Below are 105,331 nucleotides of genomic sequence, written 5' to 3'. Positions count from 1 at the left end.
TAGTTTTGAGAGCACCAGTTCTCAATAGTGTGGTGGCGATAGCCTGAAGGATACACCTGTTCCCATGCCGAACACAGCAGTTAAGCTTCAGCACGCCAAGAGTAGTTGGGGGATCGCCCCCTGCGAGGGTAGGACGTTGCCACGCGATATATCCGGCAAACTTTGTTGTTGGGATAACTCTTGAATTATAAGTTTGTCCTCGACGAGTTTGTCGGGGATTAATTGGAGAGTTGTCCGAGTTGGCCGAAGGAGCACCACTGGAAATGGTGTAAACGAGTAAAAGCTTGTTTCGAGGGTTCGAATCCCTCACTCTCCGTTCAACAACTTTTTGTATGACCCGTTGGTCAAGTGGTTAAGACACCGCCCTTTCACGGCGGTAACATGGGTTCGAATCCCGTACGGGTCATTAATCAAGGTATTGATTATTAATAATAATTACAACATCGTCTTGGAGGATTAGCTCAGTTGGGAGAGCGTCTGCCTTACAAGCAGAGGGTCACAGGTTCGAGCCCTGTATCCTCCATAAAAGATGGTCCGTTGGTCTAGCTGGTTAGGACGCCTGCCTGTCACGCAGGAGATCACGAGTTCGAGTCTCGTACGGACCGTTGTTAATTTTCATTAACATATAATAGACATTACATGGCTCGGTAGCTCAGTTGGTAGAGCAACGGATTGAAGCTCCGTGTGTCGGCGGTTCGATTCCGTCCCGCGCCATATATGGATGGGTAGCGAAGTCTGGCTAAACGCGGCGGACTGTAAATCCGCTCCTTCGGGTTCGGTGGTTCGAATCCACTCCCATCCACCATAGGGATATAGTATAACGGTAGTACATCGGTCTCCAAAACCGCTAGTGCGGGTTCGATTCCTGCTATCCCTGTTTTGGTATAATGGCGGTATTGGTGAAGTTTGGTTAACACACCGGATTGTGGTTCCGGCACGCGTGGGTTCGAGTCCCACATACCGCCCTTGATGATTGGGTTATAGCCAAGTGGTAAGGCAACGGACTTTGACTTCGTCATGCGCTGGTTCGAATCCAGCTAACCCAGTTTGGGGAGCCCATTGCATCATGATTATGGCGGTATAGCCAAGTGGTAAGGCAAAGGTCTGCAAAACCTCTATCGTCGGTTCGAATCCGATTACCGCCTTTCCCCAAATGGGATTGGCTATTTAATTTAACATCATCAGATAATATGCCGGAGTGGCGGAACTGGCAGACGCGCTGGACTCAAAATCCAGTGTCCGTTGAGGACGTGTGGGTTCGAACCCCACCTCCGGTATCACAAAAGAACCAAGCAAATCTTGCTTGGTTCTTTTTTTAGATCTTTTTAATTGTCTATACCAATATTTCATGTTATACTCTGCGTACAATCAAATTGTGTATAAGATAAAAGAACGGTTGGACAATATTAGGAGGTTAACCACGATGCTCTTCGGTGAAACAACGCTGAAACAACTGATTAACTCATATTTGGGTTTATTACAAAATAGTCGGCAATTTCTTAAATCAAGCTGTCAGATCGATATTATACTGCATTTAAGTGATGAAACGCATAAGCATCAAATCGATGTTCGTAATGACCAGCTTAAACAGGCGGAAGAGCTACTAATTAGTGACGGTCTGGCTGCAATTGAAGTGATCTATCGAGGAACACAATTGAAGGCGTACCATGCTTTTGACATTTCGAATCGGCGCTATCGGCCTAAGTATTTTGTGGGCTGGATGGGTAATCAAAAAGTTGATCGGGATTACTTTATTAGTCATCTCGAACCAGAACTGCGACACATGGCTAAACCATACGCAAATAGTGTTATTTTTCCCGGGTTATTTGTTTAAACGAAAAAGGTTAGGTGCAAAACGGACATGTTTTGACCTAACCTTTTATGATTGCTGTTTAAAATCAACTTTTAGCCATTCCAATACGGAACGACAGATGGAACTGGGATTGCCATGTAAAAAGTTTTGATGTTTTATCGGCAAATAGTTCACTTTGCTTAAGGAACTTTCAGGATACGCAGCAACGATATTGGAATCAATTAAATACAGCGTATCATCCTTAACGGCTTTGGATAAACTGAATTCGTGTTCAATTTTTACCGAAAGTTTGATATTTTGTTGTGCAAGCCAAGCTGCTAATTTGACGCAAAACTGCGTGAGCAAACCCGTATCTACGATTCGATTACCTGTCAGCGCGGGTTGGTATTTTCCGGTCCAAATATCCCCGACAATTTTAATTTGAGTCACTAAAAAGCCTCCAAGCATAATGGTTATTGCACTATCATCATATGACAAATTACGGATAATCATAAAAAATGAGGGGAAGCTTTAGAAAGTTTTAATTATCGGCTGCAGACAAAAATAACAGCTTGTAAGACGGCTGCAATCAGTAACCCACGAGATGGGGAAGGGCGCCACATGGTCTGGACGAGAAACCAACCCAAGAAAACGACCAACGACAGCAGAATAACGATTAAGTTCAAATGTAAAAAGAGTAACCAGCCAAGTGTTAGAACGGCTAAACCAGCTGGAAGCAAGATGAAGTTAAACGCTCTTTGCGACAGAAAAAAATAGTTATACAGCAGTAATGGCAGGATAATCGTCGTGAGATAGCTGGTTGATAAATAATCATGAGTCAATAAAAAGTTACCCGCAGCTAAACTTGCAAGCATCAATGCCAACAAAACGATTCCCAGTTCATTGTCAAACCATTTCGGTAGATAACGTATGAGCAGCAGAACCGTGATTACCAAGCCATTAATGACGTTAACCAACGTTGGCAGCTTGGGGGCACTGAAAAGCATGAACGCAATCGTCAGCACTAAAACGATGGGAGCCGTTTTACTCCGTTCCGTGGTGGTTCGAATGACGTACAGGCAAGTGAAAGTTAACACCATTGTGACCGCCAGCAGTGATAGCGGCAATTGCTGCGGCTTGGTATAGGATTGAAATGAGTTGGCATTTGCATAAAGCAGTAAACCGCTCATTTCGATGGCGCCAAAAAATAATCCTTGCAGTAATCGGCGATGATGAACGATAAATGCTTCAATATTTTCTAACATATTCAATAGTTCCTTTTATGTGATATAGAATAGCTTACCATTTTCACAACTTTGGTCAACAGGCAAGAATTTTCAGAGGGTTACAAGTTCACTTTCTAAGCATAAAAAATTGTGTTAAAATGTTAGAGTTATGAGTCTTCATTCCCGATAGGATTCACTAGCTTGACTTAGTGAAGATGCCTTGTAACCGAAAAATAATATTGGGGGAATTTTTACAATGCAAGAAAGACATTTATTTACTTCAGAATCTGTATCTGAAGGACATCCTGATAAAATTGCTGATCAAATTAGTGATGCAATCTTGGATGCAATGCTAGCACAAGATCCAGACGCACGTGTGGCTTGTGAGACGTCAGTGACTACTGGTCTGGTACTGGTATTTGGCGAGATCTCTACTAGCGCATACGTTGACATCCAGCACATCGTTCGTGAAACCATCAAAGGTATCGGTTATACCGATGGCAAGTATGGTTTTGACGGCGATAATTGCGCGGTTTTGGTTGCAATTGATGAACAATCACCAGATATTGCCCAAGGTGTTGATGACGCTCTGGAAAAGAAGGAGGGCGACACTGACCCCCTTGATCAGATCGGTGCTGGTGACCAAGGCTTGATGTTTGGTTACGCGATTGACGAAACACCTGAGCTGATGCCGTTAGCAATTTCGTTGGCCCATCACTTGATGCAGCGGATTGCTAAAGTACGTAAGGAAAACATCTTGGACTACCTTGGTCCAGATGCAAAGTCTGAAGTAACCGTTGAATACGACGATGAGGGCAAGCCTTTCCGGGTTGATACCGTTGTTTTGAGTACTCAGCATGCTGCATCAGCAACGCTTGATCAGATTCGTAAAGACGTGATTGAGAAAGTGATCAAGCCGGTCATCCCTGCAGAACTGCTGGATGAGAACACGCGCTATCTGATCAACCCAACTGGCCGATTCGTGATTGGTGGTCCCCAAGGAGACGCCGGTTTAACGGGCCGGAAAGTAATCGTTGATACGTATGGCGGTTACGCCCATCATGGTGGGGGTGCCTTTTCTGGAAAAGACGCAACTAAGGTTGACCGTTCAGCTAGCTATGCTGCTCGCTATATCGCAAAGAATATTGTAGCAGCTGGCTTAGCCCACCAAGTAGAAGTTCAATTAGCTTATGCAATTGGTGTGGCACAACCCGTTTCAGTTTCTGTTAACACCTTTGGTACCGGCAAAGTTTCTGAACTTGAATTGACCAAGGCAATTCGTCAGATTTTTGATTTACGACCAGCCGGTATTATTCAAATGCTTGATTTGAAGCGGCCTATTTACAAGCAGACCGCTGCTTATGGCCACTTTGGTCGAACCGATATTGACTTACCTTGGGAACATACTGATAAAGTCGATGAATTGAAAAACGTGCTTAAGCAGAATCAATCAGCAAGCAAATAAATTCAATTGAATTTAACCAATAACGACTAACTTTCGGGCTGGTCGTTATTTTTGTGGCGGGGGTTTTAGACTCTCAGACTGCGTTGGGGGTGCGGGCCAGCGCTAAGCGAGGAATAATTATGAGTTCAAGCAAAACCAATGTCCCGTTAGTGACGGGCGCCATCTTTATCGCGACGTTTATGAGTGCGATTGAGGGGACCATTGTCTCCACTGCCATGCCAACCATCGTTGGTGACCTTAGCGGGGTGGCATTGATGAACTGGGTCTTCTCCATCTTTTTACTGACCAACGCCATGGCAACACCAATTTATGGCAAACTCTCCGATATGTTCGGCCGTAAACGGTTATTTTTGTTTGGCCTAGCGATTTTTATTATCGGCTCAACGTTATCTGGGATGTCAAACAGTATGACGGAACTGATTATTTGGCGAGCGGTCCAAGGCATCGGTGCCGGGTCGATCATGCCGATTTCATTTACGATCATTGCTGACATCTACCCCTTTGAAAAACGGGCTAAAGTGATGGGGTTCAACGGGTCAGCCTGGGGGATCGCATCAATCGTTGCACCGCTGTTGGGTGGGTTCATCGTTGACCAAATGTCTTGGCACTGGATCTTCTTTATTAATATTCCGGTTGGGCTGCTAGCCATGGCCGGAATTTGGATCTTTCTAAAGGAAACGCCCCGAAAGAGTACGCAAACCCTTGATGTATTAGGTAGCATTTGGCTTTCCGTAGCCCTATTAGCCCTGATGTTTGGGTTTCAAGTACTGGGTGACGCCAAAATTAACTGGCTGAGTTTGAGTATGAGTCTGCTGATTTCAGTCGTTAGTTTTAGTGGTTTTATTCGTCAAGAAGGACGCGTAGAAAATCCCATCATTCCGCTGCAGCTCTTTAAGATCCGGACGTTTGTTACCCAAAACTTAGTGGCAGCTCTGATTAGCGGCTTTTTGATGGGGTTTGAAGTTTATTTGCCAACTTGGACACAGGGGCTGTTAGGGTTGCCAGCTTCATTGGCGGGGTTCGCGATTACACCCAGTTCGCTGATGTGGATCGTGGGGTCGTTTATTGCTGGCAAACTGCTATTGAACCGTTCGCCCAAACAAATTATCAATTTTAGTTTGACCTTTATTTTGATTGGCGGTCTTGCAATGGCGCTGGCACCTCAAGCAACACCTTTCTGGTGCTTCTTCGTGATTGCTGCCATCTGCGGGACCGGTTTTGGGATTACCATTACCACCACGACAGTTACGGTTCAAAATCAGGTGCCGAAGGAAGATGTGGGGGTGGCGACGTCCTTAAACACCTTGGCCAGAACTTTGGGACAGACATTAATGATCTCCGTTTTCGGAATTATCATGAACGTTAACATGGCTAGCGGCGTTGCTGCTCGTAAGGGGACTAACCTTGGCATGATGAACCGGCTAATTAATCCGCAAACAGCGAAAACGTTAGGCGGTCACCTACTAAAACCACTTCGGCAGATTCTTTATAGTGGTTTACATTGGATCTTTATAGTGGCACTTGGACTGGTGATTTTGAGCTATTTGATTAACCAGTTGGACCGCCGCAACAAGCCTGAAACCTGATATTTTCAGGCAAATGAAGTATACTTGATAGCAGATATAAACAGAAAGTGAGACGATCTACGTGTTCGAAAATAATCGTCCGAGATACGCTAGCTTTGGAATCGTTAATTCCTTACCTGGCGAAATTATTGATCAAGTTTGGTACATTATTGATAATAATTTACAAGGCATGTTCCAACTGGGGCAGATCATCAGTTTTAATTTGATCAATCACAATAATCATTTGACTTTTGATTTCTTACAGCAGGAGGATGTGGTGGCTAGTTTTGATACGCCGTTTCCATATGCTGATAGTTTTCCTGATTCACTGTGGGTTTACGATGATGGCACTAGCCAAATCGTCATGTTACCTAAAGAAGAAATGTAAACAAAAGGGACTTCATCGTGAAGTCCCTTTTGTTTATTATCGCTTTTGAATTGCCAGCAGAAAGGGCGGCTCATGAATTTGGTTGATAAAGCCATACTGCAAGACTTGATAAGTGTGCTGATCTAGGCTTTTAACGGCCTCTAAAACGGCTTCTTTTTCCTGTTCACCACCCGGATGGCCGTAGTAAACAACTAGGGCAACGATTCCGCCGCGGCGTAGGTGAGTCAAACAAGCAGTTAATGCTTTAAGGGTGGTTTCACTGTGAGTAATGACGGTTTTATCGCTGCCAGGCAAGTAACCTAAATTAAAGATCGCAGCGGTAATTTCCTGTTGGGAATCTAGGTACTGCTCAAGGTGTTCATGACCATCATGAATCAGTTGAACCCGATGCGTCATGCCCGTTAATGTTAGCTGAGTGGCCGTTTGATTTAAAGCTTGCTGCTGGACGTCAAAACCCAGTACGTGGCCGCTAGCACCTACTAGACTGGCTAAAAAGATGGTATCGTTGCCGTTACCAACGGTAGCATCGACTACGGTATCACCCTTACCAATAATGGGCTTTAAAAGGGTATGACTATACTTAACGGCTGGTTCAAGATTCATTTCTAACGGTCCTTTCCAAAGTTTATGCTGCTATTATTATACTCGTTTAATCTAGGGGATTCATTAGTCCGGAACGGTTAACTACCCGCCAGAAGGCACTTGCTTATGCACCTTAAATTTGGTACTATGAAATCACTGAACAAAAATTAAAGACTGATGAGGACTAGTAGGTGTGTTGCACCGTTCAGAAAGCGGATGGTTGTTGCGAATCCGTCGGCTGCATACCGAACTCGTCTCTGAGTTTTTCAACTGAACTGAAGTAAGTTGAGACGTGATTTTCGCGTTACGAAATAATGAGTGCCCGTTTAAACGGGAATGTTAGGTGGTACCGCGGAAATTCCGTCCTACAAGAAAGGTTGTTTTCTTGTAGGCTTTTTTAGTATTCAGCTGGTACATATGAGAAAGGGAGCGTATTTGTTTGGCTTACAATCACACGATTATCGAACGAAAATGGCAGCATTATTGGAAAGAACATAAAACTTTTAAAACTTATGATGATGAATCAAAGCCGAAGTTTTATGCGTTGGATATGTTTCCGTATCCATCTGGTCAGGGGCTTCACGTGGGGCATCCTGAAGGCTATACAGCTACTGATATTGTTTCCCGTATGAAACGGATGCAGGGTTACAATGTTTTGCATCCAATGGGCTGGGATGCCTTTGGGTTACCTGCAGAGCAATACGCGCTAAAGACGGGGCATAATCCTAAGGACTTTACGGCGCAGAACATTAAGACCTTCAAGCGTCAAATCAAGTCATTGGGCTTTTCATATGACTGGGACCGCGAAGTGAACACCACTGATCCAGCTTTTTACAAGTGGACGCAGTGGATCTTTGAACAGTTATACAAAAAGGGTCTTGCATACGAAGACAAGATCATGGTCAACTGGGCCCCTGATTTCATGGGCGGTACCGTGGTTGCCAACGAAGAAGTTGTTGATGGTAAGACTGAACGTGGCGGGTACCCTGTATACCGGGTACCGATGACGCAATGGGTATTGCGGATCACTAAGTACGCTGACCGTCTGCTCAAGGATCTGGACGACCTTGACTGGCCTGAAAGTATTAAAGAGCAGCAACGTAACTGGATCGGCCGATCTGAGGGGGCCAGCGTCTTCTTTAAAGTTGCTGGTGATGAAGATAAGCAGATCGAAGTCTACACGACTCGTCCGGACACGCTGTTTGGTGCTTCATACATGGTCTTGGCACCAGAACACGAACTGGTTGATCAAATTACGACGCCAGAACACGCTGATGAAGTGGCTGCTTATAAGGAAGAAATCGAAAGCCGTTCTGATTTGGAACGGACTGATTTAAACAAGAACAAGACCGGTGTGTTCACCGGTGCATACGGCATCAATCCAATCAACGGCGAAAAGCTGCCGATCTGGATCGGTGACTACGTCTTGGCCTCATACGGAACTGGTGCAATCATGGCCGTTCCTGCTCATGATGACCGTGACTATGAATTTGCCCACAAATTTAACTTGCCGATTAAGCCAGTTATTGAAGGCGGCAACATCGAAGAGGCCGCTTATACAGGCGATGGTCAGCATATCAACTCCGGCTTCTTAAACGGTATGGATAAGAAGACGGCCATCAAAGCTGCTACTGACTGGCTGGAAGAGCACAATGCCGGTAAGAAGAAGGTCAATTACCGTTTGCGTGACTGGATCTTCTCTCGCCAACGTTACTGGGGCGAACCAATTCCAGTAATTCACTGGGAAGATGGCGAAACCACACTAGTTCCTGAAGATGAATTGCCATTGCGTCTGCCAGCTACCAAGCAACTGGAACCCTCTGGTACCGGTGAAAGTCCACTGGCTAACGTAGACGATTGGGTCAACGTTGTGGATAAGAATGGCCGTAAGGGGAAGCGTGAGACAAACACTATGCCGCAATGGGCTGGTAGCTCATGGTACTTCCTGCGCTACATCGATCCAAAGAACGATAAGATGGTTGCTGATCCCGAAAAGCTGAAGTACTGGCTGCCCGTTGACCTGTACATCGGTGGTGCGGAACATGCCGTGCTGCATTTGCTGTACGCCCGGTTCTGGCACAAGTTCCTGTACGATCTTGGCGTTGTTCCAACTAAGGAACCGTTCCAGAAACTGGTTAACCAAGGGATGATTCTTGGGATGAATCACGAAAAGATGTCCAAGTCTAAGGGGAACGTTGTTAACCCAGATGACATCGTCAAGAAGTACGGTGCAGATACGCTGCGGGTCTACGAAATGTTCATGGGTCCTCTGGAAGGCTCAAAGCCCTGGAGTACCGAAGGAATCGCCGGTGCTTACCGCTGGCTTGACCGTGTATGGCGGCTGATCATTGATGACAATAACCATTTGCGTGACCGGGTAACGACCATTAATGATGGTAAGCTGGATCTGATTTACAACCAGACCGTTAAAACAGTTACGGAAGACATGAAGGAACTGCGGTTTAACGTGGCGATTTCTCAAATGATGGTCTTTGTAAATGAAGCTTATAAAGCTGACAGTCTGCCATTAGTTTACATGGAAGGCTTAGTGAAGATGCTAGCACCGATCGCACCTCACATTACCGAAGAACTCTGGTCAATCATGGGCCATGATAAGACAATTGCCTACGCCAAGTGGCCAACCTATGACGAATCTAAACTGGTCGTAGATGAACTCGAATTAGCCGTTCAAGTGAATGGTAAAGTTCGTGGTCACATCAAGGTTGCAACCGATGCCGATAATGAAACTGTCCAAAAAGCTGCTTTAGCTGATGATTCAGTGAAAGCCTTCACGGATGGTCACGACATTAAAAAAGTGATCGTTGTGCCAAAAAAGATTGTTAACATCGTTGTTGGAAAATAAATCATTAAATTAAAGGTTCTGGTAACAGTCAAAACTTGACGACTGTTACCAGAACCTTTTTTTGATAGCTTCGGTTTTTACCAGGTATAAAGTTAAAACGGAAGACATAAAACGGTTTAAAAACGAATATTAAATATACAAGTAATGATATAGTTCGATTTTTCGGTTGACAGTTATGACTTCTGTTGTTACTCTATGGGTATAAAAGGCAAAGGAGATTTTGATGATGCAAGTTGCACTTGTAATGGGATCTATTTCCGATTGGCCACAAGTTAAGGCCACGGCCGATCTGCTCAGTGAATTACACATTAGTTATGATAGCCACGTGATATCCGCTCACCGAATGCCACGGGAGCTGCAACACTTTGGAGAAACAGCAAAAGACGAACGTTACCAGGTAATTATTGCTGCAGCTGGTGGAGCGGCTCATTTGCCGGGAATGTTGGCAGCCAATACCACTTTGCCAGTGATTGGCATTCCCATTCAGTCTAAAGCGCTGAACGGAATGGATTCGTTGCTTTCGATTGTACAGATGCCCTCTGGCGTGCCGGTTGCTACCGTAGCTATCGGCAGTGCCGGTGCAAAAAACGCGGCGCTTCTTGCTGCCGAGATTATTGCGTTGCAAGATAGCGATGTAGACGCGCAATTGCAGGCGTTCCGTACTCGCCAGACTAAGGAGGCTACTGAAAGTAATGAACAATTACAGTAGTCCGGTGTTACCGCCAGCCACCATTGGCATTATTGGCGGTGGGCAGCTCGGTCAGATGATGGCTCTGTCAGCTAAAGCTATGGGGTATAAGGTTGGCGTTTTGGACCCCACTGATAAAGCGCCAGCAGGACAAGTTGCCGACTTTCAGATTGTCGCCGCCTATGATGATTTGAAAGCGTTGAAGCAGCTTGCGGAGCAGAGTGACGTCTTAACCTATGAATTTGAAAACGTTGACCAAGACGCGTTGAAGCAAGTTAAAAATCTAACCAGAATTCCTCAGGGAATCGACCTATTAACGATTACCAGTCATCGCTTAAGAGAAAAGACCTTTTGCCGGCAGCATGGCCTGCCAGTTACGCCCTTTGCTTCAGTGAGATCCATGGCTGATTTGGAAGCGGCGATTAAAAAAATCGGTCAGCCGGGAATCCTCAAAACAGTAGAGGGTGGCTATGACGGACACGGGCAATTCGATATTAACGACCAGACGGATTGGCATCTGATTGAAAGTGAAATCGAGCAAACTGAATGGATTTACGAATTGAAACAGAACTTTGTCCGTGAATTGTCAGTAATGGTAACGCGCGATGGTAAGGATCAAGTGATTACTTTTCCGGTGAGTGAGAATCGCCACCAGCACCACATCTTGCACACCAGTATTATTCCCGCGCAAACCAGCGAGAAAGTGAAAGCTAAAGCACAGCAAATTGCCATCGATACCGCTGAAGCACTGCACCTGCGAGGGGTATTAGGCATTGAATTATTCGAATTGCCCTCTGGCGAATTAATGATCAACGAATTAGCACCGCGGCCGCATAATTCCGGTCACTATTCCATTGAAGCCTGCAACGTTTCCCAGTTTGATGCGCATATTAGGAGCATTTGCGGGTTAGCAATTCCACCGATTCGGCAGTTTGAACCAGCCGTCATGGTGAATTTACTGGGCGAAAATCTGCTGACTGCTCGTGCTGATTGGCCAGCTCATCCAGAATGGCATCTCCACGATTACGGTAAAGCAGAAGTTCGAGATCGTCGCAAGATGGGCCATATTACAGTGACTGGACCATCCATAGAAGCATTGTTAGCGTCTGTTAGTCAGTTTAGATAATCAGAAAGGATCTGAAGAGATTGGCAACATTAATTAATGAAGGTAAAGCAAAGCAGTTATTTACGACGGATGATCCAAACGTGATTCAAGTGCACTATATGAATCAGGCGACAGCTCTAAATGGTAAGCGAAAAGAACACATTGATGATAAGGGCGAAGTCAACAACCAAATCGACAGTCTAATTTTTGAATATCTGAACCACCTTGGCATTGCAACCCACTTTATTAAACAGTTGTCAGACAGTGATCAACTGGTTAAAAAGATGAAAATGGTGCCGCTGGAAGTGGTTGTCAGGAACTACGCCTCTGGTAGTTTCCAACGAAAATTCGATACTGAATACCTGCTGAAATTTGAGGAGCCGGTTCAAGAGTTTTACTACAAGAGCGACCGTTTAGATGATCCTTTCATCAACGACTCTCAGATTCACGCTTTAAAGATTGCCACTCCAGAACAGTTAAGCACCATGCGTGAGCAGGTCTTTAAGATCAACCAGGCCCTGATTAAACTATTTGCGGCTTCAGGGATTACATTAGTCGATTTCAAAGTTGAGTTTGGTTTTGATGCGGATGGTAATTTGATTTTAGGCGATGAAATTTCACCAGATTCATGCCGCTTAGTCGATGCTCAAACTCATGAATCACTGGATAAAGACGTCTTTAGAAAACATACCGGTAACGTCATGGATGGTTACCGTACCGTTCTTTCACGCCTGGAAGCAACAGCCAAATAGGAGGACTCATACATGTACTTAGCCCAAGTTCACGTGACCTATAAACCGTCAATTTTGGATCCCCAAGCAGTTGCCATTAAGAACGCCATGCACCGGCTGAATTTCGACCAAGTGACAGCAGTTCGGCAGGGAAAGTATTTTGAAATTACGCTGGATGTACCAACGACCGACGTTGCCGAAGCCCAAATTGAAGCCATCTGTGATCAGCTGCTGGCCAATCCGAATATGGAAACCTATCGATACGAAGTAAAGGAGCTGGCTAATCAATGATGAAATTTGCCGTGGTTAGTTTCCCTGGTTCTAACTGTGATGAAGACCTGTATTACGCAATTACGGATGATTTGCATGAGGCAGCTGAAATCGTGCCGCATACCGCAACTGATTTATCAGACTTTGACGTTGTTTTGATTCCTGGCGGGTTCTCCTACGGCGACTACTTACGCGGTGGGGCGATTGCCAAGTTTGCACCGGTGATGCCTGCAGTTAAAGCCTTTGCACAAACGGGAAAACCAGTACTAGGCATCTGCAATGGCTTTCAGATTCTTACCGAAGCGGGGTTATTACCCGGTACTTTGCAGCACAATCGTCAAATGCAGTTTATCTGTGAACCCGAACCATTAAGGGTTGAAAATAATCAAACGCTGTTTACTTCAGCTTTTCAAGATCAGCAGCAGATTACTTTACCGATTGCCCATGGCGAAGGCAACTATTACTGTGATGACGCAACGCTGGCTCAACTGCGAAAGAACCATCAAATTGTATTTACGTATCAAAATAATCCCAACGGCAGCGTATCAGATATTGCTGGTATTACTAACGAAGCAGGCAACGTTTTGGGCATGATGCCCCACCCGGAAAGAGCCGTTGAGGAGATTCAGGGCGGAACGGATGGTCTCTTAGTATTTAAATCGCTGTTACAAGCTCATTTAAGGACGGTGTAAAGGCATGCAGGAAGTGAAAACTGAACTAACACCAGAAGAAATTCGTGATCAAAAGCCGTATGAAGCCTGGGGACTGTCAGAAAAGGAATACGATTATATTTCCCAAAAGCTGATTGGCCGTTTACCTAATTACACTGAAACCGGTCTGTTTGCCGTGATGTGGAGTGAGCATTGTTCATACAAGGACTCCAAGCCGATTTTACGTAAGTTCTGGAACGATGGTTCTCGTGTAATCCAGGGCCCTGGTGAAGGCGCGGGTGTTTTGGATATCGGTGATGGTCAAGCAGTTGTTTTCAAAGCTGAAAGTCATAATCATCCCAGCTTTGTGGAACCCTTTGAAGGGGCAGCTACCGGTGTCGGTGGAATTATTCGGGACATCTTTTCCATGGGTGCCAAACCCATCGCTTCGCTGGATAGTCTGCGTTTTGGTGAACTTGATAGTCAAAAGAACCGCTATTTGCTGACTGAAATCGTGGCTGGGATTGCAGCTTACGGTAACTGTATTGGAATCCCAACGGTTGGCGGTGAGATTGGTTTTGACGCCGTTTACGACGGTAATCCGTTGGTTAACGTGATGTGTGTTGGTTTAATGGATCAGGCGGATTTGAAGCGTGGCCGGGCAACCGGAACTGGGAACAGCATTATCTACGTTGGCGCTAAGACTGGGCGTGACGGGATCCACGGTGCTACCTTTGCTTCTAACGAATTTAGCGAAGAAAAGGAAGCTGACCGTTCCGCTGTTCAAGTCGGCGATCCGTTTATGGAAAAACTGCTGACGGATGCCTGTCTGGAAATCATTCACGACCACGCTGAAATCCTTATGGGGATTCAGGACATGGGTGCTGCTGGACTGGTTTCATCATCAGCCGAAATGGCTTCAAAAGCCAAAAGTGGCGTCACTATGAACCTTGATTTGGTGCCGCAACGGGAACCCAATATGAGCGCTTACGAAATCATGCTGTCAGAATCTCAGGAACGGATGCTGCTGTGTGTGAAGAAGGGTGAAGAACAAACCGTTTTGGATATTTTCGCCCGTTATGACCTGGATGCAGTGGTGGTTGGCCACGTGACGGATGACCGTCAATACCGGCTCTATCAGCACGGTAAGGTCGTTACTGATGTGCCGGTAACGAGTTTGGTTGATGACGTGGTGGAACGCGAACAGCCTAGTGCTAAACCAGCTCGACTGGAAGATGTTGCGCCTGCTCAAGTGCCAGAAGTTCAAAATCCTGCTGACACGCTGAATAAACTGCTTGCACAGCCGACGATCGCGTCGAAGAAGGCCGTTTTCAAACAGTATGATTCGCAGGTCCAAGCTAATACTGCGGTAACTCCCGGCAGTGACGCCGCAGTCGTGCGGGTCCGGCACACCAAGAAAGCTTTGGCAATGACCACTGACTGTAACGCCCGATATATCTATCTTGATCCGTACGTTGGCGGTCAAATTGCCGTTAGCGAAGCTGCCCGTAACATCGTTGCCAGCGGCGGTGTTCCAATCGGTATTACTGACTGTTTGAACTTTGGTAGTCCCAATGACCCGGAAAGTTATTGGGAATTGGATCAATCCGTTCAAGGAATCGCTTTAGCCTGCGAGCAGTTTGATACGCCTGTCATTTCCGGTAACGTGTCAATGTATAACGAAACCGATGGTCATTCAATTTACCCAACGCCAATGATTGGGATGGTGGGTCTCATTGAGGACACTGACTACATTACGACTCAATCATTTAAAGGCGCCGGTGACGCAGTTTATCTCATTGGTGAAACCGGTGATGACTTTGCCGGCTCAGAAATTCAAAAATTACGGGGGCAGATAACGCCAACTGGTCAATTGAACTTTGATTTAGATGCCGAGGCGGCTAATCAGCAGTTAGTTCAACAAGCAATCCGGCAAAATTTACTTCAGAGTGCTCACGACTTAAGTGAGGGTGGTCTAGGCGTTGCACTTGCCGAGGCTTTGTTCGAGTATGGTTTAGGTTTTGAAGGAAAAACGACCCTAACTAACAGTCAATTGTTTAGTGAAACCCAGTCACGTTTTATTGTCAGCGTTGCCCCCGCTAACCAGACCAAGTTTGAATCGTTAGCAGGCAATCGAGCTGTCTTACTAGGTAAAACTACGGCTCAAGATCAGTTAAGCCTTACCACGACTGATGGTGAGTTGAAAGCGAAGTGCTCGGAATTAGAAGCCACTTTCGGAGGTGCACTGGGATGCCTAATGAAATAAAAGGACTTAATGAGGAATGCGGCCTCTTTGGCATCTGGGGGGCAGATGATGCTGCCCAACTGACGTATGATGGTCTGCACAGCCTTCAGCACCGTGGTCAAGAAGGCGCCGGAATCGTGAGTAATGAAGATGGCCAGTTTCACCGGCAGCGCGGCTTGGGGCTGTTAGCTGAAGTATTTGCGGATCCCCAGAAGATGGTCTCCTTACCTGGGACCGGTGCAATCGGGCACGTCAGGTACGCAACGGCTGGTAATCACGGCATTCAAAACATTCAGCCCATGTATTTTGATGAAGCAAAAGCAGATCAATTTGCGCTGGCACATAATGGTAATTTAACCAATGCCAACCACTTACGGCACGAGTTAAAACAGAAGGGTGTCTCATTTCAAGCGACTTCTGATAGTGAGTTACTAGGCGAACTGATTCAAACCAGCTCAGAAACTGGCTTTATTGATCGGCTGAAGGCGTCGTTAAATCAGTTACGCGGCGGTTTTGCCTACCTGCTGATGACTTCCGATATGATGGTGGCAGCTTTAGATCCCAATGGTTTCCGACCATTGGTGATCGGTAAAATGGCTAACGGTGCCATTATCATTTGCAGCGAAACCTGTGCCTTAGATCAGGTTGGGGCGACTTTCGTTCGTGATGTTGAACCTGGTGAAGTGATCATCGTTACTGATGAAGGGATGACTGTCGATCACTTTACGACGGATACTCATTTATCGATTTGTTCCATGGAATACGTTTACTTCGCACGTCCAGATTCCGTGATTCGCGGTATCAGTGTTCACGAAGCCCGCAAACGGATGGGGGCGGCCATTGCCAAGGAAGCTCCGGTTAAAGCGGACGTGGTCATTGGCGTGCCCAACTCATCGTTATCAGCAGCAATCGGATACGCGCAGGCCAGCGGCATTCATTACGACATGGGCATGATTAAAAATCAGTACGTTGCCCGAACGTTTATTGAACCGACCCAGGCGAAACGGGTCCGCGGCGTCAGTCTCAAGTTATCGGTAGTCAAATCAGTGGTGGCAGGTAAAGACATTGTCCTCGTGGATGATTCCATCGTTCGCGGAACAACTAGCGGCTACATTGTTGGTTTACTTAAACGTGCCGGTGCTAAGTCCGTCCACGTTCGGATTGCTTCACCCGTGCTTAAGTTTCCGTGCTATTATGGTATCGATATTCAGACCACTAAGGAACTGATTGGCGCTAATCATTCAGTACCAGAGATCTGCCAGATGATCGGTGCGGATTCATTGGCTTACCTGAGTGTTGATGGATTAGTTAAATCAATTGGTGCGCTGAATGACCAGCCTAATCATGGGTTATGTACCGCGTATTTTGATGGGAAATACCCAACCCCGCTTTATGATTACCAGGCCGGCTTTGATGCTGAAGTTGCCCGCCTAGGCTTATACGAAGGAGCGAATTAAGTTGACCAGTCAATACGAACAAGCAGGCGTGAACATTCATGCTGGTGAAGAAGCCGTTTCTGAGATTAAGCAAGTCGTTAGTCAGACGCACGATAGTAACGTATTGAGCGGTTTAGGCGGTTTTGGTGCTGAGTATGAGTTGACATCGGAACTCGGCCACCTCAATCAGCCGGTACTGATTTCGGGAACGGATGGTGTTGGTACCAAGTTATTACTTGCCATTGAAGCCGACAATCACGCCACTATTGGTATCGATCTCGTAGCCATGTGTGCCAATGATGTGTTGGCGCAGGGGGCCAAGCCATTATTCTTTCTCGACTATATCGGTTTAGGTGAACTAGAACCTGATAAGGTCATGACGATCGTTAAGGGGATTGCCGCAGGCTGTCGCCAAGCGGGACTATCCTTGATTGGCGGTGAAATGGCCGAAATGCCGGGAATTTATCGTTCCAAGGATTATGATCTAAGCGGTTTTGCTGTGGGAATTGCCGATAAGGCGCAGCTGCTTGGTTCGATGAAGGTACAGGAAGGCGACGTGTTGCTGGGCTTAGCTTCCAGCGGAGTCCATTCCAACGGCTATTCGCTGGTGCGTAAAATCATTGCTGATGCCAAACTTGACCTGAAGAAAGTTTATCCGGGGCTGAGCCAGCCATTGATTGATGAACTTTTAACGCCTACCACCCTGTATTACCAGTCGGTGTATCCACTGGTTCAGGCTAATGATCTGCACGCCATGGCACACATTACTGGCGGTGGCTTAGCGGATAATCTTGGTCGAATGATTCCGGCTGGACTAACGGCGTTGGTTAACCCCAACAGCTGGGAAGTGCCAGCAATTTTCAACCTGTTGCAGGATGCCGGCGACGTTTCGCTGACAGAAATGCGCCAGGTCTTCAACATGGGAATCGGAATGGTCTTGGTAGTTTCCCAGCAAAACGTTGATAAGGTTAGGAGTACCCTGAATCAGCAGAAAATGGCAACCCAAACAATCGGTAAGGTGGTGAAGCGGCGTGAGCAGCCAGTCCAATATGAAGAATGAATCGCGGCTTGCCGTTTTTGCTTCCGGTAATGGCACTAATTTTGAAGCGCTGGTCAATGCGGATTTACCCGCTAAAATTTGCGTTTTAGTTTGTGACCAGGCTGATGTGCCGGTGATTGAGCGTGCTAAGCGGCACCGAATCCCAGTCATTATGTCAGTGCCAAAAAAGGGTGTGCGCAAAGCAGAGCGGGAAAGGGTTTTGCTTCAAGATTTAGCACCTTATCACGTTACCGGCCTCATTCTTGCAGGTTACATGCGGATTGTTGGTTCAACGTTACTCAAAGCTTTTCCACGGCGAATCATCAACATTCACCCAGCGTTATTACCGTCATTTCCGGGACGCCAGGGGATTGAAGACGCTTATAACGCCGGCGTTAAGGTTACCGGCGTCACGATTCACTACGTTGACGGCGGTGTGGATACCGGTGAAATCATTGCTCAGGAGGCGGTATATCGGAGTGACGAAGACACTTTAGCAAGTTTAGAGGCAAAGATTCATCAGGTTGAACATCTGTTATACCCGAAAACAGTACGTCAATTAATTGAAAAAGGAGTGCTTTAATTTGGCTAAATTAGCATTATTGAGTGTGTCTGATAAAACTGGCATTGTGGCATTTGGATCAGAATTGACGAAACGCGGTTTTGAAATCATCTCCACAGGCGGAACCCTAAAAACGTTGGTTGACGGTGGTGTTAAAGCAACCGCCGTTGAGGACGTGACAGGCTTTCCAGAAATGCTGGATGGACGGGTAAAAACTTTGCATCCCCGAATTCACGCGGGTATTTTAGCAAAGCGGGACAACCCTCAGCATATGGCTAAATTAAAGGAAAACGGAATCGAACCAATTGATCTCATTTGTGTCAATTTGTACCCCTTCAAAGAAACGATTCAAAAAGACGGCGTAACGGATGCGGAGGCCATCGAGCAGATTGATATTGGCGGGCCGTCCATGCTCCGGGCAGCCGCCAAGAACTTCCAAGACGTTACGGTGATCACTGATCAAGCTGACTATTCGGAATTTCTAAAACGGTTTGATGATGACCAGGTTGATAATGCCTATCGACGTCATTTAGCTGCTAAGGTCTTTCGCCAAACGGCTGCTTACGATGCGCTAATTGCTAAATACATGACTACTGAACCATTCCCAGATAAACTGACAGTTACTTACGAAAAAGTCGAAGATATGCGGTACGGCGAAAACAGTCATCAAGCTGCTGCCTACTATAAGGAACCCATTCCGGCTGCATACTCTTTAGCCAATGCTACCCAGCTTCACGGCAAAGCGCTGTCGTATAACAATTTACGGGATGCTGATGCCGCTCTGCGAATCATTGCTGACTTTGACAAACCAGCCGTTGTTGCTTTAAAGCACATGAACCCGTGTGGAATCGGTGTTAGTGATGACCTGCTTACTTCTTGGAACTTAGCTTATGAGTCCGACCCAATTTCCATTTTTGGCGGGATCATTGCGTTGAACCGGAAAGTGGACTTGGCAACAGCCGAAAAAATGCACGCCTTGTTCTTGGAAATTATCATTGCCCCAGCATTTGATGACGATGCCTACGCAGTTTTGGCAAAGAAGAAGAATCTGCGCATCATGACCCTGGACTTCGGTAAGATGAATCCTAATCAAAAGGATATGGTCACGGTGCTTGGTGGGGCACTTTACCAAGATGCTGATACCGTTCACGAAACGGTCAGTGACTTTAAAGTGGTTTCTAAAGCTCAGCCAACGGAAGCACAATTAAAGGCGCTGGAATTTGGTCAAACCGTGGTTAAACACGTGAAGAGCAACGCCATCGTTGTGACAACGGCCAACCAAACGCTTGGTGTAGGTGCCGGTCAAATGAACCGAATCGATTCTTTGAAAATTGCGGTGGACAAAGCGGAAGAAAAGACGGGCTACGATGAAGCAATCGTTGCTTCCGATGCTTTCTTCCCAATGGACGACTGCGTGGAGTACGCAGCTAAACACGGTATTAAGGCAATTGTTGAACCAGGTGGCAGTATCAAGGATCAAGCTTCCATTGATAAAGCGGATGAGTACGGTATTGCCTTAGTCTTTACCGGCGTACGTCACTTCAAACACTAATTTCAGATGGGGAGGCAGAAAGATGGAAAACTGGTTAGTGGTCGGCAGCGGCGGTCGTGAATATGCCTTGGCTCAGACGCTGGCAAAAGTGCCCAATCGACAAGTGTACGTGGCACCCGGCAACGTGAAGATGAATCAACTGCCACGGGTTGAAACGGTTGCCATAGAAGAAATGGCCTTTCCTGAGCTGGCGGAATTCGCTAGCCAGCATGATGTGCAGTGCACCGTAGTTGGTCCCGAACAGCCGTTGTCTGCCGGAATCGTGGATTATTTTGAAAAGAAGAATTTACCGATTTTCGGTCCAAATAAACAGGCGGCTCAGTTGGAATCTTCCAAAACTTTTGCTAAGCAAATGATGCAAAAAAGCGGCGTACCAACGGCCAGTTACCGGGAGTTTACTGATTTGACCGTGGCGCTGTCCTACGTTCATTGTCAAGAACCGCCGTTGGTAATCAAGGCGGATGGTCTGGCTGCCGGGAAGGGTGTCATCATTGCTAATTCCTCACAGGAAGCCATGGCAGCGGTTGAAAAATTAACGTCAACGGGTTCGAAAAAATTGCTCGTAGAAGATTATTTGCAGGGTGAAGAATTTTCACTCTTTGCGATGGTCAATGGCACCACGTTTGTGACCATGCCGATTGCGCAGGATCATAAGCGATTAGCCGATGGCGACATGGGACCAAATACTGGTGGTATGGGAGCGTACAGTCCAGTTCCGCATATTGATGATCGCTTGAAACAGGAGGCGGTTGATCAAATTATCAAACCAATTTTGCAAGGTATGGCTGATGCTGACATGCCATTTAACGGTTTTCTGTACGCTGGTCTGATTAATACTGCCAGTGGCATCAAAGTCATCGAATTCAACGTTCGGATGGGAGACCCCGAAACCCAAGTCGTCTTGCCGCAGCTTAAAAGTGATTTAGGCGAGCTGATTCTTCAGTTGAAACAGGGAAAGCAGCCAGAAGCTGAGTGGCAAAAGGGTGAGTTCTACCTTGGCACGGTGGTGGCGTCACGGGATTATCCCCGTTCGGTCATGAACGGCCGGTCGTTACCAGTAATCACTGACCCTGACGTTGAGATCAGTTATGCCGGTGTTGAGCAGCAGGGTGATCAAATTGTCAGCCATGGCGGTCGGGTTCTAATGGTTACCGCAAAAGCAGCGACTTTAAAGGCGGCTTGAACTAAGGTGAATGCTGTTTTGGACGCGGCAGTGGATCAAAGCGCCTATACGTTCAGACATGACATCGGTTTTCATGCAATTGGCAAGTGAGTGGCTTAATGCGGCGGTTAATTTGAGAGTATGAAGAAGAAAAACACTATGATTTTCGTCAGTATTGGCCGAAAATCATAGTGTTTTTGTTTAAATTATTAAAGATGTTTAAAAATATACGTAATGGCGCATAAAACTGTTATTATTAAAGCTTATGGTAAAGTAGTTAAAAGACTTCTACATAAAGCATTGCTCAATGCTCTAAAAAATATTAAAATAATGTGTATTTGCAAAAAATGGACGAATGAAAGCAGGTTTTTTTAAATGACTGAGACGTCAAATCACAATGAAGGCGGCAATATGGTGCCGGATTCAAAAGACCAGATGGTGACCGGGTCTGCCTGGATGACAGCGGGCAGTATTCTTTCACGGATACTTGGTGCCCTCTACATTATTCCTTGGGGTATCTGGTTTGGCAGCTACTTCTTCCAGGGGAATGCCCTTTACGGAAAGGGTTATAACATCTACAGCTTCTTCTTGATTGCGGCCATTGCGGGGATTCCATCAGCAATTGCTAAACAAGTCGCACACTATAACGCCATGAACGAATATGGCGTGGGTTTCCGGCTTTATAAACACGGCTTTATTCTGGCCGCTTTAACCGGACTGATCTGCGCAGCGTTACTCTTCTTTGGGGCGCCGTTATTTGATGGCGGCGATCCGCGAGTAGTTCCCGTTTTGCATTCATTAGCGTGGGCGGTGCTGATCATTCCCGTAATGAGTCTTTCTCGAGGCTTCTTCCAAGGTTATCAGCAAATGGCACCTTCAGCTATTTCGCAATTCGTGGAGCAGCTTGCTAGGGTGGCTTACATGCTGGGATCGGCATTCGTTATTATGCGAGTGCTGCATGGTAGCTGGATCACAGCCGTTTCGCAGTCGACGTTTGCCGCTTGCGTGGGCGCCGTTGCCGGAACATTGACGTTAGCTTGGTACTATTTAAAAAATCGCTCGTCTTTTAATTCGCTTGTACTCAATAGCAATAATGAGATTGTGGTTCCGGCCAAACAGCTTTACCAGGAAATTTTGCAGCAAGCCCTGCCATTTATTGTGCTGGGTGCTGGTATTACCATTTTTCAGTTGATCGATCAGTATACCTTCTTTAATTTCATGCGAAGTACTGGCATCACATCAACGGTTATGCTGAACAATTTATTTGCGATGTTCAGTGTTAACGCCAACAAGTTGATCATGATCATCGTTTCGCTGTCTTCAGCATTAGCCATTACGGTGGTGCCGTTGCTGTCTGAAGCCTATACCCGAAATGATCGCGAAGATATCAGTCATCAGCTTACTAACGCCATGTTACTATTTGCTTTTGTGATGATTCCTAGTGCCCTAGGGATGGCAGCCATTGCGCACCCGTTAAACATTATCTTTTACGGTACGTCGCACAAAGATTTGGCAACTGCGGTACTAGCCTTTTCTGCGTTTGAATCGATCATGTTGGGCCTGTTCAGTGTGACTTCTGCTATCATGCAAGGGGTCTCCCAGAATAAACGGGCGGTTCGTTACTTCGCGGTGGGGACAATTGTGAAGCTGGCACTCCAGTGGCCATGCATTCATTACATGGGGGTTTTCGGCCCGCTAGTGGCGACTACCGTTGGCTTCTTGGTAGCTAACATGTTGATTATCCGCTGGCTGAATCAAGCCTTTGGCGTTGATTTTCCGGGCATTGCCAAGAAGGTGAACGGGGTACTGGCATTTTCGCTTCTAATGTGCGGGATTGCGTACTTGCTTGTGAGGGGTGCTAGTCGTGTTGTTGGCAGCTTTATGGTGGTTGATTCGCGGATCGGCAGTTTGATTGTTGTAATCGTTGCCGTGGGGATCGCCGGTTATCTTTACGTTTACCTCGTTCTGCGGACCCGACTGGCCGACACTGTTTTGGGTGATCGGATGCGACGGCTGAGAGCTATGCTGCGTATTAAATAAAAATAAAAAACTTCGCTATTTCCGGTGTTTGGGAGATAGCGAAGTTTTTTGTCTTACTTTTGATGTTCATGCATGTAGCGGGGAATTTCATGAATGATTTGCGTTGGCAGAACCACGTACTGGTTTTGTGCGAGTTCATCTGCAATGGCACTATGAGCATATACCGCCGCGAGCACAGCGTTAGTCTGATCAGCAAATTGGGCAGTAAAGCCGGCAATCATGCCAGCCAGCGTGTCGCCCATACCGCCGGTTGCTTGGGCAGGAGTACCAGCGGTGTTTAAAAAGCTCCCAGTTGGGGTGTAAATTTTAGTTTGGTGTGATTTAACTACGACGATACCGCCTAACTGTTGCCGGGCAGCCTCATTGGCTTCGTCGGTTTGATCGGCAATCTTGATGCCGGACAACCGCTGCCATTCCATTTGATGTGGTGTAAACACGAGCTTGGCCTGCGGCAGCTTAAGATGATGTTTAGCCACCAGCGTAATTGCTGAGCCGTCAATAATCAGTGTTTGGCTGGTAGCCACCGTATCGAAAACAGAACGCAATACGTTCAGACTCAACGCTGTGGTTCCCAGCCCAGGGCCAACGACCACGGTATTAGCAGCTGAAACTAAGTCGGTTAATTCATCACGATTGGAAAAATCAGCGACCATTGCTTCGGGCAGCCGTGAATGTAAGCTGACAAAGTTACTGGGATCCGTCAGCGTGGTATTCAGCCCCGCGCCGCTGTAAACACTGGCTTCAGTTGCCATAAGGATGGCGCCACCAAAGTGGTCATTACCCCCAACTAGGCAAACCCGGCCGTAAGTTCCCTTATGACTTTCCTTGGGCCGGACCCGAATTGTTTTAGTCAGGATGTTGTCAGTTAATTTTTCCACAATTATCGCCTTCCTATAATTAAAGCCTTAACTTGAGTATAGCATTATGATTTAAATCTGTGGCTGATTTTAGTCAGCATTTCAGCTTAATAGGAACCTTAATTCCGCAAAATTATTTTACCGGTAAGCCCAGCAGTCTGCTCCCCTCTAAGTCAGTTGTATGCTAGAATGGTACTTGAGAAACCACTATTGGGAGGAACTTAAATGTCAATTGATTGGAAAGCAGCTGCTCAGAAACATCAAACAGCTTATGTAGATGATTTAACGAAACTGATCGCCATCGAAAGTGTCCGTGACGATTCTAAAAAAACGGCTGATATGCCACTGGGACCTGGCCCCGCACAAGCCCTGCAAGCCTTTTTGAAAATGGCTGAGCGAGACGGCTTCAAGACGACTAACCTGGATAACCTTGCGGGTTACGTGGAATACGGCGAAGGTGATGAAACCATTGCTATTTTGGCCCACGTGGACGTTATGCCAGCAGGTGAAGGCTGGTCAACTGAGCCATTTACTTTAACGGAAAAAGACGGCAATCTGTATGGCCGTGGTACCTCTGATGATAAGGGACCGGCACTGGCTTGCTACTACGGTTTGAAGATTCTGAAGGAACAGGGTATCAAACTTAACAAGAAGGTGCGCTTCATCTTGGGCACCGATGAAGAAAGCGGCTGGACGGGTATGAAGCACTACTTTGAGACTCAGCCAGAACCAACTATGGGCTTTTCACCCGACGCAGAATTCCCATTGATCAACGGTGAAAAAGGGAACGCTACGTTTACGTTGACCACTCAGGGTTCAAATGGCGGTCAGTATAAATTGAACCAGTTCAGCGCTGGTTTACGTGAAAACATGGTGCCACGAGATGCTCACGCGGTGGTTGAAACTGACGATAACGAAACGCTGGTCAGTGACTTCACTGCATTTCTTGACGAAGCGCCCGTTACCGGTGACGTTCATATTGACACTGATGGTGTTCACTTCCACGTGATTGGTAAAGCTGCTCACGGAATGGAGCCTAAAAACGGTATCAACGCCGGTACTTATCTGGCTTCATTCTTGAAAGCCTTAGACTTTGGCGGTGATGCGCGAGCATTTCTAGAGCTGGTCGGCGGCGATCTCCACGATGATTCCCGGGTTCACAAGCTTGGTTTAGCCTTTACTGACGATATCATGGGTGATTTGACCATGAATATCGGTGTAATGGACTTTGCCGCTGGTAAAACTGGCAAGATCGTGCTGAACTTCCGTTATCCAAAGGGGATGACAGCCGAGGATATTCAAACGAAGCTCACCCAAGTGGCCGATCAAAATCACTTTGAATTAAGCAAGGGCCGTGAAATGGTACCGCACTACGTTGACCCTAAGGACCCAATCGTCACCACATTAATGGGCGCTTATCGTGAAATGACGGGCAACGAAACTGCTAAGCCGGAAGTTGTCGGTGGCGGTACTTATGGCCGGCTGATGAAGCGGGGTGTGGCCTTTGGTGCGTTATTTATGGATCACACACCAGATACCATGCACCAAGTTGACGAGTTCCAGCCAATTTCTGATTTGATGATGGCAATGGCCATTTACGGCCGTTCGATTGAAGCACTGGCAAACGAATTACCAGAATAGGGAGTGATGGCATTGGCACAGCTCAGTAATTATCAAAACGTAATGGTCGGTGTAGATGGTTCCAAGCAAGCTAAGCGGGCGGTTCAAAAAGCAATCGCAGTTGCTAAGCGTAACCACTCGAAACTCTTTATTGTTTCCGTACTGAATGTCAGCACACTGACCAATATTGGCAAGTCCAAGTTTGGTTTTGGTGCAGTTGATCCGGACGTTTTGGATGAGTTCAAGTCTAAAATGGACCGGCTGGTTGCTGGTTATCGTGATCAGGCAATCAAAGCGGGTGTTCAACAAGTCGAGATTCACGTAACCTTTGGCAACTCAAAAATCGAGCTGGCGAAGAATCTGCCGCAATTACTGGCTATCGATTTAATCGTCATGGGTGCCACTGGTGCCAACGTGGTTGAACGGATGATGATGGGTTCCAATGCCGTTTATGTTGTGGCCAATGCCCAAGTAGATGTGTTAATCGTACGAACTGATCTGGATAATCAACAGCTTAAGGATTTATAGAGATAAGAAAACGGGTTGTGCTATAAGTTTATGTTGGTAAGTATTTCAATCAACTTATTAGCTAAATTTTGTTATGATCGTAGTTTAGTTCAACACTTTAATGTAGCCTAATCATGTGTCAAAACTCAGATTCCGGGCATTTAACGCAAAAAAATACCTATTCCGACAAAGTTCGCCGGAGTAGGTATTTTTTACGTTAAATTCTGGAATCTACCGAGTTTTGTCACACACTCGTTCCTAATTTTACATTGCGTTTGGAATTGAATCCGTGTTTCTGATCTTGCTTAATGCGTCATCAACCTGAGCTAGAACGGTTTGCACGTTCTTAGGATCTTCAAGGTTATAGTGTTGTAAATCAACCTTGATCTTAGGACTGACGTCAAAGTCATCGAACCATTTTTGGTAAGCTGACCACATCTTGTAGTAGTAAGATTCCAATTCGGGGTGGCTATCAATTTGTTCGTAATCACGGCCGCGTTTCTTGATGCGGTAGAGGATCGTATCGAAATCGCTGCTGGCGTATACTAGCAAATCTGGTGCCTTCTTTGGCAACGTGTTCAGTTCGTTCATCATGTTATCCAACAGTTTGAGGTAAACTGACAGTTCGGTATCACTAATGTTACCTTCAGCGTTATTTTCCTTAGTAAACAGGGCATCTTCGTAGATGGAACGGTCCAAGATGTTGTTATCATCTGCGAGGGCTTGTTTGATCATGGAGAAGCGTTTATTTAAGAAGTAGATCTGCAATAAGAACCCGTATTGCTTTGGATCTGAGTAGTATAAAGGTAGTACTGGGTTCTCGCCCACTGGTTCAAAGAATGCCTTGGTTCCTAAGTGTTCCGCAAGCATTCCAGTTAAAGTTGTTTTTCCAACACCAATCATTCCGGCTGTAATAATCACCATAATAGCCCCTCTTTTAATAAAATATGCAAGATATAGTGTACCATAGTTTTGAGAGATACTACATCTTCTTTTTAACTTTTTGAATGTTAAGCGTTTTATTCGCGGATTCATCAGCGTTCCTGAAGATTGATAGTGGCTAAGGCGTTAACGGCCGTGGTCAAAATAACTAGTAGTATAATTGAATTAAAGGGATAAAGGAGCGTGTGTGTGAAATGTATGATGCAATCGTATTTTTTGATTTAGACGGGACTTTATTTGATGATGACAAAAACGTTTTGCCAAGCAGTATTAAAGCCATTAAAGAGATGTCACAGAATAATATTCTTTCCGTGATTTCAACTGGCCGTAACATTTTTGAAGTCCAGTACGTGTTAGATGAAACCGGCTTAGACACTATTGTTAGTGCTAACGGCAGTTACGTTCAGTATCAGGGCAAGAAACTCCACCAAGAAGTGATTCCAGAAGATGTGATCAACGACTTTACCGACTATGCCAAGCAGCAGGGCGATCCGGTGGCTTACTTTAACAACCGCGGTTTTCGCTTGAACCAGGAAAATGACGCCACCAAGGAAAACTTTAAGCTGCTGCGGCTGGATGCCAAAGTGGATCCTGATTTTTATCATCATGAAACCATCAACTTTATGAACGTCTTTAATGAAGATAAGGAAAAACAGTATCAAGAACATTTTAAGGGTGTGCTGTCATTAGTACGAAACAATCCTCGGGCACTTGATACCATGAAAGCTGGTGTTTCCAAGAAGACCGGGATCCAGATTTTACTTGAGGCAGCACATCTGGAGAACATTCACACGTATGCATTCGGTGATCAGTTAAACGATCTGCAGATGTTTGATATGGTCGATACCCCAATTGCCATGGCCAATGGTCACAAGCTGGCTAAGGAGAAAGCGGATTACGTGACAACCTCTAATATGGATGATGGTATCGTGAACGGTTTGAGACATTATGATTTAATTAAGTGAAGTAATGCGGTAATCCAAAAATGGCTTGAAAGACTCTGAGTAAGAGGCTTTTGAGCCATTTTTGTGTAGGAATAATATTCCGATAATATTCTGCGTAAAAATTCCGACGGATTTACCTATAAAGTTAATAATTCCATATGCTATTGAAACCGGTACCATTTATCGGTTACTCTAAGTGAGTAGTCACTTTACTTTTTTTAGGTAAGGCGTGTCAATCGGTAGATAATCAAGCGAATGGGCTGCAGTCGTCGCATTCGTTTATCAGATAAGCAGAGGTGAGAGAAATGACAAAGACAAATTATTTTGGCGGTATCGACGTTGGCTCAACAACGGTCAAACTCGTGGTCATGGATCAAAACAACCAAACCGTCTTCGCGCGGTATGAACGCCATTATTCAGATGTAAAAGCAGCCAGTGAAAAAATTTTGCGAGAAGCAATCACTGAACTTGGTGCCGATGTTCAAATTGCCTGTACCATTACAGGTTCCGGCGGGATTGGCCTAGCCAACCTGCTGCAGCTGAAATTTATTCAGGAAGTGATTGCTTGCACGAAAACCGTTGAAACACTGATTCCACAAACGGACGTGGCCATTGAACTGGGCGGTGAAGACGCCAAAATTACCTTCTTCGGTGATTCACTGGAACAGCGGATGAACGGTAGCTGTGCCGGTGGTACCGGGGCCTTCATCGACCAAATGGCAACCCTGCTTAAAACGGATGCCAACGGATTAAACGTGATGGCTAAGGATGCTGAAACGATTTATCCCATTGCCAGCCGCTGCGGGGTATTCGCTAAGACCGACGTTCAGCCATTGATCAATGATGGCGCTAAAAAGGCGGATATCGCGGCTTCCATTTTCCAAGCCGTGGTCAATCAAACAATTTCTGGCTTAGCTGCCGGCCACAAGATTCGTGGCAACGTGGCTTTCTTGGGCGGTCCGCTATACTTCATGGATCAATTACGTTACCGGTTCATTGAAACGTTAAAATTGACGCCAGAACAAGTCGTCTTCCCAGAAGATCCGCAACTGTTCGTGGCCAAGGGGGCCGCACTGTACGCCTATGACCAGCCGACAACCACTTTGGATAAGCTGTTGAATCAATTGCTTAACGGTGATGATTCTGGGATGCACCCGAGTCATTCCTTGGAACCGCTGTTCAAAGACGACAATGAGTTACAGGAATTTCGTAAACGGCACGCCATGGCAAAGGTTGAAACCCGTGATCTTGCCAGCTATCAAGGTGTGGCCTATCTCGGTATTGACGCCGGTTCTACCACTACTAAAGTCGCTTTAATGAGTGATGACAATAAGATTTTATACACTTATTACGACAATAATGATGGTGATCCGCTGGAGAAAACTAAAACGATCCTGCGGGATATGTACAGTAAGATTCCAGCTGGTGTCACCATTGGGAAAGCTGCCGTTACCGGCTACGGTGAACATTTGATCAAAAACGCGCTGATGGTTGATATTGGCGAAGTGGAAACCGTTGCCCACTATAAAGCAGCACACTACTTTGATCCCGAAGTTGATTTTATTTTGGATATCGGTGGTCAAGACATGAAAGCCATGACCATTAAAAATGACGCGCTGTCCACAATCAAATTAAACGAAGCTTGTTCCTCTGGTTGCGGTTCGTTCCTAGAAACCTTTGCAACTTCATTAAACTATAAAATTGAGGACTTTGCGCAGGCAGCATTGCTGGCAAAGCACCCTTCAGATTTAGGATCACGTTGTACCGTCTTCATGAACTCGAAAGTGAAACAAGTTCAAAAAGAGGGGGCCACGATTGGCGACATCGCTGCTGGCCTATCCGTTTCAATCATTAAAAACGCGCTGTTTAAAGTAATCAAGATGCGTCAGGTAGAAGATATGGGTCACCACATCGTCTGCCAGGGTGGAACCTTCTACAACGAAGCCGTTCTGCGGGCGTTTGAAAAGATTGCCGGTACCCAAGTTGTTCGACCAAATATTGCCGGACTGATGGGCGCTTACGGTGCTGCATTGATTGCTAAAGAGGGCTACCAGGCTGGTGACGAAACCACTTTGCTGTCCCTTGATCAGATGGATAACCTGAGTTTCAATAAAGAATACATGCACTGCGGCGCCTGTGAAAATAACTGTGCGTTGACCATCACTGTTTTCAATGATGGCCGTCGGTTCGTGACTGGTAACCGCTGCGAACGTGGGGAAGCTCGCGGAATGAAGCAGCGGGTACCAAAGGATAACGGTAAGATCAATCTGGTTGCCGAAAAGTACAAGTTGCTCTTCAGCTACCGGCCACTGCGCAAAAAGCTGGCCTACCGCGGTACCATTGGGATTCCTCGGGTACTGAATATGTATGAAAACTACCCGTTGTGGCAGACGTTCTTCCGTCACTTGGGCATTCGGGCGCAGTTGTCACCAAAGGGAAACGCGCAACAGTACGAAAAGGGCATGGAAACCATTCCGTCAGATACGGTGTGCTACCCAGCTAAGCAAGTTCACGGTCACATTCAAGCCCTCATTGATCGGGGTTATAAGACGGTCTTCTACCCAGCTGTGGTGTACGAAGTTGCTGAAAATAAGAACGCTGATAACCACTTTAACTGTCCAATCGTGCAGTCGTATCCTAACGTGATCCGCAACAACGTAGATGAAATCACTTCCGGAAAGGTGGATTTGATTTCACCATACCTGAACTTAGCGGATAAAAAGGGAACGGCTAACAACCTTTACGATGCTTTGAGTGAATTCGACATCAGCCGTTCAGAAATTAAAACGGCTTTGGAAGCCGGTTATAAAGCACTGGAAGACTTCAAGCAGCAGATCCGCAATCGCGGTGAAGATACCATGCGGATGCTGATGACCACCGGCGAACACGGCATCGTGCTTGCTGGCCGGCCATATCACTTGGATCCGCAGGTCAATCACGGCATTTCGCAAATTATGACTGCTGAAGGGTTCCACGTGCTCACTGAAGATTCCATTGCCCATTTAGGCGATGTTAAGGGCTTACGGGTCGTCAACCAGTGGGTTTACCACTCACGGTTGTACGCTGCTGCTAGGGTTGCTGCTAAGACACCGCAACTGGAATTTGTGCAACTGAACTCCTTTGGCTGCGGGATCGATGCTATTGATACTGACCAGGTTGAAGAAATCATGAGCCAGTACAACCGGCTATATACTTCCTTGAAGATTGATGAAGGGACTAACATGGGTGCCGTTCGAATTCGGTTACGGTCACTGAAGGCGGCTGTGAAGGAACGCCAGAACCGCAAGATCATGCCAATGAAGCTCCACGATGATCCCACACCAGTTGACTTTACCCCTGATATGCACAAGAAGGGCTACACCTTATTGCTGCCGATGATGTCACCAATTCACCAGCACGGGCTGGTTGACGTGGCGTTACGTGCTTCGGGCTATAACGTGGTTAATTTACCAATGAACGACCGGAAGTCGGTGGATGTGGGTCAGAAGTTCGTCAATAACGATGCTTGCTATCCGGCCATCATTTCCATCGGTCAAATGGTAGAAGCCTTCCAGAGCGGTAAGTATGATGTGGATCATACCGCTGTCATGATGACTCAAACCGGTGGCGGCTGTCGGGCAACGAACTACATTCCGTTGATCCGCAAGGCGTTGAAAGATGCCGGTTTTGGTCAAGTACCAGTGGTCTCATTGTCACTAGGCAATCAAGGAGTGGAAGAAACTCCTGGCTTCAAGATGAGCTTACCGCTGTTACGGCGAGTTGCCATTGCCTTCCTGTACGGTGATTTATTTGAAACGGTGGTTTACCGTACCCGGCCGTACGAAACACAGCCTGGTCAAATCGATAAAATGCACGAAGACTGGCTGAAACTGGTTCGGCCTTCCATTGAAAAGGGCAGCTTTAAAGAATTCAAACGCAACGTCAACGAAATCGTTCAGGACTTTGATACTGTCAAACTGAACGAAGTCCGTAAGCCGAAAGTTGGTTTAGTGGGTGAAATTCTGGTGAAGTACTCACCAATCGCCAACAACGACATCGTGCACCTGCTGGAAAAAGAGGGTGCCGAAGCCGTTGTCCCAGATATCGTTGGCTTCATGAACTACTCATTGTATAATCAGATTTACAAGTACCAGCATTTAGGTGCTTCCGCCAAGGCTAAGTGGTTTGCTGAATTCGCCATGCAAGTTATTAAATGGTGTGAACAGCCAATGCAAAAAGCGCTTAGTGCCTCGAACCGGTTTGAACCAAGTGAAGCGATTAAAGAAGTGGCTGACGATGCCAGCAAGATCCTGTCACTGGGGAATCAAACTGGTGAAGGCTGGTTCTTGACTGGTGAAATGATCGAACTGCTCAAGAGCGGCGTGCCAAACATCATTTGCATGCAACCATTCGGCTGCCTGCCTAATCACATCGTGGGTAAGGGTATGATCAAAGAACTGCGGCGTCAGTTTAAGTGCGCAAACATTGCCCCAATTGATTATGATCCGGGTACTTCAGTGGTTAATCAATTAAACCGGATTCGACTAATGCTAGCCACGGCTAATAAAAACTTAGCAGCGGAAAAGCCGCAGGTCACTTCGGAACAGCCAGCTGTTCAGCCTCAATCGGCCAAGCTCAGCAGTCCGGTCAGTGGTCGGTAGTCATCAGTCGGTAAGTCATGGGACAGTTTAAAGTGGGGAAATGATATGAAACATACTGACGTTGAAACGTTATTCGCAAATAATATTCAAACAGCCAATTTATCAGAGAAGCAGCGAAGCGTTTTGAAGGCAAGTCTGACGCTGTTTGCGCAGAAGGGTTATGAAAATACCAGTACGCTGGATATTGCGCGCTTAGCTGGGGTTTCTGAAGGGACAGTTTTTAAGCATTTTAAAACTAAGGACGGGTTACGCCAGGCAATCTTGAACCCGTTCATTCATGATATTTTTCCGCAAGTCGCGGGGGAATTTCTGTTGACCCTGCACCAAAATCCGTTTGAAAACTTTGAGGCGTTTTTACGGTACGCCGTGCACGACCGGATCGTATACGCCATGGATAATCGCCAGGAAATGAAGATCTTCATTCAAGAAATGGTCAAGAATCCATCAATCATGACCAAACTGACGCAGCGGTTAAGCAAGCTGCTTGAGGGCGGCGTTGATACCCTGTTCCACGAGTATAAGGAAAAAGGCGAACTGGTGGATTGGGATTCTATGCGAATCGTTCGTATGGCTAGTGGCGTGATCGTTGGGTATCTGATACCCAACATTATCATGAGTGATGCGCCGCTGGATATTGATAAAACGACGGATGAAGTTTGTGAATTCTTATTGGATGGTTTGAAGCCTAGAAATTAAAAAGTAGCTTCAATTAGTTTTCTAACTAATTGAAGCTACTTTTGGTTATTCGAGATTAACAGTTAAGCCATTGCTTTTTCGATGTTTGCTAAAGTCATCTGCGAGGTATCGTCAAAGCGAACGTCAGCAGCTGAAAGGGTCTTAGCATCACCAATACCAACTGAAGTTTCGTTGGCAGCATTGATGGCTTGAATTCCGGCTGCAGCATCTTCGACACCGATGCATTCTTCTGGCGCTAGGTCCAGAAGTTCAGCACCCTTAACGTAAATTTCAGGATCTGGCTTACCCTTCGACAGGCTTGCGGGATCGACTACTTTCGGGAAGTAATCCGTTAGTTCCAGCTGCTTCAAAACGGTAGGGCCGTTTTTAGAAGCAGAGGCTAACGAAATGAGATATCCCTTATCCTGTAAGTCATCTAAGAAATCTTTGATACCGGGTAAGATATTAGCTGGTGTCATTTTCTTAATTTCGTTGACGTAGTTGGTGTTCTTTTCGGTGGCTAAAGCAACTTTTTCATCGTGTGAATAGTCGTTTTCCTTGCCGCCAGACTTTAAAATCAGCTCCAGGGAGTCCATCCGGGAAATTCCCTTCAGACCTTCCTCCAGGTCTTTGGTCCATGTGACGCCCAGCTTTTCGGCTAATTGCCGCCATGCTTTGGTGTGGTAGAGTGACGTGTCTGTAATGACACCGTCTAGATCGAAAACGAAACCTTTAATTTGTTTGAAAGTTGCCATGAGAAACACTCCTTAAGTTAAATTAATAATCAATAACCTTTTCTTGGTTAGCTTTCAATTCAATTGACTTGCCCTTGAATTGAACGGTAGAATCCGCGTCAGCAGTGACGTGAATCTGAGACTGAGTAATCATAAAGTTGTACCAGTGACCGCGAATAAATTGTTTGAACGAAATTGAGTTCCACTTAGCGGGCAGGTTAGGATGCAGGTTGATTTCCCGGCCTAAACTGTCAACACCGCCGTAGTTCCGGGTTTCAATCATTAAGGTTGCACCCATGACACCCAGGTGAATCCCTTCGGCAGTGGTGCCGCCTTGAATGTCGTAGTAGTCAGAGAACAGTGCTTGGCTGAACAGTGACCACGACTGATCCATGTTGTCGTCCATTTCGGTAAGAACTGAGTAGACAATCCGTGAAAGGGTTGATCCGTGGGTGGTCCGGTTCAGGTAGTACTGAATGTTCTTGGTCAGATACTCCTTTGGCATGTGGTAACCCAACTGATTGAGGATCTTATCAACTTCGTCAATGTTTAGGATGTAGTAAGCCATCAAGGTATCAGCTTGCTTAGCCACTTGGTAAGCATCCGGTGTCTTGTCTTCCGCCTTCAGGATCCGGTCCATCCGGGAAATGTCACCATACTTACGACGGTAAGCGTCGAAATCAAGGGTTGGCAGGTCAAAGTAACCTTCAAACTGCGCCATGATCCCGTTCTTATTAATATCAAGCTTGAGCTTGTGGGAAATATCCGTCATCTTGTCGAAGAGGGAGTCGTCAAAGGCGCTCTTCTTCTGAACGTTCTTAAAAGTTCCCTTCGGTACTTGCGGTTTCAGTTCAACCAGGTAGTTAAACAGCCATGCCACCATGATGTTGGTGTAGGTGTTGTTGGTTAAACCGGGTTCGTCAGCATTAGGATAATTTTCGTGGAATTCGTCGGGACCCATAACGTGGGCGATGCTGTAGCGCTTTTCTTTCTCGTCATAGGTTGTGGCGCTGATCCAAAACTTAGCGATGGATAGCAGCATTTCCAGTCCGTACTTATCCATGAATTCATGGTCGCCGGAAACTTGCGTGTAGTTGATCACGTTGTAGGCAATGGCCAAGGAAACGTGCCGTTGCAAGCGGCTGTTATCGGGATCCCACTGGTGGGTGATCGGATTCAAGTGCAGGAATTGTGATTGCTCATCACCAGTTTCCCCGGATTGCCATGGGTACATCGCACCATCGTAATCTTCTTGTTTAGCATAGGCCCGCGCAGCGTCCAAACGCCGGTAACGGTACATCAATAATTGCTTGGTTAACTCTGGGTAGTGCAGCGTGTAAAATGGCAGCACGAACATTTCGTCCCAGAAAACGTGGCCACGATAAGCCTCGCCGTGAAGACCACGGGCGCCCACTGAAGCGTCCAGTTTGCCTGAACCAACAGCGGCGGCTGAAACCATGGTGTGGAATAGATTAACCCGCGTCAGCTTTTGGCTAGTGATATCCGTATCAATTTTAATGTCAAAGTTGTTCCAAGCCTGCTTCCAGTAATCTTCACTTTGCTTAGCAGTGTTTTCGTAAGAAGCCTTTGAAATATCCTGATTAGCTGCCTCAAGCAGTGAATCAGCAGCGGTTTCCCGATCAGTGTAAATGGTGACGTTTTTCTCGAACTGGTAGGTTTTACCAACGCTGACGTCGGTTGAAAGCACCTGCTGCAACCGGTTGTTCTCATTCTTGACTGCAATTTGCGGCTGCGTCTTTTGACCCCTGACACTCAAATTACTCCCAACAATGAATTGAATGTGGGAGGTTTTGGTTTCACCGGTCATGTACATCTCGTTGTCGCGGGAGCTCATGCCAGTGATCTGTAGGTGCTGCTGGTCAAAATCTTGGTAGCGGTCAACGTTGCCGTTAGTAACGGTGCCGTCAATTTCTGAATAGATCTGCAGGGTCCCACTGAAGTTTAGTGGGGTGATCGCGTAGCTGATGGCGTAGTCGTGCCAGTTCTTCATGTTGGCGACCTTTGTAGTAACGATCGACAAATCATGTCCGGTAGTTAGCTGGACGTGCATGGCGGTCCGTAGAACCCCGTGCTTCAGGTCCAAACTACGATAAATATCTTGAATATCTTTCTTGTTGATGGTAAATGGCGGCTGGCCGTCCACGCCAAAGGTCATGAACTGGGCGTTTGGCATGTTGACCAGGTCTTCGTTGGTTACATCACGGTCGCCGATTTTAGTCGTCAGCTGATTATAGACGCCAGCAACGTAAGTCCCCGGATAGTTGTCTTCGTCCGCGTGTGCTTCTACGTAAGCACCGCGCAAGCCAAAGAAACCATTACCAACAGTGAGCATGGCCTCTTGACCATAGTTGCGTTTCTTTTCGTACTCACCGAAGTAGTCCAGGTGCCACTCGTTATATCGTTCCTTGCGTTTAACTGCCTTAGCTAGACCGTTTTTTTCGACGTCGCTTTGAGCAACGACCGGAATGTTCAGCATGTTGGTTAATGCTAAACCGATATCGATGCGATTGTGATTAATGCCGATAATCGTGTCAGAAAAATCGTACTCTAGGGAGTTCAAAAGGATGGCTGCGTCAATTTTTAAACCAGCAAGCACAACCTTGATCTTCTCCAGATTATCGCCAATTGTCTGTTCAGGATTATAGGTGATAATGAAGCTCCTGAAAGGTTCTTGATTATCCTTTTTGGAATATAAAAGCTCCATTGAGTCCTGTTTGACCCGTAGTGCAATTGTTCTCATAATCAGTCCTCTTTTCTATGAGTAATTCTTAATGCCTCATAACTCAATGATAAAGTTTTGTTACAAATATCGCAAACAACAAGGCTCGACGAAATCGTAAACACCTTATTTTTAAAGGTTTTGTAACCATTTCGATTACCATTAGCCAATGGTAAATTAATGTAAAGGGGACTGAAAACTGATGTGCACCGGCAGTGACGGGTATCAGCCTATTTTATAAATTCCTTCACAAGATGATTTTTCGTTAATGTAAAGGGTTTATGTTTCAAGTAAAACTGCAGCGAATCACCGGATAATAGTTTTACCATGATCTCCGTTTGGGTAATCGTCATTTCGATTTGCCGGCCGTGAAACCAAATGCGAAAACGTAAACGGCTCCATGCCTCTGGCAGTTCTGGTGATAAGTTGAAACTTCGATTTTCCATTCCTAAGCCAGCAAATCCGTAAATTAAACCTAACCAAGTGCTCCCCATATTAGCGGCGTGAACGCCATCCGCAGTGTTGCCTTGAGAGTTGGTCAGATCCATCATGACCGTCTGTCTGAAATAACGGTAAGCTTCGTCTGCGTTATGCAGTCGGTGAGCTAGAATGCCAAAAATGGAACGTGAGAGTGATGAATCGTGCACGGTGATTGCTTCGTAGTAATCAAAGTCGCGTTTTAACTGATCTAAATCCTGATTCTTAGGGAATAAAATATCAGTCATAACGGTATCGGCCTGTTTATTAACTTGATAGTGGTAAATTGTCATCGGGTGAAAATGTAAGAGTAGTGGAAATTGGTTTCGCGGTGTTTCCTTGATCGGCCAAACCGGCTTGGTAGTGGAAACGTCATCTTGTTTTTTGATTTTCAAGTCATCGTCATAAGGTAAATACATGCCTTCATCGGCAAGCTTAAACTCATCAATTTCTTTGTCGGTGACGTCCAGTTCAGCCAATTTGTCAGCGTGATTGTGCTTGAGCCGCTTTGAATACTTGACGGCAATGTGTAAATTATTTTGTGCCATTCGGTTAGTAAAATAGTTGTTGCTAACCATTGCGGTATACTCATCAGGCCCCGTCACGTCATCAATTACAAATTTGCCTTTATGCGCCTTATCAGTTGCCCAGTGCCCGTAGGCTAACCAAAAGCGAGCAGTTTTGACAATGATTTCATAACCATAATTGAACAGAAAATCATCGTCGTCAGTGACCCGAAGGTAAGTGTCCACCGCGTAAGCAATGTCGGCATTGATGTGTACTTGGGCGGTGCCGGCGGGATAGTAACTGCTGGATTCTTCACCGTTAATGGTCCGCCATGGGAACATGACACCGCTGTTGACACCCATTTCACGTGCTCGATGCTGAGCTTGGGGTAATGTGTGATAACGATAGAGGAGCAGCTGTCTTGCAATGGCTGGTTCGGTATACGTAAAGAAGGGCAGCATGAACATTTCAGCGTCCCAGAAGTAGTGGCCTTCATATCCAGGACCAGTTAACCCTTTTGCGGGAATGCTAGTTAAGCCATTTCTGCCGGCTGCTTGGTATAAGTGGAATAGATTAAAGCGGATGCCTTTAGCCATGGTGTCATCGCCCTCGAGTTCCACATCGCTGTTTGCCCAAAACTGGTCGATCTTGGCTGCTGATTCATCTAATAACTGTTTAAATGATTTATCGGCTAATCGTTTTTGTACCGAAGCGGCAAAAGCAGATTGCGACAGGGTCGTTTTTAACAGCGGATGAGGCGAGCTGATAGCGTAAGCAAAACTGAAACTTTGCGCCATTCCCTGGGTTAAATCGAAGGTTTTGCTGTAGCTTGGCAGGTCATCTAGGATGCTAACTTGCATTGGATTATCGTTTAATGCCTGTTGAGCGATAATTAATGCCAGCTGGCTTTTACGGGTGCTGATCATCATGATCGGTAATTTACTTTTAAGATAGGTTCGATCTAAAACAGTTTGTCGCTGTGCAGCACGCATGTCCTCACTATGAGTTTGAATTTGCTGATTGATGTAAGGATGCTGTTTGATGATGGTCAAGGCACCGTTAAAGTTGAGTGCCGAAACGCTGTAATTAATTACAAACAGGTGGCTATTATCGTGAGATGCAAAGGATTGCAGAGTTAACCGAAACTGCTTGTTGGTGGGACTTTCGATGTCAAAGATTTCCATCAAAACACCTGTACGCATATCCAGATTCTTATCTACCATCTTGACGTTATAGGGTGTTTCATCAGAGCGGATACCGTCTACCTCAAAGATAATGAACCTTGGATCCGGCAGCTGACAGATTGTTTGCGAGTTCTGGGCATAGCCCGAATAATTCTCACCGTAGGAAAGCTCCGTTAAATCATAAAAGCCATTCACAAACATCCCCGGCTGGCCGTTAAAATGGCTGTTGTTGCCTTGCAGCGGGTTAGATGCCCGAATACCAAAGTGGCCGTTCCCCAGTGTATAAATCGTCTCAAAGGTTTTTTCGTCCTGCGGCGGTAATTTTTGCAAGTGAATCTGAAAAGCATCGTTTGCGTCCATATGATTCGTCCCCCATTTAATTGATAATTTACGCCCATTATAAGGCAAAACTATCTGGTGTTAACCCTTAATCGGAAATTGTTATTTGAGCGGTACATTAGGGATTAAAAGCACTAAAAAAAGCTTAAATTCAGTATGAATTCAAGCTGTGAAAATTATTTTTGCTGCTGTTCAAGCAAGTCGCGGATCTCTTTTAAATAAGCTTCGGAAGCGGAGGGGGCCGCCGGTTTCTTTTCGGTACTATGCATCAGTTTATTGATCATTTTGACCAGTAAGAATACTACAAAGGCGATAATCAAAAAGTTAATGATTGAATCAATGAACTGGCCGTAACGGAAATGGGCGTCGCCAACACTGAATACTAAGCCGGAAAGGTCGATTTTACCGATAAACAGACCAATCAGTGGGTTGATCAGGTTTTTGGTCAGTGAAGTGACGATGGACGTGAACGCAGCCCCAATAATGACACCGACAGCCAGGTCCACCACGTTTCCCCGGGCGATAAACGTCCTGAAATCTTTTAACATAGACTCACCTCATATTGTTTAATTAATTTAATCATATCGAATTCGCCGCCAATTTCGCAATAAAAATGCAGTTTAGCAACAATATGCTTGAACTATTGTTTTAAACTTGCTACCTTTAAATCACAGAATAAATTGAAAACTGATGAATGCGGACCCAATCGATGTTTTACATGGAGGACCAGATATGGAAACAATTCGAGAACAGTTGTCAGCTGCCCAGAAGAAGGGCCGATTGGTGGAGATTTACCGTTATGGCGATGACCGTCATTTTTTAGCGGGAAACGTGGTTGCGGTAGACGATAAGTTTCTGTTGCTGAAGCGGGTGAATCAAAACGGCGCTACGGATGGCGCCATCGTGATCCGAATCAATACGATTTCAAAGGTGGCTGCCTCGTCCGATTATTTAACCTCGTTAGTGGCCATTATCGCACTGGCACGTGAAAATCATTACGGTGATATTTGGCACGTGGAAAAACTCCTCAGCAAGCTGGATTTCAGTCAGCGGTCAATCTTAAAAGCCATGCTGAAGTGGGCCTTTAAGGCCGATCAAGTGGTGAGTTTGGGTATCCATCCAGGCCGCACTGAAAAGACGTTTACCGGTTTCATCGCGTCCTTGAAACATGAAAAGCTGCGTTTAAACGACGTTGACCCCACGGATTTAAAGGCTCGCTGGCAAGTTAAGTTAGCGTACGCCGATTTGAATTACGTTGAAGTGGGCAGTTTTAAAACCTACAGCGTAACGGCTGTTTTGGAACGGTACATGCCCAAGGACTATCATTAATAGAGAAAAAGAGGTTATCGTTTGAGGGGCTTAGCTTATTTTTTAATCGTTTTGTTTCCTTCGCTGATCATCGGGATGACGGTGTATCTGACGCGTGATTGGCCAGCAACTGGTTTATTGACCATTATCACGTGGACCGTGGCGTGGCTCGTTTCCATGATTTTAGTAACGGTACTGTATTTGTTACTGATTCACAAACCCAACGTCTCACGGAAAAATGAATCCAAAGACGTTGAACAAACTAACAAGGAAGGGCAGCAGCATTAGTTTTGCTGACTTGCCTGATATCATAATAGGGGTGGCTATATGCAACAACTTAAACTTCCAACTGATCCGGTAAAGCCATCGGTTTTCACTCGGCTGTTACTGTTTGCAACGTATTTTGTTGCCATTGAAGCAGTTCCGGTGGTACTGCTTTGGATTCGGAATGCAGCTTCGAATCAAATCTTACTGCGCAGTGCGCTGGCAGTTCTTTATATTGGCGGTTTTCTGGCCATTATTTTCGCCTTAATTCACAGTCTGAAACACGTGACTGATCAGTCCTACTGGCATTGGCCGACGATCAAGGAAGTTCAGCTGATTTTGATGACGTTTGTGGCAGCGATTGCCGTTGAGATGGTGTTTAATCTGATCAATCGCAGTGTGTTTCATCAGTCACAGACCGCTAATAATGAAGCTATCAAAGTGTTGCTTTCCAGTGACCACTGGATCTTTTACCTGCTGATGTTTTCGGGGGTTTTCCTCTCACCCGTTGCTGAAGAGCTGCTGTTCCGCGGATATCTGATGAACGCTTTTTTTAAACCGGATCGTTTCTGGCTGCCGATTATTGTCAGTGCCATTTTCTTCTCACTGGCGCATGCCAGCACGACCATCGCTAGTTATTTGATCTACATGACGTTAGGCTTTTTCTTGGCGTATACGTACCGACGTACCAAGAATCTAGGAGCGTCGATTGGGCTACACATGCTTAACAACTTGATTGCGATGATCGGTATGGCTGCTATGATTCATTAGGTAAAATAAAAAAACTTTGACCTGAATTCTTTCGGGTCAAAGTTTTTTTAGTTGTTCGCTGTTATGCTTCGTGAATGAGATCTTTATTGCTGATGTTATCCAGTTTCGTCATCACTTGGTGAACCTGATCTAATAACTGATTGTAATCAACGTCGTCAAATCCCATCAAATCAATACAGTCGTTGACCCGGGCGTAAACTTCATCACGTTTTTCTAACGCGTAATCGGTTAAATCGACATTGACCTGCCGTTCATCTTGATCACTGCGTTTACGGGAGATCCAGCCCTGCTTTTCCAGTCGTTTCAAAAGCGGTGTCAAGGTCCCGCTATCCAGGTTCAAATGGCTGCCTAGTTCCCGCACCGTCATCGGTGACGTTTCCCAAAGTGCAAGCAGGGTGATGTATTGCGGGTAAGTTAAATGAAATGGTTTCAGTGCATCCTGATAAAAATGATTGAATTTCTTGCTGGCGCTATAGAAGGCGAAACAAAGCTGTTCGTCTAGTAAGCGTGGCGTTGTATTTGACATATAAGAACCTTCTTTCCAATTGTTGCACAGGTTAATCGTGTGCAACTAAATTGTTCTGTTGTTGTCATTTTATCGTGTTGTTCCTAATTTGTCTATAAAGTTGAAGTAATTATTATCATATTTATGCCTTTAATTGGTTCCGCTTCCTAAAGGTAAGGAAACGCGCTGCTGAATCAGCTGAACGATGGCTACCACCATGATGAGTTTAATGAACCCAGGAATCAGAAACGGCAGGAAACCAACTAAAAAGGCATTCGTCAAGCTTAGCTGATTACTGACAATAAGCCAAAGACTACCCATGATTAATTGCAAAATAGAACCGAATAAATTAGCGGTGAGCAGTGCTGCAATAGTCTTTTTACGTTTTTCTAACCACCAGGCGGTGAGGGTGACGTAAACGAAGAATCCCCATAGATAACCAGCGGTGGGGCCGAAAAGGGCAGCTAAACTGGTTGAACTGCCAGCAAAGACGGGCAGCCAAATCAGGCCAAGCAATAAATATAGGAAAATCGCTTTTTGTCCCGTTCGAACGGTCAGCAGTGAGGCGATGATACCCACTGCTAGGGTTTGACCGGTTAACGGAATCGGGCCAAGCGGAACGGTTATCTTAGAGCAAACCACTAGAATAGCTGCAAATTGACTGGCAAGGATCCAACTGAGCAAGGATTTATTTGAATTCATGATATACCTCCAACTAGGTTATGTTAGAAATTATACCATGAACTGGATATAGTCAAGTATTTAATCTGGAATTACATAAAATAATGCGCGACCTAATCGTATTCGGTATAATTGACGTCTGAGGGGGCGTTAGAATGTTTATGTCAACTGGCAGTTTTAATCAGACCCATATCATTAAAGGTGTGATTGCAGTCACAGTTTCAACCATGCTCAGTTCGGAAAAGCCGGATGAGTTTTCAAAGTTTGATGGGCTTTTTGATCAGGCCAAGCAAAAAATGTTCGAACAGGCGAAGAAAAAGCAGGGCGATGGAATCGTTGACGTTTCGTTCAACACTGAAGTTGTGCGGATGAGCGTTGCACCGAAGTTTTTGGTGGTACACGGGTATGGAACGGTGATTTCATTGCCGAAGAATCAGGGTGAGAAGAACACGGATGGGGAATAGTCTGATGCGGATATTTAGAAGGTACTAGTTAGTATTTTTTTAAAAAGCGACTCAGCGAATTTTACTATGTATAAGAGACTGTGCCATAAGTCTATAATGATAAGTATTTCAATCAATCCTTAATCCGAATTAGTTGTGACTGTACTTCGGTTTTATCCGGTTATATAGTCTAAGTGCGTTCCAAAACTCAGATTCCGGCCATTTAACGCAAATAATGCCCATTCCGTAAAAACCGCGGAATAGGCATTATTCACGTTAAATTCTGGAATCTACCGAGTTTTGTCACAGCTTGGTATAAATATGATTGCTATAACTTATTTTAGCGATGTAGTCATGATCAGAATGAACCGCCGACAACCATGTGCTCTTGCCACCCTAGTTTAAAATCAGAGCTTTACTGCGCCTAATTATTGATTATCGTTCGAGAAGTTTTTATCGTTGAATGATTGTTCGTTAGAGTCGAAATTCGTAGCTGAACTGCCTGATGCAGTTTGGGTTGAGTCAGCAGTTCCGCGACGAATAGCTCGGCGACTTAATATTTCTTTTGCGGCGGCTTCCTCAACGTTATCTTGATCTGCCCGTAGCCAGCCACCAATTAAAAATAGGTCAACGATGTTCCAGATACCAGTGATGATAACGCCGAATCCTAAAGTAAGGACGGTGATTAACGTCATTGCTACGGCTGAACCGATTTTCTTCATGTAATAGCGATGACCGCCGACCGTACCGAAGAATATGCATAGTAGATAAGCTACAGCGGCAGACTTCTTTCGCTTTTCAACTTCGGAATTGACCAACATTAATTCTTCGTTTGTTAGTTGATCACGGTAATACTGATTGTTCATATTGAACGCTCCTAGAGAATTTCAGCTTTTTAAGTCATCAGGATTTGGACTGAATATTCTGACTTTAATCTACCACTAATCAGGTACTTAAGGTTACTCAAATCGGTAGATGAGGGGAATTTATTCGCTATCATGTTTTGTGAGTGAACCACTAATATTTAGCTACGAGTGAAATACCGGCATAGATCGCCCAATAAACAAAAATAGGAACATCGCCAAACGTGAATTTGACAATGTTCCCATACTTTTGTGAATCGTATTCTTTATTATGCCCCGAGCAGGATTCGAACCTGTACTTGGTTACCCAAACAGCGACCTGAACGCTGCGCGTCTGCCAGTTCCGCCACCGGGGCATCACAACAGGAATAATCATACACTATTATGAGTGGTTTTGTAAAGCAATTTTATGCGACCTTTTTACATTTTCTTGCAAAATGATTTTAATCAATACTTGGTAAATTACGAGAGGAAGAAGAATCGTTCTTGGAAGTCGAGTAAGTTTTGTTCTTCAACTGCTGATCAACGAAACTGAAGGTGTAAGTTTTCCGGTTATCCTGATCTAAATAAATCAGAATCTGAGAACTGTAGGGACCCTTACTGCCCATGACCATTTCCTCGGTAGGCATTCCCAGCTGCTTTCTAACGCTAGCGAGCTGACTGCCTTTCTTGATCCGCTGATAGTCATCGGACCGCACTTTATTGGAGGAGCCGATATGGAAGACGTTTTTGGAAACGGCTTTACCCTTGACGATATCGATGCTGATCGCAGTATAAGTATGCTTGCTGTTGTGGTGTGAGAACGTCCAAGTATAAACGTTAGAGCCCCTTGCTGTTCCCCGTTCAGTGGCTTTAGATTCCCTATCGGGCTGCCCCATGACGGCGAAGACCTGCGCTTTTGAGCTGCCACCGTTACCTGTGGTGATATCACCAGTTTTGACTTGGGTAAATTTGGTCAGCATCTTTTGATCAATCGACGACTGGTTTCTAACCCGTTTAGTTTTCTTCACGGGTTGAGCTGACGGATTGACCTTGGCAGCTGAAGTGGATGATTTAGTTGATCGGTTGCCGCATCCTGCTAAAGACACCGTAGCAAGTAGGGCTATCACAGCGGTTAAAAGCTTTTTCATGATAATTACTCCTTCTACACTACATCTTCCCATACTCAAACTAGGCGTGCAAGCTGAGGCCGTTAACTTTCCAATCACTTATTGGAATTCAAATCAGCAAACACGTCAGAAAACAGCTGGCAAAGCAGAATATTCGTTAAGTTAAGCAATTCTTAACCTCTTAAATTTGATTAAATGATGGCGGTTACATGACTGCTATTGCCAACTTATGCCAGCTGTGTTACCAACTATCGTCAGGATACAAGTCTTGACGGGGTTGTATTGCGTAAGTACAATGTGAAAGTTGTTGTCTGAACTGACATATTTGGGACATATTAGATAGTTATGACTAAGCAATCAAACAACTTGCCAGTTATCGGCGAGAAAATCGTCAAGGGAGCTTTTAGATGAATATACTTAGTGGATTTGTGGTTTTGTACCCGATGATCGTTTCACTGGTGTGGATCATGGGTGCAATCTTTTTTCGTATTCAGCAGCGTCAAATTCCTTTAAAAAAGCCTGGTAAAGGGGAACCAGAGCAGCTGGTATCAGTGTTGATCCCAGCTCATAACGAGGAAGCAACGCTACACGAAGTTGTTGAATCAGTTGCGAATTTAGATTATCAAAAAATTGAATTAGTTTTAATCGACGACGGCAGTGCGGATAATACGTTAGCCGTCATGTACGATTTACAGAAACAGTATCAGGGCCAGTTTCCAATTAAAATCGTGCCCATCGTTAAGAATGGCGGGAAAGCTCACGCCTTAAACGTTGGGCTGGATAGCGCTACTGGCGAATACCTGCTTTGTTTGGATTCTGATTCTTACATTGATCAGGATGCGTTAAAACCAATGATGCTGGAATTTTATAACGATGCCAACGTTGGCGCTGTTGCCGGTCGGCCGGTGGTTCGTAATCGGACCACGTTGCTGGGCCGTCTGCAGCTGTTGGAATACATTGGGATCATCGACATTATTAAACGGGGACAAGCCTTTATTACCGGGCACATCACAACGGTTTCTGGTGTGATCGTGGTCTACCGGAAAAAAGCAGTTAAAGAAGTTAACCGCTGGACGGTTGAAGCATTGACGGAAGATATTGATATGACCTGGAAACTTTATTCACATCATTGGCGCGTGGCCTATTGCCCGCAGGCGGTTTCTTGGATCCTGGTTCCGGAACACATGAAAGCACTTATTCGTCAGCGCCGCCGTTGGGCCCGTGGCGGGTTGGAAGTGCTGATTCGTAACCGTAAGCTGATCTTTACCGGTAAGTTAGCTGAACAGTGGCTGCTGATCGATATGGTGGTCAGTAATTTATGGGCGTTAAGCTGCTTTTTCATGATCGTTTTATACGTACTGACCATGCTCTTTGCGCACGCGTTGATTTTGGACGGCGGAGTGCTGTTTGTTTTAACACTGATCAGTATTATTCAGTTTGTGATCGGCTTTACCAGTTCGCAGCGGCAGGGTTACATTGACTGGCAGGATCTATTGCTGTTGCCAATGTACTTTGTGTTCTACTGGGTGGTTAACCTGATCAGCTGTATCACGGCGCTGGGTTCCTTCTTCCTTGATCCGAAGCGGAAGGGAACCTGGTCAAGTCCAGATCGGGGGGTCTAAAAATGGATAAAGATAAATTAGTTATTCGTAAAAAGACCTCGCTTTGGTCACGGTTGCGACGGATGATCCTGCTGATTATTCTTTGGGCAGTGGCAATCTACGTTCTCGCCATCAACCTGTGCTTTATTTTTGGGGTGTACTCCGACGGCTTAGTCGTGAACTATTCACTGTTCAACCTGTCGTTTCACCTGTATAAATTATTAGGTTATTTGATCATTACCATTGGTGGAATCGTTGCGGTGTACGGGGTGATCCATATTCGCAATCTCAAACGAAAGGCGGCGGCTCATGACAAAGACAATGCGTAAATGGGTGTTAAGCATCATTATCGTGGTGTTCGTTGGTTTGATCGCCGTTAACGTTCGCAAGAGTGTTAAGTTCGAAGTGGGTACCCGGGAAAACTATGCGCTAGCAAGCAATGACGCCAAAACCAAGAACGGTATCATGGTGCTTTGCTACCACCGGATTTTAAACGACGATGATAAGATGGTTAAAACCGTTGAAGCACTAACGCCCAACAATCAGCTGCACGTCTACAATGTGAACGTTTCTGCATTTAGAAAACAGATGCGCTTCTTGCATCAGCATCATATTAGGGTGATTTCAACGGCGCAAATGGTAAACATGTTGAAAAATAACCAACCGATTCATGGTAAATACGTGGTGTTAACGTTTGACGACATTGACCGGACGATGGTTGAAAATGCCGCTCCCGTCATGAAACAGTATGACTACCCATTTACAGCCTCCATTATCACTGGTTCTACCGGCCAATACATCGGTGGTGAGCAGCTGGCCACTTGGCCTCAGATCATGAAACTGTACCACTCAGAGAATGGTAAAATGGAACTTGGTGTTCACACCAATTACATGCACTACTTGGTTAAGGGCACGCCCGCTTTTAATTTGAAACGGAACTACCCGAAATTCACTCGGGACTACGCTACCAGTCAAAGAGTGATGAAAGAAAAGACCGGGCACACAACGCCAATCTTTACTTATCCTTACGGTAGCGGTACGCCGCTGGTCCAGAACTTTCTGGTTCACCAGTTCCGACTGCGGGTGATTTACACGTTGAATAACGGTATTGTCACCAGTGAGAACAGTTTGCGACTGGCACCACGGATGATTGTGACTACGGATAGCTGGCCAAGTATCGCGCGTTGGCTGGAAAAGTAGGAGTTAGACTTACAGCACGATTTCTTTTTGAGTTATTTTGGACGGATACTTGCATTAATCAACTAATTGTGACATGATGAGCATACAAGCTGGGGGTGCTTTTTGAGCTGAGATGGCCATTGCCAGACCCTTTGAACCTGAGAGTTAGTACTTATGTAGGGAAGCTGATTGAATGTGTGCACAACAGAGCCCTCGAAGCCTAGCTTTGAGAGCTTTTTTCTTACCCAGGTTTATGGCTGAGTTCACTAAGAAGGGACATGAAATCGTTAGCGGATATATGATAGCAAATAAAGCAAGTAAGCGATGATTAGCAGTTGGAATGGCAGGTGAACAGGGAGGTGGCTGCTTTACAATTTGGTCTGAATTCATGTTGACGTGGTGTTCATAGTCTAAATCATGAAAGGATTCTAACAATGAAAAAGCATTTTCATATTCAAGACATTATTTTAATTACGATTATTGCGTTAATCTTTGGTGCTATTTTTGTGGGAACTGATTACTTGTACAACGTGCTATCATTAGCAGTTGGACCGTTTGCTAACGAAATTTTATACGGTATTTGGATCATGGCTGGTCCGTTAGCAATTTATTTAACTCGGATTCCGGGGGCTGCAATTGTTGGTGAAGTGCTAGGTGCAATTGCGGAAGTGCTATTCGGCGGAACCTTTGGTATTTCGATACTGTTTTCAGGAATTATTCAGGGTGCTGGGACTGAACTTGGTTTTGCTGCTTGGCGCTATAAAAACTGGGGCTGGAGCAGTTTGCTAGCCTCAGCCGTAACGACGACAATTGTTGCTTTTGCATACGATCTCTTTAGATTAGGTTATGCACGCTACTCGATTGGGATGCTTGCCGCACTCTTTTCTGTTCGGTTGATTTCCATCATTTTCTTCGGGGCAATTCTGGTTCACAGTATCTTTGCACTATTGAACCGTGCTCATGCTTTACGTCATCTGGGACCAGAAAAATAAGCGTTAAGGAGCCGTCTATTGAGACGGTTTCTTTTTGAGCATTTTGGCGTAAATACTTGCATTAATCAACCAATTATGACATGATAAGTACACAAGCTAGGGGTGCTCTTATTGAGCTGAGATGGCAATTGCCAGACCCTTTGAACCTGAGAGTTAGGACTCACGTAGGAAAGCTGATTGAACGTGTGCACAATAAAACTCTCGAAGTCTAGCTTCGAGAGTCTTTTTTATTTCCCCAGGTTCATGGCTGAGTTAACCATGAAGGGATATGAAGCAATGACGGATATACGGCAGCGATTGCAACGGGCAATCGATGAGCAGAAGTCGAGTCTGCTGGCAATTTTGCAGCAGCTGGTGGCGTTTCAGACGGTTTCACCGCCGGCTAGGAACACGGCTGACATTCAGGCGTATGTGAAACAGCAGATGGAACAGGCGGGGTTTGCAGCTAAGCAGCAACCATTTTATGAGCAGGATGCGCTGGTTTCTGGAAAATTAACTGGCGCGGACGCCATTAATCATCGTAGTTTGTTGTTAAACGGCCACGTAGACGTGGCGGCGCTGACTGATTTGGATAAATGGGCAACGGACCCGTTTCAATTAGTTCAGCAAGATGATCAGCTATATGGTCGTGGCGTCAGCGACATGAAGGGGGCAGTTGCGTGTTTTCTGTACCTCTTTCAGTTATTAAAACAGTTAGATATTCATTTGCCGGGGGACTTATTGTTTCAGTCGGTAGTCGGTGAAGAAGCCGGTGAAGCTGGCACCAAAACTTTATTGGCACAGGGCGAGACAGCCGATTTCGCGGTGGTTGGCGATACCAGTAACCTGGCGTTTCAAGGCCAAGGCGGCGTAGTGACCGGCTGGATCACACTGAAAAGCCCCCACACGTATCACGACGGCAACCGCGTGAATATGATGCGGGCTGGCGGCGGTTTGAAGGCGGCCAGTATGGTTGAAAAAATGCCCGTGGTGATTGAAGCTTTGCAAAAGCTGGAGCATTATTGGGCGGTTACCAAGCAGTACCCGGGCTTTCCAGCAGGGACGAATACCATCAATCCAGCATATATTGAAGGCGGGATTCACCCGGCGTTCGTGGCCAACGAGTGCCGATTGTGGATCACGGTTCATTTTTACCCGGACGAAACCATCGATGGCGTGACGCATGAGATTGAGGCAGCCGTCACAGCAGCGGCCAAGGCGGACCCCTGGTTAAAGGATATGTTGCCGACCTTTAGCTGGGGCGGTGATTCCATGCTGGTAGATAAGGGAGAAATTTTTCCGCCACTGGCTATCGATAAGACATTACCGGCAGTGCTGCTGCTGAAACAGAGCCATCAACGCCAGCTGGGAGTACAGCCCGCCATCAATATGTCCACATCCGTATCGGACGGTGGCTGGTTTGATTTTTACCACATTCCAGCAGTAACGTACGGCCCCGGCGAAATGGAACAGGCGCATAGCGACAACGAAATGGTCCGGATGTCTCAGTTGCTGGACTACACTAAAATCATCGCTGATTTCGTACTGAACTGGTGCGCTCAGCCTAAATAATGAAAGGATCTTTTCCAATGAAAAAACAATTTCATCTCCAGGATATTATTTTAATAACTATGATTGCACTGATCTTTGGTGCTATTTTTGTGGGCACTGATTACTTGTACAACGTGCTGTCAGTGGCTGTTGGCCCGTTTGCTAACGAAATTTTATTCGGTCTTTGGATTATGGCTGGCCCATTAGCAATTTACTTAACCCGGATTCCGGGAGCCGCAATCGTTGGTGAAGTATTAGGTGCAGCTGCCGAGGTGGTGTTTGGCGGGACCTTCGGGATTGCCGCGCTGCTTTCCGGTATCGTGCAGGGAGTCGGCAGTGAACTTGGCTTCGCTGTTTGGCGTTACAAGAACTGGGGCTGGGTAAGCCTCCTGACTTCAGCACTAACGACCACCATTGTGGCATTCACCTATGAAGTCTTTAAGCTGGGGTACACCCACTACACCATCTGGATGATCATCGCGTTATTCGCAGTCCGGCTGCTTTCCGTTATCTTTTTTGGTGCGGTGTTAGTTCACAGTATTTTTAAACTGTTGGATCGCGCTCACGCTTTACGTCATCTGGGACCGGAAAAATAGTAAGTGCAGTTAGTTGCTTCTGTCCGCCAAATTGAGTATTTTTTAGGCGTTGTTAAACCAATGCCACATTCTTTGGAGGAGTGAACATGTTAAAAATCGACGATTCAATTGCACGGTTAGCTTGGAATACGGAACATCATTTTTTGCATATTCAAGCTCAGCACGCCTTTATACGTGCCTGGGCGATTCAGTTCGAATTAGGGTACACGGATCTGCGGATGATTCAGTTTGCGCTGCAACTGGCTGATCCAGCACAACTGGAATTACTAGCTGAGCTGACGGCTGCCTATCAGAAAGTTTATCAGTACGAATATGCCTTTGTTGCCGGCGGCCTGGATGGGTTCAACCAGCAGTTTGGTGATCAAATTGATGACTATGAGCAGGCAGAAAAACAGTTGTTAAGTGTGTTAGATCAGATCAAGGCACTTTCAGCGTAAACGTTATTATTGAGGCTCGTTTAAGCGGCAAACTTAAACGGGTCTTTTATCGTTCGAATTGGAAGCTAATGATTCATTCCTTCTCAATCATGTGGTAACATGATTAAAGCGGTATTTTAGCGGGATAATTCGCCCGTCAGGAGTACGAGTAATTTTAAGCAGGGGAGTGGCAACACATGGTTCACAAGCTTTGGCGTCAATTTCCACAAGTTGAGACGGAATTAAAAGCGCTTCAGCCGTACATCGTGGAAGCAGTCAAATTGCCAAATCAACCCATTCACGATCAAATATTAGCGTTGCTGCAGTCGGGTGGTAAACTATTGCGGCCTGGCTTCTTCTACCTGTTCAGTGAATTCGGCGATCAGCATGATGATGACGTGCTGCGGGCAGGAGCAGCCGCTTTGGAGTTACTGCACGTTGCAACGCTGATTCATGATGACGTTATTGACCAGTCACCGCTGCGCCGCGGTGTGACGACCATCCATACGCTTTACGGTTCCCGTAACGCCATCTACGCGGGTGATTACCTCTTCACCATTTACTTCAAAGAAGTCCTGAAAACCACTCATGACATGGCTGAACTGCAGTTAAACATCCAAAGCATGCGTGAAATTTTGGTGGGTGAACTGGAACAAATGAAACTGAACTATAAGCGCAACGTTACTGAGGACGATTATTTCCGGGAAATCAGTGGCAAAACCGCCGAACTGTTTTGGCTCAGCTGCCGGCAGGGGGCAGTTCTTAGTCACAGTGACGATCAGGTTATAGCGTTAGCGGGGCAAATCGGGATGACCATTGGAAAGGCCTATCAAATTCTAGATGACATTCTTGATTACAATGGTCAGTCGCAAAAGACCCAGAAGCCGGTACTAGAAGATCTCAAATCCGGCGTGTATTCTTTACCGTTGATTTTGGCGATGAAGGATGCCAGAAGCGCGTTTAAGCCGTACCTTAATAAGAAAGCACAGATGACCGCTGCTGATCTGCAGACAGTTCAGCAGCTGGTAGCGCGGTATCAAGGAGTCGCAAAGGCCCAGTTGGAGGCCAGCAAGCTGACCCAGGAAGCATTGGACTTGATTGATCGATTGCCTGAACAGCCAGTCAAAGCCGATTTAAGAACTTTGACTGCCATGCTGTTAAAACGAGACGAATAGTGTTAACAAACGACCAGCCAGGTTGCGGTTTACTTTGACCGTAAATCTGGCTGGTCGACTATTTCCAGGCTGTTTTAGGACTACGGGATATCACTAATTTTCACTCAGAACCCTCATTATTTTGTCGTAATTATGGTATGATTTAAGTCAGAAGAATGATTGATTGACACGCCTGCAGTAATCGCTATCACTGGCAGAGCAAGCCCGTTCTACGATCATGAGGAGGTATTGCATATGTCTGAAGAAGCTGAAAAGGAATTTTCACCACTTGAAAACAAAGTCATGGCAGCACTGGAAGATGTAATCGACCCAGAATTAGGCATCGATATGGTCAATCTCGGTTTGATCTATGATATCAAGGTTGATGAGAAGGGCCACTGTGTGATCACCATGACCTTAACCACCATGGGCTGTCCACTGGGCAATCTACTGAACGATTCAATTACCGAAGCGGTTACCTCAGTTGACGGTGTGGAAAGCTGTGATATTAATCTGGTTTGGGAGCCGGCATGGAGCATTGACCGGATGAGCCGGTTTGCGAAGGTCGCATTAGGCATTCACGGTTAAACAATAAGAATAGGGTTGATTTCAATGGATATCGCAAAATTTGTTGAGCGACGTAAATCGCTGCATATTTCGCAAGTCAGAATGTGTGAGGGCATCTGCACCCAATCAACGCTGAGTAAATTTGAAAGTGGCGGTCACGTGCCATCGCTGAAGATTCTATCAAAGCTCTGCGCGCGGATCGGACTCACCATTGATGACTTGAACGAATCGAATAAAGTCAGTGCCAACCAGCTCAAGGTGGATTTGGATTCACTTGAGCGGGAACTTATTATGGAAAATTATCAACGGGTTTTGAAGGGCCTCTCTGCTATCGATGAGCAGCAGTTGGATTCGATTCTGTTAAAGATGCAGTTCTACTACCTGCGGGGTTTCATGGGGGCACTGATCAATCAGCCGCCGGAAGAGGTTTTGTACGACTTTTCGCAAATCTTAAATGATTTAGACGAGTCCCACGAAACCATCTTCACCCAGTTGGTCTACGTTGGCTCCGGTGTGATGTATAACCGGCTGCAGCAGACGGACCGTGCTAACTTTTACTTCAAAAAAGTTCATTCGTTTATCCGCAACGTGCTGAAGGACGAACAACTGTACTTTAACCGAGTGGGTGACAACTATTTGCGGTTGCTGACCATGATTTTCTTCACGGCTAGTTACTATAATTCGGTTGGCCAGCTAAAAGCTAGTGAAAAACTGGTGGCTAAAGGTGTGGACATGTGTGCGGAACACCACGTGACCTACTTCTTGCCACGGCTGAAGTTTCTGGCTGCGAAAAACGCCATTGAAGAAAAACAGGATAAAGAAGTCGTTGACCGTTTGATCAACGAGGTGCTGGCTTTTGCCCGCATCAACGATAATCAAGTGATTGAAGTTAAGGCAGCCGCTTTGAATACCCGTTACGAAAAGGGCGAATCTTTGGCTGATTTAACGCCGTAATAAAACGCATGTTGCAGTAAAATTGCTGCAACATGCGTTTTGTGTGTAAATGCTTGCGAAACACCCGGAACAAGACTATTCTCGGTTTAAAATTAATTGGAGGAATCTATCATGGAATTAACGGATACAGATTATAATATTTTAGATGCAATCGCTTCGGGTAAGGTGGAGCCTGGAACCAGTCCACGGCACTTTGTGGACTACTGTGACAACGTGATTGGCGGTGATCCGCAGCCCCTGATCGATGCTGGTTATATTGACGCTGAGCCGTACATTAACGGGCTCACGGAAAAGGGAAAGCAAGCTCTTGCCAACCGAAAAAAGTAAGGTTGATTTCAGTGATTACCAAAGCGCCAAGCAGGCAATTTTGATTCAGCTGCAGCAATGGCACTGGCAGATCACTTACGTGGAAGAAGCGGTGCGCAAGCAGAGCGACTTTGAAGCCGTCATTCAGGAAAATCGCCGGTTGCGGCTGGCAATTCGGGACAGTTATCAGGCAAATCAGAAGCTGTCCAGGCGTGAACCAATGGCGTCTCAGCGGCTGCACCGGCGTTATTTGCAGGTGTTGCTGAATTTATCAAGCCAGATTGTCTCCATCCCGTCGAAGTCCATGGCGTATTACGATTTGATAGGGTTTAAAGATCATCTATTAGAAGCAATTGACTACATTGAAGATAAGTCACCAGAAAAGGGGATTGAATAACATGCAATTGCTCATCGGCGACGTTGCAGAATTGCACTTACGGCAACGAAAAGCAGAGATTAAACTGTTCTTCGATAGCATTGGGTATCAGCTGTCCGCTAGCGGCGAAGAGCTCGTTTCACTGACCAGTGAGTACGCTCAGCTCAGCGTTCAGCCACCCGTTACTTTCGTGCGGCATGATCAGGATCATTTTCTGGATATTCAGTCAAACGGGAAGAGCATGACACTGCCTTATGCGAAGCAGCCTGGTGGTACTAGGAAATAGGCTTAAAGGTGAGTAGGATGCAACCACTGCTGAACTAAGTTTCGGTTCAAATACAGGACTGGGATCAGCAGCAATATTGCCAAAATGCCGCAAGATGGAAAGCCCCATGCACCAGAAAAGACGTCCATCATACTGCCTACGTAAAGGCTGCCAATGGGGGTAGTACCCTGGTTGAGCAGCACATAGATGCTCATTACCCGGCCACGAAGACCGTTGGGAATTGAAAATTGGAACGAGGCATTTGATTGATTCAGAAAAATCATGTTGCAAAAACCGATGGCAACCATCATGGCGATGGCTAGGGGATAGCTGTGAATAAAGATCATTAAGGTTTGCAGTGTAGCCGTTCCCAGGCCAACTGCCAGGTAGATGTTTCGCTGCAGGCCGAAGCGGGAGAGGTAACTCATCAAGAAAGCCGCAATCAGGGAGCCGATTCCAGTGGCGGACAGTAGGTTAGCATAGGTTTGGGCACCTGAATTAAGGACGGTTTTCGCGAAAATAGGAATAATGACATTATTGTTATAGTTCAACGTGCAGACAATGATCATGAGTTCAGCGCTCATGCGCACGGCATCGTGGTGCCAGACGTAGAGCAAACCTTCCTTGACGTCTTTCCAAACGTGGCGCCCTTTGGTATTGACAATCAGTGCTGGCGTTTGGCGAATCAGAAATAGTCCCAGCAAAACCGCCAGATAACTAATGGAGTTGATCAGAAAGCAGAAGCCAATGCTGAATTTGACCATTAAAATACCGGCTAGGGATGGACCGGCAATTTTGGCTAGGTTAAACAGGGTGGAGTTCAGTGAAATACCGTTCATCAAGTCTTTTTGACCCACTAATTCCACCACGTAGGATTGCCGGGTTGGCGTGTCGAAGCTTTGCAGACAGCCGTAGATGATGGCAATTAACAAGATCTCCCAGTACTGGACAATTTTAGCGTAGACCAAGATGGTCATGGCGACACCCAGAATCAAGAACCCAGTTTGGGTGGTGAGGAGAATTAACTTTTTGGGATGGCGGTCAATGACGGTACCGGCGATGAGCGTCAGCAACAAAATGGGAATGAATTGGCAGGCGGTCAAAAGGCCAACTAGAAAAGCTGAGTTGGTCATTTGGTATACCAGCCAAGTTTGGGCGGTCCGCTGAACCCAGGTGCCCATCACTGAGATGATTTGACCGAACCAGAAATAACGAAAGTTACGATTTCGAAGTGAAGAACAAGTGCTGCGTAGAATGTTCAAGTTGACCATTCGCTTTCAGAATTAGTAATTTGGAATGAAGGCAATAAATTTTAATGTGTTTAAAAATGTTGCTTCAGTTATATCACAGAAGTGGTATCCGGCTCCAGCAGGCAGAGAGCTGCATGCAAGCGAAAAACAGCAAAACCCCAAGTGCGGGGGTTCTGCTGCTTTTCACTTACATTTCGCTCTCTAAGCGCCTGCTTCCGCACTTATATCGGGCTTCAGTGAGCAAAGAGCTGCATGTAACCATAAAGCGACAGAATCCCCAAAAATCAGGGGCTTCCGCCGCTTCATGATTACATTTCGCTCTTTAAGCGCTCACTTACGCACCTAGAATTTTTTTGACACCTTATACGGTTTTGAATTGCCCAGCTCGTTGTCATGAGTAATTTCATTATCTGATAGGAAAATATCAAATTGTTTTTGACTTTCCATACCCTTAACAACCAGGACGTGACCATCTTGAACGTGATTCTGGCGGTAGATTTGGGCACTCCTTACTGCTTCGTCGTAGTCGTGAAAATTGGCAATTGAATCACCGGGGTTGAAAAATATAAGATTGTCCATTAAAATCACTCCATTCATGGTTCAATTACATTATACCGCAAACGCTTACACGAGGCGAGTTTAAAGAAAACGTTATAAGGCACGATGTTTCCTAGTATTACAGCGATTTTTTTGATAAAATGTACAGTGTTTTGAATTACGTCTTGTAACATCTTTCACTGATCGTTCGAGTCGTGAGATTGGCGCACAGATTGCGCCGCGTGAAACGGTAAATAAATGTTAAAAAGGGGATTACAACATGTGTGGATTTGTTGGTTATGTCAACCAGACAGATGTGCCTAGCGATACGATCGTGAAGATGGCCAACCGTATTCGTCATCGTGGACCTGATGATGAAGCTTACTTTAATGATGACAAGGTCTCAATGGGCTTTCGTCGTTTATCAATCATTGACCTTGCGCATGGTAAGCAACCCATGTATAACCAGGATCAAACTAAAGTTTTAACTTTTAACGGTGAAATTTATAACTATAAAGATATTCGTAAAGACCTGCAGGATTTAGGCTACGAATTCCGGACGGACGTTGACTCAGAAGTCCTGATTCACGGTTACGATGCCTGGGGTCCAGATCTGCTCCAGCATTTACGGGGCATGTTTGCCTTTGCTATTTACGATTCTAAAACCGGTGACGTCTTTGGTGCCCGTGACCACTTCGGTATCAAGCCACTGTATTACTATGATGATGGCAAGACATTCCTTTGGGCTTCCGAAATTAAGGCTTTCTTGGAGCACCCTAACTTTAAAAAGGAATTTAATGAAGACTTATTGGCCATTCACTTAAGCTTCGAATTTATTCCTTCAAAGGATACGATGTTCAAGAATGTCTTCAAGCTGATGCCTGGTCACTACTTTATTCATAAGGCGGACGGTCACACTGAAACCCATGAATATTACAAGTTTAGTTATGACAATATCGATGAGAACCAAACTATCGAAGGCGACGCTAAGAAGATTCGTAAGATTGTCGACGATTCCGTTGATGCGCATATGATCGCCGATGTTGAAGTCGGCAGTTTCTTATCAAGCGGGATCGATTCCAGTTACGTATTGAACGAAGCCGCAAAGCTGAAGCCAATCAAGTCATTCTCATTAGGGTTCCATAACTCTAAGTACAGTGAACTGAGCTGGTCAACCGAATTTGCTAAGGAAATTCATCAGGAAAACACACCGTTGACCATGACGGGTGATGACTACTTCGACATTTTGCCAACTATCATGTACTACATGGATGAACCGTTATCTAACCCTTCAGCGATGCAGCTTTACTACCTGTCAAAGGGTACCCGTAAGCAGGTGAAGGTTGCGCTTTCTGGTGAAGGTGCCGATGAGTTCTTCGGCGGCTACAACACTTATTTGGAAGCTAAGCCATTCGAACGTTACCAGAAATACGTGCCAGGATTTGTCCGTAAGGGCCTGGCTAAAGCCGTGGTTAACTTACCAAGATTCCACGGCCGTCGGTTCTTAGTTCGTGGTGCAGAGCCACTGAGCGAACGTTACTACCGGGTAAACTACGTCTTTGATTACCATGATCGCGAGAAGATCTTGAAGAACCCTGATTTGAACCGTGATGCTGGTGAATACACGAAGCATATCTTTGACGATGTTAAAGGCAAAGATGAAATGACTCAAATGCAGTATTTTGACATTAACACGTGGCTGCCGTACGACATCCTGCACAAGGCTGATCGGATGAGTATGTGTAACTCCCTTGAAGTCCGGACACCGCTGGTTGATAAAGAAGTGGCTAAGTTTGCTGCTACCATGCCAATTAAGACGCGGATTCGCGGTACCGAAACCAAGGTTTCTCTGCGGACTGCTGCTTTGGCTGAACTGCCAGAACGGGTTGCTAAGAAGGAAAAGATGGGCTTCCCATCCCCAATTGCTAGCTGGATCAAGGAAGATAAGTACCGTAAGCGGATCGAAGAGGCATTTACCTCTGACGTTGCTAAGAAGTTCTTTAACACGGATGCCTTAATGGAGATTTTAAAAGAACACATCAATGGTAAGTCATCGATGCAAAAGATCTTCACTATCTACACCTTTATTCTTTGGTACGAAGTTTACTTCCCAGAGGATACGTCTGCAGATACGATCAGCAAAGTTCGTCGTACAGATATCGACAAGATTCCAGTTGCTAACTAAACTGCAATTTTCCATATGAAACCGGCTGAAATGTCGGTTTCTTTTTGGATAAAATGGTGAAATAATAGATTTTAAGCCTCAATTAATTGGAGATGAAAGATTGTGTCACTTGATATCACCCAAGTGGTGACTTTATTAGATGAACATGATTTATTAAAAACGGTCACAGTAGCTGATTCCAAGCAAACATTTCAGCATGTGAACTACAATTCGCAAACGGTTAAACCCGATACCTTATTCTTCTGTAAGGGGAACTTCAAACCAGCTTATTTACTCGGCGCTAAAAAAGCAGGAGCCACAGCATACGTGTCTGAGACCCGCTACGAAGAAGGCCAGGGACTAACCAGCATTATCGTGACTAATATTCAAAAAGCCATGTCATTGTTAGGCGCTGCTTTTTACGGGTATCCTCAAAATGACCTCTTTATTATTGCCTTCACGGGGACTAAGGGAAAAACGACATCAGCGTACTTCACTTATGGTATCGAACAAGCTCATACCCACGACCGGGTAGCGCTATTTTCAACCATTGACCGGATCGTGGGGAATGCCCCTGAGGACCGATTTAAGTCGGACTTAACCACCCCTGAATCGCTGGATCTCTTTCATGATATGCGCCACGCTGTGGATAACGGGATGACCCACTTGGTTATGGAAGTGTCTTCGCAAGCTTATAAGAAAAACCGGGTTTACGGCCTGAAGTATAACGTTGGTATTTTCCTCAATATTTCACCGGATCACATTGGTGAAAATGAGCACCCAACTTTCGCGGACTATTTGCACTGCAAGGAACAGTTGCTGGTGAACGCCGAAACCTGCATCATTAACGCCGAAACGGATCATTTAGCGGACGTGTATTACGCAGCTAAAACCACGACTCAGCCGGAAAATATTTACCTTTACGCTCGAGAAGGTGCCAAGCTGCAGATGCCGTTAGACCTTGATGTGACCTTTAAAAACACCAACGAAACGCTGCATCAGTCCGATTTCCAAGTCACGGCGGTATCCGAAAAGGCCAAGCAGTTAGCCATTGATGGCAGCTACGAACTGCACGTTCCTGGCGACTTTAACGAAAGCAACGCCGCTAGTGCTATCATTGCCAGCGCGCTGTCCGGAGCCAGTTATGACGACGCTAAAACGGCATTGACGGATGTTCACGTTCCTGGCCGGATGGAAATGGTGACCAGCAAGGATCACGGGACGATTTACATCGACTACGCTCATAACTATGGCAGCTTGAAGGCTTTACTGAGCTTCTTGCGGGTTCAAACGGGTGCTGGTCGAGTGATCGTGGTCATTGGCAGTACTGGCAACAAAGGCGTTTCCCGGCGCAAAGGCTTTGGTAAAGCGCTTAGCGAGGAAGCTGACGTGGCCATTTTAACCACGGATGATCCCGCTTATGAAGATCCCAAGAAGATTGCCGAAGAAATTGACGCGCACATTGATCATTCCTGCGTCAAAGTGCAATACGTCATGGATCGTAAAACCGCTATTGAAACGGCGATCAAGATGAGCACGAAAGACGACATCGTCGTGCTTGCTGGTAAGGGTGAAGATGCTTTCCAGAAGGTCAATGGTGTCAACACGCCATACCCAACCGATGTTACGATTGCAAAAAACGCTGTGGAGGAATTGTAGAATGCAAGAAACACCAAAATTTACCCCAATTTTATTGGGAAGCGACTTTAACGTATACGGGATGGCGCGTTCGCTGTATGAGCTGTACCACCAGCCCGTAAAGGCTTTTGCTTCAATTCAATTAGCACCGACTCGTTTCACTAAAATTGTTGATTTGGAACTGATTCCCGGTTTCTCTGAGGATCCCGTTTGGATCGACTCAATGCGGAAAATCAAGGAACGTTATCGCGACCATAAAGAACCAGTGATCCTGATTGGCTGCGGTGACGGCTATGCTGAACTGATTGCTAAGCATAAGGATGAGTTATCAGACGTATTCATTTGCCCATACATCGACTATGATTTACTGAAAACGTTGAACAACAAGGAACGCTTCTATAAGGTTTGTGACAAATACGGTTTGCCATACCCGAAGACCCGGACAATTTCAAAGGCAGAACATGACAGCCAGACGGTTGTGGAACAGCCTTTCGACTACCCAGTTGCCCTGAAACCAACCAACAGTGTGGAATGGCTGGACGTGCATTTTGAAGGCCGGAAGAAAGCTTTCCGGATTCAGTCCCGCGAAGAGTTTGATAAGGTCTTGGACGCGGCTTATGCTAACGGTTATAAGTCCGATTTTATTCTGCAAGACTTCATTCCCGGCGACGACAGCAACATGCGGGTACTGAACGCCTACGTTGATCAGCATCATCACGTTAAGATGATGTGTCTCGGCCACCCGTTGCTGGAAGACCCAGCACCGTCCGCAATCGGAAACTACGTGGCAATTTTACCAGAGTACAACGAAGCTATTTACAAGCAGATCAAGGACTTCTTGGAAAAAATTGAATTTACCGGTTACGCCAACTTTGATATGAAGTATGATGTACGTGACGATACATTCAAATTATTTGAAATCAATCTTCGACAGGGACGCAGCAGCTTCTTCGTGACGCTCAACGGTTATAATTTAGCCGATTGGGTAGTTAAAGATTACGTCAAGCAGGATCTGGTTGACCAGCCAACTGTTTATGGAAATCAAGACGAAAGCAAGCACGCGCTTTGGTTAGGAGTTCCAGCCAGAGTCTTCAAGAAATACGCCCGTGAAAACGCCGATAAGGACCGAGCATTGGAATTAATCAGAGCCGGCCGTTATGGAACCACGTATCAGTATTCGCACGATATGAACTTGAAGCGCTGGGCACTGATTAAGTGGATGAATCATAATTACTCGAAGAATTTTGATCGTTATTTTGCTGAAAACAAAGGGTGATTTTTATGGAACACTTCTTTACAATAATTGGCGGTATGGGTACTGAAGCCACGGAAACTTATATTCATCAGTTAAACGAACGGACACCGGCCAGTAAGGATCAGGATTATTTAAACTATATCCTGGTCAATCATGCTACCGTGCCTGACCGTACGAGCTATATTAAGGACCATAGCCAGCCGAATCCGCTGACACCTCTAGTACATGATATTAAGGTTCAGAGTCAGTTAAAGCCCGATTTTTTTGCCTTACCGTGCAATACAGCACACTATTTCTATGATCAGATGCAGGCGGCCACTGATATTCCAATCCTCCACATGCCACGTGAGGCAGTGAAGGAGATTGGGAAGAAGTATCCGGATGCACACCGAATTGGGTTGATTGCCACTGAAGGGACGATTTACGACCATATTTATGATCATGAAATCATGGCTGCTGGATACGAATTCCTGGCACCGAGTCAATCCGTTCAGGAGCAAACCAACCGTTTGATCTACGACTGCATCAAGGATAATAACGTCGTTGACCGCAAGTTATTCCATGGTCTAGTTCAGCAGATGTTTGATGAAACTAACTGTGACGCGTTAGTTCTCGGCTGTACCGAGTTATCATTAGCGCAGGATCGTGAACCAGTGACGGATAAGCCAATTATTGACAGTCAGTCTATTTTGGTTGATCGGTCGTTGGAATTAGCGTTGAAGGCTCAAAAGGGATAGTTAAAATAAAAGATTAGCCAGAATTCCGAGTGGGAAGACTGGCTAATCTTTTTTGCTTAAAAAGGGTATATAAAAAGCGGACCCTCTCAGGTCAGCTCTGCACCGCGTTGTTCTCTTAAGCGGGTAACGGGAATCGGACCCGCGACTCAAGCTTGGGAAGCTTGAATTTTACCACTAAACTATACCCGCATAACAGTAACTATATTATCATATTCAGCTTATTCTGTCAGCATGAAATTGCATAAAAATAAGCTTTTTTGAAATAGTTAACCATTATTTTCAGTACTATGCTTTAGCTTTCGCCAGCTCGGCGTCTTCTTTACGCACGATGGCGCGGTTGTTAAGTTCACCAACCAAAATTCGATCTTCGTCATTATAACTTAAAATGTGAATTAATACCGAGTTTTCATAAATCTTCTCGATTTCCCCTTCAAAGTCATGTTCAAAAGAGCCAAACTTTTTGCCCTTTACATAGTCGCCAACTTTATGTTCTGCCATTGGGTTGTCTCCTCCACTTCGCATGATGAGAAAGATAATAACAAATTTTGTCTGGGAATACAAGCCTCACTTTCACAATTGACCAACTTTTCGGAAACTTAATGTTGAATTAAGAATTTAAATTGAAAATGAGTTTCATGAGTCGACCGTGGTAAACTTAAGATAACAGTAAATTTCGGGAACAACTAGCAATATGCAACATATTTTAATTGAGGATGTGACCTGAATGTGGTTAACCATTTACTTCGTTAGTTTGATTTTACTTATTCCTGTCACCATTATTGGCTTGAACCGAACTTCTGAAAAAAAGATTTCCCAATGGTTAATTATTGACCGTTTTGTTTACTTGCTAATGGCATGTGCAACCGTTGTCTTGATGATCAGGACGTTTAGCCACTCACCCCTGTTGGTTTCTTGCAAGGGATTATTGACAGTCAGTGTCATCGTATTGATCGAAGTTGCCTTTGGTCGCAAACAGGAGCACAATCTTTCCATTGCTTGGACGATTGTTATCAGTCTTGCAATTTTGATAACGGCTGTAGTTGGGATTATTACGACGTTGCATTCCATTTAAGGAAAATTGTAAAGAAAAGGATAGTTAGTGTATTACTTGTATGTGTATCGAATATGTAAGGTGTTTTAGTAAGATGTTGTAATTCAATTCTTATTAAATTATAGGTATTAGCTAAAAAGCTTCGAGAAATTTTAAATTAATTTCTCGAAGTTTTTTGGTTATGCCTTTAGACCCAGTTCCAAGCCTAGTGGTTTTCTAGGCTTGGAACAAAAAGCCACCTGCTTTGCGGGTGGATGACAATTAGTTATACTAAGAAACCTCCTAGTATCATAGAATAATGGTGTCGAAGCCAGAGTCTATGATGTTAGGAGGAATACAAATGGCACATCAGTTAAATAGTTTAGCCCACACCAAGTGGTTGTGTAAGTACCATGTTGTCTTTACGTCCAAGTATAAAAGAAAAATAATCTACAATCAATATAGACAGGATCTACAAGAAATTATCAAACTACTTTGTCGCTATAAAGGAGTTCAGATAATTGAAGGGCATATGATGCCAGATCATGTTCACTTACTTTTGAGCATTCCACCAAAATTAAGTGTTTCAAGCTTTATGGGCTACTTAAAAGGGAAAAGTGCCTTAATGATGTTTGATAAGCACGCCAATTTAAAGTATAAATTTAGCAATCGTCATTTCTGGGCTGAAGGATATTATGTTAGCACTGTCAGTCAGAACGAAGCAACAATTAGAAAGTACATTCAAACTCAGGAGAAACATGATTTCGCAGTTGATCAATTAAGCGTCAAAGAATATGAAGACCCTTTTAAGGGTAGCAAGTAATACCAACACTCCTGGAAAGAGGTCGTGAAGTAATCATGGTACTCTGGCTTTGGTATACATAAAAGCCAGCGCCTTGAAACGCTGGTCGGTAGCAGGGGCTTATAGCCCCAGAGAAAACTACCCGTTCGACGGATGGTTTACTCTAGTTAGTTACCAAAATAGTGTGACGTCCAAGTTTTAGTAGCAGTTTGATAGTACCAGTAAAGTGTGTTATCTGTACCTGATTCACTTTTAGTATATTGTTTCCAAATAGCGCCATCAGCAAGTGGATGGATAAATTTTACTTCTGTTGGTGCCACATTTCCAAAGCCTGCGTTATTAGGATTTGAACCTAGTGCAACAAATCTTTCATTTACAGGAATCTTAAACACATCACTTGAACCTACATAACCCTTTTGACCATTCACTTCTACCGGAAGTAATCCAGCGGAATATCCCCAGTACTCATCATCCTCATCTGAATTAGGTTTCGCATAAACCTGGATAGTTTTTAAAGAAGTATTATTTTCTGCGCCATGACCACTTATTATTGTTGGATATTGTTTACCTTTACTGTCGGGGTACATATAAACACTGCTGTAACTTTCTATATAATATTCCGTAGGTATTCCGTTAAATGCATCATCAGTGCTTACGACTTTATCAATGTTATCCGTATCAGCGTGATCTGCGTTAGGTGTTATATCGTCATTGGATTTACCTGTATTAGTTGACTGTGAAGTGTTCTCAGAATTCTTAAGCAGGTTTATTTGGTTTTGCAAACTAGCAATTTTAGCAGAATCATCGGTTGAATTTGTAGTTTTTGCTGAGTTTTCCGAGCTAGACTTTTGATTCTTTAAATCACTTATTTGCTGTTGCAGACTAGCAATTTGTTGCTGAAGAACCATATTCAAATTTTCGGCAGGCTTTCTAACGGATACTTTAATCAGATAACCGTGCCAGAGCCAGCCCGATACCTTGCTACTCTTAGCATAGTAATACACTGCCTTCTTGCCATTAGATTTTCTGACAACCGCCTCTTTTGATACAGAAAACTTCACCTTTGAATACTTTTTGATGCTGTTCACTTTAGTCTTTAAGGTTGCTTGCTTATACAAATAACCTTTAGAACTCTTGGTAACAGTATATTGAGCTTTCTTGACACTTTTGTACTGCATAACCTTTGTTGTTGAAACTGAATGTATCCTTTTTGCACTTGCTTCACTAGGTTTAACAGCGATTGCGGTTGCACCAATTGCAAGAGTAAGTCCTAAAATTGCAGCTTGCTTTTTCATTGAATGTAATCTCCTAAAATTAGTTTAAGTTACAAGTATGCCTGAACGCCGGCAGGTATGCAATCAAATTCTAATTTAAATGGCGTTTTTCTACTATCTAGGTAGCTTGGCTGATTTGTTATTGTAGTGGCAACCTAATTCGTAGTGATATCAGTACCATCACAGTACATTATCCACGAATAAACAATAGCATTGTCACTAACCCCAATAATAGAAGAATGGAGCTTTTAAAATGACAAACAATTTTCACGACTACGCAGACACTAAATGGCAAGAAGACGACAAGATTATCAAGTATCTAATGGATCATCACTATGACTACGAGAACCTGACCATACGCGAGCTAAGACAGATGGGTGCACAGCCTGGGGGTCAAGTAATCGTAGAGGATGTGCTGTATGGCTTACTTGAGACAGCTGAAGAACTAGAACGAATCCAACCGGCTAATCCCCTCGACTATGGCGCAATATACCCCTGGATAGCGTCTAACAGCGCTCCACTCATGGATAATGGGCAAAGAATGCTGCTGCCCGCTAACGATAGTAAGCTATCCTTTATTCAAATGATGGACCATATGCGTGAGCGGCGAGCCTCCTCATGGAATGGCACATTTGAAGATGGTGATCCGGTCATGTATCTGTACCACAACAACGCTGATCCAAGTAATTCAGCCGCCTACTTTGAAATTAAAATGTATCCCGATCACCTGGAATACCAGGTGCCCCATCACCCAGGCTACGAGGGCATTGAAAAATGGCTGAAAGCATTCGATAAGCTACTTATGCAACGCCACGATTAGCGTTATAATATTAAGACGCTCAAGAGAGTTATACGTAAATTCATCTGAAAACACTTCAGAATACGTTTCATGGAAGGGGTAAGCATGGAAAAGTTTAGCGAAGACGCTGAAAGCTGTGCCGGCTGTTTGAGCGGTTGTATTACTAATCTTGTGATGATTATAATTGGGATTGTAGTAATTTTCTTCTGCATTGCGATTTTTGTCGGACAGTTTTAGAGGAGTAAATCATGAAAAGTATATACATGTTACCGGTGCACGGATCCGAACTGGACAGGACATTTAGCCTAACCGTGGACGGAATTATTCAAACTTTCTACGTGCCACAAAACACGCTATCCAAGCTGCCGTTAAAGTTAAATTTAACAGACGTTGATAACAATGACATCCAGTATGGCACAGCTTACAGCTTCACTTGAAGATCCCTGAGATTTACAGCTGGCGATGGTGAGATTGTTAAATCAGAATTATCGCATGGAACACACAATCAGAGGGCAAGCAGGCGTCTGTCCGCTATATAAAGCATACTAAACCAAAACAGGGCTACCTGTTGAAGTACTGAAATAGTACTTCGGCAAGGTAGCCCTATTTTGTCTAACAATTATAAGCCACTTCAGTTCATGTGAATTATCATTCTTTCGCAAATTTCAGCCCCCGCAAAAGTGACACAGTATTGATGACAACAAAGATTATCATGATAAAAAAGACGTGCTGTGCACCGATTGCAGTCGAGCTAGCGTAATTTGATTTATTCTGAGCGACCGACATGACTAGAGAAGCAATTGACGTTCCGAAAGCACCGGCAAACTGCTGCAAGGTGTTAAAAATGGCGTTACCGTCAGCATTTTCGTTCTGGGGGATTTGCGCTAAACCGTTAGTCATTGTGTTTCCCATGGTAAATCCGGGTCCCGGCATGACCAGCACGTAGCCGAGTAAAATCATCCAGATGTTGGCGGTAGCTGATAAAGCGAACAGTAAGACAACACCAAGAAACTGACAGGTTAGCCCAATATATGCTGGCTTCCTAATGCCAAATGCATCGTACATCCGACCGCCAAATGGTGCCAGGATGGCGCCGATAGCAGCTCCCGGCAGAAGCAGCAGACCGGCATTGACGGGTGAAACATGATTGACAATTTGGAGGTAGTTAGGCAGCACAAAAGCGGCACCAACGTTGATTACCTGGAAGAGTAAGAAGCTGATCAAATGCAGCGTGAAGGATTGATTTTTAAATACCGATATCTTGATTAGCGGATTAGCGATTTTTAGGGAGCGTGAAATGAAAATGATGAGGCTAATTACCGCAATAACCAGGTAAATCCCAGTCATTGGAATTGAAGTTGATAGGCTATTGAGCCCTAAAATTAATCCTACAAAAACTAGGGCAATTGAGATCCAGGATGGCCAATCTAACCGGACTTTTTTAGTTGGCGTGACTTGTCTGATGGCATAAATACCGAGAGTAAAAGCAATTACCATAACTACCAGCAATAGTCCAAAAATCAGGTGCCAATTGGTTTCTACCAGAAGACCGCCATAAGTTGGCCCTAAAGCTGGAGCAACGGCTGTTACAAGTGTACCAATACCCATAAAGAAGCCTAATTTTTCAATTGGCGCCTGTTCTAGAATAATATTAAACATGAGCGGTAAGGCCACCCCAGTACCGAATCCTTGGATGATACGGCCAAGCAGTAAGGTGCCAAAATGATTAGTAAAGGTACAGATTAACAGTCCCACAATGAATAGTGACGCGGCAAATACAAAAAGCTGTTTAATGGTAAAGCGCTGTTTTAAAAAACTAGATAATGGTACAAAAACCGCAACCACTAATAAATAGGCCGTGGTGAGCCATTGAATGGTGGCCGTGTTGACGCTAAACTGGGCCATTAGCGTCGGGTAAGTGACGTTCATTGCTGTTTCAATCAGGACGCCGCAAAACGCAGTTAGCCCCGTGGCAATAATTGATAAATACAGTTTTACAGATAATTTCCGTTGCATGAATAGCCTCCTAAATAATAGTTCTATATAGCACTAAATGATAAACTATCACTAATTTAGTCTGAATACAAGGGCTAATTATCTTTACATCAGCTAGCTTTTCCGTTAGTATAAGGTGATTAAAAATTAGTTTTGTTTGGAAGTGTCTAAAATGGAGCAGATTATATTCGGAGCTTTAATTAAAAAATTAAACAATAGTTTACAGCGCTACTCAGAACGAGAAGCACGTAAAATTGGCATTACGCAAACGCAAATGAGTATTATTGATTTTTTATATCGAAACGAACGACAGCGTGAAATTTACCAAACTAACGTTGAACGGGAATTCAATATTCAGAAATCTTCGGCAACTGCGTTATTAAAACTGATGGAAAAAAAGGGGTTGATCGTTCGGTCACCTTCAAAAAAAGATAGCCGATATAAGTTCATTTTACTAACGACAAAGTCACGACAATTAGCGGATCACATCAGTGCCTTTTACCAAGCAAACAACGACGAGCTACAACGGGTGCTTGGAGATAATACTGAACGATTTGTTGATGATTTAAGTAAGTTGCAGAAGTATATGGATGAGCAGCTAAAGGTGTAGTTAACCGACTTTAAGCCACGATCTCATTCCCTCCAAACTGCCAATAGCACCCCAAAAAGCCCACCCGACGAATTTACCACGTCGGGTGGGCTAACTAGTTCCACAAACTATTCGTCTTCCATTTCCTCTAACCACGGGTTCTCGCGATCCGGGATCCAGGAATAGCTGGTTACTTCGGCATCATGATCAGCGGCGACTTGGTTTGCGGTCTTACGGCTTTTAATGATGCGCGCCTGTTCAATATCTTTGGTGAATTGGCCGTTACGGTCAAGGTATTGGTTGTTTTTGAATATCAAATTGATCATCCTGTCAAACTCCTTTACTTTATCGGTGAATCATTCAGTTATTACCTCAAAACCTACGTACTTTCCCTCACCAACAGCGATGCCTCTAACACTTCGTGCCGTTCCGGGGCGTTTTTACGGGCAATTTTTTCCTGCAGGATCTCACACGCCTCATGGCCAATTTCATAGGCGGGCTGCTTAATGGTGGTGAGCTTGGGGGAGACGACCGTGGCTAAAAAGGTATTATCAAACCCAACGACTGAAAGGTCATTTGGCACCTGGCGACCCAAGTGGCGGGCGGCTTCTAACGCAGCTATCGCAAAAATATCTGAGGATGCGAAGATGGCATCGATTTCGGTTCGGCTGCGGAGCAGATCCGTGACTTTAGAGAGTGCCAGGTTGTAGCGGATGCTATTGATGTGCAGGATCACGTCCGGATCAAGGGTTAAGCTTGCCCGCTGCAGCGCTTGCTTATACCCAGCTTCTCGTTCACGGGCATACTTATGATTCATGGTGGCGTTGATCAGCGCAATGTGATGGCGGCCGATTTTCGTAAGGTAGTCGGTAGCCTTTTGTGCCGCGGTATTATCGTTAATGCCAACGTAAGACATTTCGGTATCTTCCAAATATTCGGAGCACATCACCACTGGAATCTCGTGATTGAGTTGGTAGGCAGTTTGGTTATCGGGAAGCGCGGCTAGGGCGATGACGCCGCAGTAGTTCGCGTCCTTCAGCATATTCAGGTAGTAATCAATGTCAGTATCAGCTTCCTTGACCATCAGCAGGGCAACGTTGAGGCTTTGAGCGGCGGCTGCGTTTTGAATGCCCTCTAAAACAGATGAATTGAACGGGTTAGATAAATTAGGAATCAAGACGGCAATGGTTGTGCTCTTGGGTGGCTGCAGGGTGTTGGTGGTGTGGTAGTCCAGTTTTGCTACCACCGCGTCGATTGTTCGTTGCGCCTCCGCGCTCACGCTGTCGTGATGGTTGATCGCCCGTGACACCGTGGCAATTGAGTAACCGGACGCTGCGGCAATGTCTGATAATGACGCTGGTTTTCGTTTACGGCTCATCGGCATCCCTACCTTCTGATTTTTCACTCATTATAGCACGAATTTGCTTAAAAACACGTGATATATGACGTTATATTGTAAATATTACAGTATATTTTGCAAAACTTTCGTTGACTATCACGTGTAATAATCGTATTCTTTGCTTGTAAGCGATTACACATTGTTTTGAAAGGAGATCACGGCATGGATGTTGCGGTCATTGGGACTGGCTTCATTGGTAAGCAGCACATCGAGGCGATTCGGCGGGTCCCGGGGGCGCGCTTAGTTGCGGTGTGTGAGCCTAATGAAGCGGTTGCCAAACAACTCAGTCAGGCAATGGAGATCCCCCGGTACTACACAACAGTTGAGGACATGCTGGCGCAGGAGCCGAGCTTGAAAATCGTCCACAACTGCACACCTAGTAGTTTCCACTTTGCGATTAATCAGCAGCTGATAGCGGCTGGCGTGAACGTCTACTGTGAGAAGCCGTTTACCAGCAACGCTGAACAGTCAGCCGCCCTAGTAAGGCAATTGTCGAAAACCGGACTTAAAGGGGGCGTCAACTTCAATTATCGGCATAATCTGATGGTGGAAGAGATGCGCGAACGGGTTACCAGTGGCGCCATTGGCCGACCTTGGTTCGTTAACGCCGAGTACTTGCAGGACTGGTTATTGAAACAAAGTGACTATGACTGGCGGGTGGACGCCGAGATTGGCGGTCCGACCCGGGCGATTGCCGACATTGGCTCCCACTGTTTTGACACGTTGCAGTACATTTTCAACCAGCATATCGTCAGCGTGGAAGTCAAACGACTGCAGGAGTATGCGACCCGGTTTAAGGATGGTCAGGAAGTGCCGGTAGCCAATGAGGATGCCGCCATTATCTTTGTCACTTTTGAAGATGGGCTGTCCGGGTTGATTCGGGTGTCACAGGTGACCGCTGGTAAGAAAAATGACCTCCACGTTTTAGTTGAAGGTCAAAAACAGGCGTTGGAATGGTATCAGGAGCGGCCGGATCGGTTATGGATCGGTCACCAAGATCAGGGCAACGAAGAACTATACGCTGCCAGTCAGTATTTACACGGTCAAGCCGCGGAAGACGCGGAACTCCCAAACGGCCACGCGGTGGGGTGGAAGGATGCCTTTACCGCCGGGATCAAGGCCTTTTATGATGACGTGAACGGTAAACCTAATGCCGGTTACGTTGATTTTTCAGAAGCAGATTACTTAATGCGGCTCGTTGACGCTTGTGTCGTTAGCGATGCTCAGCACCAACCAATTCAACTATAGGAGTGAACGAATGATGAAAAAAGGATTACTAGTTAAGTTACTTGGCGTTACCGCACTTACAGCTTTGGCGATTGGCCTGGCTGGCTGCAGCAGTTCTTCATCGAATAAAAAATCCAGTGACTCGTCAACCACCACCAGCAGCAAAACCCTTGCGGTAGTTATTCCGAGTTCCGACCACGGTTGGGAAGCCGGCGTGAACTACTACGCGCAGCAGCAAGTTAAAAAACTAGGACTGAAAAAGTATAAAATTGTCACTTCATCTTCCGTCAACGAGCAGGCATCTCAAATCGACGATATGATCTCGCAAAAAGTCGGTGCCATCGTGCTTCAACCGCAGACTGACGAAGTGTCCACTGCCGCGAAGAAAGTTGTTAAAGCTAAGATTCCACTGGTGGTCTTTGACCGGAAAGTGGATGCTAAGTACACCGGCTACGTGGCGGGTTCTAACCCTCAGATTGGTCAATTATCAGCTAAAAAGATTGGTGATACGTTGAAGGGCAAGGGTACCGTCGCCGTTTTGAACGTACCAAGTTCTGGTTCCGTGAGTGCTGAACGGACGGCTGGCTTTAAGCAGGTCATGAAGAAGAGCTACCCAGACATTAAGTTAGTTAACATGACGGCTGACGACTTTACGCAGGAAAAGGGCCTGAAGGCGGCAACTGATATGCTGCAATCAAACAAGCAAGTCGATGGTATCTTCTCAATCGATGATGAATCGTCAATTGGGATTTTACAGGCCGTGAAGGATGCCAAGCGGACTGACATCAAGATCATCTCTGGCGCCGGTGGGGACCAAGCCTACTTCAAACAAATCAAAGCTGGCGGCGACATTACTAAGTTTACGGCAACGTACTCACCAGCCATGATCGGTGATGCCATCAAGTTGGCGAACAAGGCGATGAACGGCAAGGACATCAAGAAGGATACCATCATTGCCCCAACCATCGTGACAAAGAGCAACGTTTCGAAGTTCTTGGATGCTAAATCGCCGTACTAAAGGTTGGTGACACGGATGACTGATGTCGTTAAGATGCGTCAAATTGAAAAAGCCTTCGGGGCCAACGCCGTGCTGAAACGGGTTGATTTTACCCTGAAAACCGGGTCAATTCACGCGCTGTTAGGTGAAAACGGGACCGGTAAAACGACCCTGATGAACATTCTAACCGGTGTGTATACCAAGGACCATGGTGACATTGAAATCGATGGGGCGCCCGCGACACCGGCCAGCCAGCAGCAAATCGCCTTTATCCATCAGGAACTCTCGCTGGTCAATGATTTAAGCGTGTACGAGAACCTGTATTTAGGCCACGAACTAAAACACTACGGGTTATTGAGCCAAAAGGAAATGATCGCGACGGCTCAGGCTTTCGTGGATCAGATTGGGATCTCGTTGGACGTGACCGCAATGGTGCGTGATCTGAACCCGTCGTATAAGCAGATCACCGAAATCGTGCGGGCGCTGATGCGCGATGCCAAGGTGATCATTATGGACGAACCCACCACCTCGTTAACGGACGTTGAAATCAAGGACGTCTTTAAGATGATGCGCAAATTGCGAGATCAGGGCGTCAGCCTGATTTTTATCTCGCATAAACTCAATGAAGTCCTGGAAATTTGTGACACTTATACGATCATGCGGGATGGCGTCGTCGTAAGTTCGGGACCAGTAACCCCGGAACTCACGGAGGTTCAGCTGAGTAATCAAATGGTGGGTAAGGAACTGGCTAATAGTGAAATCTACCAGCCCCGACCACTGGGGAAGCCCGTCTTGACGTTAAAAGGTCTGACGAAAGCGCGCCAGTTTCAAAACGTTGATCTCGTCGTTCATCTAGGTGAGATCGTCGGCGTTACCGGTTTGCTGGGAGATGGTCGAAGCGAGCTTTTCAGCGCAGTTGTTGGGGCAACTGCCTTTGATTCGGGACAGGTGCTGGTTAACGAGCGGCCGGTTCACATCAGAACCACCGCCGATATCAACCGGTATGGCATTGCGTATTTGCCGAAAAACCGGAAGGAAAACGGTATTGTCCCGGACCTTAACATTGAAGAAAACATGGCGTTACCGATACTGGGACGGCTGTCTCATGGCGGGCTGATCAATCGTGGTCAGCTTACAGCCACCGTGCAGCGTTACGTTAAGCAGATCAACATTAAAGTTGCGGACGTTAAAGACGTGATTGGCTCGTTATCTGGTGGTAATCAGCAAAAAGTTCTGTTGGCAAAGGCCCTGTGTACTAATCCTAAAGTGGTGATTTTGGATAATCCCACTCAGGGAGTTGACGTGGGGGCGAAAGCTGAGATTTACCATCAGATTATGGATCTTGCCAAAACGGGAATCAGTTTCGTGATCCTTACCAGTGAGGTTGCTGAGATTCAACAGCTCTGTGACCGGGTTTACGTCATGGCTCACGGTGAGATTCAAGCGGAACTGGCGCACGATGCCATTAACGAACGCGACATTATGCTGGTAGCAACCGGCGGACATTTAGATTAGGAAGGTGAATTTATGACAGACACGCAGGAAACTTCAGCATCCAAGCACAAGCAACGCAGTCTGAAGGGATTGATTGCGGACCATAGCGCCATTTTCGCCTTTCTGATCCTGTTCATCGTGGCCGTGATCCTGAAGGGGTCAATCTTTTTAAGCGTCAGCAACATCATGAACATCTTAATGAATAACTCGATTATCGGCATCATCGCTTTAGGGATGACACTGGTGATCATCACGGCAGGGATTGATTTAGCCGTCGGTTCCCAGATGGCTGCCACTGGCCTGATTGCGATGACGATTTTAAACGCCACGCAGAGTATTCTTCTAGCCATTGTTGCTGCCGTGTTTGCGGGCCTGGTGTTCGGCGCGATCACTGGGGGCCTGATCTCAAAGTTTGGGGTGCCGGCCTTCATCGTGACGTTAGGAACCATGCAGATCTACCGCTCAGTTTCCGAATACTGCTTTGACGGTGGTGGGGTATTGGCAACCGGCCGATCCGCCGACGCCTTTACCGCGATCGCCAACACTAAGCTATTCGGCTTCATTCCAATGCCGATGATCTACTGGTTCGCGCTTTGTTTGCTCATTAGCATTATTGCGCGACGGACGGCGTTTGGACGCCACGTTTACGCCATTGGTAGTAATGAGCGCGCCAGCTTCTTGTCCACAATCAACGTGAACCGGGTTTTACTGCTGGTATACGCGTTATCCGGTGTGCTGGTGGCGCTGGCGTCGATTATTGAAGCGTCACGGTTAGGAAGCATGAACTCGGCGTCTTCTGGAAGTGGCTATGAAATGGATGCCATTGCTGCCGTTGTGATTGGCGGTACATCGATGGCTGGCGGTCGCGGGACGATTTTAGGGACGGTATTTGGTACCCTGACCTTGGGTATCATTAATAATTTGATGAACTTACTGGGAGTCCCATCGTTTCTGGTGGGCGCCATCAAAGGGGTCATCATCATTGGCGCCTTACTGATCCAGCGGTCCGTATCTAAGGAAGAAAGTTAAGGTGGTCGTGATGAAATTAGGGTTGTTAAGTGCGATCTTAGCAGACATGTCGTATGAAGAAGTGATCGACTACGTGGCTGCCCGCGGGTTAGGTTGTGTCGAATTAGCAGCTTGGCCCAAGGGTGACGGTGCTCGGCGGTACGCCGGCGTTTGCCACGTTGACGCGGAACAATTAACGTCAGCCCGGGCGGAAGAAATGCGGGCGTACGCGGACGAACGGCACGTTGAGATTTCGGCGTTGGGGTATTATCCAAACCCGCTGTCGGCAAACGGTGAAGTCGCTGAAACGGCGATTGCCCACCTTTATCGGGTAATTGACGCTGCCCAGTTGATGGATGTACCGCTGGTTACTACTTTCCTGGGGCGAGACCAGTACCGGACCGTGGCGGAGAACCTCAAATTAGTGGCCGAAGTTTGGCCACCGATCATTGAGTACGCCAGAGATCATGGTATTCGAATCGGCATCGAAAACTGCCCGATGCTGTTTACGGATGACGAGTGGCCAGGCGGGCAAAACATCATGACGTCGCCGGTAGTTTGGCGGCAGGTGTTTAACATTTTGGACTACGATAATTTTGGCCTGAATTATGACCCGTCACACTTTGTCTGGCAGATGTTGGATTATCTCAAACCAATCTACGAGTTTCGGGATAAGTTATTCCTGGTACATTTTAAGGATATTAAGTTGTTGCCCGAACGGTTAGCTGAGGTTGGGACGATGGCGACGCCGCTGTCGTATATGGTTCCCAAGGTGCCTGGTTATGGCGACATTGACTGGGGTCGGTTTGTGTCAGCTTTGAGTGATGTTGGCTATGCGGGCAACACGAGTATTGAAATCGAAGACAAGGCGTTCGAGGCGGATGCCGCGCAGGTGGATGCAGCGATTCGCCATTCGGTGACGTATATGCGAAATTATGTATGATGTGAAATACAATTTATAGAGCTGACCTGAGAGGGTCGGCTTTTTTGGTGTCAATAACAGACGTGAAAAAATTAGTTTTACGTTTACGTATTCTAGCCGGTACAATAGAATAAACTGAAAAGCGTCAAAAATTAGTAAGAATTCAAGCGAGGCGAAAGGTTATGAACGAGGTTCAGATGATGAAAGCAGCCTATTTTACACAAACGGGTGATGCTGATCAAATTCAAGTGGGGCAGCTGCCCGTGCCGGCAATCGGTCCAACTGATGCTTTAGTGAAGATTCAGGAAGCAGCGGTGGATCGGGTGGATGGCTATGTCCGCTCCGGTGCGTTTCAGACGCCAACCAAGCCGCAGCAAATTATTGGGCGGGACGCCTGGGGCACCGTTGTAAAAGTGGGTGCGCAAGTTCATGCGTTTCACATTGGTGATCGCGTGTGGACAAACAGTATGGGTTATGGCGGCCGGCAAGGAGTCACGGCCCAGTTTGCGGCTATTCCGGAAAGCCGGCTATTTTCAATGCCAGCAGGTGATCCAAGCAGCTGGCTGGCACTGGTTCATCCAGGTGCGACCGCGGCCATTATCGTAACGCAGCTTTTGAAGCTTAAACCTGATCAGACGTTACTGATTGAAGGCGGTGCAGGTCACGTTGGGCGTCTGTTAATTCAGTGCGCGAAAATAGCTGGTCTTCACGCGATCACAACGGCCAACCCGCGTGATTTTCCAGCCCTGGAAGCTTTAGGCTCCGAAGTGATCGATTACGCTGCGGGTTGGGAGCAGCAGCTGTCCCAACTGGTTGACGCCATCATTGATACCTCTGGACGGGTGCCGCTTCAGCTTAACCTTGACCAGCTGGCACTGGGCGGCTGCATTATCCTGATTGCTGCCTCCCAAAATCCTGAGGTCACTTTTAACTTGCCTAAATTTTACATGGCTGAACAGCAGCTGCGCGGATTTGTCATTAGTCATGCTAGCCTAGAAAGCTTGACGCAGGCGGGCGAATGGTTGCTGGCACATGCGGATGTATTGAAGGCGCCGGCATTCGAACGTTTGCCATTAAGCAAAGCTGCGTCGGCGCAGGAAATGGTGATGGATCCACGGGTGAAGGAGCGGCTGCTGATTGATTTGTCTTGAGGAATTGATGTACTCAATAAAAAATGCACAACAGAGGACTTATTGAGCAAAAAAATATCTTCTGATGGGCAATCCCAAACATTGAGTTTGCAAGTAGTTTGGATAATTTTATTGAATTCTTGCAGGTTTAGCAGACTATCTATGGTTGATAGTCTGTTTTTATTTATGCTTAAACGAAAACGTCCTTAATAACTATGGGTGGTAGTTTTGCTGTTGAAGCATGAGCTGTGTGAATGCTCTCAGCGGTTCCTAGAGTTGTAACTGATAACCCTAAATTTGCTGCCTTACCTAAAATATTCAAGTTCCCTGCCCCTCACAGTTTTACTATTATGATGAAAATTTAATTATACTTAAAAGTATCTGGATTAAATACTTATTGTTGAAAATATTCTCACAAATCAGAATTCTTCTAGTAAAAAAGGTAACACTTTCAATATAAAGCTAGTGAGTTTTACTCAAAAATTGAAACAGAATGTTCTATTTTTCTAAGTAACTTATTGTTGTTTAAATTTCTCTTCATAATTAGTTATCTAGTTTTATTTGCACCGATACTTAGGTATCAATTTAATGATTTTTTGCAGATTTTGCGATATAGAGAGGAAAATCTTTGGTAATTATTTCAGCACATTTAGTTTGCCGAATGTTACAATCTTTTAAAATTTAACTTTTTAAATTCATGGGACTATAATGTGGAACTGATTAATACTAAATTAGGAGGTTTATATGACAATTAAACTCGGAAAGAAAAAAGTTATTATGATGTTAGGAATATCATTACTTGGAGGTGTCGCAGCTAGTTTGCCAACGGTCTCGTCACCAGTTGTTGCTCACGCTGACAGTGTAACTTATTCGCAATTCACAAACGATATTGCTGCAACTAAGGCAGCAATTAATCTCGGATCATCAAAGTTAAAAAGTAAAATCAATAATAACTACTTCAATCGAATGATGAAAGATCCTGACGATGCCTATACATCGGATGCACCTTATTCATTTGAAGCCATCGTGACTACGTTGATGAACCAAATGTCAGACGAATACGATAAATCAGGAGTGAATTCCAGCGACTATCAGTCAGATTTAGCAGCTGCTAGGGCGCTTAGTAGTCATTTTGTCCCTCTGTTCGATTCTGAAAGTCAAAATGATTTGGAAGACCCAATGAACGCGTGGGCTAATCCCAAAGGTAGCAATTATATTGATGGCGATTTAGCGTTCAGCAACTTTTCAGATGCTTTTGGACTTGCGTTGGAATTTTATGGTGCTGATCAAATGGGTATTGATCATGTCAGTGGTAAACCCAAAACAACTCCTAAGGTTATAACAAAGAGTAATAAAAAGACCAAAAAGAGTTATATTTCATCCCTTTCAGTAAAAAGGATGACTTCTAAGAAAAATATAAAAGTAGTTGGTACTGCTAAACTGTATAAAAAAGCTAATTATGCTCATATAAAGACTTATAAAGGTTATAAGTACGCTAAGTTAGGTAGTAAGCATAGCTTTAAGAAAACAATTTATGCACCTAAGTCTACTACCGTGAAGGTTGTTGTTGGCAATTACAGTCATGGACATTTTACGCCAGTTACAAGCACAAAAACTGCTCACGTTAACTAAGTTAAAAATGGATTGAAAAGGGTTATGGGAGGTGTACGAAAATGAATAAATTGATTAAGGAACTTGTAGTTACAGGGCTTGCTCTAGCAACATTTAGTGTGACGCCGACGAAGGCGAATGCAAATTTTCGGTCACACCAACCTGTGCCAAAATCTCTTAGAGGCACTTGGTATAGTAAAAAGAGTCTTTCGAAGAATAGTGAGGTTAAATTCACACGAAACACTTTCACTACTTGGAGTGGAAAATACAAAGAAATAGGCTCAAATAAGGTTAAGAAGAACAACCAACAGCACGGTAAAACTTTCACAGGTAAATTATGGGTGGAAAATGAAAAACATGGATGGTATTCATTTGAAGTCGGTAACTTCTATGAAGTTCCTGCGTGGAGATATACTCACGCTTATCTCAGGCATAATGGGAAGAGTCACCGGTACCCAGCAGTGGAACGATCATTCTCTTATTTGTTTGGAAGAGAGGGTGGAGCGACTCCTAAAAACGTTTATTTCTTCAAAGCTAGTGCCTGGAAATAATTAATTCAGGATAAAGAATCTAGAACAGTTGAATAAGATAATTAAATGATTAGCCTGTGTAGTGTAGATTTAGCAGCATTCAGTGTTATTCTCACAAGTATTTAGTGGATTAATTAACTAGCTGACAAGTGCCCCCAAAAGGTTGTTATTAACCTTGGGGGTATTTTTGTGGTCAAATATGAAATTGAGTTCAAAAATTTTTCTTTATGTGTGATACTGAAACACCTTGCCCATTTTTATGATTTTGTGTCAAAGCGTTAAGTATAACGTGAATAGCCGTAAAAGTTACTTCGCCGTTAATTTGATACCAATAATACCGATTAAGAGTAAAGCCACAAAGAACCAAGTAAGTGGACTCAAATGATCGCCAAAAAGGATCACCCCGATGATAACGGTACCCAATGCACCAATGCCTGTCCAAACGGGATAAGCGAGACTGATTGGCAGCTGATGCGTGGCTCGAGCTAAGAATAAGAAACTGAATAACATTCCTAAGAAAGTGGCGATCGAATAACCTAAGTTGGAGAAGCCGTCGCTAAGCTTCATGAAGGTTGCCCAAACCACTTCGAAAATACCTGCTATGAATAAGTAAAACCATGCCATATTATCAATTCTCCTTTAACCAAAAACAGTACTGAACGACATTCCTTCAAAGACCTATCGGAATGTCACACAGTACTGCTACCCGGTGATAGTATTATTTTTTATTACTAATAACTTTAGCACAGAAATTTTCTGTCAACAACTTAAGCCCATAAATCAACGGTAATAGCTAGTACCATAACCCTTTATGAACTTGTAGTAGCTGCTTACTTCTATATGGTGTTTTGAAACCCACTTGAAATATTTTGTTTCGTTCTTTTTGGAGTAAATTGGCTCATACCCAATCACCTTGTAATTGTGATGACCAAGATAGCGATAATGAGTGTTATTTAGAAATTCCGGATCAACGCCCACAGCATGAGTATAATTTTTACCATTTTTTATTTTAAAAGAAACGTGAAAGGCATTATTTTTGGTGGCTTTCCACGTTCCCTGTAAAGCTTTTGGCATACCCTTATGCCAAGTTGCAGCGTTAGCATTTGTCGTGACTGCAAAGCAGCCGCCAACGAGACTAATGCCAACTGCTAGTGCTGTAATCATAGATTTTTTCATGTGAATTCCCCCCTGATGCTTTTATGTTACTCTAATCTATTCATTAGGAAAAGGGGGATTAAGCTAAAGCACAAAAGCAGAATCAGCAGTGGAGAGCATTCCTATTTTTTTCGAAAACAGAACGGCTTCATTTCGTAAGTGTTGAAAATGAAATTATCCTCAAGGTGATATAATAGCAGCGAGTAAATAAGATTATCCCTAAGATCAGAATTAGAGAGGAGTTTATACTAAATGAAATCGACTTTAAAAAGAACGTTATACGTTGGCCTAGCAGCCGTCTCAGTATTAGCAGCGGCTAGTTTTACTGCAGCAATTGCTAGTGCTAAGTCCGCAGCTTATGTGACGAAAACGTCATATTTTACTACACCACCAGCATCGCGTAACGTTGCGCCAAACGGTAAGAATGCACTGTACACAAAGGTCGGAACTTCTAAAGGTGCCCGCGTGGTTGTTCCAAAGACAACGATGAAGAACCTGTCTCTTTCAAAGAAATCAGCTGACTATTTCCGCGCTTATGCTATCGTGACAACTAATCGTGGTTCCGTTTACTACAAGGTTGTCTCCTTTAATGGTAAGTATCGTGGTTGGGTTTACGGTGGTAAGATTGTTGGTCGTTTCTCCGGCGGTATTCAAGCCGTTAATACCACTGAAAAAGCTGCTACGCCAACTGCCACATCGGGTTATACGCTGACTAATCCATCCAAGTGGACGTTGTGGAACAGTCCGCAATACACACAATATAAGGCTTCTAAGGTAAAGGGGTTCAGCAATAACGATACCTTCACCATTACTGGTGCTGTAACAAAGAGCCGCGAAGGCTGGGTCTACTACCAGGTTAAGGATGAGCAGAATTCTTCAATCACTGGCTGGGTCTATAATTTAGGTGTTCAAACACCGCAAAACAGTGCGATAAAGATCATTTACATTGATAAGGCTACCGGCCAGCAAGTTGGGACTGGTTCAGTCCCCGCCAATCAGAGTATACCAACTACTAATCTTACAGACGGTGCTAGTTTAATCAGCGTTAGAAATGGTGTTCCTTCCGGGTATGTACCATACGCTAGCGGTTCCGAGCCATTTGTGGACTATAATGCAGCCAGGACCGCCAAAAAAGGTGATACTTTGGCGTTTGATGTTGCAAGCATAGCAAGTCATACGACAACATCAATGGTATCAATCACACCATATACAATGGACAATGTACCGATTAATCTCACAGCTCACGATCGTGCGGTGCTTGATACTGAAGGACGAAGTGATGCTAACCAGATGACTAAGGGGCTGTCATATTCAAGCAATGCGCTTAGTGACATTATTATAAGTATCGGGCTAAATAATTTGACCGATCAGAATGGTCATCAATACAAGCTTGATCATTGTGTGTTGGTCGATGGTAGTTACACCAAGGACGGCGTTGTTGACGCTAAGGCTTATTACACGGCTAGATAATTGAGTTATTGGGAAAATGAGTATTGAGATTTATGACTAAACAATAAACAAAATCCTGGTAATTAGCAATGAACTGCTAATTTACCAGGATTTATTTTACCCAGATTATGATTAATAAAGGTTGAATCCACTGTCTTTGATTTACAGCATTACCTGATAGCTTCCCATTACGTTGTTCAGAAATGGTACTATTTAAGAGCAACTGATCAAAGTGATATAAATAATTTATAAAGAGATTTTTGAAAGGAAGTTCAAGATGAAAAACATTATTTTGGATTGTGATCCAGGGCATGATGACGCGTTAGCTATGATGTTAGCGATAGCTTCAGATAAGATTAAATTATTGGCGGTAACGACCTCTGCTGGTAACCAGACACCAGAGAAGACGCTGAATAACGCGATGCGGATGTTAACGTTGATGAAACGCGAAGATATTCCGGTTGCTGGTGGTAACCGGACGCCACTTGTAAAGCCGTTGGAAACCGCGGGTAATGTTCATGGTAAAAGTGGGCTTGATGGTGCTGACTTGCCAGATCCCGATTTTGAAGTGCAGGATATGACGGCAATTGAATTAATTGCCAAAACGCTCCGTGAGACTGATGGCAAAGTGACCTTGGTAGTCACTGGCCCAATGACTAACGCCGCACTATTCTTACGTGTCTATCCAGAACTTGCGCATGAGAAGATCGACCAAATCGTCTTCATGGGTGGCGCTATGGGTTTAGGTAATTGGACGCCATCCGTTGAATTCAACATCTACGTTGACCCTGAGGCGGCTAAGATTGTGCTTAATTCAGGTATTCCAACGGTTATGGCACCACTGAACGTGACGCATCAGGCGCAGATTAAGAAAGCGGAAATTGAAGCAGTTAAGTCGATTAAGAATCCAGTAGGTCAAGCTTTCTATGGCTTACTTGGCTTCTTTGAAATTTACCACGAGGATCCTAAGTGGGGGTTCTTCGGTGCACCGCTGCATGATCCATGTACGATTGCTTGGTTAATTGATCCAGAGATGTTTGAGACTGAGCAGATGAATGTGGATGTCGAAACTGAAGGTGAACTGGTCCGTGGTGAAACTGTTTGCGATTACTACGATTTGACTGGGAAGCCTAAGAATACGGAAGTGCTGTTGGAAATCGACCGAGATAAGTTCATTAAGTTGATTATGGATTCATTGGAGACTTTTTAATCTTAATATCAATGTTTGAATTTCCTGGATTTTTTCCTTTTTTTAGTTATTGTTTTTTATTGTGATTTTAAGTATTCTTATGATGTGAAGGAGAAATTTAAAAAAGGGGAGGCTAAAGAAGGGGAGATTTTACTATGAGAAAACCAAATGTCAGGATGTTAGGCTTTTTAGTTGGCGTGGGAATGTTATTATTTGCGTTGGGTGCTTGTGGTAGTCAAGAAAATGCGGCAAAAACAAGCAAAGTTGCGTTTATGAAGACTGCTCAAAACAGTCAGAAACAAGTCTGGTTCTTAACTTATTTGACTAGAGAAGTACACAAAGACACTCCGATGGAGCTTGCTATTGTTACACAAAAAGGTCGAGCAACAGCATATAGGCTTGATGATAATAAGAATAATACACTAAACAGTTTTAAAGGACTGAGTAACAAGCAGATAATTACTAAGATAAAGAAAGTTGATAAAGCGAGCTTTAATCTTGTTATAAAAAATCAAGAGACGGTGATCAAACGTGCAATTAGTACTGCTAAAGAAGAACTAAAAAACGATAAATCGAACTCTGAATATCGTTCAGATTTAAAAGTTCTCAACACCGGTCTCAGAAAATTCCAGTCGAAAAATTTTAAGTATCACTCGCCAGAATCATACAAATTGACTGCTAATGCTACGACTGATGACAATGATAAAAACTTGACTAAAGAAGTCATCCATTTTAAAGATGATAGGTATACTTTTGAATTTTCACCAGAAGACGCGAATGATTTAACAAAATTAGAACGCGTATCTAACTCTACTGACTATGTTGTGAAGTCAGATTCACTGTTTTTCCAACCGATACAAATTCTAAGCAAGTACTTTGTTGGATACTCTGGCCTAGATTCAAATCTAGGTTCTGATAAATATCAGTACTTAATTACACAAACGACTAACAAAAAAGCTTCTTCAGTATTTGATAATAAGAAAACGTCTGGTATTTCAGTGGATCAATAACAAGGACGTTTCTATACTAACTTTGCTAATTTGCTATTTTCCCCCAAAAGCTTTGCGACTTTTGGGGGATTTTTTATGACTTACATCAATAATTATGGTTTAAAATTAGTTGCTTTAATACCCTTTAGGAACTTTAAATTCATGCTTGATCTTATGGTGAGTATAGACAAATTGACTATCGACGAAGAGGGCGTAGTAATGATGACCGTGCCAGGTGACTTTTCCATGAGTGTAAAAAGGATATGCCCCTGAAGAGTGCTTCATTCTCGGCGTGTACATTGTATGGTAATGCGCAGGTTTAAAAACTTGCAGCTCTAGTTTGCTGGCGGGAATGAAATATTTACCTTCACGAATCGTGTGAGCAGTAATTTTAATGGTATCAGGACTACCGTACATATAGCCATACCAGGTTCCCCGCATATGAGTGGGGAACGTTGGTGTCTTAGCGGAAGCAGTGGTGGCAGTGGTAGCTGCCCCGATGCCAGTAAAACCAAGGCTCATTGCCAGTACGAGAGTTAACTTCTTAAAGTTCATTGTGATACACCTCTTAATGTTAATATCTTAATTCGCAATAAGTATAGCATTACCGTGAGTGAAAGGCAGTAAACAATTTAGGGAAAGGTGTTGAGTAGGGCGCTTTTTTTGACCCGCAAATCGACCAACTATTAGCCAGTAAAACTAGAAAGTACTTTTACTAATGCAATGGTTAGCCTATACTAAATCTATCTTAATTAATCTAAGGGGGATTTCGATGAAAAAATTTAACGCATTACTTTTAACTTTAGGACTGGCAGCCGGTCTATTCACATTAACGCCCAATCAAGCACATGCCGCCACTTGGCATAAGGGGGCACCGACCGCTATTCGGGGGAACTGGTTATCTACGGTGCCGCGTAAAAAAGATCCGGCAGCGGGCTTTGCGCCTCAGTACCGGATCTCTAAGAGTCGTCTCACCCGTAATATATCCAACATGTCGGGTGAATTTGCTAGTCATTTGTCGTGGCGAAAGATTGGTCACATTTACTACGTCAAAAGCTATGTCAAGCCTAACGGAATGGTGCTTGGCGGCCACGTGACTTATAAGTTCTACAAGTCAGGAAAAAGTACCATGTATGATCAACCAACTAAGCACCATCTGAAGCGCGGTTATGCGTTTAAGAAAGTTGCTAAGTTTAGAAGTTGGTACTAATTCAAATTAAATTAAGAATTCATCTATGATATACTCTTAACATACTACTTAGGAGGAATATACATTCATGAAAAAGACGAGATTGGTCGCAGTCACCGCTGCAGTGTTAATGGGGACATTTGCAACGTTTAGTACGGCTGAAACCGCGCAAGCTGCCACTTGGCACAAGAACGTACCATCAGCCATTCGGGGGACCTGGAAGGAAAAGGGCGGCGACTTAAATTACAAGTTCAAGATTACATCGAGCACCTTCAAACTGAGTGCCCGCCTTGGTGATCCGCAAACTGCCAACAAGGTCACGTACCACCATGCAAAAGGCAGCAGCTACTATTACCTCAGGGGCCACGAAACGGCTTATACCAGTGGCCGCGAACTGCTTTACTACAAAGTCAAAAAGACTGGGAACCATATTCGAATTGTGAATTACCTGACGACACTTGGCGGTTCTAGCTACAAGAGTTCTCGTTATATGCCATTTAGTTTCTACAAATAAGAACGTAAAAAATGGGCAAAGCTGCAATTTAAGCTTTGCCCATTTTTTTAAAACAAACTAGAAGTCAAATTATGCCAAATAACCTGGTAGATTTATGAAATTCGTGCATGGTGTCGAGCAAAATCATGTAAAATTTGTAAATATCGATTATCCTTATAGATTCATGTTCAAGTCACCTTTTGATTTAATTTAACTTGCGAGCGCTTTCTTTGGCTCGTATGATTGATTTATAAGCTTAATATAGTTTACGTTAACCAGAGTTTTATTCTCACGATTGCTTAAATTGAATTAAATGCAAAGGAGTAAAAAATATGAATAAATTAGTCAAACTTGCGGCCTGCACAATGATGCTGGCTGGCGGCGCTGCGCTGGGGACCGCTTATCAGCCAGCCGGTTCAGCAATTACTGCTCAAGCGAAAAGTAAAAGTACTAAGGTTGTGAAGGTCAGCTATAAGAACCTATCCAAGAAAGCCTACCACGTCACATCTGGCACCTTTTACACCACCAGTCATTTAACCAAGGTCGCTCACTACGGCACGCACTATAAGAGCACCACGTTCTATACTTATAAGCAGGGAACAGTTAAACGCGCCAATGGTAAAACGGCCGTGTACTACTACGTAAAATCAAGCAATGGTAAGGTTAAGGGCTGGATCTGGCACTCTTCTCTTAAAGCAGGTGCCGCAAAGAAGGCTGCTTCAACTACGCCAACATCTCAGACCGTTCAGGTTGCAGTCAATGGGCCAATCTCTGCTGGTAACCCAACGTATGCATCCGGCACCGTTAAGATCAAAAAGGGTGCGACTGCTTTTTCTGTCCTGCAGCAGATCTGCAAGGCTAAGGGTGTGCAATTAAGCTACTCTGGTAGCGGCGGCAGCACTTACATCAAGAGCATCAACCACAAGAAAGTCGGCACTAGTTCTGGTGGCTGGATTTATACCGTTAATGGTAAATTCCCCAACACCAGTGCCGGCAGCCATGCCGTTCACGCTGGCGATAAGGTGCACTGGGAATGGACAGTTAACGCGGGTGACCGTGGTTACAACTTCTAATTGATCACACTAAAATAAAGGACTAAGGTTGTGCGACCTTAGTCCTCTTTTTTAGTATAAATTAGTTCTCATGAATCAGTTCATCTTGCAGCTTAGCCAATTTCGTCGTCATGTAAACGTGGTACGTATCCGGATTGGTCAGCCGCTTAGTTTCATCAGGTAATTCGGCGAGAGATTGCTTACTGAATGCTTGAATATCTAACGGGCGGGTAGCATGCTGCTTCAAGTCCACTGGCCGTAATAATGGGACCGCGTCGAAATTACCTAACTTCTGAACTTTGCTGACGCTGAGCGGGTTACTGTCGAAGGCATCTAGTTCATGCTGGTCGGCAACTGGTTCATCAGCTAGGGCAATTAAGTCCGCGAAAGCGTCACTGGTGCCCTGACGGTAAAGCCGGTAAACCTGTTTTTGACCGGGAATCGTGACCTTTTCGCGGCTGTCGCTGACCTTGATTTTAGGAATCAGTTTGCCGTTTTCTTCAATGGCGGCTAACTTGTAAACACCGCTTAAAACCGGTGATGAGGAGCTGGTGATCAATTTTTCACCGACCCCGAAGTTATCAATTGGGGCGCCCTGATGCAGCAGTGATTCGATGATACCTTCATCCAAAGCATTGGAAATGGTGATCTTAGCTTTCGGGAAGCCGGCGTCGTCCAACAGCTTTCTTGCCTGACGCGAAAGGGAAGCAATATCGCCGGAATCGATACGGATACCCACGGGTTCGTGACCGCTAGCGCGCAGTTCCTTGAACACGGTAATTGCGTTTGGAATCCCGGAGTTGATCACGTCGTAGGTGTCAACCAGCAGAGCACTGTTGTCCGGGTAGTACTTCGCCCATTGACGAAAGGCAGTGAGCTCGTCCGGATAAGCTTCGATCCAGCTGTGCGCCATGGTACCGGCAACGGGAATGGAAAATAACTTGCCGGCTAACACGTTGGAAGTGCTGGCCGCACCGCCAATGACCGCGGCCCGGGCGCCGTAGATCGCGCTATCGGGACCCTGAGCACGGCGAGCACCGAACTCCATGATTGGCCGGTTACCGGCAGCGAAAGTGATCCGGCGTGCCTTAGTCGCAATCAGCGACTCGTGGTTCAAAATGGTCAGCAGCAGGGTTTCTAACAGCTGAGCTTGGGCAATCGGTCCCTCCACGGTCATTAATGATTCCCGTGGGAAAACGGGGGTCCCTTCAGGAATGGCCCGCAGATGACAGTCAAATTTAAAGTTCGCTAAGAAGTCCAGGAAGTCCTCATCCCAAAGATGCAGGCTCCGGAAGTAATCAATGTCTTCCGGTGTAAATGAAAATGGCAGCGCGTCGATGATCTGCTGCAGCCCGGCAGTGATGACAAAACTGCCTTGATCTGGCACTTTCCGGAAGAAGATATCAAAGGTTGCTCGGGTATCGGGCATGTCTTTTTGAAAGCCGTTTGACATCGAAAATTCGTAAAGATCAGTTAATAAAGAAAGATTACGCATGATAATCGTCCAATCCTTTCATGTTGAATTGGTGTCTTGACACCCCATGAAATATTGCCCTTATCTTAGCATATCTGACCGGGAGGGGTTAAGGGTATTTCCGTAAAAATTACTTTTATTCCTGGAATTTGGTATGATAGTAATCGATGAGATCAATTAATTTCAAAAAAGTGGGTAATGTCATGACAAGTTCAGAACGACGAACGCAAATTCAATCAGTGCTGTCAACCAGCCAGGCGCCCATCAGTGCCAGTGAGTTGGCGCGGCGTTTCAAGGTCAGCCGGCAAACCATCGTGGGGGACGTTTCCCTGTTACGGGCCGGGGGCGAAGGCATCGTTGCCACGGTACGCGGCTACGAATACCAGCACAAGGCGGTTCACGAAGCGGTGCTCGTCTGCCGTCATTTTCCCAGTGACAGCGCCGACGAAATGCGGCGGATCGTGACAGCTGGAGGCGTGATTGAAGACGTGGTGGTTGATCACCCGCTTTACGGTCAAATTAGAGCAAATTTGCAAATCAGAGATATTGCGGACGTGAACCTGTTTGCAGCGAAGATTAAGCAGCAAAACGCGCACTTATTATCGGAACTCACGGACGGTGTGCACACCCACACGATTGCCTACGATACGCCAGAGCAGCTGGCTGCAATTCAGGCGACTTTGCGGGAAGCGGGTTACCTTTATGAAGGCTAATTAACGGGCAAGGTAGCAGAGCGATGCTGCCTTGCCTCTTTAGTTAAAATTAAAAAAATAGGCGTTTAAGTTGAAATCGGTTTTTAGAATTAATAACATGGCAGTGAAAGAGTTTTCAATGTTTGATTGGAAGAAGGCGATAGTTTAGCGAGAAAGCGTATGAAAATTAAACAGAAAAGCATTTATGTATAAAACTGGTTTATGATGGATTAATGCGACTTAAATTTATTTTTGGGCAATAACTCCGGTCTTCCTAATGGAGATGTGATAGATGCAAAAGAAACTGAAGAATATGAGTCAAGTTAAAAAGTTCAAGTTATACAAGTCAAAGTCCCAGTGGGTCGTGGCAACGCTGGCTTTTGCCGCGCTGGGACTGGGTGCAACAGTGACTACGGCTCACGCTGAAACAGCGGTTCCTAGCGAACCAGCAGTTCAAGTTCAAGAACAGAGCCAAACTGTACGACCTAGTGAAGTTCCTAAAGCACCGGCTACCACTCAGCCAGCGGATAAGGCGCAGCAACCGGCTTTAACGCAATCTGATCAAAGAACCGCTGAAGTTAAAGCCCCACAGGCCGTTGATAATAAAGCTGATACGGACGCGAACAAAATTGCCACGGCTAAAAAGGCTGCAACACCGACTTATCAAGATTCCGAGAAAACACCGGCCATTACTGCAGTGAAACCGACTGCCAACGACACGATTACTTGGAGTGCTGATCATAAAGGCAACGTGACGATTTCTGGCGGCACCATTAATGTACATACGCGATACATTAATGGCAGTGAGAATCAAGATCAGTTCAGCTATGATCCATCACAGACGAGATCGATCACCATTCAGGATTCCTTAAAGGTAGTAGGGGATGCCGCTAATCTATTTTCTAATATGGTTCACGTTACCACCATTAACGGTTTAGATAAGTTAGACACTTCCGCCGCCACAAATATGCACCATCTTTTTGCCAATGACAGTGCGCTGAAAACTTTAGATTTAAGTCACTTTAACTTTGATAGATTGAGGGATGCTTTCAAAGAGAACGTTGATTCTCAACTGGCACATATGCTGGATGGGACAACCGGCTTAACTAAAATTACGGTAAATGCCATGACACCAGGGAGTAAGAATGGTGCCACTACGGGCTTAGCATTAGTTAGTCACGCAACAGATCCCACCCCAGCTGTCTGGCAGAATCAGGCAACGGGTGAAGATTTGGACGTCAACCACCCAGTAACTAAGCCAAACGTTGCAGCGACTTACATTTTGACCCCGATTCAGCAGCCGACCAATGACGTGATTACGCCACGGAATGTAGCTATCTTAGAAGGTGAGCCTACACCGGCCTTTACCACTACAAGTAGCGGAACCGACTTGAAGGGGTTAACCTTTACTAATCATGATTTCTACTTTACAGATAGTGACAACAACGTTCCCAAAAAGGTGCCGACTGCTCCGGGTATTTACGGAATTCATCTAAACGCTGGTGCCGTTGATCGGATCAAGCAAAGCAATCCTAAATACCGCGTAACGTACAAGAACGTTGGCGCTGGCACCTTTACGATTAAACAAAAGGCTAACGCCATTGTTAGCTTTTACGATGAGGAAGGGCAGCGGACCTTGCCAGACAAGTACAATCAAACCGTGACGGGGGCGGTCGGTGAAATTTCGTACACGGTCATTACGATTCCGGACAATTATGAACTTTCTGGTGATAATCCTGGAACTAGGCTCAGTCATGATGGCAGGCTGATATATGACCACAAAATTACAGGCGACGCAACGGATAACGTGAAAGTGAATTTGAAACACCACCACACGACTGGTACCACTCGGTCTGTCGATACTATTAATTTAACCGGCTTGCCGAAGCCTAGGAAATTGCAGGTGCCAATCAGTTGGCGCACTGATACGGATGAAGTGACTAAGCAAATGACGTATTCGCCAGCAAAGACAACGGTGAAAGCACCTAAGATAGCTGGCTACACGCCGGAGTCTCAAATCATTCCACTTGAGAAGACGAGTACCAAAGCTCCAGAGGATCGTACAATTAACTTTGCCTATACTCCAAACCAAGTAACGGCGGATGTCCCGATTCCAAGTAACCTGGGGGCACAAACCATGCTTGGTGTGACCGGTAAAACGGGTGATCAGCTTCAACTTGAGGTTCCAGATATTCAAGGGTATACGGCAGACAAAAGTGGGGTTTCGGTAACGGTGAACCCCGACGGTACCATCATGGTGGATGAACCTGCAGCTCAATCAGGCGATAAAGGTTATGTGACCTATACACCAAACCAAGTAACAACGGATGTCCCGATTCCGAGCAGTAAAGGGCCTCAAATCATTCTCGGTGTGACCGGTAAAACGGGTGATCAGCTTCTACTTGACGTGCCAATTATTTCTGGGTATACGGCCGATAAAGAGACAGTGTCAGCAACGGTTAACCCTGATGGCACGATCACTATTGACTCGCCCAATACTAAACCAGGCGATCAAAACTATGTGACGTATAAACCAATCGCCAAAAGTGATTCTAGTCATGAGGGTGTGCAGAGTGATTTCGGCGGTCCATTGACTACTAATGAGGATGGTACTGGAATGCCCGATGCAACGGTTGGCGATAATGGCATGGCAGCACCAATAGTAATATCCGGTGGTGAAGCGATCAGCCCAATTGCTCATCATACCCCAGTGGCTGGCCAGGCAACCAATCCGGAATTTGTGGCTAATGCTAATAGTGACAGTACTACCAGTGCTATCAGTTCTGCAAAGGGTACAAACACCACAAATACCGCAAACGCCACTGGTCAGGGACAACCGGCAGAAATGCTGCCATTAGCTGGTCGTACTAAACAAACACCAGCTAATACAACTGTCACCAACAGGACACAAGCGAAATTACCGCAAACCAACGAATCAAACGTCAACCTTTGGACGCTGTTAGGAATGGGGGTGATGAGTCTTCTAAGTCTGCTGGGAATCACTAAGCGAAAGAAGTCCGAAGATAATAGCTGATCGTGCAGCATTCAATGACAAAGAGAGGTGAACTAACGGCGAATAATTAGCCTATCTTGAAACCGAATTCACTTTCTGCATTACAGCGAAGGCGAATGAAATGAACCTCGCAATCCGGTATACGGGCTGCGAGGTTCATTTTGTTTTTAAATTAAGAAAGCTTATTTACCGCCGCTCAGGAAGTGGTCGATGGCTTCATTGGCCGATTCACGGTCAGCTTGCTTAACGGTTGAAATCGGGATGCCTTCAGCGCCGCTCAGCGCCAGCAGGATGTCGAAGAATGGCGGTTTGATGCCTAATTCATCCAGATCATCCAGTGAAATGGTGTAGCGAATCGAGGCTTCATCGTTGTGCTCAACTTTTTGAACCCAGTGCGGTTCACGGATGTTTTCCCGGCCCAGGGCGACTAAGTCAAAGCCCACGTCAGTAGCTTTGGCTGCGTCAGCTGGAGTTTGAACATCGCCGACAACAATCATTGGAACTTTACCCTGCAGGTGTTCTTTGATGGTTTCGTTCAATGGTGTGGTGATAGATTTGTCGATTAAGGATTTCCGCCAAACGTTGCTCATTGAAACGTGCAAATAATCGATTGGCTGATCCTTCAAAACGTCCACCAGCTTCAGGGTGTCATCAAAGGTGATCCCTGGCTTTTCGATTTCTTCTGGTGAAATTCGATAACCAACAATAAACGGCTTGTCAGCATATTTGTCGACGGCGTCATTAACTGATTTGATCACTGCCAGCGGGAACTTCATGCGCTTTTCAAGCGTGCCGCCCCATTCATCGGTACGCCGGTTCGAGTTAGGTGAGAAGAATTGCTGAATAAGGTAGGTGTTGGCACCGTGAATTTCCACGCCGTCAAAGCCGGCTTGAATCGCCCGGCGAGTGGCTTCACCAAAATCAACGATGGTTTGTTCAACTTCTACCGATGTTAATGCACGGGGTTCTTCTGATCCGGCACGGGCAGCGGCGACCGCGCTGGCACTAACGGGTTGTTTTCCTCTTAAAATGGCGGTTGAACTCATTCGGCCGGCACTAAAAATTTGTAAAACGGCCTTAGTCCCGTTTTGCTGGATGGCTTTAGCCAGCCGGTGCAGGTCGGGGATGAACTTGTCATCATCAACACTGAGCTGACCTTCAAATCCTTTACCTTCTTCGTTGATGTAGGCAACGGCGGTGATGTAAAGCCCGACACCGCCGGAATGCTTACGATAGTAGTTGACCTCATCGCTGGTAACGTGACCGTCATGGAACGCCATGCATTCAGTCAGAGGCGGGATAACCACGCGGTTCTTCAACGTAATGTCCTTGTTAGGGAACTTGAAAGTGTTAAGAAATGAGTAAGTCATGAAAATTTCCTCCATTCTTATTTGTGATCCTTGTAACATCTCATTACGATATCAACAATTAAAACATTGGAATTAATTAGAAACGTGAAGTGTTTTCAGATAATTCGCCCGCGATTACCTCCTCTGTCATCTTGTGATTATTGTAACATATTTGATGATGACGGGAATTAGAAAGGTTTGATTTTCAAATTAAATTATTTTCAGAAAGACGTCAAAACCACCTGAATCGAACACATTTCAGGTGGCTTTACTTTAATGGTAGCAGTTAATGTGCATCTAACCAGCGCCGGGTTTCCGTCATCCACTTAAAGCGGATATTTGGCAGGCCAAATTCTTCAGCCGCGTGCCAAGATTGAGGGAAGCGGGTCATTTCAACATCGACGTTTCGGTGCTTCAATGCGGTGTAGAATTCCTCGGCTTGTGAAATTGGGCAGCGCCAATCCCATTCGGAACTCATCAGGAAGGTAGGCGTGGAAACATGGTCAGCATAGGCTAAGGGTGAAAATTGCCAAAGCCGTTTAACGTCAGTGGTTTGGGTCAATAATTCTTTGGTGGTGAAGCGGATGCCAATATCACTGGTGCCCATAAAACTGACAAAATCAGTCAGCGGGTTTTGAATCACCGCGCCGGCAAAACGGTCAGTATGGCCGATCATCCAAGAAGACATGTACCCGCCAAATGAAAGACCGCCAACGTACTGCTTTTTCGGGTCGAACTCTGGGTGGTGTTCTAACACGTAGTCCATCCCTGTTAACAGGTCGGTATAGTCTTTATCACCGTACGCGCCTTGATCGGCCTTCATAAATTCAGCCCCATAACTGGCACTGCCACGGGGATTTAGCAGAACAACGCCGTAACCAGCTGCCGCCAGCACCTGCATTTGCAGGAAGAAGGTGTTCCCCCAAGCGCAGTGCGGCCCGCCGTGGATGTATAAGAACAGTGGCAGGTGATCTTTTTGAGAAGTCAGCGGTTGATACAGCCAGCCTTCTAGTTGGAGACCGTCTTTAGCGGAGTAGGTGAATTTTTCTGGTTTTGAAAATTCGTGAGCTTCATCAAAGGCCTGGTTGACGTTGAAGTCGGCAGTGAACGTGCCCGCTTTTAGTGTTCCTAACAGGGAAGGCTGGTCACCGGTTGTATAGCACGCCAGCACCTGGCCATCTGGATCCAGCGTCCAGTCCGTGACGTGAACGTCTTCGTTACAAGCGACCTGGATTTGTTTGCCGTTTGAACTGTATAATTTGCTATGACCATGGACCTGCGTCAGAAAATAAAAGTGGGTTTCGTCGCGCCACGCAAAGGGACGATGACTCAAATTGATACTGTTATCTGGCAGGTATTCATCACTGAGATTCTCGTCCAAATCACTGCAGACATCCGTCAATTTCGAATCAGCAAAATCGTATTCATACACGGAACGGTTTCGGCAGGCCGACTTCGCCGCGTTTTGAGCACTGACCAGCAATTTAGTTGCTTGAGGCGAATAGAGCGCGGTATCAAACAACCAGTTCTGATACGCTTGGGTCAGATTCGTTAATGCGCCAGTTTGAGTATCGAGCACCGTAATGGCGTTGTTATGGTGGTTTTCGTCATCGGCTGAATAAGCCATGATCAAGACTAACTGAGAGCCATCTGCATTGGCATCGCAAAGCTTGAACTCGGTTGGCGAGCTGAGCAGTTGGGTTTGCGTTTTGCTGTCAGCATCGTATTCGTAGAGGTCATAGGAGACCTGGTTCGGCAAAAAACCGTATTCATCGGCAGCAAAGTGTTCCGCCGTGACGTGGCGGACCGTTGGAAAATCAGAGTACTGTGTAATTGGTTTCTCGTTAGTCTGCACGACTTTAAAGAAGACCCGATTAGTCTTTTTAGCAGTGACTAAAGTGTCAACTGGGTAAGGACTGACCTGTTTATCAGGCTGACCATTTCGGTGCTCAAACAAGGTAAATGGCGCGTGCTTAGCAAGTTGACCTTTATAATAGAGGTAATCTTTTGCGGCATGGCCGTCTTTCGAAGCAAACAAGTCCGGGTTAATAACTGCTTGTTCGCGATAATCGTGGCTGAACGCCACAATTTGCGGTGTGTAGTCGTTAGCGGTTCGGCTCAGCAGGTTATTCGTGGCGAATACTTGATTCCAACTGACCACTGGCTGGCTGAGTGAAGTGATTTCATACAAATCTTCTTCGGTTAAAGTTGTTTTCATAAGGAACCTTCCTTTAAATCATAATATCGTCTTCGCCGGAGCTAATCCTTCGCGTATTGACGCAACAAAGTCGCTAAGAAGACGGAGGCTTGCTGGTAATCCTGCAGCCGGAAATTTTCGTTTGGCGCGTGAGGGTTACCGTTAGCGTTTCTGATACCCACTGCAACGATGGGGGCCTTAACTTCATTGTAAAAAGCAAGCATTGGGCCGCCACCTGGCTGATTGGGAACGAGTACCACGTTATCAGCACCATAAACTTGTTTGGCAGTGCTGAGGTTTTGCTGAACAAAGGTGTCTTGAAGCGGAGTCTTGAAGCCAGGTTCGCCAAGGTTAAAATGAAGCTTTAAGTCAGGAAAACCGTTTTTAACTAGCTGCTTTTGAATCAGTTCGGCGCTTTTAGCGGGATCCTGGCCGGGGACTAGCCGGCAGTCCAGCTTGGCGTGAGCAGTCCGGGGGATGATGGTTTTGATCCCTTGACCTTCGTAACCTGAAGTAAGGCCGTTGATTGTTAGTGTTGGCTGCGTCATCACTTCGTGTACGGGTCTGTCAGTGGTCAATCCATTGACCAGGCCGAGATTTTTAACGGTTGCAGTTTTATTAAATCCGGTTTCTAGTCCATCTACCACTTGGCTTTCGTAATCATCTAGCGGTTTCACATCATCATAGAAGTGGTCGACTAAGACGTGGTGCTCTGAATCAGTCAGGCTTGAAAGCCCCTTAACCAATCGCCAAGCGGCATTGTCCACGTAACCGGCAAGCGATGAATGGATATCAGTGCTGGCACTCTCAACGGAAACGTCAAAGGAAGCGATTCCTTTTGTGCCAGCGATAACTTGAAACTTCTCAGCGGCGTTTTTTCCGCCGCCTTCCCAGATCATCGCGTCACAAGCTAAGTCAGCGGCGTGGTTCTTAATGTAGGGTGTAATGTCCGGGCTGCCGATTTCTTCTTCACCCTCCACAAAGAACTTCAGGTTGCAGGGGAAACCGCCATTTTGTTTAAAGTAGGACAGCACGGATAGGCGGGACATGAGCTCGCCCTTATCGTCGCTGGCGCCACGGGCCACCAGCTGGCCGTCTACTATGGTCGGTTCAAACGGATCAGTGTGCCATTCATTTAAAGGTTCTGGTGGCTGAACGTCGTAGTGATTGTAGAACAGTACCGTTTTGTCACTTTTTCCTTGGAATGAAGCAAACACGACGGGATTTTGATATTCGCTAAACAGTTTGATTTCATCAGCGCCTAATGATTTAAATTTTTGGACGAGATAATTCACAGTTTCATCGATGCCCGTATTTTGAGCTGAAATACTTTTCAGGCGTAGATAGGGCAATTGGTTATCCAAATCGTTCATCATAAAATCGGCTATCTGATTAAAATTGGTGGTCACTTTCATCGCTCCTTCGTTTGATTAAATTATTTTTCAAGGTAAGCATTCTTCAAGTACAGTCCTGAGGAACCGGCATAAGTGATGTTCTTCAATTTTGGATTGTTTAAAGTCACGTTGGACCCTTGATCCAGTGGAATGACAGCTTGATCGTTCATCAGTGTCTTTTCGGCAGCTTGGAAATCAGCGTAGCGTTTTTGCGGGTTAGCAGCGTCCGTAGTTGCCGCGGCGTTGACATCTGCGTCGTAAGACTTATTACTATAGTTCCCCATGTTGATACCATTTTCGGAAGTAAAGTGCGGCATCCAGTCGGATAAGTCAGGGTAAGATTGAACAAAGCCGAATGATGCCATGTCAAATCCCTTACCACTTTGCATTCTAGTGACGCCCTGGGTTTGCGGCAGCAGGGTGACGTTTACCTTTAAGCCAGAGAGTTTTTCAGCCGCGGCCTGAACGTATTCGGCTTTGTCCTTTTCACCATCGAATCCTAAGTAGTTCAGGGTTACTTGTTTAGTACCCAGCTGTTTTAATCCTTTATCCCAGAGCTTTTGTGCGGTCTTAGGATCGTATTTTACCGTTGCGCTGGAATCGGTATCGGCGGTAAATTCCTTGCCGGTAGCGGGGTTTTTAGTAACGCCAGCAGGGACGGAACCAGTTGGGGCCTTTGAACCGTTTTTGAGAACGTTATCGACTAGCGCTTTGCGGTTAATACTCATGGAAAGTGCCTGGCGGATGTTCTTATTTTTAAGCGCTGGACTATTGAAGTTAAGCGCCAAGAAATCTAATTGACCACCTGGGTAAGCTGTGTAACCAGGGTTGTTCTTTTCTTCAGCCGCCTGCTGACCGCTTAATGTAATGTTGTCGAGCTTTTTAGCCTGATATTGTGAAAGCGCAGTTTGCGGATCCTTTTCGACTTGGAAATTTACTTGATTTAATTTCACGGTATCCTTGTCCCAGTAATCCTTGTTTTTTCTCAAAGTCCAAGAGTTCTTGGATGAGGTCCAGTGATTAAGCGTGAACGGACCGTCGTAAACCATTTTGTCGGAACTGGTTCCGTATGCTGAACCGTACTTTTCGACCACCTTCTGATTTTGAGGGAAGAAGGTGGTGAAAGCTACCAGGTACTTGAAGTACGGAGTAGCACTGTTTAATTTCACCTGTAAAGTGTCCTTATTCAATGCCTTGACGCCGAGTGAACTAGGCGACTTTTTGCCGGCAGCAATGGCCGTGGCGTTCTTGATGGGCGCATAGAGGTAAGCGTGTGAAGACTTGGTTTTAGGGGTAACGGTTCTGCGCCAGCCGTAAACGAAGTCCTGAGCAGTGACCGGATCGCCGTTGCTCCACTTGGCGTCGGAGCGAAGATGGAAAGTATAAACCGTACCGTTATCAGTGGGCTTCACCAAACTTTTTGCCACACCGGGAGTGACGTCTGTTGAATTCTTTAGCTGATACAGACCTTCTTGCGTATTGTTTGCGAGCTGCAAGTCTTGGATTTGAGTCACCATGGCGGTGTCTAGGGTACCGACTTGTTCTTGTGACATCATGTTAACGGACTGGCTCACACCGCTAGCTGCGTAACTTGACGCACACCCAGCAAGGGTTAAACCAGATAATCCAACAACAGCTAACGATATGTATTTCCCGTGTTTCATATGTAAAACCTCCAACGAAAATAATTTGTTATTGGCTAAGGGTGGGTAACGAAAAACGCCCCATGGATAAAATATCCATAGGGCGTCTCCGCGGTACCACCTATTAGTCACTTAACATCAAAATATGTATGTATAAGTCTCACTGTTAGCTTGATTAGCTAACGGCACGATAATGGGTGCAGGCCATTGGTTAATTAACCACCGCTCCAAGTTGATCGTTCACCGTTGATCTGCACTTTCCTGTTTCAGCCTAATCAGGAATCTCTGTGTGTGCGAGAATCAGGGAACACTCTTCACTGCGTTTGAATATTAAAACTAGTTGTGTAAATGAGAACAGCATTACAATAAAACTTTTATTTTGGATTGTCAAACCCGTTTTTGCCAATTTTATCAAATGACTTTATTTTTTGTATGCTACATTGTGCAGATGGAACAGTCGATAAAACATCTCGTTGGTAGTATCATTGCACGTTTTATAAGGCATTAAAATGAGAACACAAATTGGACTGGGAGAGGGTTTAGAAATATTATTTCGTATACAAATTATTTTCTGTATGATAAAATAATTAGAATCCACTAAACGGAAAGTTAACATCCCGAAAATTATTAAGCTACTGGAGGCAGTCTTGTGGATCGAATCAGAGTTAATTTTTTAGCTGCTGTAACTGAGATCAGCATCTTTGAATCTTTACCCGTACGCGTTTTGGTTAGTTTGAAGTGGATACATAAATGATAAATACGAAAACGGAGCTCCGCTTACCGCCACTGTTTATGGCCACGTTGATGCTGAACGCGGGTGCAGCTTTCATGTGGCCATTAACGACCGTTTATATGAATAAAACATTAGGCAAATCACTGACTACTTCCGGGACAGTGCTTTTAATTATGTCCCTGCTAATGATTGTTGGAAACTATATTGGCGGTTTCCTGTTTGATCACTGGTCACCATACTTGACCGGTCTGATTGGCGCTGGACTATCTCTGGCGGCAATGATGACGCTGATTTTCTTTCACGGTTGGCCAGTTTATGCCATCATGTTATTCGTTTCAAGTTTGGGTGATGGCATCACTGCCACTGTTCAAAATTCCTACGCGGCCACGATCACATCGTCGTCCACGCGACGAATTTTCAATCTGATGTATATTGGAATCAATATTGGGGCCGTTATTGGCACGCTATTAGTGGGATATCTTCTGGACTTGGGAATTACGGTGGTTTTCTTGGCCACTTCGGTTTGCTATCTCATGTTATTTTTGTTAATGCTGACGGAATTTAGAGTGACAGTTCAGCCAACGCAGGATGTAAAGGAGACAGACGTAAAAGTACCCCAATCAAATCTGCGGGTGATCTGGTTAGTTTGCCTGATGATCTTTGCAATTTATGCCAGTTATACACTGTGGGAAAGTGTTTTGTCAGTACACATGACTAATCTGCACATTCCGTTTAAAAACTACAGTTTATTGTGGACGTTAAATGCGGTGCTGATTGTTTTCGGTCAACCATTAACCACCAAGCTGTTTGCTAAGCATCACCTTTCAACTCAGGTCGGGGTCGGTGTTTCCTTTTTGGCAGTGTCGTTTTTCCCCCTGATTTTCGCTAAGCAGTATAGTACTTTCGTGATTGTCATGGTGATCCTAACGCTGGGTGAAATGATTGGTTTTCCCGGTTTACCTACTTGGATCGATACCCTAGCTAAAAATGGGTCAAAGGGGAAATACCAAGGGATGTTTAACGTTGCCTTGTCAATGGGGAGAGCAGTCGGACCATTGTTTGGTGGTGTTATGATCGACTTTTTTAACTATCAAATTTTATTCTTCACACAGGTGCGGTAATTGTTTTAACGCTAGTCATCGCGCTGACGGCAAATTCACGTTTAGGAAAATCGAATAGTTGAGATTGCCCAAAAAGGCCACTGGAATTTTTTCCAGTGACCTTTTTGGGATAAAACGTATTTAGTTATTTTCATGTTTCCGTTGCTTACCAATACCAAACAAGCTTAGGATACTCATCAAACCGAGTCCCAGCACTGACCAAATGGTTGTAAGGTGTTCGTTAGTTTGCGGTAACTTCGGTGCGGCATGACTGTCAGATTGAGTCGTTGACTGACGGGCGCTGCCGGTTTGCTTGGTAGGCGCTGTTGCTTGTGACTCGTCGGATGCCAATTCTTTGACATGGTAGGTATAGTGCACATCCATCTTTATCCCAGCAGCGTTGCCACTTGTGGTTGCGGTACCGTCAGAAGAATCCGTGGTGACTTGGTTGTGATCTGTCGTAGTGGTTGTTTTGCCAGTATCATCACCAGGGGTCGTAGTGATCGGTGTTCCGGTGTCGTGATCACCAGTTGGCGGCGTAACCAGGTTATTTGGATTTACCGGATTATTTCCTGGAACGTTAGTCCGTGATTGCGAATGGTTTGGTACTTCACCATTAGTGTAAACGGCTGGAGGTACTTGAGCTTTAAACCAGGCACGCGGGCCACCATCGGGAACTTTGCCAGTAGCGTAAACGGCTGGAGGTACCTGGGCTTTGAACCAAGCACGTGGGCCACCATCGGGAACTTTGCCAGTAGCGTAAACAGCTGGCGGCACCTGAGCTTTAAACCAAGCACGTGGGCCACCGTCAGGCACCTTACCAGTAGCGTAAACAGCTGGCGGCACCTGAGCTTTAAACCAAGCACGTGGGCCACCGTCAGGGACTTTGCCAGTAGCGTAAACAGCCGGTGGCACCTGAGCTTTAAACCAAGCACGCGGGCCACCATCGGGAACTTTGCCAGTAGCGTAAACAGCCGGCGGCACCTGAGCCTTGAACCAAGCACGTGGGCCACCGTCAGGCACCTTACCATTAACCATAGTATATTTAACGATTAGATTTAACTGTTTAGCCGTTGGTACAGCGCTGTTGAGGTCAACCGGTAACGCGGGTTCTATCTTAGTATCTGGCACGTATTCGGGATTCGTTGTCGGGCTGGTAACTGCTTTAAATGTTTGTGCGGCAGACCAGTTGCCATGGGTAGTGGCATGGGTCACTGAATCCGTTTGATCAGTACGCGTGAAGGTCATATGTGTCACGGATGGCTGGTAAAGCTGTGAGCCATCGCTTGCTCTGACATAATTAATGGTACGGGTGACGGTTTGCACCACTTGCGCTGATTGTGTTTGATGCGTTAAATAGACGTTAAATGTCTGAACAGCATCGTTGTCATGGTCAAACACAATGCCGCCTAAAGTTGAATCGCTTAGCGGGTCATAGGCGTATCCTGCCTTAATGTAAGCAGCTACCGCTTTTTGGTCAGAATAGTTGAGTTTAGTATCACTTGGGCCATTAAAGGTCATAGTTTGTAGCAGTTTATTTTCAGTTTTATCCCAAAACTTAACGTTGACAAGTTGGCCGAGATTACCGTTTTGGACGTATAAGTACGTGACCGTTCCGTTATTTCCGGCAGTTTTCAACGTGCCAGCTGCAGGAAGCGAACCGTCATACAGACGAACGTATTGATATCCTTTAATCAGCTGTGGAGACGTGACATAGGGATCACCAACAAGCGTGCCAGAAGGGTAACTAACCCTGCCAACGTAATTTGGAATCTCTTTGACAGTTGATGGATCAACTGGCGCGGTGGGATCCGTTATAAGTGTGGTATCCGTTGTATAAACGTACTTAACATCGACCGTTGCAGCTGGTAAATAACTGAAAGAGTCGAGACGGAATTGCTGCAGGTTCTTGTTAGCCGCGGTGCCAGCAGAAATGAAGAAGGCAGTGCTGGTTTTGTCAGCAGCCCAAGCAGTAATATCTTTTTGCCATTCCTTATTATCGTACTTAACGGTGAGTGTCTTTTTACCTTTGCCATCGTAATTCGGATCGTAAATGATTTCGATTGGTTTAAATTCACCAACCCAGTTTATCGCATCGACTTTGGGATCATCAGTTGGTCCCGGAGCGGGCTCGTCAATTGCTTGAGCGCTATCTGGCCCAGATGTAACGCCAGTCGTGGACACGATACCCGGCGTATCACCCGGCAAACCAGTTGCTTTTGAACTTTCGATGAAGGCACCAAAGGTTTGGCCGCCGCCATAACCAGGCGAGTTCGGTTTTTGCGGGCCGTTGCTAAACTGTAGTGGATCAGCTGTGGCGTCGTTGGAAGTGTCCCAGTTGAAAGTGGTGTCTGCTTTCCAGCCAATCGCGTCTGGAATACCGCCGAGGCCAAGACCAGCACCGCCGTCACCGACCACGTCACTGTTGGCATCGTGGAAGCCAAATGCGATACCGTCACCACCACCATGGTTGACTTGATCAAGGGCACCCAGATTGATCTGTCCTTTCAGGTCAAAACCTTGGTTAAGACTGATCTTATTTTTGAGAGTTGCACTACCTTGCTGGTTGTTGGCCTTGTCAGTGAGGGTTATAGTTCCCGGTTTTGTACTATCAAAATGAGCGTTGCCGTGGGTCTCAAATGCCTGCTCGACTTGTTCGGGTGAAAGGGTTATTGGCGCAGCAGGGGTATCCTGATTTTTTGAAGGTGCAGTTACTGATGTCGAGTTGGCATTTTGTTCGCCTTGCTGTGAAGTGGACGAGGCATTAACTGATGAACTGTCCGAAGCCGAGACCGACGACGTAGCTGAAGATGAGCTATTCTGAACACTCGTCGATTGCTTGTTTGATTCAGACGTACTTGCAGTTGCTTGGCTAACTTTTGCAGCACTCGTTGTAGCGGCTTGTACAGGATGGACACCTAGTAATGAAGCTGAGGTTACACTGGCAAACAGTATGCCGCAAACCATCCATTTCCTTCCAGATTTATACATCTTAAAGCGACACTTAACATCCTGATTATTTCTTAATGCATTAGTTCGCATGTATTTTCCTCCTACAAATGATAATTAATTATTGAAACTTATGTAAAACGATTTACGCATATTAGAATTTACGAATTTTTTATTAGGACAGTCAAACTTAAAGATTAGCTATACCATCTATTAGTATAATACTGTACGTATTTATTGTATAAGAGCTTAGATATATTTCAATCCATTTTTTAACATTTCTTTTACAAATTACTGTTCAACAGGATTAACCATTTATCGGGTTAATTTTCAGCTTAGTATTAAATGTGCTAGATTACTTAAATCGGCTTTGAAAAGGTATAAGGGTCAGCTAAATATAGTCTTTTGAGTGGCTTTACACTGAACGTAATGTGCAGCTGGTCATAATCATTCATCAGTTAATACTGCACAAAAAGGCCGCTGGATTTGCTCAGCGGCCTTTTCAAATAAACGTATTCTAATGTATTCTTAATTAGTTGCTGTCATGTTTCCGTTGCTTACCAATACCCAATAAACTCAAAATGCTCATTAAACTTAAGCCTAACAGTGACCAAATAGCCGGGCGCTGTTCGCTGGTTTGTGGCAACTTAGTGGTATTAGTTAACGATTGACTTGCGTGTTCAGATTGCGTAGTTGCTGATGCTGGCTGCGCTTGTCCTTGGCTAATTGCAGAGTTAGCAATTGCGTGCGCGTGACTAGTCTGATTTGTGACGCCAGTTGCGTTGTCAGTAGCATTTTCAACATTATCATTCACATCATTAGTCGTCGTGTGATTATTGGATGTACCAGTTGACGTGTCGGTATCATTACCGGTTGTCGTCATGATTGGTGTACCCGTACCATGATCAGTTGTTGGCGTCGTAGCGGTTGGTGTGCCAGTACCGTGATCTTCCGTTGGTGTTGTCACAGGCGTATTTGGCTGTGACGGGTCATTTTCCGGCACATTCGTGCGACTTTGTGAATTGTCAGGAACGGATGGGGCATTATCAGGGACCTGTGTCCGTACTTCTGGCAGAGCAAAGACTGCCGGGCCGACTTCTTCGCGGAATTGCGGATCGGTGGTAGGAACTTCGCCAGTAGCATAAATGGGATCACCGAGTTGCACTTTAGTCCAAACTTGCGGATCAGTAGTAGGAACTGTCCCAGGTTTAGAAAGCGGTTCGCCAACTTTCACATTAGTCCAAACCTGCGGATCAGTAGTAGGGACTGTCCCAGGTTTAGAAAGCGGTTCGCCAACTTTCACATTAGTCCAAACCTGCGGATCAGTAGTAGGGACTGTTCCAGGTTTAGAAAGCGGTTCGCCAACTTTCACATTAGTCCAAACTTGCGGATCAGTAGTAGGGACTGTCCCAGGTTTAGAGAGTGGTTCGCCAACTTTCACATTAGTCCAAACTTGCGGATCAGTAGTGGGTACCG

95 protein-coding genes, 13 tRNA genes, 1 rRNA gene, 3 riboswitches and 1 other annotated feature are annotated in these 105,331 nt (G+C 45.3%); of the genes, 77 read left to right on the top strand and 32 right to left on the bottom strand.

All coding sequences use genetic code 11. The annotated features are described in order from the left end of the window. The first annotated feature begins 28 nt into the window (after positions 1–28). The 13 genes from rrf to JUE95_RS08925 all read left to right on the top strand — a co-directional run bounded on the left by rrf (position 29) and on the right by JUE95_RS08925 (position 1,834). Positions 29–145 (top strand): 5S ribosomal RNA (rrf, locus tag JUE95_RS08985). 79 nt (positions 146–224) lie between these two features. Continuing rightward, positions 225–316: transfer RNA gene (locus tag JUE95_RS08980), tRNA-Ser, on the top strand. A gap of 18 nt (positions 317–334) precedes the next feature. Continuing rightward, positions 335–406, top strand: a tRNA-Glu gene (locus JUE95_RS08975). Positions 407–450: 44 nt separating this feature from the next. Continuing rightward, a tRNA-Val gene (locus JUE95_RS08970) sits at positions 451–523 on the top strand. A gap of 8 nt (positions 524–531) precedes the next feature. Beyond that, positions 532–605, top strand: a tRNA-Asp gene (locus JUE95_RS08965). A gap of 36 nt (positions 606–641) precedes the next feature. After that, positions 642–714 (top strand) — tRNA-Phe (locus tag JUE95_RS08960). Between the two features lie 5 nt (positions 715–719). Further along, positions 720–805 (top strand) — tRNA-Tyr (locus tag JUE95_RS08955). A gap of 1 nt (position 806) precedes the next feature. After that, positions 807–877: transfer RNA gene (locus tag JUE95_RS08950), tRNA-Trp, on the top strand. Positions 878–890: 13 nt separating this feature from the next. Beyond that, positions 891–965 (top strand) — tRNA-His (locus JUE95_RS08945). Between the two features lie 9 nt (positions 966–974). Beyond that, positions 975–1,046: transfer RNA gene (locus JUE95_RS08940), tRNA-Gln, on the top strand. 28 nt (positions 1,047–1,074) lie between these two features. Beyond that, positions 1,075–1,145 (top strand) — tRNA-Cys (locus tag JUE95_RS08935). Between the two features lie 47 nt (positions 1,146–1,192). Further along, positions 1,193–1,277 (top strand) — tRNA-Leu (locus JUE95_RS08930). 146 nt (positions 1,278–1,423) lie between these two features. Further along, positions 1,424–1,834 (top strand): hypothetical protein, encoded by a 411-nt coding sequence (locus JUE95_RS08925; RefSeq protein ID WP_203650829.1) that lies wholly within the window; start codon positions 1,424–1,426, stop codon positions 1,832–1,834. Between the two features lie 45 nt (positions 1,835–1,879). Here the strand turns inward: JUE95_RS08925 and JUE95_RS08920 are convergent, their stop codons facing one another. Together JUE95_RS08920 and JUE95_RS08915 are read right to left on the bottom strand one after the other, a co-directional pair. Further along, entirely contained in the window at positions 1,880–2,242 is a 363-nt protein-coding gene (locus tag JUE95_RS08920; protein WP_203650828.1) for a hypothetical protein, read from the bottom strand. 95 nt (positions 2,243–2,337) lie between these two features. Beyond that, positions 2,338–3,057, bottom strand: coding sequence for a hypothetical protein (locus JUE95_RS08915; RefSeq protein WP_203650826.1), 720 nt, complete (start codon positions 3,055–3,057; stop codon positions 2,338–2,340). Between the two features lie 123 nt (positions 3,058–3,180). Continuing rightward, a riboswitch (SMK box riboswitch) is annotated at positions 3,181–3,277 on the top strand. Here JUE95_RS08915 and metK point away from each other — a divergent pair. From metK to JUE95_RS08900, 3 genes are all read left to right on the top strand, one after another. Then, on the top strand, positions 3,275–4,483 hold the full coding sequence (metK, locus tag JUE95_RS08910; protein WP_203650824.1) for a methionine adenosyltransferase: 1,209 nt from the start codon (positions 3,275–3,277) through the stop codon (positions 4,481–4,483). It overlaps the preceding riboswitch by 3 nt. 119 nt (positions 4,484–4,602) lie before the next feature. Continuing rightward, positions 4,603–6,069 (top strand): MDR family MFS transporter, encoded by a 1,467-nt coding sequence (locus JUE95_RS08905; protein WP_203650822.1) that lies wholly within the window; start codon positions 4,603–4,605, stop codon positions 6,067–6,069. Positions 6,070–6,130: 61 nt separating this feature from the next. Further along, positions 6,131–6,436, top strand: coding sequence for a DUF960 domain-containing protein (locus JUE95_RS08900; RefSeq protein ID WP_203650820.1), 306 nt, complete (start codon positions 6,131–6,133; stop codon positions 6,434–6,436). 36 nt (positions 6,437–6,472) lie between these two features. Here JUE95_RS08900 and mnmM read toward each other — a convergent pair whose 3' ends face one another. Further along, positions 6,473–7,039, bottom strand: a complete 567-nt coding sequence (mnmM, locus tag JUE95_RS08895; protein WP_203650818.1) for a tRNA 5-(aminomethyl)-2-thiouridylate-methyltransferase MnmM — start codon at positions 7,037–7,039, stop codon at positions 6,473–6,475. 146 nt (positions 7,040–7,185) lie between these two features. Then, positions 7,186–7,389: a binding site (T-box leader), on the top strand. Between the two features lie 68 nt (positions 7,390–7,457). Here mnmM and leuS point away from each other — a divergent pair. The 13 genes from leuS to JUE95_RS08830 all read left to right on the top strand — a co-directional run bounded on the left by leuS (position 7,458) and on the right by JUE95_RS08830 (position 23,361). After that, positions 7,458–9,881 carry a leucine--tRNA ligase gene (leuS, locus tag JUE95_RS08890; protein WP_203650816.1) on the top strand — a complete coding sequence of 808 codons (2,424 nt, stop codon included), beginning with the start codon at positions 7,458–7,460 and terminating at the stop codon, positions 9,879–9,881. Positions 9,882–10,104: 223 nt separating this feature from the next. Further along, positions 10,105–10,590 (top strand): 5-(carboxyamino)imidazole ribonucleotide mutase, encoded by a 486-nt coding sequence (gene purE, locus JUE95_RS08885; RefSeq protein ID WP_203650812.1) that lies wholly within the window; start codon positions 10,105–10,107, stop codon positions 10,588–10,590. Beyond that, positions 10,574–11,695: a 5-(carboxyamino)imidazole ribonucleotide synthase gene (purK, locus tag JUE95_RS08880; RefSeq protein ID WP_203650811.1), complete on the top strand. Its 1,122-nt coding sequence runs from the start codon at positions 10,574–10,576 to the stop codon at positions 11,693–11,695. Before purE ends, purK begins: the two co-directional genes overlap by 17 nt. A gap of 20 nt (positions 11,696–11,715) precedes the next feature. Then, on the top strand, positions 11,716–12,426 hold the full coding sequence (purC, locus tag JUE95_RS08875; protein WP_373305681.1) for a phosphoribosylaminoimidazolesuccinocarboxamide synthase: 711 nt from the start codon (positions 11,716–11,718) through the stop codon (positions 12,424–12,426). 12 nt (positions 12,427–12,438) lie between these two features. Further along, complete coding sequence (gene purS, locus JUE95_RS08870) at positions 12,439–12,696, top strand: phosphoribosylformylglycinamidine synthase subunit PurS (protein ID WP_203650810.1); 258 nt, start codon at positions 12,439–12,441, stop codon at positions 12,694–12,696. After that, positions 12,693–13,367, top strand: coding sequence for a phosphoribosylformylglycinamidine synthase subunit PurQ (gene purQ, locus JUE95_RS08865; protein WP_308440903.1), 675 nt, complete (start codon positions 12,693–12,695; stop codon positions 13,365–13,367). The genes purS and purQ overlap by 4 nt, the downstream gene beginning before the upstream one ends. Before the next feature lie 13 nt (positions 13,368–13,380). Continuing rightward, positions 13,381–15,591, top strand: a complete 2,211-nt coding sequence (gene purL, locus JUE95_RS08860; protein ID WP_373305682.1) for a phosphoribosylformylglycinamidine synthase subunit PurL — start codon at positions 13,381–13,383, stop codon at positions 15,589–15,591. Next, positions 15,576–17,027 (top strand): amidophosphoribosyltransferase, encoded by a 1,452-nt coding sequence (purF, locus tag JUE95_RS08855; protein ID WP_203650807.1) that lies wholly within the window; start codon positions 15,576–15,578, stop codon positions 17,025–17,027. Before purL ends, purF begins: the two co-directional genes overlap by 16 nt. 1 nt (position 17,028) lies before the next feature. After that, on the top strand, positions 17,029–18,066 hold the full coding sequence (gene purM / locus JUE95_RS08850; RefSeq protein ID WP_203650806.1) for a phosphoribosylformylglycinamidine cyclo-ligase: 1,038 nt from the start codon (positions 17,029–17,031) through the stop codon (positions 18,064–18,066). Further along, the gene (gene purN / locus JUE95_RS08845) at positions 18,056–18,628 is read left to right on the top strand and encodes a phosphoribosylglycinamide formyltransferase (protein WP_203650805.1); all 573 of its coding nucleotides are present in this window, start codon (positions 18,056–18,058) and stop codon (positions 18,626–18,628) included. The genes purM and purN overlap by 11 nt, the downstream gene beginning before the upstream one ends. A gap of 1 nt (position 18,629) precedes the next feature. Further along, positions 18,630–20,159 (top strand): bifunctional phosphoribosylaminoimidazolecarboxamide formyltransferase/IMP cyclohydrolase, encoded by a 1,530-nt coding sequence (gene purH / locus JUE95_RS08840; protein WP_203650804.1) that lies wholly within the window; start codon positions 18,630–18,632, stop codon positions 20,157–20,159. 22 nt (positions 20,160–20,181) lie between these two features. After that, positions 20,182–21,342: a phosphoribosylamine--glycine ligase gene (gene purD / locus JUE95_RS08835; RefSeq protein ID WP_203650803.1), complete on the top strand. Its 1,161-nt coding sequence runs from the start codon at positions 20,182–20,184 to the stop codon at positions 21,340–21,342. A gap of 354 nt (positions 21,343–21,696) precedes the next feature. Next, positions 21,697–23,361, top strand: coding sequence for a putative polysaccharide biosynthesis protein (locus tag JUE95_RS08830; RefSeq protein WP_203650802.1), 1,665 nt, complete (start codon positions 21,697–21,699; stop codon positions 23,359–23,361). 53 nt (positions 23,362–23,414) lie between these two features. Here the strand turns inward: JUE95_RS08830 and JUE95_RS08825 are convergent, their stop codons facing one another. Further along, positions 23,415–24,239: an NAD(P)H-hydrate dehydratase gene (locus tag JUE95_RS08825; protein WP_203650801.1), complete on the bottom strand. Its 825-nt coding sequence runs from the start codon at positions 24,237–24,239 to the stop codon at positions 23,415–23,417. Positions 24,240–24,443: 204 nt separating this feature from the next. Here JUE95_RS08825 and pepV point away from each other — a divergent pair, with 204 nt between their 5' ends. Both pepV and JUE95_RS08815 read left to right on the top strand, forming a co-directional pair. Then, positions 24,444–25,859 (top strand): dipeptidase PepV, encoded by a 1,416-nt coding sequence (pepV, locus tag JUE95_RS08820; protein ID WP_203650799.1) that lies wholly within the window; start codon positions 24,444–24,446, stop codon positions 25,857–25,859. A 12-nt stretch (positions 25,860–25,871) separates the two neighbouring features. Continuing rightward, positions 25,872–26,366 carry a universal stress protein gene (locus tag JUE95_RS08815; protein ID WP_235995378.1) on the top strand — a complete coding sequence of 165 codons (495 nt, stop codon included), beginning with the start codon at positions 25,872–25,874 and terminating at the stop codon, positions 26,364–26,366. 243 nt (positions 26,367–26,609) lie between these two features. On the opposite strand, the gene JUE95_RS08810 is transcribed toward JUE95_RS08815, so the two are convergent. Next, on the bottom strand, positions 26,610–27,269 hold the full coding sequence (locus JUE95_RS08810) for a deoxynucleoside kinase (RefSeq protein WP_203650795.1): 660 nt from the start codon (positions 27,267–27,269) through the stop codon (positions 26,610–26,612). Between the two features lie 212 nt (positions 27,270–27,481). Here JUE95_RS08810 and JUE95_RS08805 point away from each other — a divergent pair, with 212 nt between their 5' ends. From JUE95_RS08805 to JUE95_RS08795, 3 genes are all read left to right on the top strand, one after another. Then, the gene (locus tag JUE95_RS08805; protein WP_203650794.1) at positions 27,482–28,252 is read left to right on the top strand and encodes a Cof-type HAD-IIB family hydrolase; all 771 of its coding nucleotides are present in this window, start codon (positions 27,482–27,484) and stop codon (positions 28,250–28,252) included. Positions 28,253–28,536: 284 nt separating this feature from the next. Further along, entirely contained in the window at positions 28,537–32,871 is a 4,335-nt protein-coding gene (locus JUE95_RS08800) for a 2-hydroxyacyl-CoA dehydratase (RefSeq protein ID WP_203650793.1), read from the top strand. 45 nt (positions 32,872–32,916) lie between these two features. After that, complete coding sequence (locus tag JUE95_RS08795) at positions 32,917–33,567, top strand: TetR/AcrR family transcriptional regulator (protein ID WP_203650792.1); 651 nt, start codon at positions 32,917–32,919, stop codon at positions 33,565–33,567. A gap of 62 nt (positions 33,568–33,629) precedes the next feature. Here JUE95_RS08795 and pgmB read toward each other — a convergent pair whose 3' ends face one another. From pgmB to mscL, 4 genes are all read right to left on the bottom strand, one after another. Beyond that, entirely contained in the window at positions 33,630–34,301 is a 672-nt protein-coding gene (gene pgmB / locus JUE95_RS08790) for a beta-phosphoglucomutase (protein WP_203650791.1), read from the bottom strand. A gap of 22 nt (positions 34,302–34,323) precedes the next feature. Continuing rightward, positions 34,324–37,041 carry a glycoside hydrolase family 65 protein gene (locus JUE95_RS08785; RefSeq protein ID WP_203650790.1) on the bottom strand — a complete coding sequence of 906 codons (2,718 nt, stop codon included), beginning with the start codon at positions 37,039–37,041 and terminating at the stop codon, positions 34,324–34,326. 209 nt (positions 37,042–37,250) lie between these two features. Further along, positions 37,251–39,548, bottom strand: a complete 2,298-nt coding sequence (locus JUE95_RS08780) for a glycoside hydrolase family 65 protein (protein WP_203650789.1) — start codon at positions 39,546–39,548, stop codon at positions 37,251–37,253. A gap of 155 nt (positions 39,549–39,703) precedes the next feature. Further along, a complete protein-coding gene (gene mscL, locus JUE95_RS08775) occupies positions 39,704–40,075 on the bottom strand; it encodes a large-conductance mechanosensitive channel protein MscL (protein ID WP_203650787.1) in 372 nt (123 codons plus the stop codon). A gap of 184 nt (positions 40,076–40,259) precedes the next feature. On the opposite strand from mscL, the gene JUE95_RS08770 reads away from it, so the two are divergent. Genes JUE95_RS08770 through JUE95_RS08760 form a run of 3 tightly spaced genes read left to right on the top strand, consistent with a single transcriptional unit; the run spans position 40,260 to position 41,870 of the window. Then, positions 40,260–40,856 carry a hypothetical protein gene (locus JUE95_RS08770; RefSeq protein WP_203650786.1) on the top strand — a complete coding sequence of 199 codons (597 nt, stop codon included), beginning with the start codon at positions 40,260–40,262 and terminating at the stop codon, positions 40,854–40,856. 21 nt (positions 40,857–40,877) lie between these two features. After that, positions 40,878–41,123, top strand: coding sequence for a hypothetical protein (locus tag JUE95_RS08765; RefSeq protein WP_203650785.1), 246 nt, complete (start codon positions 40,878–40,880; stop codon positions 41,121–41,123). A 39-nt stretch (positions 41,124–41,162) separates the two neighbouring features. Then, positions 41,163–41,870 carry a CPBP family intramembrane glutamic endopeptidase gene (locus JUE95_RS08760; RefSeq protein ID WP_203650784.1) on the top strand — a complete coding sequence of 236 codons (708 nt, stop codon included), beginning with the start codon at positions 41,163–41,165 and terminating at the stop codon, positions 41,868–41,870. A 61-nt stretch (positions 41,871–41,931) separates the two neighbouring features. Here JUE95_RS08760 and JUE95_RS08755 read toward each other — a convergent pair whose 3' ends face one another. Together JUE95_RS08755 and JUE95_RS08750 are read right to left on the bottom strand one after the other, a co-directional pair. Continuing rightward, positions 41,932–42,396, bottom strand: a complete 465-nt coding sequence (locus JUE95_RS08755) for a MarR family winged helix-turn-helix transcriptional regulator (protein ID WP_203650783.1) — start codon at positions 42,394–42,396, stop codon at positions 41,932–41,934. Between the two features lie 129 nt (positions 42,397–42,525). Continuing rightward, complete coding sequence (locus JUE95_RS08750; RefSeq protein WP_203650782.1) at positions 42,526–43,077, bottom strand: biotin transporter BioY; 552 nt, start codon at positions 43,075–43,077, stop codon at positions 42,526–42,528. Between the two features lie 134 nt (positions 43,078–43,211). On the opposite strand from JUE95_RS08750, the gene JUE95_RS08745 reads away from it, so the two are divergent. Next, entirely contained in the window at positions 43,212–43,520 is a 309-nt protein-coding gene (locus JUE95_RS08745) for a hypothetical protein (protein ID WP_203650781.1), read from the top strand. Positions 43,521–43,927: 407 nt separating this feature from the next. Here the strand turns inward: JUE95_RS08745 and JUE95_RS08740 are convergent, their stop codons facing one another. From JUE95_RS08740 to JUE95_RS08730, 3 genes are all read right to left on the bottom strand, one after another. Next, on the bottom strand, positions 43,928–44,365 hold the full coding sequence (locus JUE95_RS08740; RefSeq protein WP_203650779.1) for a TM2 domain-containing protein: 438 nt from the start codon (positions 44,363–44,365) through the stop codon (positions 43,928–43,930). Between the two features lie 269 nt (positions 44,366–44,634). Then, positions 44,635–44,718, bottom strand: a tRNA-Leu gene (locus JUE95_RS08735). Positions 44,719–44,805: 87 nt separating this feature from the next. Next, on the bottom strand, positions 44,806–45,492 hold the full coding sequence (locus JUE95_RS08730) for a DUF3862 domain-containing protein (protein ID WP_203650777.1): 687 nt from the start codon (positions 45,490–45,492) through the stop codon (positions 44,806–44,808). 386 nt (positions 45,493–45,878) lie between these two features. Here JUE95_RS08730 and JUE95_RS08725 point away from each other — a divergent pair, with 386 nt between their 5' ends. The 13 genes from JUE95_RS08725 (at position 45,879) to JUE95_RS08665 (ending at position 55,428) form a co-directional block, all read left to right on the top strand. Next, entirely contained in the window at positions 45,879–47,093 is a 1,215-nt protein-coding gene (locus JUE95_RS08725) for a glycosyltransferase (RefSeq protein WP_203650775.1), read from the top strand. Between the two features lie 2 nt (positions 47,094–47,095). Continuing rightward, on the top strand, positions 47,096–47,401 hold the full coding sequence (locus JUE95_RS08720; RefSeq protein ID WP_203650773.1) for a hypothetical protein: 306 nt from the start codon (positions 47,096–47,098) through the stop codon (positions 47,399–47,401). After that, positions 47,382–48,272 (top strand): polysaccharide deacetylase family protein, encoded by an 891-nt coding sequence (locus tag JUE95_RS08715; protein ID WP_203650771.1) that lies wholly within the window; start codon positions 47,382–47,384, stop codon positions 48,270–48,272. Before JUE95_RS08720 ends, JUE95_RS08715 begins: the two co-directional genes overlap by 20 nt. An 81-nt stretch (positions 48,273–48,353) precedes the next feature. Next, positions 48,354–48,451, top strand: a riboswitch (TPP riboswitch). Between the two features lie 234 nt (positions 48,452–48,685). Then, positions 48,686–49,243 (top strand): ECF transporter S component, encoded by a 558-nt coding sequence (locus tag JUE95_RS08710; RefSeq protein ID WP_203650769.1) that lies wholly within the window; start codon positions 48,686–48,688, stop codon positions 49,241–49,243. An 88-nt stretch (positions 49,244–49,331) separates the two neighbouring features. Continuing rightward, positions 49,332–49,431, top strand: a riboswitch (TPP riboswitch). Between the two features lie 88 nt (positions 49,432–49,519). Then, positions 49,520–50,794: an acetylornithine deacetylase gene (locus JUE95_RS08705; RefSeq protein ID WP_203650768.1), complete on the top strand. Its 1,275-nt coding sequence runs from the start codon at positions 49,520–49,522 to the stop codon at positions 50,792–50,794. Positions 50,795–50,811: 17 nt separating this feature from the next. Next, positions 50,812–51,369: an ECF transporter S component gene (locus tag JUE95_RS08700; RefSeq protein ID WP_203650767.1), complete on the top strand. Its 558-nt coding sequence runs from the start codon at positions 50,812–50,814 to the stop codon at positions 51,367–51,369. A gap of 86 nt (positions 51,370–51,455) precedes the next feature. After that, positions 51,456–51,806: a hypothetical protein gene (locus tag JUE95_RS08695; RefSeq protein ID WP_203650766.1), complete on the top strand. Its 351-nt coding sequence runs from the start codon at positions 51,456–51,458 to the stop codon at positions 51,804–51,806. Positions 51,807–51,982: 176 nt separating this feature from the next. Further along, on the top strand, positions 51,983–52,960 hold the full coding sequence (locus tag JUE95_RS08690) for a polyprenyl synthetase family protein (protein ID WP_203650765.1): 978 nt from the start codon (positions 51,983–51,985) through the stop codon (positions 52,958–52,960). Between the two features lie 234 nt (positions 52,961–53,194). Beyond that, complete coding sequence (locus tag JUE95_RS08685) at positions 53,195–53,527, top strand: metal-sulfur cluster assembly factor (protein ID WP_203650764.1); 333 nt, start codon at positions 53,195–53,197, stop codon at positions 53,525–53,527. A gap of 24 nt (positions 53,528–53,551) precedes the next feature. Continuing rightward, the gene (locus JUE95_RS08680) at positions 53,552–54,460 is read left to right on the top strand and encodes a helix-turn-helix domain-containing protein (protein WP_203650763.1); all 909 of its coding nucleotides are present in this window, start codon (positions 53,552–53,554) and stop codon (positions 54,458–54,460) included. 111 nt (positions 54,461–54,571) lie between these two features. Continuing rightward, on the top strand, positions 54,572–54,787 hold the full coding sequence (locus JUE95_RS08675; RefSeq protein ID WP_203650761.1) for a hypothetical protein: 216 nt from the start codon (positions 54,572–54,574) through the stop codon (positions 54,785–54,787). Then, positions 54,768–55,163 (top strand): hypothetical protein, encoded by a 396-nt coding sequence (locus JUE95_RS08670; RefSeq protein WP_203650754.1) that lies wholly within the window; start codon positions 54,768–54,770, stop codon positions 55,161–55,163. Before JUE95_RS08675 ends, JUE95_RS08670 begins: the two co-directional genes overlap by 20 nt. A 1-nt stretch (position 55,164) precedes the next feature. Then, a complete protein-coding gene (locus JUE95_RS08665; protein ID WP_203650752.1) occupies positions 55,165–55,428 on the top strand; it encodes a hypothetical protein in 264 nt (87 codons plus the stop codon). A 2-nt stretch (positions 55,429–55,430) separates the two neighbouring features. On the opposite strand, the gene JUE95_RS08660 is transcribed toward JUE95_RS08665, so the two are convergent. Then, a complete protein-coding gene (locus JUE95_RS08660; protein ID WP_203650751.1) occupies positions 55,431–56,678 on the bottom strand; it encodes an MFS transporter in 1,248 nt (415 codons plus the stop codon). A 321-nt stretch (positions 56,679–56,999) separates the two neighbouring features. Continuing rightward, a complete protein-coding gene (locus tag JUE95_RS08655) occupies positions 57,000–57,236 on the bottom strand; it encodes a hypothetical protein (RefSeq protein ID WP_203650749.1) in 237 nt (78 codons plus the stop codon). A 238-nt stretch (positions 57,237–57,474) separates the two neighbouring features. On the opposite strand from JUE95_RS08655, the gene asnB reads away from it, so the two are divergent. The 4 genes from asnB to JUE95_RS08635 all read left to right on the top strand — a co-directional run bounded on the left by asnB (position 57,475) and on the right by JUE95_RS08635 (position 62,988). Continuing rightward, a complete protein-coding gene (asnB, locus tag JUE95_RS08650; RefSeq protein ID WP_203650747.1) occupies positions 57,475–59,379 on the top strand; it encodes an asparagine synthase (glutamine-hydrolyzing) in 1,905 nt (634 codons plus the stop codon). A gap of 102 nt (positions 59,380–59,481) precedes the next feature. Then, the gene (locus JUE95_RS08645) at positions 59,482–61,017 is read left to right on the top strand and encodes a UDP-N-acetylmuramoyl-L-alanyl-D-glutamate--2,6-diaminopimelate ligase (RefSeq protein WP_203650745.1); all 1,536 of its coding nucleotides are present in this window, start codon (positions 59,482–59,484) and stop codon (positions 61,015–61,017) included. A 1-nt stretch (position 61,018) separates the two neighbouring features. Next, positions 61,019–62,272 (top strand): carboxylate--amine ligase, encoded by a 1,254-nt coding sequence (locus tag JUE95_RS08640; protein ID WP_203650743.1) that lies wholly within the window; start codon positions 61,019–61,021, stop codon positions 62,270–62,272. Positions 62,273–62,277: 5 nt separating this feature from the next. Then, positions 62,278–62,988 carry an aspartate/glutamate racemase family protein gene (locus JUE95_RS08635; RefSeq protein WP_203650741.1) on the top strand — a complete coding sequence of 237 codons (711 nt, stop codon included), beginning with the start codon at positions 62,278–62,280 and terminating at the stop codon, positions 62,986–62,988. Positions 62,989–63,106: 118 nt separating this feature from the next. Here JUE95_RS08635 and JUE95_RS08630 read toward each other — a convergent pair. Together JUE95_RS08630 and JUE95_RS08625 are read right to left on the bottom strand one after the other, a co-directional pair. Further along, positions 63,107–63,177, bottom strand: a tRNA-Gly gene (locus tag JUE95_RS08630). A 96-nt stretch (positions 63,178–63,273) separates the two neighbouring features. Further along, positions 63,274–63,486: a DUF2187 domain-containing protein gene (locus tag JUE95_RS08625; RefSeq protein WP_203650739.1), complete on the bottom strand. Its 213-nt coding sequence runs from the start codon at positions 63,484–63,486 to the stop codon at positions 63,274–63,276. A 226-nt stretch (positions 63,487–63,712) separates the two neighbouring features. On the opposite strand from JUE95_RS08625, the gene JUE95_RS08620 reads away from it, so the two are divergent. Both JUE95_RS08620 and tnpA read left to right on the top strand, forming a co-directional pair. Then, positions 63,713–64,060 carry a DUF1516 family protein gene (locus JUE95_RS08620; RefSeq protein ID WP_203650737.1) on the top strand — a complete coding sequence of 116 codons (348 nt, stop codon included), beginning with the start codon at positions 63,713–63,715 and terminating at the stop codon, positions 64,058–64,060. A gap of 319 nt (positions 64,061–64,379) precedes the next feature. Beyond that, positions 64,380–64,841, top strand: coding sequence for an IS200/IS605 family transposase (gene tnpA / locus JUE95_RS08615; protein WP_203650736.1), 462 nt, complete (start codon positions 64,380–64,382; stop codon positions 64,839–64,841). Positions 64,842–64,987: 146 nt separating this feature from the next. On the opposite strand, the gene JUE95_RS08610 is transcribed toward tnpA, so the two are convergent. After that, a complete protein-coding gene (locus JUE95_RS08610) occupies positions 64,988–66,115 on the bottom strand; it encodes a hypothetical protein (protein ID WP_203650734.1) in 1,128 nt (375 codons plus the stop codon). A 352-nt stretch (positions 66,116–66,467) separates the two neighbouring features. Here JUE95_RS08610 and JUE95_RS08605 point away from each other — a divergent pair, with 352 nt between their 5' ends. Then, positions 66,468–66,914 (top strand): hypothetical protein, encoded by a 447-nt coding sequence (locus tag JUE95_RS08605; RefSeq protein WP_203650733.1) that lies wholly within the window; start codon positions 66,468–66,470, stop codon positions 66,912–66,914. A 227-nt stretch (positions 66,915–67,141) separates the two neighbouring features. Further along, entirely contained in the window at positions 67,142–67,330 is a 189-nt protein-coding gene (locus JUE95_RS08600; protein ID WP_203650732.1) for a hypothetical protein, read from the top strand. Positions 67,331–67,541: 211 nt separating this feature from the next. On the opposite strand, the gene JUE95_RS08595 is transcribed toward JUE95_RS08600, so the two are convergent. Continuing rightward, positions 67,542–68,909 carry a DHA2 family efflux MFS transporter permease subunit gene (locus JUE95_RS08595; RefSeq protein WP_203650731.1) on the bottom strand — a complete coding sequence of 456 codons (1,368 nt, stop codon included), beginning with the start codon at positions 68,907–68,909 and terminating at the stop codon, positions 67,542–67,544. A 151-nt stretch (positions 68,910–69,060) separates the two neighbouring features. Between JUE95_RS08595 and JUE95_RS08590 the strand changes: the two genes are divergently transcribed. Then, positions 69,061–69,498: a MarR family winged helix-turn-helix transcriptional regulator gene (locus JUE95_RS08590; protein WP_203650730.1), complete on the top strand. Its 438-nt coding sequence runs from the start codon at positions 69,061–69,063 to the stop codon at positions 69,496–69,498. Positions 69,499–69,605: 107 nt separating this feature from the next. Here JUE95_RS08590 and JUE95_RS08585 read toward each other — a convergent pair whose 3' ends face one another. Both JUE95_RS08585 and JUE95_RS08580 read right to left on the bottom strand, forming a co-directional pair. Continuing rightward, the gene (locus tag JUE95_RS08585) at positions 69,606–69,803 is read right to left on the bottom strand and encodes a hypothetical protein (RefSeq protein WP_203650729.1); all 198 of its coding nucleotides are present in this window, start codon (positions 69,801–69,803) and stop codon (positions 69,606–69,608) included. A 53-nt stretch (positions 69,804–69,856) separates the two neighbouring features. Next, complete coding sequence (locus JUE95_RS08580) at positions 69,857–70,855, bottom strand: LacI family DNA-binding transcriptional regulator (RefSeq protein WP_203650727.1); 999 nt, start codon at positions 70,853–70,855, stop codon at positions 69,857–69,859. 183 nt (positions 70,856–71,038) lie between these two features. On the opposite strand from JUE95_RS08580, the gene JUE95_RS08575 reads away from it, so the two are divergent. The 8 genes from JUE95_RS08575 to JUE95_RS08540 all read left to right on the top strand — a co-directional run bounded on the left by JUE95_RS08575 (position 71,039) and on the right by JUE95_RS08540 (position 79,816). Beyond that, positions 71,039–72,124: a Gfo/Idh/MocA family protein gene (locus JUE95_RS08575; RefSeq protein ID WP_203650725.1), complete on the top strand. Its 1,086-nt coding sequence runs from the start codon at positions 71,039–71,041 to the stop codon at positions 72,122–72,124. Between the two features lie 13 nt (positions 72,125–72,137). Next, positions 72,138–73,121, top strand: coding sequence for an ABC transporter substrate-binding protein (locus JUE95_RS08570; RefSeq protein ID WP_203650723.1), 984 nt, complete (start codon positions 72,138–72,140; stop codon positions 73,119–73,121). 15 nt (positions 73,122–73,136) lie between these two features. Further along, positions 73,137–74,615, top strand: coding sequence for a sugar ABC transporter ATP-binding protein (locus JUE95_RS08565; RefSeq protein WP_203650722.1), 1,479 nt, complete (start codon positions 73,137–73,139; stop codon positions 74,613–74,615). A gap of 12 nt (positions 74,616–74,627) precedes the next feature. Beyond that, a complete protein-coding gene (locus JUE95_RS08560; RefSeq protein ID WP_203650718.1) occupies positions 74,628–75,623 on the top strand; it encodes an ABC transporter permease in 996 nt (331 codons plus the stop codon). A 10-nt stretch (positions 75,624–75,633) separates the two neighbouring features. Continuing rightward, positions 75,634–76,545 carry a sugar phosphate isomerase/epimerase family protein gene (locus JUE95_RS08555; RefSeq protein WP_203650717.1) on the top strand — a complete coding sequence of 304 codons (912 nt, stop codon included), beginning with the start codon at positions 75,634–75,636 and terminating at the stop codon, positions 76,543–76,545. Positions 76,546–76,706: 161 nt separating this feature from the next. Then, entirely contained in the window at positions 76,707–77,675 is a 969-nt protein-coding gene (locus JUE95_RS08550) for an alcohol dehydrogenase catalytic domain-containing protein (RefSeq protein ID WP_203650715.1), read from the top strand. A 723-nt stretch (positions 77,676–78,398) separates the two neighbouring features. Further along, on the top strand, positions 78,399–79,286 hold the full coding sequence (locus JUE95_RS08545; RefSeq protein WP_203650714.1) for a hypothetical protein: 888 nt from the start codon (positions 78,399–78,401) through the stop codon (positions 79,284–79,286). A gap of 41 nt (positions 79,287–79,327) precedes the next feature. Beyond that, the gene (locus JUE95_RS08540; RefSeq protein WP_203650712.1) at positions 79,328–79,816 is read left to right on the top strand and encodes a hypothetical protein; all 489 of its coding nucleotides are present in this window, start codon (positions 79,328–79,330) and stop codon (positions 79,814–79,816) included. A 285-nt stretch (positions 79,817–80,101) separates the two neighbouring features. Here JUE95_RS08540 and JUE95_RS08535 read toward each other — a convergent pair whose 3' ends face one another. Both JUE95_RS08535 and JUE95_RS08530 read right to left on the bottom strand, forming a co-directional pair. Continuing rightward, positions 80,102–80,419, bottom strand: a complete 318-nt coding sequence (locus JUE95_RS08535; RefSeq protein WP_203650710.1) for a DMT family transporter — start codon at positions 80,417–80,419, stop codon at positions 80,102–80,104. A gap of 156 nt (positions 80,420–80,575) precedes the next feature. Continuing rightward, positions 80,576–80,971: a hypothetical protein gene (locus tag JUE95_RS08530; protein WP_203650708.1), complete on the bottom strand. Its 396-nt coding sequence runs from the start codon at positions 80,969–80,971 to the stop codon at positions 80,576–80,578. Between the two features lie 231 nt (positions 80,972–81,202). Between JUE95_RS08530 and JUE95_RS08525 the strand changes: the two genes are divergently transcribed. The 3 genes from JUE95_RS08525 (at position 81,203) to JUE95_RS08515 (ending at position 84,598) form a co-directional block, all read left to right on the top strand. Further along, a complete protein-coding gene (locus JUE95_RS08525) occupies positions 81,203–82,420 on the top strand; it encodes a GW dipeptide domain-containing protein (protein ID WP_203650707.1) in 1,218 nt (405 codons plus the stop codon). A 256-nt stretch (positions 82,421–82,676) separates the two neighbouring features. Next, positions 82,677–83,609 carry a pyrimidine-specific ribonucleoside hydrolase RihA gene (gene rihA / locus JUE95_RS08520; protein ID WP_203650706.1) on the top strand — a complete coding sequence of 311 codons (933 nt, stop codon included), beginning with the start codon at positions 82,677–82,679 and terminating at the stop codon, positions 83,607–83,609. 134 nt (positions 83,610–83,743) lie between these two features. Next, entirely contained in the window at positions 83,744–84,598 is an 855-nt protein-coding gene (locus JUE95_RS08515; RefSeq protein ID WP_203650705.1) for a hypothetical protein, read from the top strand. 114 nt (positions 84,599–84,712) lie between these two features. On the opposite strand, the gene JUE95_RS08510 is transcribed toward JUE95_RS08515, so the two are convergent. Beyond that, entirely contained in the window at positions 84,713–85,132 is a 420-nt protein-coding gene (locus JUE95_RS08510; RefSeq protein WP_203650704.1) for a hypothetical protein, read from the bottom strand. A gap of 217 nt (positions 85,133–85,349) precedes the next feature. On the opposite strand from JUE95_RS08510, the gene JUE95_RS08505 reads away from it, so the two are divergent. The 3 genes from JUE95_RS08505 to JUE95_RS08495 all read left to right on the top strand — a co-directional run bounded on the left by JUE95_RS08505 (position 85,350) and on the right by JUE95_RS08495 (position 87,332). Next, complete coding sequence (locus tag JUE95_RS08505) at positions 85,350–85,787, top strand: hypothetical protein (protein WP_203650702.1); 438 nt, start codon at positions 85,350–85,352, stop codon at positions 85,785–85,787. Positions 85,788–85,854: 67 nt separating this feature from the next. After that, a complete protein-coding gene (locus JUE95_RS08500) occupies positions 85,855–86,280 on the top strand; it encodes a hypothetical protein (RefSeq protein WP_203650701.1) in 426 nt (141 codons plus the stop codon). A gap of 311 nt (positions 86,281–86,591) precedes the next feature. Next, on the top strand, positions 86,592–87,332 hold the full coding sequence (locus tag JUE95_RS08495; protein ID WP_203650700.1) for a DUF4430 domain-containing protein: 741 nt from the start codon (positions 86,592–86,594) through the stop codon (positions 87,330–87,332). Positions 87,333–87,393: 61 nt separating this feature from the next. Here the strand turns inward: JUE95_RS08495 and JUE95_RS08490 are convergent, their stop codons facing one another. Next, entirely contained in the window at positions 87,394–88,806 is a 1,413-nt protein-coding gene (locus JUE95_RS08490; protein ID WP_203650699.1) for a nicotinate phosphoribosyltransferase, read from the bottom strand. Between the two features lie 182 nt (positions 88,807–88,988). Between JUE95_RS08490 and JUE95_RS08485 the strand changes: the two genes are divergently transcribed. Both JUE95_RS08485 and JUE95_RS08480 read left to right on the top strand, forming a co-directional pair. Further along, positions 88,989–89,498: a transcription repressor NadR gene (locus JUE95_RS08485; RefSeq protein WP_203650698.1), complete on the top strand. Its 510-nt coding sequence runs from the start codon at positions 88,989–88,991 to the stop codon at positions 89,496–89,498. 271 nt (positions 89,499–89,769) lie between these two features. Then, complete coding sequence (locus tag JUE95_RS08480; RefSeq protein ID WP_203650697.1) at positions 89,770–92,511, top strand: MBG domain-containing protein; 2,742 nt, start codon at positions 89,770–89,772, stop codon at positions 92,509–92,511. A gap of 161 nt (positions 92,512–92,672) precedes the next feature. Here JUE95_RS08480 and JUE95_RS08475 read toward each other — a convergent pair whose 3' ends face one another. The 4 genes from JUE95_RS08475 to JUE95_RS08460 form a co-directional block, all read right to left on the bottom strand. Next, complete coding sequence (locus JUE95_RS08475; protein ID WP_203650696.1) at positions 92,673–93,860, bottom strand: NADH-dependent flavin oxidoreductase; 1,188 nt, start codon at positions 93,858–93,860, stop codon at positions 92,673–92,675. A 265-nt stretch (positions 93,861–94,125) separates the two neighbouring features. Continuing rightward, entirely contained in the window at positions 94,126–96,057 is a 1,932-nt protein-coding gene (locus JUE95_RS08470; protein ID WP_203650695.1) for a S9 family peptidase, read from the bottom strand. 41 nt (positions 96,058–96,098) lie between these two features. Then, entirely contained in the window at positions 96,099–97,412 is a 1,314-nt protein-coding gene (locus JUE95_RS08465) for a M20/M25/M40 family metallo-hydrolase (protein WP_203650830.1), read from the bottom strand. A 59-nt stretch (positions 97,413–97,471) separates the two neighbouring features. Further along, complete coding sequence (locus JUE95_RS08460) at positions 97,472–99,094, bottom strand: peptide ABC transporter substrate-binding protein (protein ID WP_203650693.1); 1,623 nt, start codon at positions 99,092–99,094, stop codon at positions 97,472–97,474. Between the two features lie 729 nt (positions 99,095–99,823). Between JUE95_RS08460 and JUE95_RS08455 the strand changes: the two genes are divergently transcribed. Then, positions 99,824–100,927 (top strand): MDR family MFS transporter, encoded by a 1,104-nt coding sequence (locus JUE95_RS08455; protein ID WP_308440902.1) that lies wholly within the window; start codon positions 99,824–99,826, stop codon positions 100,925–100,927. A 120-nt stretch (positions 100,928–101,047) separates the two neighbouring features. Here JUE95_RS08455 and JUE95_RS08450 read toward each other — a convergent pair whose 3' ends face one another. Continuing rightward, on the bottom strand, positions 101,048–103,948 hold the full coding sequence (locus tag JUE95_RS08450) for a lectin-like domain-containing protein (RefSeq protein WP_203650691.1): 2,901 nt from the start codon (positions 103,946–103,948) through the stop codon (positions 101,048–101,050). A 439-nt stretch (positions 103,949–104,387) separates the two neighbouring features. Then, a partial coding sequence (locus tag JUE95_RS08445; protein ID WP_203650689.1) for an LPXTG cell wall anchor domain-containing protein occupies positions 104,388–105,331 on the bottom strand: 944 nt, incomplete at its 5' end.

This window comes from Secundilactobacillus yichangensis (assembly GCF_016861565.1).
In the GTDB taxonomy this organism is placed as follows: domain Bacteria; phylum Bacillota; class Bacilli; order Lactobacillales; family Lactobacillaceae; genus Secundilactobacillus; species Secundilactobacillus yichangensis.
Note: the sequence above shows the minus strand (reverse complement) of the source record. Positions and strands in the feature narration are given on the sequence as shown.

What these genes read in the sequence shown, in the direction of transcription:
- JUE95_RS08805 (WP_203650794.1), top strand. Translation starts at nt 27,482, where the DNA reads ATGTATGATGCAATCGTATTTTTTGATTTAGACGGGACTTTATTTGAT.
- asnB (WP_203650747.1), top strand. Translation starts at nt 57,475, where the DNA reads ATGTGTGGATTTGTTGGTTATGTCAACCAGACAGATGTGCCTAGCGAT.
- JUE95_RS08740 (WP_203650779.1), bottom strand. Translation starts at nt 44,365, where the DNA reads ATGAACAATCAGTATTACCGTGATCAACTAACAAACGAAGAATTAATG.
- JUE95_RS08535 (WP_203650710.1), bottom strand. Translation starts at nt 80,419, where the DNA reads ATGGCATGGTTTTACTTATTCATAGCAGGTATTTTCGAAGTGGTTTGG.
- JUE95_RS08750 (WP_203650782.1), bottom strand. Translation starts at nt 43,077, where the DNA reads ATGAATTCAAATAAATCCTTGCTCAGTTGGATCCTTGCCAGTCAATTT.
- JUE95_RS08605 (WP_203650733.1), top strand. Translation starts at nt 66,468, where the DNA reads ATGGGTGCACAGCCTGGGGGTCAAGTAATCGTAGAGGATGTGCTGTAT.
- purK (WP_203650811.1), top strand. Translation starts at nt 10,574, where the DNA reads ATGAACAATTACAGTAGTCCGGTGTTACCGCCAGCCACCATTGGCATT.
- JUE95_RS08610 (WP_203650734.1), bottom strand. Translation starts at nt 66,115, where the DNA reads ATGAAAAAGCAAGCTGCAATTTTAGGACTTACTCTTGCAATTGGTGCA.
- JUE95_RS08510 (WP_203650704.1), bottom strand. Translation starts at nt 85,132, where the DNA reads ATGAACTTTAAGAAGTTAACTCTCGTACTGGCAATGAGCCTTGGTTTT.
- JUE95_RS08905 (WP_203650822.1), top strand. Translation starts at nt 4,603, where the DNA reads ATGAGTTCAAGCAAAACCAATGTCCCGTTAGTGACGGGCGCCATCTTT.
- JUE95_RS08495 (WP_203650700.1), top strand. Translation starts at nt 86,592, where the DNA reads ATGAATAAATTAGTCAAACTTGCGGCCTGCACAATGATGCTGGCTGGC.
- JUE95_RS08635 (WP_203650741.1), top strand. Translation starts at nt 62,278, where the DNA reads ATGGAACACTTCTTTACAATAATTGGCGGTATGGGTACTGAAGCCACG.
- JUE95_RS08460 (WP_203650693.1), bottom strand. Translation starts at nt 99,094, where the DNA reads ATGAAACACGGGAAATACATATCGTTAGCTGTTGTTGGATTATCTGGT.
- JUE95_RS08680 (WP_203650763.1), top strand. Translation starts at nt 53,552, where the DNA reads ATGGATATCGCAAAATTTGTTGAGCGACGTAAATCGCTGCATATTTCG.
- JUE95_RS08755 (WP_203650783.1), bottom strand. Translation starts at nt 42,396, where the DNA reads ATGTCAAATACAACGCCACGCTTACTAGACGAACAGCTTTGTTTCGCC.
- JUE95_RS08695 (WP_203650766.1), top strand. Translation starts at nt 51,456, where the DNA reads ATGTTAAAAATCGACGATTCAATTGCACGGTTAGCTTGGAATACGGAA.
- JUE95_RS08760 (WP_203650784.1), top strand. Translation starts at nt 41,163, where the DNA reads ATGCAACAACTTAAACTTCCAACTGATCCGGTAAAGCCATCGGTTTTC.
- JUE95_RS08515 (WP_203650705.1), top strand. Translation starts at nt 83,744, where the DNA reads ATGAGAAAACCAAATGTCAGGATGTTAGGCTTTTTAGTTGGCGTGGGA.
- JUE95_RS08830 (WP_203650802.1), top strand. Translation starts at nt 21,697, where the DNA reads ATGACTGAGACGTCAAATCACAATGAAGGCGGCAATATGGTGCCGGAT.
- JUE95_RS08475 (WP_203650696.1), bottom strand. Translation starts at nt 93,860, where the DNA reads ATGACTTACTCATTTCTTAACACTTTCAAGTTCCCTAACAAGGACATT.
- JUE95_RS08725 (WP_203650775.1), top strand. Translation starts at nt 45,879, where the DNA reads ATGAATATACTTAGTGGATTTGTGGTTTTGTACCCGATGATCGTTTCA.
- metK (WP_203650824.1), top strand. Translation starts at nt 3,275, where the DNA reads ATGCAAGAAAGACATTTATTTACTTCAGAATCTGTATCTGAAGGACAT.
- JUE95_RS08580 (WP_203650727.1), bottom strand. Translation starts at nt 70,855, where the DNA reads ATGAGCCGTAAACGAAAACCAGCGTCATTATCAGACATTGCCGCAGCG.
- rihA (WP_203650706.1), top strand. Translation starts at nt 82,677, where the DNA reads ATGAAAAACATTATTTTGGATTGTGATCCAGGGCATGATGACGCGTTA.
- JUE95_RS08705 (WP_203650768.1), top strand. Translation starts at nt 49,520, where the DNA reads ATGACGGATATACGGCAGCGATTGCAACGGGCAATCGATGAGCAGAAG.
- JUE95_RS08730 (WP_203650777.1), bottom strand. Translation starts at nt 45,492, where the DNA reads ATGAAAAAGCTTTTAACCGCTGTGATAGCCCTACTTGCTACGGTGTCT.
- JUE95_RS08675 (WP_203650761.1), top strand. Translation starts at nt 54,572, where the DNA reads ATGGAATTAACGGATACAGATTATAATATTTTAGATGCAATCGCTTCG.
- JUE95_RS08525 (WP_203650707.1), top strand. Translation starts at nt 81,203, where the DNA reads ATGAAATCGACTTTAAAAAGAACGTTATACGTTGGCCTAGCAGCCGTC.
- JUE95_RS08565 (WP_203650722.1), top strand. Translation starts at nt 73,137, where the DNA reads ATGACTGATGTCGTTAAGATGCGTCAAATTGAAAAAGCCTTCGGGGCC.
- JUE95_RS08505 (WP_203650702.1), top strand. Translation starts at nt 85,350, where the DNA reads ATGAAAAAATTTAACGCATTACTTTTAACTTTAGGACTGGCAGCCGGT.
- JUE95_RS08570 (WP_203650723.1), top strand. Translation starts at nt 72,138, where the DNA reads ATGAAAAAAGGATTACTAGTTAAGTTACTTGGCGTTACCGCACTTACA.
- JUE95_RS08795 (WP_203650792.1), top strand. Translation starts at nt 32,917, where the DNA reads ATGAAACATACTGACGTTGAAACGTTATTCGCAAATAATATTCAAACA.
- JUE95_RS08485 (WP_203650698.1), top strand. Translation starts at nt 88,989, where the DNA reads ATGACAAGTTCAGAACGACGAACGCAAATTCAATCAGTGCTGTCAACC.
- JUE95_RS08585 (WP_203650729.1), bottom strand. Translation starts at nt 69,803, where the DNA reads ATGATCAATTTGATATTCAAAAACAACCAATACCTTGACCGTAACGGC.
- JUE95_RS08545 (WP_203650714.1), top strand. Translation starts at nt 78,399, where the DNA reads ATGACAATTAAACTCGGAAAGAAAAAAGTTATTATGATGTTAGGAATA.
- JUE95_RS08560 (WP_203650718.1), top strand. Translation starts at nt 74,628, where the DNA reads ATGACAGACACGCAGGAAACTTCAGCATCCAAGCACAAGCAACGCAGT.
- JUE95_RS08720 (WP_203650773.1), top strand. Translation starts at nt 47,096, where the DNA reads ATGGATAAAGATAAATTAGTTATTCGTAAAAAGACCTCGCTTTGGTCA.
- JUE95_RS08660 (WP_203650751.1), bottom strand. Translation starts at nt 56,678, where the DNA reads ATGGTCAACTTGAACATTCTACGCAGCACTTGTTCTTCACTTCGAAAT.
- pgmB (WP_203650791.1), bottom strand. Translation starts at nt 34,301, where the DNA reads ATGGCAACTTTCAAACAAATTAAAGGTTTCGTTTTCGATCTAGACGGT.
- JUE95_RS08625 (WP_203650739.1), bottom strand. Translation starts at nt 63,486, where the DNA reads ATGGCAGAACATAAAGTTGGCGACTATGTAAAGGGCAAAAAGTTTGGC.
- JUE95_RS08710 (WP_203650769.1), top strand. Translation starts at nt 48,686, where the DNA reads ATGAAAAAGCATTTTCATATTCAAGACATTATTTTAATTACGATTATT.
- pepV (WP_203650799.1), top strand. Translation starts at nt 24,444, where the DNA reads ATGTCAATTGATTGGAAAGCAGCTGCTCAGAAACATCAAACAGCTTAT.
- mscL (WP_203650787.1), bottom strand. Translation starts at nt 40,075, where the DNA reads ATGTTAAAAGATTTCAGGACGTTTATCGCCCGGGGAAACGTGGTGGAC.
- JUE95_RS08640 (WP_203650743.1), top strand. Translation starts at nt 61,019, where the DNA reads ATGCAAGAAACACCAAAATTTACCCCAATTTTATTGGGAAGCGACTTT.
- JUE95_RS08590 (WP_203650730.1), top strand. Translation starts at nt 69,061, where the DNA reads ATGGAGCAGATTATATTCGGAGCTTTAATTAAAAAATTAAACAATAGT.
- JUE95_RS08555 (WP_203650717.1), top strand. Translation starts at nt 75,634, where the DNA reads ATGAAATTAGGGTTGTTAAGTGCGATCTTAGCAGACATGTCGTATGAA.
- JUE95_RS08785 (WP_203650790.1), bottom strand. Translation starts at nt 37,041, where the DNA reads ATGAGAACAATTGCACTACGGGTCAAACAGGACTCAATGGAGCTTTTA.
- JUE95_RS08455 (WP_308440902.1), top strand. Translation starts at nt 99,824, where the DNA reads ATGATAAATACGAAAACGGAGCTCCGCTTACCGCCACTGTTTATGGCC.
- JUE95_RS08490 (WP_203650699.1), bottom strand. Translation starts at nt 88,806, where the DNA reads ATGCGTAATCTTTCTTTATTAACTGATCTTTACGAATTTTCGATGTCA.
- JUE95_RS08925 (WP_203650829.1), top strand. Translation starts at nt 1,424, where the DNA reads ATGCTCTTCGGTGAAACAACGCTGAAACAACTGATTAACTCATATTTG.
- JUE95_RS08575 (WP_203650725.1), top strand. Translation starts at nt 71,039, where the DNA reads ATGGATGTTGCGGTCATTGGGACTGGCTTCATTGGTAAGCAGCACATC.
- JUE95_RS08500 (WP_203650701.1), top strand. Translation starts at nt 85,855, where the DNA reads ATGAAAAAGACGAGATTGGTCGCAGTCACCGCTGCAGTGTTAATGGGG.
- JUE95_RS08540 (WP_203650712.1), top strand. Translation starts at nt 79,328, where the DNA reads ATGAATAAATTGATTAAGGAACTTGTAGTTACAGGGCTTGCTCTAGCA.
- JUE95_RS08715 (WP_203650771.1), top strand. Translation starts at nt 47,382, where the DNA reads ATGACAAAGACAATGCGTAAATGGGTGTTAAGCATCATTATCGTGGTG.
- JUE95_RS08470 (WP_203650695.1), bottom strand. Translation starts at nt 96,057, where the DNA reads ATGAAAACAACTTTAACCGAAGAAGATTTGTATGAAATCACTTCACTC.
- purQ (WP_308440903.1), top strand. Translation starts at nt 12,693, where the DNA reads ATGATGAAATTTGCCGTGGTTAGTTTCCCTGGTTCTAACTGTGATGAA.
- purD (WP_203650803.1), top strand. Translation starts at nt 20,182, where the DNA reads ATGGAAAACTGGTTAGTGGTCGGCAGCGGCGGTCGTGAATATGCCTTG.
- tnpA (WP_203650736.1), top strand. Translation starts at nt 64,380, where the DNA reads ATGGCACATCAGTTAAATAGTTTAGCCCACACCAAGTGGTTGTGTAAG.
- JUE95_RS08655 (WP_203650749.1), bottom strand. Translation starts at nt 57,236, where the DNA reads ATGGACAATCTTATATTTTTCAACCCCGGTGATTCAATTGCCAATTTT.
- JUE95_RS08770 (WP_203650786.1), top strand. Translation starts at nt 40,260, where the DNA reads ATGGAAACAATTCGAGAACAGTTGTCAGCTGCCCAGAAGAAGGGCCGA.
- purS (WP_203650810.1), top strand. Translation starts at nt 12,439, where the DNA reads ATGTACTTAGCCCAAGTTCACGTGACCTATAAACCGTCAATTTTGGAT.
- JUE95_RS08600 (WP_203650732.1), top strand. Translation starts at nt 67,142, where the DNA reads ATGAAAAGTATATACATGTTACCGGTGCACGGATCCGAACTGGACAGG.
- JUE95_RS08480 (WP_203650697.1), top strand. Translation starts at nt 89,770, where the DNA reads ATGCAAAAGAAACTGAAGAATATGAGTCAAGTTAAAAAGTTCAAGTTA.
- JUE95_RS08450 (WP_203650691.1), bottom strand. Translation starts at nt 103,948, where the DNA reads ATGCGAACTAATGCATTAAGAAATAATCAGGATGTTAAGTGTCGCTTT.
- JUE95_RS08700 (WP_203650767.1), top strand. Translation starts at nt 50,812, where the DNA reads ATGAAAAAACAATTTCATCTCCAGGATATTATTTTAATAACTATGATT.
- JUE95_RS08530 (WP_203650708.1), bottom strand. Translation starts at nt 80,971, where the DNA reads ATGAAAAAATCTATGATTACAGCACTAGCAGTTGGCATTAGTCTCGTT.
- JUE95_RS08595 (WP_203650731.1), bottom strand. Translation starts at nt 68,909, where the DNA reads ATGCAACGGAAATTATCTGTAAAACTGTATTTATCAATTATTGCCACG.
- JUE95_RS08810 (WP_203650795.1), bottom strand. Translation starts at nt 27,269, where the DNA reads ATGGTGATTATTACAGCCGGAATGATTGGTGTTGGAAAAACAACTTTA.
- JUE95_RS08745 (WP_203650781.1), top strand. Translation starts at nt 43,212, where the DNA reads ATGTTTATGTCAACTGGCAGTTTTAATCAGACCCATATCATTAAAGGT.
- JUE95_RS08690 (WP_203650765.1), top strand. Translation starts at nt 51,983, where the DNA reads ATGGTTCACAAGCTTTGGCGTCAATTTCCACAAGTTGAGACGGAATTA.
- JUE95_RS08665 (WP_203650752.1), top strand. Translation starts at nt 55,165, where the DNA reads ATGCAATTGCTCATCGGCGACGTTGCAGAATTGCACTTACGGCAACGA.
- purE (WP_203650812.1), top strand. Translation starts at nt 10,105, where the DNA reads ATGATGCAAGTTGCACTTGTAATGGGATCTATTTCCGATTGGCCACAA.
- JUE95_RS08465 (WP_203650830.1), bottom strand. Translation starts at nt 97,412, where the DNA reads ATGATGAACGATTTGGATAACCAATTGCCCTATCTACGCCTGAAAAGT.
- JUE95_RS08915 (WP_203650826.1), bottom strand. Translation starts at nt 3,057, where the DNA reads ATGTTAGAAAATATTGAAGCATTTATCGTTCATCATCGCCGATTACTG.
- JUE95_RS08780 (WP_203650789.1), bottom strand. Translation starts at nt 39,548, where the DNA reads ATGGACGCAAACGATGCTTTTCAGATTCACTTGCAAAAATTACCGCCG.
- purN (WP_203650805.1), top strand. Translation starts at nt 18,056, where the DNA reads ATGAAGAATGAATCGCGGCTTGCCGTTTTTGCTTCCGGTAATGGCACT.
- JUE95_RS08800 (WP_203650793.1), top strand. Translation starts at nt 28,537, where the DNA reads ATGACAAAGACAAATTATTTTGGCGGTATCGACGTTGGCTCAACAACG.
- purF (WP_203650807.1), top strand. Translation starts at nt 15,576, where the DNA reads ATGCCTAATGAAATAAAAGGACTTAATGAGGAATGCGGCCTCTTTGGC.
- JUE95_RS08685 (WP_203650764.1), top strand. Translation starts at nt 53,195, where the DNA reads ATGTCTGAAGAAGCTGAAAAGGAATTTTCACCACTTGAAAACAAAGTC.
- JUE95_RS08620 (WP_203650737.1), top strand. Translation starts at nt 63,713, where the DNA reads ATGTGGTTAACCATTTACTTCGTTAGTTTGATTTTACTTATTCCTGTC.
- JUE95_RS08550 (WP_203650715.1), top strand. Translation starts at nt 76,707, where the DNA reads ATGAACGAGGTTCAGATGATGAAAGCAGCCTATTTTACACAAACGGGT.
- mnmM (WP_203650818.1), bottom strand. Translation starts at nt 7,039, where the DNA reads ATGAATCTTGAACCAGCCGTTAAGTATAGTCATACCCTTTTAAAGCCC.